114 protein-coding genes and 12 pseudogenes (2 of these 126 cut by a window edge) are annotated in these 110102 nt (G+C 68.4%); 64 read left to right on the forward strand and 62 right to left on the reverse strand.

Translation table 11 applies throughout. The annotated features are described in order from the left end of the window. Together ACFY0I_RS31345 and ACFY0I_RS31350 are read right to left on the reverse strand one after the other, a co-directional pair. Positions 1-3, reverse strand: a pseudogene (locus ACFY0I_RS31345) (transposase) (it extends 765 nt beyond the left edge of the window). Between the two features lie 44 nt (positions 4-47). Then, the gene (locus ACFY0I_RS31350; protein WP_388902075.1) at positions 48-407 is read right to left on the reverse strand and encodes a hypothetical protein; all 360 of its coding nucleotides are present in this window, start codon (positions 405-407) and stop codon (positions 48-50) included. A 707-nt stretch (positions 408-1114) separates the two neighbouring features. On the opposite strand from ACFY0I_RS31350, the gene ACFY0I_RS31355 reads away from it, so the two are divergent. The 4 genes from ACFY0I_RS31355 (at position 1115) to ACFY0I_RS31370 (ending at position 4878) form a co-directional block, all read left to right on the forward strand. Further along, on the forward strand, positions 1115-2233 hold the full coding sequence (locus tag ACFY0I_RS31355; protein ID WP_388902077.1) for a tyrosine-type recombinase/integrase: 1119 nt from the start codon (positions 1115-1117) through the stop codon (positions 2231-2233). After that, entirely contained in the window at positions 2233-2568 is a 336-nt protein-coding gene (locus tag ACFY0I_RS31360) for a helix-turn-helix domain-containing protein (RefSeq protein WP_388902078.1), read from the forward strand. The genes ACFY0I_RS31355 and ACFY0I_RS31360 overlap by 1 nt, the downstream gene beginning before the upstream one ends. Further along, entirely contained in the window at positions 2565-4043 is a 1479-nt protein-coding gene (locus tag ACFY0I_RS31365; protein WP_388902080.1) for a hypothetical protein, read from the forward strand. The genes ACFY0I_RS31360 and ACFY0I_RS31365 overlap by 4 nt, the downstream gene beginning before the upstream one ends. A 73-nt stretch (positions 4044-4116) precedes the next feature. Then, positions 4117-4878 carry a metallophosphoesterase family protein gene (locus ACFY0I_RS31370; RefSeq protein ID WP_388902081.1) on the forward strand — a complete coding sequence of 254 codons (762 nt, stop codon included), beginning with the start codon at positions 4117-4119 and terminating at the stop codon, positions 4876-4878. Between the two features lie 205 nt (positions 4879-5083). Here the strand turns inward: ACFY0I_RS31370 and ACFY0I_RS31375 are convergent, their stop codons facing one another. Continuing rightward, positions 5084-5815, reverse strand: coding sequence for an SDR family oxidoreductase (locus tag ACFY0I_RS31375; protein ID WP_388902083.1), 732 nt, complete (start codon positions 5813-5815; stop codon positions 5084-5086). A 129-nt stretch (positions 5816-5944) separates the two neighbouring features. On the opposite strand from ACFY0I_RS31375, the gene ACFY0I_RS31380 reads away from it, so the two are divergent. Further along, positions 5945-6535, forward strand: a complete 591-nt coding sequence (locus tag ACFY0I_RS31380) for a TetR/AcrR family transcriptional regulator (RefSeq protein ID WP_388902085.1) — start codon at positions 5945-5947, stop codon at positions 6533-6535. Between the two features lie 17 nt (positions 6536-6552). Here the strand turns inward: ACFY0I_RS31380 and ACFY0I_RS31385 are convergent, their stop codons facing one another. Then, entirely contained in the window at positions 6553-6717 is a 165-nt protein-coding gene (locus ACFY0I_RS31385; RefSeq protein WP_388902087.1) for a hypothetical protein, read from the reverse strand. 100 nt (positions 6718-6817) lie between these two features. Between ACFY0I_RS31385 and ACFY0I_RS31390 the strand changes: the two genes are divergently transcribed. Further along, on the forward strand, positions 6818-7072 hold the full coding sequence (locus ACFY0I_RS31390; protein ID WP_388902089.1) for a hypothetical protein: 255 nt from the start codon (positions 6818-6820) through the stop codon (positions 7070-7072). Between the two features lie 745 nt (positions 7073-7817). On the opposite strand, the gene ACFY0I_RS31395 is transcribed toward ACFY0I_RS31390, so the two are convergent. From ACFY0I_RS31395 to ACFY0I_RS31405, 3 genes are all read right to left on the reverse strand, one after another. Next, on the reverse strand, positions 7818-8372 hold the full coding sequence (locus ACFY0I_RS31395) for a Uma2 family endonuclease (protein WP_388902091.1): 555 nt from the start codon (positions 8370-8372) through the stop codon (positions 7818-7820). A gap of 433 nt (positions 8373-8805) precedes the next feature. Continuing rightward, on the reverse strand, positions 8806-9570 hold the full coding sequence (locus ACFY0I_RS31400) for a hypothetical protein (protein WP_388902092.1): 765 nt from the start codon (positions 9568-9570) through the stop codon (positions 8806-8808). Continuing rightward, positions 9554-9775, reverse strand: coding sequence for a hypothetical protein (locus tag ACFY0I_RS31405; protein ID WP_388902094.1), 222 nt, complete (start codon positions 9773-9775; stop codon positions 9554-9556). The genes ACFY0I_RS31400 and ACFY0I_RS31405 overlap by 17 nt, the downstream gene beginning before the upstream one ends. A gap of 509 nt (positions 9776-10284) precedes the next feature. Here ACFY0I_RS31405 and ACFY0I_RS31410 point away from each other — a divergent pair. From ACFY0I_RS31410 to ACFY0I_RS31430, 5 genes are all read left to right on the forward strand, one after another. After that, complete coding sequence (locus ACFY0I_RS31410; RefSeq protein WP_388902096.1) at positions 10285-11634, forward strand: PQQ-binding-like beta-propeller repeat protein; 1350 nt, start codon at positions 10285-10287, stop codon at positions 11632-11634. 415 nt (positions 11635-12049) lie between these two features. Continuing rightward, positions 12050-12958, forward strand: a complete 909-nt coding sequence (locus tag ACFY0I_RS31415; protein WP_388902098.1) for a hypothetical protein — start codon at positions 12050-12052, stop codon at positions 12956-12958. 40 nt (positions 12959-12998) lie between these two features. Beyond that, entirely contained in the window at positions 12999-13916 is a 918-nt protein-coding gene (locus ACFY0I_RS31420) for a hypothetical protein (protein ID WP_388902099.1), read from the forward strand. A 367-nt stretch (positions 13917-14283) separates the two neighbouring features. After that, positions 14284-14820 (forward strand): hypothetical protein, encoded by a 537-nt coding sequence (locus tag ACFY0I_RS31425; protein WP_388902100.1) that lies wholly within the window; start codon positions 14284-14286, stop codon positions 14818-14820. Between the two features lie 802 nt (positions 14821-15622). Next, positions 15623-16237 carry a hypothetical protein gene (locus tag ACFY0I_RS31430; RefSeq protein WP_388902101.1) on the forward strand — a complete coding sequence of 205 codons (615 nt, stop codon included), beginning with the start codon at positions 15623-15625 and terminating at the stop codon, positions 16235-16237. A gap of 26 nt (positions 16238-16263) precedes the next feature. Here the strand turns inward: ACFY0I_RS31430 and ACFY0I_RS31435 are convergent. The 4 genes and pseudogenes from ACFY0I_RS31435 to ACFY0I_RS31450 form a co-directional block, all read right to left on the reverse strand. Continuing rightward, positions 16264-17075 (reverse strand): annotated as a pseudogene (locus ACFY0I_RS31435) (IS5 family transposase). Between the two features lie 175 nt (positions 17076-17250). Beyond that, positions 17251-17988 (reverse strand): dienelactone hydrolase family protein, encoded by a 738-nt coding sequence (locus ACFY0I_RS31440; protein WP_388902316.1) that lies wholly within the window; start codon positions 17986-17988, stop codon positions 17251-17253. A 246-nt stretch (positions 17989-18234) separates the two neighbouring features. Further along, positions 18235-18630, reverse strand: a complete 396-nt coding sequence (locus ACFY0I_RS31445; RefSeq protein ID WP_388902102.1) for a cupin — start codon at positions 18628-18630, stop codon at positions 18235-18237. Continuing rightward, positions 18627-20075, reverse strand: a complete 1449-nt coding sequence (locus ACFY0I_RS31450) for an MFS transporter (RefSeq protein ID WP_388902103.1) — start codon at positions 20073-20075, stop codon at positions 18627-18629. The genes ACFY0I_RS31445 and ACFY0I_RS31450 overlap by 4 nt, the downstream gene beginning before the upstream one ends. 56 nt (positions 20076-20131) lie before the next feature. Here ACFY0I_RS31450 and ACFY0I_RS31455 point away from each other — a divergent pair, with 56 nt between their 5' ends. Further along, on the forward strand, positions 20132-20803 hold the full coding sequence (locus ACFY0I_RS31455) for a TetR/AcrR family transcriptional regulator (RefSeq protein WP_388902104.1): 672 nt from the start codon (positions 20132-20134) through the stop codon (positions 20801-20803). A 231-nt stretch (positions 20804-21034) separates the two neighbouring features. On the opposite strand, the gene ACFY0I_RS31460 is transcribed toward ACFY0I_RS31455, so the two are convergent. From ACFY0I_RS31460 to ACFY0I_RS31475, 4 genes are all read right to left on the reverse strand, one after another. Beyond that, complete coding sequence (locus ACFY0I_RS31460; protein ID WP_388902105.1) at positions 21035-22105, reverse strand: hypothetical protein; 1071 nt, start codon at positions 22103-22105, stop codon at positions 21035-21037. 29 nt (positions 22106-22134) lie between these two features. Beyond that, positions 22135-22434 carry a hypothetical protein gene (locus ACFY0I_RS31465; protein ID WP_388902106.1) on the reverse strand — a complete coding sequence of 100 codons (300 nt, stop codon included), beginning with the start codon at positions 22432-22434 and terminating at the stop codon, positions 22135-22137. Positions 22435-23117: 683 nt separating this feature from the next. Further along, positions 23118-23873, reverse strand: a complete 756-nt coding sequence (locus tag ACFY0I_RS31470; RefSeq protein ID WP_388902108.1) for a hypothetical protein — start codon at positions 23871-23873, stop codon at positions 23118-23120. Between the two features lie 181 nt (positions 23874-24054). Continuing rightward, positions 24055-24888: a hypothetical protein gene (locus ACFY0I_RS31475; protein ID WP_388902110.1), complete on the reverse strand. Its 834-nt coding sequence runs from the start codon at positions 24886-24888 to the stop codon at positions 24055-24057. A 98-nt stretch (positions 24889-24986) separates the two neighbouring features. Between ACFY0I_RS31475 and ACFY0I_RS31480 the strand changes: the two genes are divergently transcribed. Together ACFY0I_RS31480 and ACFY0I_RS31485 are read left to right on the forward strand one after the other, a co-directional pair. Beyond that, the gene (locus tag ACFY0I_RS31480) at positions 24987-25226 is read left to right on the forward strand and encodes a hypothetical protein (RefSeq protein ID WP_388902112.1); all 240 of its coding nucleotides are present in this window, start codon (positions 24987-24989) and stop codon (positions 25224-25226) included. Continuing rightward, positions 25223-25546, forward strand: coding sequence for a hypothetical protein (locus ACFY0I_RS31485; protein WP_388902114.1), 324 nt, complete (start codon positions 25223-25225; stop codon positions 25544-25546). Before ACFY0I_RS31480 ends, ACFY0I_RS31485 begins: the two co-directional genes overlap by 4 nt. Positions 25547-25674: 128 nt before the next feature. Here the strand turns inward: ACFY0I_RS31485 and ACFY0I_RS31490 are convergent, their stop codons facing one another. Then, positions 25675-26280, reverse strand: a complete 606-nt coding sequence (locus ACFY0I_RS31490; protein WP_388902116.1) for a hypothetical protein — start codon at positions 26278-26280, stop codon at positions 25675-25677. Positions 26281-26590: 310 nt separating this feature from the next. Here ACFY0I_RS31490 and ACFY0I_RS31495 point away from each other — a divergent pair, with 310 nt between their 5' ends. Both ACFY0I_RS31495 and ACFY0I_RS31500 read left to right on the forward strand, forming a co-directional pair. After that, positions 26591-26764, forward strand: a complete 174-nt coding sequence (locus tag ACFY0I_RS31495) for a CsbD family protein (protein WP_281205717.1) — start codon at positions 26591-26593, stop codon at positions 26762-26764. 269 nt (positions 26765-27033) lie between these two features. Further along, a complete protein-coding gene (locus ACFY0I_RS31500) occupies positions 27034-27909 on the forward strand; it encodes a hypothetical protein (protein ID WP_388902118.1) in 876 nt (291 codons plus the stop codon). Positions 27910-27969: 60 nt separating this feature from the next. Here ACFY0I_RS31500 and ACFY0I_RS31505 read toward each other — a convergent pair whose 3' ends face one another. After that, positions 27970-29151, reverse strand: coding sequence for an MFS transporter (locus ACFY0I_RS31505; RefSeq protein ID WP_388902120.1), 1182 nt, complete (start codon positions 29149-29151; stop codon positions 27970-27972). 55 nt (positions 29152-29206) lie between these two features. On the opposite strand from ACFY0I_RS31505, the gene ACFY0I_RS31510 reads away from it, so the two are divergent. Next, the gene (locus ACFY0I_RS31510; RefSeq protein WP_388902318.1) at positions 29207-29950 is read left to right on the forward strand and encodes an AraC family transcriptional regulator; all 744 of its coding nucleotides are present in this window, start codon (positions 29207-29209) and stop codon (positions 29948-29950) included. A gap of 321 nt (positions 29951-30271) precedes the next feature. Here ACFY0I_RS31510 and ACFY0I_RS31515 read toward each other — a convergent pair whose 3' ends face one another. The 6 genes from ACFY0I_RS31515 to ACFY0I_RS31540 all read right to left on the reverse strand — a co-directional run bounded on the left by ACFY0I_RS31515 (position 30272) and on the right by ACFY0I_RS31540 (position 33734). After that, positions 30272-30571, reverse strand: a complete 300-nt coding sequence (locus ACFY0I_RS31515; protein ID WP_388902122.1) for a hypothetical protein — start codon at positions 30569-30571, stop codon at positions 30272-30274. 1 nt (position 30572) lies between these two features. Next, entirely contained in the window at positions 30573-31034 is a 462-nt protein-coding gene (locus tag ACFY0I_RS31520; protein WP_388902124.1) for a hypothetical protein, read from the reverse strand. Between the two features lie 313 nt (positions 31035-31347). Beyond that, positions 31348-31605: a hypothetical protein gene (locus ACFY0I_RS31525; protein ID WP_388902126.1), complete on the reverse strand. Its 258-nt coding sequence runs from the start codon at positions 31603-31605 to the stop codon at positions 31348-31350. Next, positions 31602-31973, reverse strand: a complete 372-nt coding sequence (locus tag ACFY0I_RS31530; RefSeq protein ID WP_388902128.1) for a hypothetical protein — start codon at positions 31971-31973, stop codon at positions 31602-31604. The genes ACFY0I_RS31525 and ACFY0I_RS31530 overlap by 4 nt, the downstream gene beginning before the upstream one ends. A 191-nt stretch (positions 31974-32164) precedes the next feature. Beyond that, entirely contained in the window at positions 32165-32845 is a 681-nt protein-coding gene (locus ACFY0I_RS31535) for a hypothetical protein (RefSeq protein WP_388902320.1), read from the reverse strand. 235 nt (positions 32846-33080) lie between these two features. After that, on the reverse strand, positions 33081-33734 hold the full coding sequence (locus tag ACFY0I_RS31540; RefSeq protein WP_388902130.1) for a hypothetical protein: 654 nt from the start codon (positions 33732-33734) through the stop codon (positions 33081-33083). 83 nt (positions 33735-33817) lie between these two features. Here ACFY0I_RS31540 and ACFY0I_RS31545 point away from each other — a divergent pair, with 83 nt between their 5' ends. Together ACFY0I_RS31545 and ACFY0I_RS31550 are read left to right on the forward strand one after the other, a co-directional pair. Next, complete coding sequence (locus ACFY0I_RS31545) at positions 33818-34213, forward strand: MerR family transcriptional regulator (RefSeq protein ID WP_388902132.1); 396 nt, start codon at positions 33818-33820, stop codon at positions 34211-34213. Positions 34214-34319: 106 nt separating this feature from the next. After that, on the forward strand, positions 34320-35243 hold the full coding sequence (locus tag ACFY0I_RS31550) for an NADP-dependent oxidoreductase (protein ID WP_388902134.1): 924 nt from the start codon (positions 34320-34322) through the stop codon (positions 35241-35243). A gap of 131 nt (positions 35244-35374) precedes the next feature. On the opposite strand, the gene ACFY0I_RS31555 is transcribed toward ACFY0I_RS31550, so the two are convergent. After that, positions 35375-36361 (reverse strand): LysR family transcriptional regulator, encoded by a 987-nt coding sequence (locus tag ACFY0I_RS31555; RefSeq protein ID WP_388902136.1) that lies wholly within the window; start codon positions 36359-36361, stop codon positions 35375-35377. A 78-nt stretch (positions 36362-36439) separates the two neighbouring features. Between ACFY0I_RS31555 and ACFY0I_RS31560 the strand changes: the two genes are divergently transcribed. Continuing rightward, a complete protein-coding gene (locus ACFY0I_RS31560; protein ID WP_388902138.1) occupies positions 36440-37891 on the forward strand; it encodes an MFS transporter in 1452 nt (483 codons plus the stop codon). A 129-nt stretch (positions 37892-38020) separates the two neighbouring features. Here ACFY0I_RS31560 and ACFY0I_RS31565 read toward each other — a convergent pair whose 3' ends face one another. Then, on the reverse strand, positions 38021-38833 hold the full coding sequence (locus ACFY0I_RS31565; RefSeq protein ID WP_388902140.1) for an NAD(P)H-binding protein: 813 nt from the start codon (positions 38831-38833) through the stop codon (positions 38021-38023). 87 nt (positions 38834-38920) lie between these two features. Between ACFY0I_RS31565 and ACFY0I_RS31570 the strand changes: the two genes are divergently transcribed. After that, the gene (locus ACFY0I_RS31570; protein ID WP_388902142.1) at positions 38921-39352 is read left to right on the forward strand and encodes a winged helix-turn-helix transcriptional regulator; all 432 of its coding nucleotides are present in this window, start codon (positions 38921-38923) and stop codon (positions 39350-39352) included. A 148-nt stretch (positions 39353-39500) separates the two neighbouring features. Here ACFY0I_RS31570 and ACFY0I_RS31575 read toward each other — a convergent pair whose 3' ends face one another. Continuing rightward, complete coding sequence (locus ACFY0I_RS31575; protein ID WP_388902144.1) at positions 39501-40361, reverse strand: hypothetical protein; 861 nt, start codon at positions 40359-40361, stop codon at positions 39501-39503. Between the two features lie 433 nt (positions 40362-40794). On the opposite strand from ACFY0I_RS31575, the gene ACFY0I_RS31580 reads away from it, so the two are divergent. Next, a complete protein-coding gene (locus tag ACFY0I_RS31580; RefSeq protein ID WP_388902146.1) occupies positions 40795-41766 on the forward strand; it encodes a hypothetical protein in 972 nt (323 codons plus the stop codon). A gap of 65 nt (positions 41767-41831) precedes the next feature. On the opposite strand, the gene ACFY0I_RS31585 is transcribed toward ACFY0I_RS31580, so the two are convergent. The 3 genes from ACFY0I_RS31585 to ACFY0I_RS31595 all read right to left on the reverse strand — a co-directional run bounded on the left by ACFY0I_RS31585 (position 41832) and on the right by ACFY0I_RS31595 (position 43410). Further along, positions 41832-42131 carry an SHOCT domain-containing protein gene (locus tag ACFY0I_RS31585; protein ID WP_388902148.1) on the reverse strand — a complete coding sequence of 100 codons (300 nt, stop codon included), beginning with the start codon at positions 42129-42131 and terminating at the stop codon, positions 41832-41834. 37 nt (positions 42132-42168) lie between these two features. Beyond that, a complete protein-coding gene (locus ACFY0I_RS31590) occupies positions 42169-42627 on the reverse strand; it encodes a DUF6325 family protein (RefSeq protein ID WP_388902150.1) in 459 nt (152 codons plus the stop codon). 153 nt (positions 42628-42780) lie between these two features. Beyond that, the gene (locus tag ACFY0I_RS31595; protein WP_388902152.1) at positions 42781-43410 is read right to left on the reverse strand and encodes a winged helix-turn-helix transcriptional regulator; all 630 of its coding nucleotides are present in this window, start codon (positions 43408-43410) and stop codon (positions 42781-42783) included. Between the two features lie 81 nt (positions 43411-43491). Between ACFY0I_RS31595 and ACFY0I_RS31600 the strand changes: the two genes are divergently transcribed. The 3 genes from ACFY0I_RS31600 to ACFY0I_RS31610 are packed head-to-tail and all read left to right on the forward strand — an operon-like array spanning position 43492 to position 46181. Then, complete coding sequence (locus ACFY0I_RS31600; RefSeq protein WP_388902154.1) at positions 43492-44244, forward strand: MBL fold metallo-hydrolase; 753 nt, start codon at positions 43492-43494, stop codon at positions 44242-44244. 23 nt (positions 44245-44267) lie between these two features. Continuing rightward, positions 44268-44912: an NAD(P)-dependent oxidoreductase gene (locus ACFY0I_RS31605; RefSeq protein ID WP_388902156.1), complete on the forward strand. Its 645-nt coding sequence runs from the start codon at positions 44268-44270 to the stop codon at positions 44910-44912. A gap of 3 nt (positions 44913-44915) precedes the next feature. Then, a complete protein-coding gene (locus ACFY0I_RS31610) occupies positions 44916-46181 on the forward strand; it encodes a multidrug effflux MFS transporter (protein ID WP_388902158.1) in 1266 nt (421 codons plus the stop codon). A 9-nt stretch (positions 46182-46190) separates the two neighbouring features. On the opposite strand, the pseudogene ACFY0I_RS31615 reads toward ACFY0I_RS31610, so the two are convergent. From ACFY0I_RS31615 to ACFY0I_RS31630, 4 genes and pseudogenes are all read right to left on the reverse strand, one after another. Continuing rightward, positions 46191-46301: pseudogene (locus tag ACFY0I_RS31615) on the reverse strand (IS5/IS1182 family transposase); the annotation flags it as partial. 240 nt (positions 46302-46541) lie between these two features. Then, complete coding sequence (tkt, locus tag ACFY0I_RS31620) at positions 46542-48749, reverse strand: transketolase (RefSeq protein ID WP_388902160.1); 2208 nt, start codon at positions 48747-48749, stop codon at positions 46542-46544. Between the two features lie 92 nt (positions 48750-48841). Beyond that, complete coding sequence (locus tag ACFY0I_RS31625; RefSeq protein WP_388902162.1) at positions 48842-49033, reverse strand: hypothetical protein; 192 nt, start codon at positions 49031-49033, stop codon at positions 48842-48844. Positions 49034-49093: 60 nt separating this feature from the next. Beyond that, positions 49094-50281 carry a hypothetical protein gene (locus ACFY0I_RS31630; RefSeq protein ID WP_388902164.1) on the reverse strand — a complete coding sequence of 396 codons (1188 nt, stop codon included), beginning with the start codon at positions 50279-50281 and terminating at the stop codon, positions 49094-49096. A 258-nt stretch (positions 50282-50539) separates the two neighbouring features. Between ACFY0I_RS31630 and ACFY0I_RS31635 the strand changes: the two genes are divergently transcribed. Then, positions 50540-50977, forward strand: coding sequence for a hypothetical protein (locus ACFY0I_RS31635; protein ID WP_388902166.1), 438 nt, complete (start codon positions 50540-50542; stop codon positions 50975-50977). A gap of 327 nt (positions 50978-51304) precedes the next feature. On the opposite strand, the gene ACFY0I_RS31640 is transcribed toward ACFY0I_RS31635, so the two are convergent. Continuing rightward, on the reverse strand, positions 51305-52174 hold the full coding sequence (locus ACFY0I_RS31640; RefSeq protein ID WP_388902168.1) for a glycosyltransferase family 2 protein: 870 nt from the start codon (positions 52172-52174) through the stop codon (positions 51305-51307). Between the two features lie 17 nt (positions 52175-52191). Continuing rightward, positions 52192-53553 carry a tetratricopeptide repeat protein gene (locus ACFY0I_RS31645; RefSeq protein WP_388902170.1) on the reverse strand — a complete coding sequence of 454 codons (1362 nt, stop codon included), beginning with the start codon at positions 53551-53553 and terminating at the stop codon, positions 52192-52194. A gap of 237 nt (positions 53554-53790) precedes the next feature. Here ACFY0I_RS31645 and ACFY0I_RS31650 point away from each other — a divergent pair, with 237 nt between their 5' ends. Both ACFY0I_RS31650 and ACFY0I_RS31655 read left to right on the forward strand, forming a co-directional pair. Further along, positions 53791-54843, forward strand: a complete 1053-nt coding sequence (locus tag ACFY0I_RS31650; protein ID WP_388902172.1) for an NAD-dependent epimerase/dehydratase family protein — start codon at positions 53791-53793, stop codon at positions 54841-54843. Positions 54844-54879: 36 nt separating this feature from the next. Further along, positions 54880-55575: a transferase gene (locus ACFY0I_RS31655; protein ID WP_388902174.1), complete on the forward strand. Its 696-nt coding sequence runs from the start codon at positions 54880-54882 to the stop codon at positions 55573-55575. A 284-nt stretch (positions 55576-55859) separates the two neighbouring features. Here the strand turns inward: ACFY0I_RS31655 and ACFY0I_RS31660 are convergent, their stop codons facing one another. Next, on the reverse strand, positions 55860-56471 hold the full coding sequence (locus ACFY0I_RS31660) for a hypothetical protein (RefSeq protein WP_388902176.1): 612 nt from the start codon (positions 56469-56471) through the stop codon (positions 55860-55862). A gap of 711 nt (positions 56472-57182) precedes the next feature. Between ACFY0I_RS31660 and ACFY0I_RS31665 the strand changes: the two genes are divergently transcribed. Next, a complete protein-coding gene (locus ACFY0I_RS31665) occupies positions 57183-57461 on the forward strand; it encodes a hypothetical protein (RefSeq protein WP_388902178.1) in 279 nt (92 codons plus the stop codon). A gap of 178 nt (positions 57462-57639) precedes the next feature. Here ACFY0I_RS31665 and ACFY0I_RS31670 read toward each other — a convergent pair whose 3' ends face one another. Next, entirely contained in the window at positions 57640-58008 is a 369-nt protein-coding gene (locus ACFY0I_RS31670; RefSeq protein WP_388902180.1) for a hypothetical protein, read from the reverse strand. A 161-nt stretch (positions 58009-58169) separates the two neighbouring features. On the opposite strand from ACFY0I_RS31670, the pseudogene ACFY0I_RS31675 reads away from it, so the two are divergent. Further along, positions 58170-58367: pseudogene (locus tag ACFY0I_RS31675) on the forward strand (IS701 family transposase); the annotation flags it as partial. Positions 58368-58371: 4 nt separating this feature from the next. On the opposite strand, the gene ACFY0I_RS31680 reads toward ACFY0I_RS31675, so the two are convergent. Next, positions 58372-58821 (reverse strand): DUF5959 family protein, encoded by a 450-nt coding sequence (locus ACFY0I_RS31680; RefSeq protein WP_388902182.1) that lies wholly within the window; start codon positions 58819-58821, stop codon positions 58372-58374. Positions 58822-58921: 100 nt separating this feature from the next. Between ACFY0I_RS31680 and ACFY0I_RS31685 the strand changes: the two are divergent. Both ACFY0I_RS31685 and ACFY0I_RS31690 read left to right on the forward strand, forming a co-directional pair. After that, positions 58922-59135, forward strand: a pseudogene (locus ACFY0I_RS31685) (hypothetical protein); the annotation flags it as partial. A 130-nt stretch (positions 59136-59265) separates the two neighbouring features. Continuing rightward, complete coding sequence (locus tag ACFY0I_RS31690; RefSeq protein WP_388902184.1) at positions 59266-59715, forward strand: spore-associated protein; 450 nt, start codon at positions 59266-59268, stop codon at positions 59713-59715. A 258-nt stretch (positions 59716-59973) separates the two neighbouring features. Here the strand turns inward: ACFY0I_RS31690 and ACFY0I_RS31695 are convergent, their stop codons facing one another. Further along, positions 59974-60714: a formylglycine-generating enzyme family protein gene (locus ACFY0I_RS31695; protein WP_388902186.1), complete on the reverse strand. Its 741-nt coding sequence runs from the start codon at positions 60712-60714 to the stop codon at positions 59974-59976. A 476-nt stretch (positions 60715-61190) separates the two neighbouring features. On the opposite strand from ACFY0I_RS31695, the pseudogene ACFY0I_RS31700 reads away from it, so the two are divergent. Further along, a pseudogene (locus tag ACFY0I_RS31700) lies at positions 61191-61400 on the forward strand (transposase); the annotation flags it as partial. Between the two features lie 226 nt (positions 61401-61626). Here the strand turns inward: ACFY0I_RS31700 and ACFY0I_RS31705 are convergent. Then, positions 61627-62304, reverse strand: a complete 678-nt coding sequence (locus tag ACFY0I_RS31705; protein WP_388902187.1) for a class I SAM-dependent DNA methyltransferase — start codon at positions 62302-62304, stop codon at positions 61627-61629. 445 nt (positions 62305-62749) lie between these two features. Between ACFY0I_RS31705 and ACFY0I_RS31710 the strand changes: the two genes are divergently transcribed. The 3 genes and pseudogenes from ACFY0I_RS31710 to ACFY0I_RS31720 form a co-directional block, all read left to right on the forward strand. Next, positions 62750-63223: a lactococcin 972 family bacteriocin gene (locus ACFY0I_RS31710; protein WP_388902189.1), complete on the forward strand. Its 474-nt coding sequence runs from the start codon at positions 62750-62752 to the stop codon at positions 63221-63223. A gap of 184 nt (positions 63224-63407) precedes the next feature. Next, positions 63408-63983 (forward strand): hypothetical protein, encoded by a 576-nt coding sequence (locus ACFY0I_RS31715; protein ID WP_388902191.1) that lies wholly within the window; start codon positions 63408-63410, stop codon positions 63981-63983. Between the two features lie 21 nt (positions 63984-64004). Next, positions 64005-64214, forward strand: a pseudogene (locus tag ACFY0I_RS31720) (transposase family protein); the annotation flags it as partial. Positions 64215-64241: 27 nt separating this feature from the next. On the opposite strand, the pseudogene ACFY0I_RS31725 reads toward ACFY0I_RS31720, so the two are convergent. Together ACFY0I_RS31725 and ACFY0I_RS31730 are read right to left on the reverse strand one after the other, a co-directional pair. Then, positions 64242-64542, reverse strand: a pseudogene (locus ACFY0I_RS31725) (integrase core domain-containing protein); the annotation flags it as partial. A 4-nt stretch (positions 64543-64546) separates the two neighbouring features. Then, a pseudogene (locus ACFY0I_RS31730) lies at positions 64547-65922 on the reverse strand (IS30 family transposase). A 65-nt stretch (positions 65923-65987) separates the two neighbouring features. On the opposite strand from ACFY0I_RS31730, the pseudogene ACFY0I_RS31735 reads away from it, so the two are divergent. After that, positions 65988-66514, forward strand: a pseudogene (locus ACFY0I_RS31735) (hypothetical protein). Here ACFY0I_RS31735 and ACFY0I_RS31740 read toward each other — a convergent pair. Together ACFY0I_RS31740 and ACFY0I_RS31745 are read right to left on the reverse strand one after the other, a co-directional pair. Next, on the reverse strand, positions 66471-67388 hold the full coding sequence (locus tag ACFY0I_RS31740; protein ID WP_388902193.1) for an IS5 family transposase: 918 nt from the start codon (positions 67386-67388) through the stop codon (positions 66471-66473). The pseudogene ACFY0I_RS31735 and the gene ACFY0I_RS31740 sit on opposite strands and share 44 nt — an antisense overlap. A gap of 213 nt (positions 67389-67601) precedes the next feature. Next, the gene (locus ACFY0I_RS31745) at positions 67602-68618 is read right to left on the reverse strand and encodes a hypothetical protein (RefSeq protein WP_388902195.1); all 1017 of its coding nucleotides are present in this window, start codon (positions 68616-68618) and stop codon (positions 67602-67604) included. A gap of 853 nt (positions 68619-69471) precedes the next feature. On the opposite strand from ACFY0I_RS31745, the gene ACFY0I_RS31750 reads away from it, so the two are divergent. Continuing rightward, positions 69472-69597 (forward strand): hypothetical protein, encoded by a 126-nt coding sequence (locus ACFY0I_RS31750; protein WP_388902197.1) that lies wholly within the window; start codon positions 69472-69474, stop codon positions 69595-69597. 134 nt (positions 69598-69731) lie between these two features. Here ACFY0I_RS31750 and ACFY0I_RS31755 read toward each other — a convergent pair whose 3' ends face one another. Then, positions 69732-70709, reverse strand: coding sequence for a restriction endonuclease (locus tag ACFY0I_RS31755; RefSeq protein ID WP_388902199.1), 978 nt, complete (start codon positions 70707-70709; stop codon positions 69732-69734). Positions 70710-71499: 790 nt separating this feature from the next. Here ACFY0I_RS31755 and ACFY0I_RS31760 point away from each other — a divergent pair. Together ACFY0I_RS31760 and ACFY0I_RS31765 are read left to right on the forward strand one after the other, a co-directional pair. After that, positions 71500-71841 (forward strand): hypothetical protein, encoded by a 342-nt coding sequence (locus tag ACFY0I_RS31760; RefSeq protein ID WP_388902201.1) that lies wholly within the window; start codon positions 71500-71502, stop codon positions 71839-71841. Next, positions 71838-72134, forward strand: coding sequence for a hypothetical protein (locus ACFY0I_RS31765; RefSeq protein WP_388902203.1), 297 nt, complete (start codon positions 71838-71840; stop codon positions 72132-72134). The genes ACFY0I_RS31760 and ACFY0I_RS31765 overlap by 4 nt, the downstream gene beginning before the upstream one ends. Positions 72135-72337: 203 nt before the next feature. On the opposite strand, the gene ACFY0I_RS31770 is transcribed toward ACFY0I_RS31765, so the two are convergent. Further along, entirely contained in the window at positions 72338-72799 is a 462-nt protein-coding gene (locus tag ACFY0I_RS31770) for a hypothetical protein (protein ID WP_388902205.1), read from the reverse strand. A gap of 1189 nt (positions 72800-73988) precedes the next feature. Between ACFY0I_RS31770 and ACFY0I_RS31775 the strand changes: the two genes are divergently transcribed. Beyond that, positions 73989-74189 carry a hypothetical protein gene (locus ACFY0I_RS31775; RefSeq protein ID WP_388902207.1) on the forward strand — a complete coding sequence of 67 codons (201 nt, stop codon included), beginning with the start codon at positions 73989-73991 and terminating at the stop codon, positions 74187-74189. A gap of 962 nt (positions 74190-75151) precedes the next feature. Here the strand turns inward: ACFY0I_RS31775 and ACFY0I_RS31780 are convergent. From ACFY0I_RS31780 to ACFY0I_RS31810, 7 genes are all read right to left on the reverse strand, one after another. Beyond that, positions 75152-75820, reverse strand: a complete 669-nt coding sequence (locus ACFY0I_RS31780) for a hypothetical protein (protein WP_388902209.1) — start codon at positions 75818-75820, stop codon at positions 75152-75154. 98 nt (positions 75821-75918) lie between these two features. After that, positions 75919-77934, reverse strand: coding sequence for a hypothetical protein (locus tag ACFY0I_RS31785; protein WP_388902211.1), 2016 nt, complete (start codon positions 77932-77934; stop codon positions 75919-75921). Next, positions 77931-78755, reverse strand: coding sequence for a hypothetical protein (locus ACFY0I_RS31790; RefSeq protein WP_388902213.1), 825 nt, complete (start codon positions 78753-78755; stop codon positions 77931-77933). The genes ACFY0I_RS31785 and ACFY0I_RS31790 overlap by 4 nt, the downstream gene beginning before the upstream one ends. Positions 78756-78859: 104 nt before the next feature. Then, complete coding sequence (locus tag ACFY0I_RS31795) at positions 78860-79426, reverse strand: Crp/Fnr family transcriptional regulator (protein ID WP_388902214.1); 567 nt, start codon at positions 79424-79426, stop codon at positions 78860-78862. Between the two features lie 127 nt (positions 79427-79553). Further along, entirely contained in the window at positions 79554-80069 is a 516-nt protein-coding gene (locus ACFY0I_RS31800; protein WP_388902216.1) for a hypothetical protein, read from the reverse strand. A 331-nt stretch (positions 80070-80400) separates the two neighbouring features. Further along, positions 80401-80934, reverse strand: a complete 534-nt coding sequence (locus tag ACFY0I_RS31805; RefSeq protein ID WP_388902218.1) for a GNAT family N-acetyltransferase — start codon at positions 80932-80934, stop codon at positions 80401-80403. Beyond that, positions 80931-82196 carry an XRE family transcriptional regulator gene (locus ACFY0I_RS31810; RefSeq protein WP_388902220.1) on the reverse strand — a complete coding sequence of 422 codons (1266 nt, stop codon included), beginning with the start codon at positions 82194-82196 and terminating at the stop codon, positions 80931-80933. Before ACFY0I_RS31810 ends, ACFY0I_RS31805 begins: the two co-directional genes overlap by 4 nt. Positions 82197-82375: 179 nt before the next feature. On the opposite strand from ACFY0I_RS31810, the gene ACFY0I_RS31815 reads away from it, so the two are divergent. From ACFY0I_RS31815 to ACFY0I_RS31855, 9 genes are all read left to right on the forward strand, one after another. After that, positions 82376-82570: a hypothetical protein gene (locus ACFY0I_RS31815; protein ID WP_388902222.1), complete on the forward strand. Its 195-nt coding sequence runs from the start codon at positions 82376-82378 to the stop codon at positions 82568-82570. Positions 82571-82593: 23 nt separating this feature from the next. Further along, complete coding sequence (locus ACFY0I_RS31820; RefSeq protein ID WP_388902224.1) at positions 82594-82791, forward strand: hypothetical protein; 198 nt, start codon at positions 82594-82596, stop codon at positions 82789-82791. A 53-nt stretch (positions 82792-82844) separates the two neighbouring features. Beyond that, complete coding sequence (locus tag ACFY0I_RS31825) at positions 82845-83240, forward strand: hypothetical protein (RefSeq protein WP_388902226.1); 396 nt, start codon at positions 82845-82847, stop codon at positions 83238-83240. 707 nt (positions 83241-83947) lie between these two features. Further along, positions 83948-84973: a radical SAM protein gene (locus ACFY0I_RS31830; protein ID WP_388902227.1), complete on the forward strand. Its 1026-nt coding sequence runs from the start codon at positions 83948-83950 to the stop codon at positions 84971-84973. Continuing rightward, positions 84970-85617, forward strand: a complete 648-nt coding sequence (locus tag ACFY0I_RS31835; protein WP_388902229.1) for a dTMP kinase — start codon at positions 84970-84972, stop codon at positions 85615-85617. Before ACFY0I_RS31830 ends, ACFY0I_RS31835 begins: the two co-directional genes overlap by 4 nt. Beyond that, positions 85610-86107, forward strand: a complete 498-nt coding sequence (locus ACFY0I_RS31840) for a hypothetical protein (RefSeq protein ID WP_388902231.1) — start codon at positions 85610-85612, stop codon at positions 86105-86107. The genes ACFY0I_RS31835 and ACFY0I_RS31840 overlap by 8 nt, the downstream gene beginning before the upstream one ends. A 2-nt stretch (positions 86108-86109) precedes the next feature. Next, the gene (locus ACFY0I_RS31845; RefSeq protein WP_388902232.1) at positions 86110-86901 is read left to right on the forward strand and encodes an STM4013/SEN3800 family hydrolase; all 792 of its coding nucleotides are present in this window, start codon (positions 86110-86112) and stop codon (positions 86899-86901) included. A 22-nt stretch (positions 86902-86923) separates the two neighbouring features. After that, complete coding sequence (locus ACFY0I_RS31850) at positions 86924-87349, forward strand: NUDIX hydrolase (RefSeq protein WP_388902234.1); 426 nt, start codon at positions 86924-86926, stop codon at positions 87347-87349. A gap of 165 nt (positions 87350-87514) precedes the next feature. Next, positions 87515-88216, forward strand: a complete 702-nt coding sequence (locus ACFY0I_RS31855) for a hypothetical protein (protein WP_388902236.1) — start codon at positions 87515-87517, stop codon at positions 88214-88216. Positions 88217-88626: 410 nt separating this feature from the next. Here ACFY0I_RS31855 and ACFY0I_RS31860 read toward each other — a convergent pair whose 3' ends face one another. From ACFY0I_RS31860 to ACFY0I_RS31880, 5 genes are all read right to left on the reverse strand, one after another. Then, positions 88627-91944 carry a hypothetical protein gene (locus ACFY0I_RS31860; RefSeq protein ID WP_388902238.1) on the reverse strand — a complete coding sequence of 1106 codons (3318 nt, stop codon included), beginning with the start codon at positions 91942-91944 and terminating at the stop codon, positions 88627-88629. A 163-nt stretch (positions 91945-92107) separates the two neighbouring features. Further along, positions 92108-92635 carry a helicase associated domain-containing protein gene (locus ACFY0I_RS31865; protein WP_388902240.1) on the reverse strand — a complete coding sequence of 176 codons (528 nt, stop codon included), beginning with the start codon at positions 92633-92635 and terminating at the stop codon, positions 92108-92110. Positions 92636-92879: 244 nt separating this feature from the next. Continuing rightward, on the reverse strand, positions 92880-94844 hold the full coding sequence (locus tag ACFY0I_RS31870; RefSeq protein ID WP_388902242.1) for a DUF3732 domain-containing protein: 1965 nt from the start codon (positions 94842-94844) through the stop codon (positions 92880-92882). A gap of 4 nt (positions 94845-94848) precedes the next feature. Further along, the gene (locus tag ACFY0I_RS31875) at positions 94849-95325 is read right to left on the reverse strand and encodes a three component ABC system middle component (protein ID WP_388902244.1); all 477 of its coding nucleotides are present in this window, start codon (positions 95323-95325) and stop codon (positions 94849-94851) included. Then, on the reverse strand, positions 95318-96502 hold the full coding sequence (locus tag ACFY0I_RS31880) for an ABC-three component system protein (protein ID WP_388902246.1): 1185 nt from the start codon (positions 96500-96502) through the stop codon (positions 95318-95320). Before ACFY0I_RS31880 ends, ACFY0I_RS31875 begins: the two co-directional genes overlap by 8 nt. 334 nt (positions 96503-96836) lie before the next feature. Here ACFY0I_RS31880 and ACFY0I_RS31885 point away from each other — a divergent pair, with 334 nt between their 5' ends. The 3 genes and pseudogenes from ACFY0I_RS31885 to ACFY0I_RS31895 all read left to right on the forward strand — a co-directional run. Beyond that, positions 96837-97277, forward strand: coding sequence for a hypothetical protein (locus ACFY0I_RS31885; protein ID WP_388902247.1), 441 nt, complete (start codon positions 96837-96839; stop codon positions 97275-97277). Between the two features lie 428 nt (positions 97278-97705). Next, positions 97706-97855, forward strand: a complete 150-nt coding sequence (locus ACFY0I_RS31890) for a hypothetical protein (RefSeq protein ID WP_388902249.1) — start codon at positions 97706-97708, stop codon at positions 97853-97855. After that, positions 97839-98057, forward strand: a pseudogene (locus tag ACFY0I_RS31895) (IS110 family transposase); the annotation flags it as partial. The gene ACFY0I_RS31890 and the pseudogene ACFY0I_RS31895, both read left to right, overlap by 17 nt. On the opposite strand, the gene ACFY0I_RS31900 reads toward ACFY0I_RS31895, so the two are convergent. Beyond that, the gene (locus ACFY0I_RS31900; RefSeq protein WP_388902251.1) at positions 98047-98577 is read right to left on the reverse strand and encodes a hypothetical protein; all 531 of its coding nucleotides are present in this window, start codon (positions 98575-98577) and stop codon (positions 98047-98049) included. The pseudogene ACFY0I_RS31895 and the gene ACFY0I_RS31900 overlap by 11 nt on opposite strands. Positions 98578-98840: 263 nt before the next feature. On the opposite strand from ACFY0I_RS31900, the gene ACFY0I_RS31905 reads away from it, so the two are divergent. From ACFY0I_RS31905 to ACFY0I_RS31930, 6 genes and pseudogenes are all read left to right on the forward strand, one after another. Continuing rightward, entirely contained in the window at positions 98841-99107 is a 267-nt protein-coding gene (locus tag ACFY0I_RS31905) for a hypothetical protein (protein WP_388902253.1), read from the forward strand. Between the two features lie 1516 nt (positions 99108-100623). Then, entirely contained in the window at positions 100624-100854 is a 231-nt protein-coding gene (locus ACFY0I_RS31910) for a hypothetical protein (RefSeq protein WP_388902255.1), read from the forward strand. 41 nt (positions 100855-100895) lie between these two features. Then, positions 100896-101219: a DUF402 domain-containing protein gene (locus ACFY0I_RS31915; RefSeq protein WP_388902256.1), complete on the forward strand. Its 324-nt coding sequence runs from the start codon at positions 100896-100898 to the stop codon at positions 101217-101219. Between the two features lie 655 nt (positions 101220-101874). Beyond that, entirely contained in the window at positions 101875-102087 is a 213-nt protein-coding gene (locus ACFY0I_RS31920) for a hypothetical protein (RefSeq protein WP_388902258.1), read from the forward strand. A 1298-nt stretch (positions 102088-103385) separates the two neighbouring features. Continuing rightward, positions 103386-103547, forward strand: a complete 162-nt coding sequence (locus tag ACFY0I_RS31925) for a carbohydrate-binding protein (RefSeq protein WP_388902260.1) — start codon at positions 103386-103388, stop codon at positions 103545-103547. Between the two features lie 73 nt (positions 103548-103620). After that, positions 103621-104390, forward strand: a pseudogene (locus ACFY0I_RS31930) (IS5 family transposase); the annotation flags it as partial. Here the strand turns inward: ACFY0I_RS31930 and ACFY0I_RS31935 are convergent. The 3 genes from ACFY0I_RS31935 to ACFY0I_RS31945 form a co-directional block, all read right to left on the reverse strand. Beyond that, positions 104391-104789: a hypothetical protein gene (locus ACFY0I_RS31935; protein ID WP_388902322.1), complete on the reverse strand. Its 399-nt coding sequence runs from the start codon at positions 104787-104789 to the stop codon at positions 104391-104393. Between the two features lie 90 nt (positions 104790-104879). Beyond that, positions 104880-105893, reverse strand: a complete 1014-nt coding sequence (locus ACFY0I_RS31940) for a CU044_5270 family protein (RefSeq protein ID WP_388902262.1) — start codon at positions 105891-105893, stop codon at positions 104880-104882. After that, entirely contained in the window at positions 105890-106456 is a 567-nt protein-coding gene (locus ACFY0I_RS31945; RefSeq protein WP_388902264.1) for an RNA polymerase sigma factor, read from the reverse strand. Before ACFY0I_RS31945 ends, ACFY0I_RS31940 begins: the two co-directional genes overlap by 4 nt. A 948-nt stretch (positions 106457-107404) precedes the next feature. On the opposite strand from ACFY0I_RS31945, the gene ACFY0I_RS31950 reads away from it, so the two are divergent. The 5 genes from ACFY0I_RS31950 to ACFY0I_RS31970 form a co-directional block, all read left to right on the forward strand. Further along, positions 107405-107695, forward strand: a complete 291-nt coding sequence (locus ACFY0I_RS31950; RefSeq protein WP_388902266.1) for a hypothetical protein — start codon at positions 107405-107407, stop codon at positions 107693-107695. Positions 107696-107700: 5 nt separating this feature from the next. After that, on the forward strand, positions 107701-107967 hold the full coding sequence (locus ACFY0I_RS31955) for a hypothetical protein (protein WP_388902267.1): 267 nt from the start codon (positions 107701-107703) through the stop codon (positions 107965-107967). A gap of 249 nt (positions 107968-108216) precedes the next feature. Further along, positions 108217-108354 carry a hypothetical protein gene (locus ACFY0I_RS31960; RefSeq protein WP_332758719.1) on the forward strand — a complete coding sequence of 46 codons (138 nt, stop codon included), beginning with the start codon at positions 108217-108219 and terminating at the stop codon, positions 108352-108354. A 20-nt stretch (positions 108355-108374) separates the two neighbouring features. After that, positions 108375-109562, forward strand: coding sequence for a cupin domain-containing protein (locus ACFY0I_RS31965; protein WP_388902269.1), 1188 nt, complete (start codon positions 108375-108377; stop codon positions 109560-109562). After that, on the forward strand, positions 109559-110102 hold the 5' portion of the coding sequence (locus tag ACFY0I_RS31970) for an aldo/keto reductase (protein WP_388902270.1). 356 nt of this gene lie beyond the right edge of the window; only the first 544 of its 900 coding nucleotides appear in the window; it begins with the start codon at positions 109559-109561; the stop codon falls past the right edge of the window. The genes ACFY0I_RS31965 and ACFY0I_RS31970 overlap by 4 nt, the downstream gene beginning before the upstream one ends.

The raw sequence follows: 110102 nt of genomic DNA on the forward strand, positions 1-110102 counted from the left end.
CATGGCTGTGATCATCCCACCTCGACAGTGGGCGACCACGGGTTCCGTCACCCCCACTCCGACCTGTCGGCCAGGCGGCGGTACCACCAGAACTGTGTCCGCCACTGGCGCCGGTGCACGAACGGGTCCGGCAAAGTACGGCGTAAGAACACCGCATCCATAGGCTTCACGAGCCGGCCCAGCTCGGCACGGGCTCGTTCCGGCAGCCGCTCCAGCACCTCCTCCAGCACGTCGCGCGCATGTCTGACGTCGTCGAAGGAGCACCAGGTGCACGAGCAGAACGACTCCCGCGGGTACAACGGACGCCTGCCCGGTGGGTGGACGAACTCGCGGTACCGCCGCAACGCACGGTCGGTGGCACCTGGGTGGATGTAGAAGCTGTCGCTCAGGTGCTCGGCCCGGTGCACGGCCAGGCTCGCCCTGGCGGAGAGTCCATGGATCCGGAACGGTGGGGTCGGCCCCCAGACACGGGAGACCGATTGTTCAGTGCGCAGTGCGCGCGGCCGTCTACGCGGCATCGGCCTTTCGACAAATGATCACGTGAGCCATGATGCCAGGCGCCCATGGCCTGCTGTACCCGGTTTCCGACGTCTGCCACGGCGACCCGAGGCCATCAGGGCAGTTGCGGGACAACCCTTAGCGATGAGCTTGCGATCCTCGTCGTCGAGGAAGAAGAACCGTTCCAACTCCGACCGGGTCGGCTCCTCGTATTCCCGGGCGAGGCCGCCTGCTCGTCGGTCAAGAACTCCACTGGCATGGACCTGACGCTATGGGCGTCCGCAGTCGACCAGAGATCTTCCGCCGAACCCTGCCGCTGGAGCGACCGCGCGTGCTGGATGCTCAAGATCACCGGCTTGGCGTCAACCGCTGTGCCGATGTTCCAAGTAGCCGCAATTTCATCGGATGCAACACTGAGGCTGGATCGCACACCGGCGACAGCTTGACCGTTCTGTACTGGTCAGCGGCTTGTATGGGCCCGTCGGCGGGGACTGGCCGAGCCGCTTGAAGGGGGTCGGATGCGCGGCATCACGCCTTCTGAGCTGGGAACTTGTCAGGCGATTACATCTGATGAAAGATTCCTTCGTCTGATGTAGGTGGCGGAGGGTAGTCATTCGTGGGTGGGAACAGGCTCGCACCGGGGGCCGTCGGGCTGCATCTGGTCAGTGACCTGCCACTGCTGCGGCCGGACGAGCAGGTGTTCACGGCGATGCTGGACGGCTGGCGCAACCAGCAGCTCGCGCGGAACCTGGCGTTCTCCACGATCGAAGGCCGGGAGAAGGTGGTACGCGCCTTCGTCCGGCACGCTGACACGTTCCCCTGGGCCTGGTCGCCGCAGATGGTCGACGAGTGGCTGGGTGACCTGCGGCCGGTACGGCACCTGCGCCGTTCCACGCTCCGCAATTACCAGGGATCGGTCCGCTCCTTCTGTGCCTTCATCACCGATCCTGCCTACGGATGGGCGGTGACCTGCGAGGAGCGTTTCGGCGCCCACCCGGTTCAGGTGGTGCACGAGTGGAACACCGCGGTGCACGTGGAGGAAGCCGAGGCAGACCCTGGTAAACGGGCCTTTACCCGGCAGGAGTTGCAGGCGTTCTTCGACCACGCTGACGATCAGGTCGGCAGGGTCCGCGGCCGGGGTCGCAAGGGCTGGCTGCCCGCCTTCCGTGACGCGATGCCGTTCAAGACCGCGTATGCCTTCGGCCTGCGCCGCAACGAGACGCGGATGCTGGACACGGTCGACTTCGGACGCAACCCCGAAGGCCCCGAGTTCGGCGATTACGGCGTCCTCTACGTCCGCCACGGCAAGGCGAAGAAGGGCTCGCCGCCCAAGCGCCGCAGCGTGCTGACCGTCTTCGACTGGTCGGCGGAGATCCTCCAGCAGTGGAACGAGGAGGTGCGTCCGCTGTTCCCCACCGCCGGCTCCGGGGCTCTGTGGCCCTCGGAGCGCTCGGCCCGGGTCGGCTTCTCCCAGATGAACACCCGCTTCACCACCTACCGGGACTCCCTCGGCCTGGACGACGGACTGGACTTCCACTCCTTCCGCAGGTCCTACGTCACCCACCTGATCGAGAAGGGCATGGACGCCCGGTTCGTCCAGGAACAGGTCGGACACGAACACGCATCCACGACCGCGATCTACACGTGCGTGTCCTCCGACTTCCGCACCCGCACCCTGCGCAGAGCGTTGGACGCGACGATGCAGGCCGCTCTGCGGCCGGCGAGGAAGGCTTGATGAAACGCCAGGTCAGCTACCAGTGGCGACTGCGCGAGGTGATGGCCACCCGCGGCATCTTCGCCGCCTCCGACCTCTCCCCGCTGCTCGCCGAACGCGGCATCGAGCTGTCCTCGGTCCAAGTCTGGCGTCTGGTCACCCAGACTCCCGAACGGCTTTCCCTGCCGGTCCTGGCCGCGCTCTGCGACATCCTCGACGTCACCCCCACCGACCTGATCGCCACCCGGGCCGAGAGCGTCGCCCCGCGCCGCACCGCCGCCTCCGGCGGCGCCGACGTCGTGGACCTCGCCAACACCATCCGGCCCAAGCGCGCCCGGATCAGCCCCGACTCGTGAGCCCGGCCTACGACAGCCGCGAGAAATACGAGCGGTGGCACATACGCACCTGCGCACGCTGCGGCCGCCGCGCCGCCAAGTCCGCGAACTGGTCGGACGGGCCTATCTGCCGCACCTGCTACGACCGGGCCACGCAGGACCGAGGCCGCTGCCCCGGTTGCGGAACCGAGCGTCTGCTTCCCGGCCGGGACGCGGCGGGAACCGCGATCTGCCGGGACTGCGCAGGCATCAGCCGCGACTTCTTCTGCGACCGCTGCGGCTTCGAGGGCCTGCTCCTGGGCGGACGGCTCTGCGAACGCTGCACACTCTCCGACCGGCTCACCACCCTCCTGGACGACGGCACCGGCTGCATCCACCCGCAGTTGGTCCCGCTGCACCAGCTCTTGGTGAGACTGGACCGCCCGAAGAGCCGGCTGATCTGGCTCCGCAACCCGCAAGTCCCGGCCCTGCTGAGAGACCTCGCCACCGGAACAGTGCCGCTCACACACGACGCCATCCAGGCCCTGCCGAACTGGCGGACCGCCGCCTACCTCCGCGACCTGCTCATGGACAGCGGCGTCCTGCCTCACCTCGACCGCCGACTCCTGCTGTTCGAACGGTGGCTCGCCCAGCGCATCGCCACCACCGCTGACACCGAACACGCCCGCATGCTTCAGCACTTCGCCACCTGGCACCAGCTCCGAAAGCTCCGCGCCAAGGCGGCCAGGAGCCCGCTGGGCACCAGCACGACGCAGGAATCCCGTCAGCAGATCACCCAGGCCGGCGCCTTCCTGGTCTGGCTCGCCGCCCGGCACGTCACACTGGACGCCTGCACCCAGACCGACCTCGATGCCTGGCACGCGGAGAAGTACGCCACCCGGCGTCCCGCGCAGGCATTCCTGCGCTGGTGCATGGACACCCGCCGCATGCCGCGGTTGATCATCCCGAACCGCCCGACCACCAACCCCCACCCGATGGGCCAACACCAGCGCATCGCCGCCCTGCAACGGGTCCTCGCCGACGACAGCACCTCGCCGAGAGTCCGGCTCGCCGCCTGTCTGGTCCTGCTGTTCGCCCAGCCCGTCAGCCGGATCGTCCGCATGGTCACCGACGACGTTGTCCACGACGGCCGGCATATCGCACTCCGGCTCGGCGACCCGCCCACCCCAGTACCCGAGCCGGTGGCCGCCCTCCTGCTCGACTACCTCCAGGCCCTGCCCGCCAACACCCCTGCCATCAATCAGGATTCGCCCTGGCTCTTCCCCGGCCGTCGCCCGAGCCAGCCGATGAATCCCGGCACTTTGCGCGACGCGCTGCGGAAACTCGGCGTCCCGGCCGAGAAAGGCCGCACCTCCGCCATACGCCAGCTCGTCCTCCAGGCCCCGGCGCCCGTCATCGCTCAGGCACTGGGCTACCACGACAAGAGCACCACCCGCATCGCCACCGAAGCCGGAGCCCCCTGGAAGAACTACGCACCCGGCGACCACACACGCTGAACGGCCCCCCCTTGAACTACGCGCCGGGCGAAAGGTCACACCACTCGGCGGCCTTCGCCCCACAGTGGTGAGCATGCTGAACCGAGTAGCCGTCCTGTCCGACATTCACGGAGTCCTGCCGGCCTTGGAGGCAGTGCTCGCCGAACCAGACGTCAGCACCGCCGATCACATCGTGCTGACCGGCGACATCACCGCCGGCCCGCAACCGGCCCAGGTGCTCGACCTGCTGACCAGCCTCGGCGACCGCGTCATCTGGATCAGCGGCAACGCCGACCGCGAACTCCTCGAATACCGCCGAGGGCAACGCGACACGATCCCCGACCCGATCGCTCCCTGGGCAGCCGAACAGCTCCGCGAAGACCATCTCGACCTTCTCGGCTCGCTTCCACGATCACTATCCCTGTCAGTGAAAGGCATGGGAAAGGTGCTGTTCTGCCACGCCACCCCTCGCGACGACGAGGAGGTCGTCCTGGTCGACTCCCGCCTCGGCCGCTGGGAGGAAGTCTTCAGCGGACTCGATACCGACATCCGTACCGTGGTCTGCGGCCACACCCACATGCCGTTCGTCCGCCTCGCCCTCGGCCGGCTCGTGATCAACCCCGGCAGCATCGGCATGCCCTACGGACGAACCGGAGCACACTGGGCCCTACTGGGCCCGGGCGTCGAACTGCGCACCACGCACTTCGACATCGAGGCCGCAGCCACTCAGCTCAGCCAGGACTCGTCCTACCCCGACATCACCGAATGGGCCGACTACTTCCTGCACGCTCGCGCGACCGACGCCGACGCCCTCACAGCCTTCGCACCACGGGACGGACGCGACCACAGCCCGTGACACTCGCTCCCCATCCACGACAGCGGGCAGCCGAACACCGACTACACGATCAACGACGCCTACCAATCCCAAGGCCGGAGAGGCCCGTGGGTTCAGCGGAACTGAAGCTTGTTCAGCGGGAACTCGGGCGTCGGTCCGTGTGCGTCGGCCGGGGGCATCCGTGGGTTCGGTGGGAACGTGGGGGTGGGCTGCGTGGTTGCGCAGATTATCCCTGGGCAGTGGGGCGAACCACGATGTCGCCCACATCGACACCGTCCGGCTGCTCGATGGCGAAGGCGATGGCGCGGGCCACCGCGTCGGGCGAAAGAGCGGTCTCCATCATCTTGTCGATCTGGGTTTTCACCGCCGGATCCATGCGCTCTGCGAAGTCCGTGCGGACGGCGCCGGGAGAGACGACGGTGACGCGCAGGCTGTCGCCGGCCTCTTGCCGCAGGCCCTCGGAGATGGTGCGCACGGCGTTCTTCGTGCCGGCGTACACCGACTGGAGCGGCACGATACGCAGTCCGGCGGTGGACACGGTGTTGACGAAGTGCCCGAAGCCCTGCTCCCGGAAGACGGGAAGGGCCGCGGCGATCCCGTACAGGACCCCTTTGAGATTGACGTCAATCATCTCCTCCCAGTCCTCGACGCGCAGGTCATCCAGACGGGAGATCAAGCCGATCCCGGCGTTGCTGACGAGGACGTCGAGCTGGCCGTATCGATCGCTTGCCAGCTTGACGAGGCCGGAAAGGTCCTCACGTCGCGTCACGTCCGTGCGGGCCCAGACGGCTTCACCGCCGGCCTCTTCGATACGGGCGGCCAGAGCCTCAAGACGCTCCGGACGACGTGCCCCGAGGACGATCTTCGCACCGCGCTCGGCGAGCAGAAGTGCGGTCGCCTCGCCGATGCCGCTGCCGGCGCCCGTGATCGCCACGACTTTGCCTTCGATTCCCGACATGATGGACAGTCCTTCCAGCGGAGGAGTGGGGGCGGCCGTGCCCTACAGTGAAAGTGGAGGCTCCGCCACTTCGTTCACACTAAGTGGCGGGTCCTCCACTTAGCAAACGGAGACAAGGGAGAGCCACTGATGGCCCGGGATGCAGGACGCCCGCTGAGGGCTGACGCACAGCGGAACCGGGAGAAGATCCTGGCCGCCGCGGTGCACGTGTTCACCGAGGAGGGACTGGATGCGCACTTCGAGCGCATCGCCAGAGAAGCGGGCGTGGGAACCGGCACCCTCTACCGCAACTTCCCGACCCGGGAAGCTCTGATCGAGGCGGCGTACCGCAACGAAGTGGCCCGGCTGTGCGACGCCGTCCCCGGCCTCCTTGCGGCGATGTCACCGCCTGAGGCGCTGCGAGCCTGGACCCGCCGCTTCATCGACTACGCCACCGCCAAACTCGGCATGGCCGACGCCCTGCGAGCCGTCGTCAACGTGGGAACCAATCCCTATGCCGAAAGTCACGAGATGATTCAGACCGCCCTCTCCTCCCTCATGGACGCCAATAGCGCTGCCGGAACGATCCGGTCCGACATCAGCCCGACCGACATGTTCGCCGCCCTCGCCGGCATCGCCCTCACCTCGGCCAAGCCCGAGCAGCGAGAGCAGGCCGAACGCCTCCTCGACCTCACCCTGGACGGACTGAAACCCGCGCCGTCTCGGCCCCCCGAAAACTGACGGCAGAAGCCCGGACATCATCGAAGCTGCTGCTCAGCGGCCTGTTTCAGTAGTGTTCGCGCGGAGTCCGAGTAGCGCATCGCTGTCTTCTCATCGAGCCCGAACACCTCGGCGAGGTGGAGCGGATCGGGCCCGTGGGCCAGGGCCTCCTCGAGCTGCCGGTCGACGCGGAGCCGCTCCAAGGTCGCTTCCTGGCCGTGCAGGAGCCCACGGATCCAGCGATTGCTGGCGCGCCCGGTGCCTGCGGCGGTCTGATTATTGATCAGCAGGTGGAGGTTGGCCGTGTTCGGCCAGCGCTTGCGCCGGTATTCCAGCCAGTCCAGCAGTAGTTTCAGGGTCGGAGGCATCGGCGGACTGATCGTCGGCAGCCTCACCGTCTACGGCTACGCCTTCGTCCAGGGATGGCCCGCCTCCATCCCCCACCACACGATCGTCACCGGCCCTGTCGTCTCCGTCGTCGTCGCCGCTCTCGCCGGCATCCACCCCGCCCTGCGCGCGGCCAAGGCCTCCCCGACGGACGCCCTGCGCTCGGCCTGAGGCGGGACCTGGACCCCCTGCCCTCAGTAGGACCAGCTGGGGCAATGGTGGATCAGGCGGCAGTATCGGACAGGCTGCGTCGCGTCGCTGGCCCTGGCCGGCTCGTACGCCCTTTGGCGGCTGGCACCTCGCACAGTCGCCGCAGTCGCCGCAGTGCCGCAGTGCCGCAGTGCCGCAGTGCCGCAGTGCCGCGGTGCCGCGGTGCCGCAGTGCCGCGGTGCCGTCGTACACGACGCGCTCGTGCAGAGAATCTCCCGTGGAGCCGAAGGGCTGCGCTGACGGCTCCACGGCGTGGCCAGCTCACCCCTGCGTCGGCGGGGGCCACAGGCGGGCATGCCGGGGCCGCGCGAGCCTCCGGGGCCGACTCACCCTCGCGTCGGCGGGGAACCCGTCCACGGCTTGCAGACCGTGGACAGCGGCTCGCCCCCGCGTCGACGAAGCCGGCGCGACCTGAGGTTCACTGGAATCTGGCGCACACGGCGGCCGTGCGTGCCCATTCCCATTCACCCGCATCGCAGCACCCGTCATCCGAGCCGATTCAGAGAACCGCTCGCAGGTGTCGTGGGTGCGATACCTACGGCGTCGACGCGCAGCGCGTCGCCCGCCGATCCGTTCGCAACGGTTCTTCAAAGGAGAACGCTCGCTCGCGGGCTTCGCCTTCCTGTCCGTTTTGATCCTGTACGCCCCCGCAGCGGCAGCTTCGTGGAGCCAGCGCATCGAGCTGTCCAACGGCCGCGGCGGGTGCTCAGAGATCTGTGGTGTCGAGGCTCATGTCGAACGGCGCCGGTAGTGCGATCGGGCTGCCGAAGGGGAGGGGACCCTCTGCCCGGGTGTAACCGAGGTGTCCAGGCTCGGAGAACAGGGTGATGCTGCGTTCAACCCTGTCGACGAGGAGATAGAGCGGCGCCCCGTACTCCGCATAGCGCCTCCGCTTGACGACTCGGTCCGTGTCACCGTTGGACTCCGAGGTCACCTCCACGATCAGCAGAGTCTGGTCAGGGAGGAGCGCACCGGCACCCTTTGCCTGGTCGGCTGGTACGACCGCGATGTCGGGTACATACCAGTTGGATGATCCAGGTAGGTCGAGGTTGCCGGAACCTGTGACGCATCCCAGTTCGCGGACTCTGGGCTTGATCTGGTCCCTGATGGCCTCCGCTGTGGCCTCGTGGTCCCAAGTCGGTGTCACAGGTTCGATGACTCCCTCGACGATCTGGGCTCGGTCGCCCCGAATGTTCTGGATGGCGTATTTCAATGCGTGCTCAGGGTTGATGTCGTTGGTGTAGTCCGGCGCGGTGCCCATGTGCTTGCTCCGCTCGTTGTTTGTGGAGTGTCGTGAACAGTCTCCTTGTTTGACGGGGGCCACATACCGAAATTGGTAGGTGACGCGAGATCCATACGGGTGAGGACGGACTCCTCCTCCGCGATCCGGCGTAGCGCTGGCGCGCCGCGCGTCGAGGTACGACCGCAGAAACTCTCGTGGAGCCGAAGGCGTCGTACTGCCAGCTCCACGGCAGACTCACCCCCGCATCGGCGGGGACCACGGCGGAGCGCCGCCGCTGTCCATCCCCACGGCCGGCCGGCACGCTGTTGTCGCGCCCTGATCGAACGCGGTGACGGCGGGGCGCTCCCACCTTCGGATTTCGGCCCCGCCGGAGCCGCTGTCCGACCCGGCCCGTGCGACGTGCGTAGGTGGCCATCGGCAATTGAAGGCGTCGGCCACCGCCGTTTCCGTACTACTCGTTGACACCTAGAACCACGCGCGTCTCGGTGACGAACCTTGTCATGGAGTCCGTATGGGACGCATTGGCCGGCCTGAGCACTGCATGCAGCGGTGGGATCAGACAGTCGACGATCAGCTCTTGTCGTTCCTCGTGACTCAGACCAGGCACCTGATCGAGTGCACGGTCCGCGTCTCGTTTGAGCACGTCCTCATCGCCGGCATCGAGGTGGAAGGCCGTACGAAAGTTCTCCAACGCACGTAGGGCTTCTGTGGTTTCGGCGGTACGCATGCCGGCCATGCGCCATCGGATCTGTTCGGCGACGGCGTGCAAGTCACTGATCGTCCGCAGTCGGAGCGTTGATGTAACAAGGTGGTTGAAGGCTTCCATGAGGGTCGAGGGGGCGGACAGTTCGACATCCGATCGGGCGTGCACGAATTCGAGGTGGGCACTGTCGACGGCTGCCCGGTTCGGTTCCTTGTAGTGGTTGTTCAAGGCTCGCTCGTACTCGCGAACGGTACGGAGGAGGTCGGCTATCGCCGTCGTGCGCAGGCTGCGCAGGGTGGCGGCATGCGCGGCGGCCGCGGCACGGTCGGTCTGGTCCCGGACGGCCTGAAGGGTTGCCGCGGCGGCCGTCTCGGCGGCCTCCTTGGCGGCCTTGGCTTGCGCGAGTCCACCACCGGCCTGGACTTTGGCACCGAGCCAGGCACCACCGAAACCGACGAGCACTGTGAAGACGGCGAGCAGGATTGTTTGATGATCCTTAAGGAAATTCATCACGCGACGATTCTGTCGCGTTCAGGCTTGCCGAGGTTGTGGTCAGCTTGCCGTTTGACCTCGGGCAGGGACCGTTGGTAGTCGTGCTCTCCTGGTAGAGGGTCGGCCGGCCGCGGGCGTCCTGGCGGGTGTTCGGGACGATCGGGCCGAGCTGGAAAGTACCGTTCGCGGCTTCTTCGTTTCGGGCGCCGGCTGCGGCGTCGAGCACGTCCCGCAGGACCTTCTCGTCCTGGCCGCCGCCGAGCTCCTCGCCGAACAGGGCGCCGCTGAGGCCAGGTCACGGTGACACGGTGGTGCGGCTTGCCGACGACCGGCCCGGACGGGCCCGGCCCGCGCACGCCGGGTCGTCCGCCGATGCCCGGGGTCAGCTCGTAGCGGGCGCGGGCGGGTCGGGTCTGTCGTTCGCATGCGCGGATCACATCGGCCGGCCGGTCGGCGGCTGCGACGGCGGCGCGGGGGAGGGCCGCGGCGAAGGTGATGGCGGCGCGGGGGAGGGGGCCGTATGACGGTGGAGCAGCGGCCCAGCAGCCCATCTTCCGGATCAGGAAGATGGGCTGCGGCGTGCACGGAACCGGCGGACGCCCTTCATGGAGCAGAGGGCCGTCAGGGGCGCGGGACCGGTGACGGGGAGCCAGAACCAGTATGAGCAGGGGGTCTTGATCGAAGTAGGGTGGCCCGTTGGGCGTGATCGTTCAAGAGGAAAGACGGACAAAGAAGTTGAATCGCATACGCACGACGGTGGCACTCGGTCTGGTGCTGACCGCAGGTCTGGTGACCGGATGCTCAGGAGGTGCGGAACCGGACGCCAAGGCAGGTGGCGGGGAGACGGGGAAGGCCGCCGCGGAGTCCGCTCCCGCAGCCCCCAAGAGCCCGGTCTACCAGGGCAAGCCGGTGCCCGGGCTGGCCGCGCAGCCGGCCTGGAGTCTGACGGCCGATGAGGGGCGCTGCGTGAGCAAGGCTTCCGGGGAGGGCTCGTCGCGGCAGGACGTCTGCACGGTCGGGGACGCCGTCATCGTCACCGGCGACAAGGACGGGCAGTCGGGCACGAGCACCTTCACCGCCCGGCTCCTCGACGCCAAGAGCGGCAAGCTGCGCAAGCAGTTCGACTTCGCCCTCCCCGCGGAGAAGGGCCCGACGGTGGCCCTCGCGCAGGTGGGCGAGTGGCGGGACGGTTCGCCGGCCCTGCTGATCCGCAACCGCGTCGACACTCCGGCGGACGGCCTGAAGAAGGCCTCGACCCAGACCGTGCTGACCATGTATGCGCCGTCCGGCGAGAAGCTGGGGAGTTCCTCCCTCGACGGGGACACCCACATGTCCACCCCGGTCCGGCACGGCCACCTCGTGGACGTCGGCGCCTCGGGCGGCGCCAAGTTCATCCCGATCGGTGACGGAGAGACCGTGGTCACCGAGGCCTCGCACATCGACGTCAAGGGGGCGGTCGGCTCCGGTCTCGGCTACTCCTCGCAGAAGGACATCTCCTACCAGCCCTACGCCTGGTGGCTGACCGCCACGGACATCCGTACGGGCAAGAAGGCGTGGAACACCAAGGACCTCACGCCGCCGGCCGCCATCGCCAAGCAGGTCACCCCGACCAATGCGACGAGTGCGCGGCTGATGCCGTACCAGGGCGACAAGGCCCTCCTCGAATGGTCCGTGTACGGCAAGACCGAAGCAGCCATGACGCTGATCGACGTCAAGAGCGGCCTCCGGCTCGCCGAGGGGCCCGTCATCGACACCAACAGCGCCATCGATGACGACGGCCTCGCCATTTCCCCGGACGGCAAGACCGCCGTGGTGCAGTACGGCAAGGGCGCGGTCGCATGGAACACGGAGACCGGCAAGGAGCTGTGGCGCCAGGCCGCGGACGAGGTGGACATCAAGCCGCACACCCTCGCGGGTAACGGCGTCCTCTACACGTATCTGGACGGTGCCGCAGCCGCGCTTGACGTCCGCGACAAGAAGCTGTTGGCCTCCGGCATCGAGGAGATGCCGCAATTCACGACGAACGGGTACGCCGCCGTCCGCAACTCCGGGGGCCTCTTCGTCTTCGCGGCCCAGCCCGTCTGACGCAGCGCCCAGGTGAAACCCGCCGTCCGCTGAAGGAACGGATCGGGTGCCGGACAGGCCGGCGCCCGATCTCGCCGAGATCGGGCACTGCGCTCACGCCGGCGGCGTTCCGTTGCGCGGTTGCCCACGACCCGATGCACGCGAGCGGCCGTGCCACCGCGCAGTGACGCCCGCACCGCCTCGGCGTCGAGCAGGCGAAGGCTTCGTAAGCCCCCGGCCCCAAGCCGTCCTTGCCGTACGAGCTCGATCGCGTCAGGTGGGCCAACCCCAGGCGCTACCCGGGCCGGGGGCGGGTAGGCGCGCTGATCGCATAGTCAGTTGATCCAACCCCGGGGCGACAAGGTAGAAAGGAGGTCATGCACCGATCCGGCCAGGTCCTGGGTCGGACATCACGATCCCTGGGGGGAACCACATCATGCGTACCCGCGCGCTCTGCAGAGCGCTCACGCCCCTGTTCGCCGCCTCCGTCCTGACGGCCCTGGTTCCGGCGGCCACGGCGTCGGCCGCCGACGCCACCGAATGCGTCCGTTACACGACCAGCAACTCCAAGAACCTGGCCGTCGGCGAGCGCCTCGAGTCGGGCACGCGCCTCGTCCCCACGCCGGGCAAGCCCGAGCTCGTCATGCAGTCCGACGGCAACCTCGTCATCTACGCGGTCGGCAACATCGGCAGGCCCGACCTGCCGCTGTGGTACAGCGGCACGTACGGCAACTGGGGCGCGTACGCCCTCATGCAGGAGGACGGCAACTTCGTCGTCTACAAGAAGGACGGCGGCCCCGGCAAGGGCGGCGCCCTCTGGGCCAGCGGCACCTACGGCACCCGGACCGACAGGACCCCCCAAGCCTCATTCATCGACTGGGGCGAGCTCCAGGTGACCGGCCGCACCGAAGGTATTCCGTCCTGGCGCACCGAGACGATGAACCGGAACGCCAAGATCTGCTCGGACGCCACACCGGACGGTATCGTCCCGACCTGGGACCGAGGCAGTTGGGCCGAGTCCGCTTCCGTGTGGCTCGTGCTGCAGAAGGACAACAACCTCGTCATGTACCGCAAGCGAGACGGCCAGGCGATCTGGAACAGCGGTACCTACGGCCCCTCGGGCTCCCAAAACGGCTCCGTCTACATGAAGATGGAGCGGACGGGCGATCTGAACGTGCGCGAGTTCTATCCGACCTTCACCGTCCGCTGGCACAGCGGCACGGCCGGCAGCGACGACGCCTATGCCCTCCTCCAGGACGACGGCAACCTCGTCGTCTACAAGAAGGACGGCGGCCCCGGCAAGGGCGGCGCCCTCTGGGCCTCCGGTACGTACAACAAGATCTGACCGGCCGACCAACCAAAGACCAACCACGGGGGAACCACCCATGTACAACCGTTTGCTCCGCAATGCCTTCATATCCCTGCTCGCCGCCTCGGCCCTGACCGGCGTGGTTCCGGCCGCGGCGCACGCCGCGCCCGCCACCCGGGACGGGATGGCCGAGTGCGACGGGCCCTACGATCAGCTCGAGACGGTCCTGAAGATCGGTCAGCGGCTCGCTCCGGGCGAGAAGCTGACCAGCCCGACCAAGTCGACCGAGCTGGTCATGCAGTGGGACGGCAACCTCGTGCTGTACGCCTTGGGCAACCCGGGTGGGCCGAAGCTCCCGCTGTGGAACAGCGGCACCTACGGCAACTGGGCCGCGTACGCCCTCATGCAGGAGGACGGCAACTTCGTCGTCTACAAGGACGGCGGCAGCCCCCAGACGGGTGGTGGCATCTGGCACACCAACACGTACGGCGACCACACCGACACGAAGCCCAGGGCGATGCTGGAATGGAGCGGCAACTTCAGGGTCATCGGCCGGAAGGAGCAAGAGTTCCTGGGGCTGCACTGGTCGGCCATGAGGCGCGAGAGGACCACGAAGGTCTGCGCGAACGACGCGGTGTCCCAGTACCGCTATCGGTTCGACGGCGACTGGGCCCAGAGCGCCACCGTCTGGATGGTCCTCCAGGACGACGGCAACCTGGTCATCCACCGCAAGAGCGATGGCAAGGCGATCTGGTACAGCGGGACGTACAACACGGGTTACCACACGACGGAACTGAGCATCGCCGCCGACGGCAACCTGACCCTGCGGGACTGGTTCTCGCCGCACACGGTGGCCTGGAGCGCGGGCACCGGCAACAACCCCGGCGCCTACGCGCTGCTGCAGGACGACGGCAACTTCGTCGTCTACAAGGCGGACGGCGGCCCCGGCAAGGGCGGCGCCCTCTGGGCCTCCGGTACGTACAACAAGATCTGACGGCTGCCTGAAGGTCCTGTGCTGGGGAAGCGCCCGCAGCACAGGACACCACGCCCGCCGGCGGAGCCCTTACGGCGCAAAAGAATCTTCCCCTCATCTGTCACATCCACCGGCGCAGCTCTACGGGAGCTCCGTCCCGACGAAGTCGTACACCCGCACCGAGGGGCAGAACGGCAACGGGCACAACCGCCTGCCCTACGACGGCAAGCGCTACTTCTGGGACGCCTGGAACCTCCACCTGAGGATCGACGGCACCGCCGTGTCCACGGCGGGACCGGTCGAGAGCGACCGGGCCACCTGCTACAAAGCAACGACGTGCAAGTTCAAGAAGGGCGACACCTGAGCCCGGGACGGACGAGGCGCCACCATGGACCACGACACGCTGCTCCGGTTGATGCTCGCGGCCGATCCACCGCAGGTGGTCTGCGGGTTCCGCACGGTCTTCGCGGACGGGGAGATCGGCGAGGCGGGAACCCTGCGGTACCTGGCGACCGACCGGTGGATCCTGGACGTCGACCACGGCGGGCGGACCGTCAGCACCCCGCGCGGCTCCCGCCACGTCGCACCGGACGGCACGGTGCGCGCCGGCCTTCCCGCCACGCCCTCGTTCACGTCTCCCGTGGCTCTGCTGCTGCCCCGCCATCGGGGCATCGACGGCGGTCACGGCCACGACTGGGCCCCGGATCCCACCGTGCCGGTCACCGAGGCGGCCGACGGCACGCTGCACATGACGTTCCGGCACACGGAGAACGCCGCCTACCAAGCCGAGGCGACCGTCCACCCCACCCTCCACTGCATCCTCGCCCTGCGGAGCCCCGCATGGACCGCGGAACTCCTCGACCTCCGCACCTCCCTGAACCCGCGCGAACTCGACGAGATGAACCAGGCCTTCGACGAGGTCTGAGCCGCGTTCCGGTCACGGGCGGCGGAGAAGTCCTGAAGGGCGATCGTGATCCGGATCCCGGCCGTCTGCTCGAACCTCCCGATCCGTCGGGCTTCGCGCGCCGCCCGGGCGTGGACAGGGCCTGCGCCTGAGCCTGGGGCGCGGTGCAACAGCGGCGCACGACGGGCGGACCGCGGCTGCCGATCGGCAGCTGGTCGCACCGCCCCCGTACTCGGGGTCATCCCCGCGGGTGCGGGGAGCAGGCTTGCTGAGCTGCGATTCTATGGAGAGTGGGGCTTGGTTTCACTCACTTTCACTGAAACGGGCATTTCAGGATGAACACCTCCTGTCGCCGCGTAAGAGATGGTGGTCGCCCTCGACAACGAGGACGAGGAGTCCGGGCCGCCGCCTGGGTCAGGCTCACGCAGTAGGCGACACCTCCCGCCAGGTGGTCGGCCAGAGCGAGGGTTCGGCCGAGAGACACGCGAGAAGGGGCGCTAACTGATCGTTTCGGAATGGGTTGGGCTGGGCTTCTTGCGCTTGGCGAAGAACCTGGTGTGCAGCATCTGCCTGGTGGCTGTGTTCGGGGTGTCCATCCCTCTCTCACTCCTGCCTATGGGCTCCGGCGCGCACTTGTGCTGGCTCATGGCACCGGTGGTGGTTGCCACGGCCCGCCGGATCCAGCACCGCGCGCTCGTCCGGCAACCGACGTCTCGACGGTGTCGGCAAGCGGGCACGGCTCTCGGCGTACGCAAGGCGCACCCTTCCGGTCCCACGAGGGACAATGGCGGGGAACGCACACTTCCTCGTCAGAAAGTCCGGCATGAACGACTCCGCCTTCAACCTTCGCGAATGGGGCGAGGAGATGGCACCGCTGGCCGTCGCATTCGCCGACGGCTTCGAGGAGGTGCATTCGTATTCGCCGGGCGAGTACAGCGTGGAGACCGTCACGGCGCAGGACGGCGCCCGGGCCGTCGCGCTGCTCGCCGGGGAAGGCGTCACCGGCGCGCTCCTGGAGTACTACGCGACACTGGGCGCTGTCGAGCTGCCGGACCTGCACATCGGCATCTGGATCGCCGATGCCGAGCGGGTCGCCGAGGGCATCCTCGCCGGCGCCCTCATGCCGGTGACCGGAGCAGTCGACGACACGGTGACGGTGTTCGCCACCGACGGCGGCGGGAACCTGTACGCGGTCAGCCCCTCCACCGGATCCGTCTGCCACCTCATCGGCGGGTCCTGGGACGGTACCCGCCTCGACGTGAGCGAGACCGGCTTCCGCGTCGTCGCCCCTGACCTGTGGGCCTTCCTCGACCAACTCCGCCAGGACCTCCGGCAGGCCCTCGCGGAACGGCCGGCCCTGAAGGCAAAGGTGACGTGCTGTGACAACAGCGAAAGCCATGTCGTCAGCGACGCCTGGTCACCGGAGCACCTCCGCTGAGAGCTCCGCCGGCCGCACCGATCGAATCAGAGGGACTTTCGAAGGCGCCGGAGGCAGATGATGCCGCAGGCGAGGTGGAGCAGGCCCTGGTGGAGGTCGGCGCGTTGCTCGTAGCGGGTGCTCAGGCGCTTGAACTGGTGGAGCCAGGCGAAGGCGCGCTCCGCGACCCAGCGCACTTTGCCGAGGCCGGAGCCGTGGGCGTGGCCGCGTCGGGCGATCATCGGCTTGATGCCGCGCTTCCAGAGCAGGCGGCGGTACTTGTCGAAGTCGTAGCCCCGGTCGGCGTACAGGCGCCGGGGCCTGTACCGCGGGTGTCCTCGCGGTCCTCGGATTGGCGGTATCGCGTCCAGCAGGGGCAGCAGCCGGGTGATGTCATGGCGGTTGCCGCCGGTGAGCGTCACGGCGGGCGGAGTGCCCCAACGGTCCACGATCACATGGTGCTTGGAGCCGGGGCGGGCGCGGTCGACGGGCGAGGGGCCGACATGATTGCCCCCTTTGAGGGCCCGGACGTGCGAGCCGTCCACGGCACAGTCGTCCAGGTCCAGCAGGTCCGCGCGGCGCAGTTCGGTCAGCAGCGCGGTGTGCAGGAGGGGTCAGACGCCGTCCTCGGTCCAGTCCCGCAGCCGGGGCGCCAGGCCGTCACGCCGGAGCAGCCCACGACCTGCGCGGGGACATCGCGCCAGGCGACACCGGTCCGCAGCACGTGGACGATGCCGGCCAGGGCCGCCCGGTCTGGAACTCGCAGCCGCCCGGGGTAGCGGTGACGCCGTCGGGGAGCGGGCGGCTGCTATGGAGCCACCCGCTCCCAGAGACCATCCGGAACAAGATCAACATGCACCCGGACAGCCTGCCGACCCAAGATCGCCAGGCGCAAGAAGCCCAGCCCAACCCATTCTGGAACGATCAGTAAGTTGATCTTGGTGTGACTCAATGTGCGGTCATGCGGACTCGAGGGGGAGGGGACCGTCAGTACCCGACGCGGACCAAACCTGGCGCCGGGCTGCTTGCCCGGGTCATGCCCCCGGGTCCTCCGTCACGGGCAGGCACTCGGCGAGCAGGTCGACGACGTCGCGCCAGGCTCGCTGCGCGTGTTGTGGGTGGTAGCCGACGCCGGGGACCGTGGGGTGGTCGACCGGCGGGTGGTGGAAGGCGTGCAGGGCGCCGCCGTAGACCGTGAGGCGCCAGTCGACGCCCGCGGCCTGCATCTCGGCGGTGAACGCGCTCCGTTGCGCGGGCGGCATGATCGGGTCTTGCGACCCGACCCCGGCCCACACCGGGCAGCGAATGCGCGCTGCCTCTCCCGGTCGGCCCGTGGTGGTTGCGTTGACCGTCCCGATCGCGCGCAGGTTGACTCCGTCGCGCCCGAGTTCCAGCCCGACGGCGCCCCCGGTGCCGTAGCCGACGGCGGCGATCCGGTCGGGGTCGGTCCGCGGTTCGGTGCGCAGCACGTCGAGTGCCGCATGACCGATGCCCCGCATCCGGTCGGGGTCGGCGAGCAACGGCAGGCAACGGGCCAGCATCTCCTCGGGGTCGCCCAGATAGCGCCCGCCGTGAAGGTCGAAGGCCAGCGCCACGTATCCCAGCTCGGCGAGAGCGTCGGCCCGGCGGCGCTCGACGTCGCTGAGTCCCATGCCCTCCGGCCCGAGCAGCACCGCGGGCCGGCGGTCGACACCGGCGGGGAGCGCGAGGTGCCCGATCATCGTCAAGCCGTCCGCCGGGTACTCGACCGTACGCGTCGTGATCGTCGTGATCGTCGTCATGGGACTGGACTGTAATGATCGGCGAGCCCGGTCCGGTCGGTGTTCCGCCGCCGGCAGAACAGCGTGTGCGTCTCCCGTGTCCTCCCGAAATGCGGGGCCGAGCGCCCAGGGCTTCAAGGTTCAGTAGGGGATCCCTGTGCGGTCGACGAGGTGTCAAACGGCGCGCTGTTGGAACTCCGTGAGGACTGGGCGAGGCTCGCGGTGGCCCGGCAGCGAATCTGTCGGGCCACCTCCCGCTCAGTGGGTGTCGGTGCGCTTTTCGAGGCGAGTGCCGTGGCGAAGGGTGATCGACATCAGGTCGCTGGGGGCGTTCAGCTCCAGGCGGTGCCAGCGGCCTCGGGGGACGATCACCGCGGTGCCCGCCCGCAACTGCACCATGTCCTCGGCGCCACCGGGCGTGGTGGCACGGAAGTGGAGGCGGACGCCGCCGGTCAGGCAGCACACCGCCTCTTCGGCCTCCGGGTGCATCTCCCAGTGGTCGGCGTGGACGTCGACGTCGGTCTCCACGTGGAACGTCGTGATCTGCCAGGCGCCGGAGTCGCTGCTCGTCATCTGCCGTTCGGCGGCTCGGACGTCGCCGTCGGGGCGGAACTGCAGAGCGGAGGCGAACAGGTCGATGGGGGTCGTCGTCATGATGGCGTTCCTTCCAGTCGGTTCTTCGTGGGGGCGGCGAGTTGCGGATCGGGCAGAGCGGACCGGCGTTGGGGCAACACTCCGATCGCAACAACTGCCGCGAGTACGAAGAGGCCGGCGGTGACGGTCAGGCCCAGGGCGTAGCCGTCGTTGAGGGAGGCGGGGTCGGTGGCCGTGCCGGTGCGCAGTGCGGCGATGGTGGCCAGGGCGGCCAGGCCGACGCAGCCGCCGAGTTGGCGGGAGCTGTTGAAAAGGCCGGAGGCCATGCCTGCCTCGCGGGAGGCGACGCCGGTGGTCGCGGCGGCGGCGACCGGGGCCAGGACCAGTCCGACGCCGACGCCGGTGATGAGGCAGGGACCGAGCACGTCGGTGAGGAAGCCGCCGCTGGGGCTGATGAAGGCCAGCCAGGCCAGGCCCACGGCGGCCAGCAGAGCGCCGCACACCAGGGCGGTTCGGGGAGTGCGTGCCGTGGTGACGCGGGTCGCGATGATGGTGCCCGCGACCAGGCTCACGGAGAACGGTAGGAACGCGGCGCCGGTCGCGGCGGCACCCATGCCCAGGACCTGCTGCATGTACAGGGACACGAAGTAGAACGCCGTGAACTGCCCGGCCGCGGCCAAGAAGACCAGCACGTTGGCGCCTGCCACCCAGCGACTGCGCAGCAGGCCGAGGCGCAGCAGCGGCGCGGGGGCCCTGGATTCGGCGAGGGCGAAGGCGGACAGGAGCACGGCCGCAGCGGCGAGGGTCGCCACGGTGGCCGAGGATCCCCATCCTCGGGTGTCGGTGCGGACGACGCCGATCACCAGCAGCCCGACTCCGCCGGTCGCCAGGACAGCGCCGAGCACGTCCAGCCTCTCGCGCCGGTCGGGCCGTGCTCCGGCGGGCACGCCCGCCCGCACCAGCGCGAGAGCTGCCGCCACGATGGGCAGGTTGACCAGCATCACCCAGCGCCAACCCGCGTACTCGGTCAGCAGGCCACCTGCGAGTACCCCCAGCGCTCCCCCTGCGGCGTTCACCGCGCTCCACACCCCGAGCGCCCGGACACGTCGAGGGCCCTCGGGGAACGTGGTGGTGAGCATGCCCAGCGCGGCTGGGGCGGCCGCGGCAGCGCCCAGGCCTTGACCGGCTCGGGCTGCGATCAGTTGCCAGGGCGCCTGGGCCAGCCCGCCCGCCAGCGAGCACAGCCCGAAGACGACCAGGCCCCCCACGAACAACCGACGGTGACCGTACAGGTCGCAGGCACGACCCCCCAGGAGCAGCAGTCCGCCGAAGGTGAGCGCGTAGACGTGCACGATCCACGACAGGTCGAGCGGCGCGAATCCCAGCGCGGTGCGGATTGCGGGCAGTGCGACGTTGACCACCGACATGTCCAGGGCGAAGACGAACTGGGCGACGGCCGCCGCCGCCAGCACCATCCCGGGTCGCCCCCATAAATTTTTATACATGTAAAGAAATTAGCGTCAGGGATCGCCGTTGTCGATACGTGGGGAATGATGGGGCCATGCCACCGCAGCCGTCCGCACCGCGCAAATCCCCTGGCCGACCCCCCCGTATCTCCCGCGAGGAGGTCATCGGGACGGCTCGCCGGATCGTGACCGAGGAAGGCGTGGACCGGCTGACCATGCGGCGGTTGGCCACGGAGATCGGCAGCACGCCGATGGCGCTCTACCACCACGTCCGCAACAAGGAAGAACTGCTTGTCCTGCTGCTGGATGACTACGCCGCGCGGGCGCTGCGCCGACCCGAACTGCCCGCCCACCCTCGCGAGCGGGTCGTCGTTGCCGCCGCCTCGATCCACGAGGCGCTCGCCGCCTGTCCCTGGATCGTGGAAGTGCTGACCGCCGATGACCTGATGTCCACGTCAGCGCTGTGGTTCGTCGAGCAGATCGTCGACGGCTTGGTCGAATGCGGACTCTCCCCCGAGCGGGCCGTGCACGGTTACCGCGCGATCTGGTACTACACCGCTGGAGAGATCGTGGTCCGGGCGACAGCGGCCCGGCGGCGCGCAGACGACGACCGAGGGACCTACCGGGAGCAAGTGTTCGGCAATCTCGACCCGGGTGAGCTGCCCCGATTGGCACGGATCGCGGACCGCTGGGCACTGCTGACGGGCGAGGACACTTACCTGGACGGGCTCGGAGCATTGGTGGACGGACTACTCGCCATCCGCTGACGATTTCCCGTCGCCTCGCGCATCAACTGCATGACGAGATGGAGCTGGTGACACGTTGAAGCTCACCCGGCTCGACGAGCAAGCGGAGGCCCTGCTCGCCGCGCTTGTCCGTAGACGTACGGTTCTCCGTCAGCGGGTGATCGCCTCCATGGAAGCCCGCCATGGAGGCCCGCCATGGCGAGAACGCCCCTTCTGCCACGGGTTACGGGGGACGAGGCCGGCTGGGACAGCTCATTGGATCAGGTCGGTGTGCGGATGTTCGGGGGAGGCCGGGCAGACGTAGATCTGCATGTTGTCCGTGCTGCCCACTTCTACCTTCGTCGGCTGCGAGGGGTTATGGCCCGCGTAGTGAGAACCGGCGGCGTCGGCCTGGTCCTCCTGCGGTGCCCAGCTGCGGCCTTCACCGCCGTCCCACTCCCAGGACGCGATCGTCAGCAGCGGAACCATCTGTGTCTCGCACACTGCGCAGTGCCGGGGGTTCGGGTCGGTGCGGCCCCACGGGGGCCAGCCGCCGACCTTCCAGCCGGGTGCGTTGCCCAGATGGATGGAGTAGAAGTCGCGGGGATACTCTGCGTAGGAGTTGTCCACGCCTGCGTCGGCTGCCTGCCACCGGTTCCAGTCCTCCAGCGCCAGCCGCAGCTCCGGGCTCAGATCCAGGCTGTTGGGGTACTCGGTGATCGTTTCTGGCGCCAGCAAGCACGGCTCCGGCACATAACCCGGATAGTCCGCCTCGTACGGTTCCGGTGGTGTGCTGACGATGTCACCGACCTCAGCGGCCGACCGCCAGAACAGTGCGGTCGCCGGCTTGTAATCCGGATCGTGCTCGTAAGGGCACCACAGAATCTGAAGCAGATCGGCCTGTCCGGGCGGCCGCAACAGGGGTATGTCACGGAGGAACAGCTGGGCCACGGGCAGCATCGGGACCGGGCTTTCGGCGGGCCCGGGAGGGCCGGTGTCGAGCCGTCTGGCGAGCCACGCGGCATTGCGCTCCTTGAGCGCTTCCTCTTCGGGAGTGAGCGTGGCCTGGACGTCGGTGCGCCACCGGGCTTGCAAGAGCCTCTCGAGCCGCACTTCGGTCGGTGACCGGCGGAATCCACTGTCTACGTGGAGGTGCCCGTCCTCACAGTGCGGCCACGGCTCCCCTGCCGGCCACAGCAGCGGCCCGCCGACCGAGCTGTCCCTGACCGACGGCGATCCCGGGCGCGGATGCAGCCGCATCGCAGGACGCGCCAACGGCGCCAGCTCGGGAAAGACCGCTGTCACCTCGACAGGCCGCGGCGGAGTAGTTCGTACGAAACTCATACTGGTGATCTTGCCACCAGGCTCTCGGCTCAGCGATCTTGCGTCTTCGTGGTTGCCCTGAGCCGGCCCAGCATCTGGTCGAGGAGGTGGAGAGCCCGGCCCACGAGGGGCGCCGACCTCGCTGTCGGCCTCCAGTTCAGGCGGGCGAGGGCCTCAACCGCAGTGAGGACGCTCTGCCGGTTGCCGACCGTGATGGTCCCCGCCAGGCGCACGTAGTCCCCGGGCAGGGTCCAGCCCGGGAACTCGCCGGCCGGCGTCCGCAGTTCGGGCAGCAGGTCCTGGGACGCGTCGGCTGACGGGAGGGCCGCCGCGATCGCCGCCAGGGCCAAGCGGACGGTGACGCACTCTGTCTCCCACCGGCCAGGAGGTGAGGAAGGGCCGCTTGGACGGATACCCGGGCGCGTTCCTCAGCGGAAGCATGCGCGTGGGGATGTGTCCGGGGCCGGCATCCGGCCTCGTGCCGCTCGGTCACGGTCGCGATGGAGAACGGCAAGGACACCAGCGCCACCCGCTCGCGCGGAGGAACACGGTCGTCGGCCGCCGGCACAGCGAGAAGGCGCACGCCCTCGTGCGTGTGCTCGTCGCAGGTGTCCTGGTGCAGGATCTCGTTGTAGAAGTCCCCCAGGAACTCCCGATCGGAGTCGAAGGGGGCGTCGGCGAACAAGGGTTCCGCATGCGCGGGAGCCGGCCTGTCGGCGAAGCGGTCGGTCACCACGGTGCGGAAGGCCTCAAGGATTCCTGGTCCGTAGCCTGGTTCGGTGTTCGCGGTCGACGGGGTGGTGGGCATGGTTCAGACCCCATTGCCGGGGCTCGGGGTCCCGGCGGGTGGGATCCGCCGGTCAGACCGCTTCGGCCCGACTAAGTCACCACTCGTGTGACTTAGCGCTGTAGTTGGCCCCGATGGACAACTGGAACGCTCCATCACAGACGTCGTTGACCTGCAGAAATGCCGCAGAGGGCTGATATGCGTGGTCCGTGATCAGGAAGGCGACGGCTGAGCCGCCGTCGTCGGTCAGGGTGTCGGGGAGGCCGCCGTGAGCGACATCCACTCTCGGACCGTCTCCTGGTGCGTACCGCTCACCGTGCTCGCGGCCACTGCCTCGGCTTGCTCGATGGAGCATGGCGCTCCTGCGCGGGTGAGCAAGACCAGGGGCCACCCGGGTCCCGTGCCGACTGGCTCGCCATCGAAGGGTGTCCACTCCCAGGGGCCGTCGAAGCGCCATGCCCGGCCAGTGGCGTCGGCGACCTCATCACCCAGGTCGAGGTGGGCGTACGGCCGCAGCAGCAGTTCAAAGGTGAAGGGGATCCCGTCGTCGGGATGAATGGTGTATCCCGAGCCGTCGAGGTGGCTCCCGTCCGGAAAATCGCGGAAGGACACGCCGCGGCGCAGCACCGCCACCGTCTGCCGCGGGCGGGGCAACCAACCCGTCTCAAGGGGCGGGTCATGGTGATCGACGGCCATCACGTGGACCACGGTCGGTGGCACTCCAACCCGACAGATGTCTCCCGCCTTCAGATGTTGGGGCGGCGGTTCGGTACGGAACAGTTCGGCCTGCACGTCAGGCGCGACGTACTCACCGGTGTCCACGCCCAGGGCAACGACGCCGTTCCAGTGGAAGAAGTCGCTGGCGCTGTCGATTTCCCACCAGGGCCAGCGCACGGACACATTGCCCCAGGTCACGCCCTGCTCGACTCTGGCCGGTGTGAAGGGGCAGGCGATCGACAACACGTCGCCGACCCGGAAGTCACGCGCATCCGCATCCATCATCGGGCCAGGGTAGAGGGGGCCCCTTCGCGTTCCGACGTGGCCCACCCACCGGGCTGACCCGGGCATGGGGCCAAGCACGATGCGCACCAGGGCCAACAAGAACGCTCAGGTGCCGACTACGGCGCTCAGTCACACCTCCTGTGGCTCAGCGGTGTACTTGGCGACGGTCGCCGACTGAGGTTCACCTCGCCGAGCCGGCCGAGTCGGCGCTGCGGCGTCGGGTCTCCGCTAGATGGCCGTTGATGTAGCGAACAAGGATCAGCGGGTCCTGCGGGGCGTCGGCCTCGAAGGTAACGCGGCGCAGGAGGCCGACTCCGTCGAGTGCGATGCCGACGAGGGCGAGGACGAAGACGAGGGCGAGGAAGGCGGATGCGGGCGTTGCCGTCGTCGAAGGGAGGAAGAAGCAGACGTCGAGATAGGCACGGGCGGCGCGGGCGGTCAGCCCGAGAGGTCGGCCCACATCGCAGGCGCTCTCGGCCAGGCACGCGTCGAAGCGGGCAGGCGTGTCCGATCCGCTGCCGTAGCGTTCCCGGCTTCCCTTGGCGAAGGCGGGCAAGGTGCGGAACCGTGGCGGCTGCGGGGCGCCCAGGACGTGCCGCTGCCAGCTGCTGAGCAGTGCGAAGTCGAGCCGCGCTCCGCGTGCTGCATCGGCTCGGGCCAGTTCCAGGGCGCTGAGTAGGCCTTGGGCTCGGGCAGGGTCGACGGCGCCATCGAAGGCCCGGATGTCCTCCGCCGCGCCGTCGCGAAGGGGCGCCACCGGTCCGTCCGCGCCGTCGTCCGGGATCTCATGCCACGGCACCGATTCGCGTACCGCGAGCCAGCGCTGCAGGTGGTCTTGAGCCGGCGCGTCTGAGCGCGCACGGCCGTCGGCCGGCTGCAGAGAGAGCGCAAGCTGCTCCGCGATGTCGTCGACCACCACCGTGTCAGGACCGGTCCAGCTGCCGTAGTGCTGTACGAGGGCGTACGACATCGCGTCGGCCCAGGACTCGGCCTCGCCACGATTCCAGGTACTCATCGCGGGATCCGGCCACCTACAGCGCTGGGTCACAACTCGGCGGGGAGAGGGTCCCTGCCACATGGCGCGGTAATTCGAACACGTGTTTCACTGAATGGATGGACCCGCTCCGCTTCCCCGACGATCTGCTGTCCCTGCAAGCCGCCTGGCTGACGACATACCGCGCCCTCGCCCACGCACCCGCCGGGTCCGGTACGGACGTCCTGCGGCGGCGCCTGATCAGGCTTTCCTGTCGCATTCACGCCCACCCGTACTGGTCGGCCCCGGGGCGTTCCCGGGCCGGTGGCGCGGACCTGCGCCGCCGGGCGCGGGCGCGTGGCTGGGGGACCGCGGCGTGAGCACCGGTCAGGACGGTCCGGGAGCGTCGGCCGCCGGCTTCCCGGACGACCTGGTCGCGCTCCAGCAACATTGGACACGGCTCTTCAACCGGCTGGCGGCCTCCCCGCCGGCCGACGGCCACGCGATGCGCATGGAGCTGCTGCGGACCAGCCTGGGCATCGACTCCCATCCGCACTGGGCGGCCACCGTCGGCGGGTGGAGCCGCACGGCCCGGCGCGAACTGCAAAGCCACGCCGCCGCCGCACCCAACGGGGAGCCGTTGCTGGTGACGCGGTACGTGGACGGCCGCATCATTCCCGTACGCCCTGAACAGCCCTGATCAGCACCGGCGGACGAGCCGTCCACCGGAGGCGACGACGATACGAAAGCTCCCGTCCCCGGTTCCGGGCCGGACCCTCCACCCGGGCCGCCGCCGACTACGCGCCCCCTGCCGCGCACGTAGTCGGGTCAGGCGTACGGGTTCCATCCGCCGAGGCGGGCCAGCAGGGCGCGTGCGGCGTTCTCGTCCAGGCCCAGCGCCGCCGCGGCCCGTGCGGTGCTCAGGTCGGCGCGGGTTCCGCGGGCCGCCCAGTAGCCGACGCGTCCCGCGGTGACCTCCATCCGGCGGGCGGCCCGGAGGCCGGCGACCGGGGATGTCTTCGTCAGCCGTTCGATCTCTTCCTCCAGCCGTTCCAGCAGGCCGGTGACCGCATCCGGCAGGGGCACGGTGGTCGCCTCGACCTGCTCGGTGTGCTCGTCCCAGTCCCGTACGCACGCGTCCGCCTGCGGATCACCGGCCTCCACGAGCTCCTGGTTCCCGATCGCCGTCCAGTCCAGAGGGTGCTCGGCGCCCGTCCAGCCGCAGGAACAGACCGCGCGCACGGCGGCCGCCCGCGGCCCGCGCGGGTACCGGCCGTCGTAGACGGACCACTGCGACACCGACCGGCCGCCCGTCCCGGAGCCGGAATCGAAGTACACCGGCTCCGGGACGCTGCCGTCGGCCAGGACCACACCGACCGCACCCTCGTGGGACGTGCCGAACTCGTCCGTCGTCCATGTCTCCCGCTTGCCCACAACACCCCTCCGCCGCCTCGCCCCCGTGGCCCCTGCCGGGGCCGCCGGATTCCGACGATGCCGCGTCCGGCACGGCCGGTGGGCCCGATCCGCGAAAGAGACCCGCCCGGTATCGGCGCAAGGTGCACGCCGAACTCCCGCATCCGGCGTCGCTGAGCGGGCGCGCGCCGCAGCACAGGACCGGTTCCGGATGCGAGGTCGCAGACCGCCGACTCGGCCTTGAACGTCTTTCGGATCGTGGGGGTTTGCCTATGGCGATCGTGAGCAGGAGAGCGTTACGACCAAGCCGGTACTACACGAGGAGGTCCCCATGTCGGGTACGGAGAAGAGCAAGGCGCACGCCGAGACGGCCAAGGGCAAGGTCGAGGAGACCGTCGGAAGGGCCGTGGGCAACGAGCGCATGACCGCCGAGGGCCGGGCCGACCAGGCCAAGGGCAAGGCGCGGCACGCCAAGGAAGACGTCAAGGACGCCTTCCGCCACTGACCTGACGGGCGAACGCCCCGCATACCGGCTGAGTCCCGACCCCCTCCCCCCGGGCCGGGGCTCAGCCGCGTCCGCCCCCGGGAAGGTCCGGAGCGGCGACGAGCCGTGGAGGAAGGGGCGTACGGGTGGCGGTCACCGGTGGAGACCCGATCCGGCTACGAAGCCGGCGTGAGGCCCCGCGCGCCCGCCCGCGCCCCGACGCCGACGCCGGCCCCGGTCAGGATGCCGACCCCGGTCACGACGCCGGCGGGCACCGCTATTTTGGTCCGATGGATCACGACCCCACCGCCCTGGTCGACGAGTGGCTGGCCGGCCCGAACTCCGAGGCGAACGGGTACTTCGGCTACCAGGCCCTGGAGCACTACCGGCCCGCCGTCCTGCACTGGCTCACCGTCGGCTGCGGGCTCGAAGGACGCCCGGACCCCGACCTGTACCTCCAGCCCACCCCCATGACGCTGCAGAACTGGGCCATCGACTACGCGACCGCCGCGCGCTCACGCGACGCCGCCTGCGGAGCCGTCCGCTCCTTCTACCGCTGGGCCGAGACCCCCGCAGCCGCCGGCGGCCCCGACCTCGTACCGCCCGGCACCGCCAAGTCCCTCCAGTTCCAAACCGGCGGAAACTTCGCCGCCGGCCTGCCCGGCCGCGAACTCCTCACCCCCGACCAGTGCCGCTGGCTCGCCCAGGCCGCCGACCGCTACCCCGGCACCCGCCGCGAAGGCCCCCACCGCGCCCGCGCCCTCGTCTACCTCAGTCTCAATCACTACCTCTGGAACCGGCACGGCGCCGACGACATCCTGCGCCCCGGCCAGATCACCGCCATGCGCCTGAACGGCCGCCACCAGGAACAGCACCGCACCACCTGGGACGTCCCCCAGAAGAACGCCGCCTCCGACGCAACCCGCCTCCAGCCCGTCCACCACGACGCCGTCCGCGCCATCGACGAATACCTCCCCCACCGCGCCACCGCCCGCGACGACACCGGCCACCTCTTCACCACCGTCAACGGCCGCCCCCTGGAACCCCAATCCCTCATCCGCATCCTGCGCGCGGTCGCCTCCACCCACCCCGACCTCGAAGAGATCGCCCCCCACCTCTCCGCCGACGCGACCACCCACTCGCCGGGCGACCGGCCCCAGGGCTGAGGCGGAGAGGTACGCCGACCAGCTTTCGCGCACCGTGCGCGCAGCTCCACGCGGGCAGCCCTACGCTTCCTGCCGTACGGGTGCGGGTGCGGCGGTTCGGAGCGCGGGGGCCGTGGGTTCGGGCAGGGCGCGGAAGAGGAGCCAACTCAGGGCGGGCATGGCGATCAGGGGAGTGAGGGCGGCCTTCAGGGAGGTGGTGTCGGCGAGGTGTCCCAGCAGCGGGCTGACGAGGCCGCCGATGCTGACGGTGAGGCCGAGCGTGACGCCGCTTGCGGTGCCGATGCGGGAGGGCAAGTAGTCCTGGCCGAGGGTTACCTGGAGCGAGAACGGAACGTACAGGCCGGCCGAGGTGAGGGCCACGAAGAGGAACATGGCCGGGCCGGGCACGTGGATCACTCCGGCGACGGCGACGACGGAGAGCAGGTAGGACCAGCGGCAGACGTGGACACGGTCGTAGCGGTCGGCCAGGGATCCGCCCAGGATCGAGCCGACCGCGCCGCCCAGGAACAGCAGGAACAGGGCGGCGGTCCCCGCGGTGGTGCTGTCCTGCACGCGTTGCCGGGCGTAGAGGGAGATGAACGTGCTCAGGCCGATGAAGACGATGGAGCGGAAGACGACCGCCAGGGACAGCTTCACGAACGCGGCCACGTCGTCCGCGCCACGGGGCGCCCGGGCCCCGGCCGCGCCGGCCCGGGGTCGGGCGAGCATCCGCAGGACGGGTACGCACAGGGCGACGCCGACGAGTGCCGGGAGGACGAGTACGGGTGTCCAACGCAGGGAGCCCTGTCCGATCACGGCCGCCACCATGAGCGGGGCGAGTGCGAAGCCGATGTTGCCGCCGAGGGAGAACCAGCCCATCGCACTGTGACTGCCCGCACTGGCCAGCCGGGCCACGCGGGCGGATTCCGGGTGGTAAGCGGCCACGCCGACGCCCGAGATGGCGACGAAGAACAGGGTGAGCCCGTAGGAGCCGCTCAATCCGCTCAACGCGATGCCCACCCCTCCCAGCAGGGTGCTGACCGGCAGCAGCCACGGCATCGCCCACCGGTCGGTGAGCGCACCGAACACCGGCTGGGCCACCGAGGACAGCAGGGACGCGGCCAGCACGATGCCGGAGGCGACCGCGTAGGTGTAGTCCCGTTCGGCCACGAAGAACGGGATCAGCGCCGCGACGGCGCCCTGGTAGATGTCAACGCAGGCGTGGCCCACGGCCAGCAGGGAGATCGATGTGTTCCTTCGCATTCATCCCATGCTGCGAGAGGCACACCGTGTCGCGCTTTCGATAATCTGACAGATGATGCAGAACATCCGCCACGAGTCCGTTGCGCCGACCCGAACGCAACGTCTGGCGTCCGGCGGCCGGATCGACGCGCACCGGCACGACGACCACCAGGTCGTCTACGCCGGGCGGGGCACCATCGCGGTCACCACCGACGCCGGTTCCTGGATCGCACCCGCCACCCGCGCGCTGTGGATCCCCGCGGGCACCGTCCACCAGCATCAGGCGCACGGCGAACTCGATCTCCACCTCGTCGGCCTGCCCACCACCGAGAACCCCCTCGGCCTCGACGAACCGGCCGTCCTCACCGTCAGCCCCCTCCTGCGCGAACTCATCGTCGCCCACACCCGCGACCCCGACCACGACAGCCCACCCGGCCTGCGCCTGCGCGCCGTCATGCTCGACCAGCTCGCCCGCTCCCCGGAGCAACCCCTGCACCTGCCGATCCCCACCGACCCGCTGCTGCGCGAACTCCACGACATCCTGCGCGCCGACCCGGCCGACAACCGCTCCCTGGACGACCTCGGACGCGAGATCGGTACCAGCGCCCGCACCCTGTCGCGCCGCCTGCGCGACGACCTCGGCCTCACCTACCCCCGGTGGCGCACCCAGGTCAGGCTCCACCACGCCCTGATCCTCCTGGCCGCCGAGACCCCCGTCACGACGGTCGCCCACCGCTGCGGCTGGTCATCCGCCAGCACCTTCATCGACGTCTTCCACCGCACCTTCGGCCACACCCCCGGCACCCGCCCCACCATCTGACGCAGGATCCGGCCGCCGAGCCGCAGCGACCCGGCAGGTTGAGGTCCTTGTGCTGGAGCGGGAAGCGCGGGACGACGTCCTCGTAGCGCGCGCCTGGACGTCCACTCCGCCGGCGGTCCGGCTCGCCTGCGCGTTCACGGCAGTCACCCGAACTCGACGCCGCTGCCTTGGCCGCCCGAGTGACCCGCGCGGCACGGCAGGGCTTGAACGACCCGTACGACCACGGCGCGTACGCCAACGACGAGGCCGGACAGCGATTCCATGGGCAGGCACGCCGCCGTTTCCGCATTCGCTCGGAACTTGCTCGGCATGGCAGCTGGTTCAGCCGTCGGAAGGCCCGTACCGGTCGAGGTCCTCGATCACGGCTGAGGAGAACACCGCTCCGGCGAGCCACGCGTCCTTGTCAGGACCTGGCCCGGGCACGATCAGTCTGCGGCGTGTCCACGCATCGGACCGTCCCGGTAGGTCGATGACCGCTTCGGTCCAGATTCCGTCGCTCTCTTCGGAGAAGGAGAGACCGAGGAGCCGAGCGCCGCGCTCGGCAAGCGCAGGCCGCAGACCTTCAGCGACCTCGGTGCGGAACTCGTCGAGATAGCCGTCAAGTGCTTCACGGTCCGTCATGTCAACGGCATCCGCAGCCGTAGTAGTAGGCGGTGATGACCCCGACGGGTCGCCGATCCTTCGACCGGGAGTCCACCCGCTCGGTGAACACCACCTTCATGCCTCCGGCTCTCGGATTCGAGAAGGTGCGGCTGCTCAGGTCACAGGTGGTCTTGCTGCCCGACGCGGAGCACCGGCCGCGGGAGAGCGTCTTGTCGATGTCCTGCTTCATGTTGCTCCAGCTGGAGATCTCATCCCCGTGTCCGGACTCGATGTGGCGCTTACCGAAGCCGTCCACACCGCCGGCATCGGCTTGGCCGACACGAAGTGGGATGTCCTCACCTCCTGGACCGACATGAGTCGAATGGATGCTCCAGCTGATGGGGTTGGGGTTGTCGGCCGCCGATGCCGCAGGAACGCCCGTACAGAGAGCGGCACATGTGGCGGCAGTGGCCACGAGGATCTGCCCGAGCCCGGCTGTCATGTCATGACCTCCCCTTCCACGGTGGCGCAATCACTGCTGCCCCGGCGGCCACCTTTCCCAGCGCGTCCCAGGAGGTCAAGGAAGCAGTGGGCGAGCGGAGCGGAAACCACTCGCGTGAGTGCACGCGGGTTCTGCCGTGTGACGCCGTCATACCAATCAGGACTTCCGCCTGCACGCGCTTCCGTGAGGGCTGCGCCGGAAGGGTGGCTCGCGTCCAGGCCGGGCAGGGCGTAGGGCCGTACCCGGTGTCGGGGTGGGGGTAGGGGTGCAGCCGGTCGCGGTCTCGCGCCGTGCTACCTGCCCCGTGCCCAGATCACCACTCCAGAGCGGTGATCTGGAGGATGTACACGCGCTCGCGACGGACGACGACCTGGTAGGTGATCATTCCGCCGGGAATCGTGAGTGTGCCACCTTTGGGGTCGAGGCCTTGGTGGTCGCGTGCGTGGAGATAGGAGACTTCGCACATGCGGAGCAGCTCGTCCGCCTTCTTCTCCACTTCCCGCAAGAACGGGGCCGGTGCTGTCCGGGCGGTCGCCTCGGCGCTGAAGGCGTACTCCCACTTCCAACTCAACCGCGCACCGCCTGCTGGGCTTCATCAAGGACGGCGCTGATCTCGGCGAGCGCCTTGTTCACGGCGTCTTCGTCATCGTGCTCGTGCTTGTCGTACGAGGTCAGTACAGCCTGCGCGTGCTGGTGGCGCGTGCGCAGGTCCACACGCCGGGCGATCTCGATGTTCTGAGCCCAGACCAGCAGCCACGCCTGGATCGGGGCGAGCGACTTGTGGTCGATGGCCTGGGAGAAGGCTTCGTCCATCGTCCGCTGCATCTCGTCCAGTCGGGACGGATCAACTCTGGCCAGGGCAGCACGCAAGGCGCCTGCCGTGCGTTCCGGCCGGGGGATCAGATCGTCCGCGGTGTGGTGCTGGGGTGCCGGTGCCACGGGTGCTCCTTCCGTCTGGAGTCCGAACCTACCGACAATCCCGTGATCATTTCTCACCCTTGTGCCCGCGCACCGCTGAGCCGGACCGTTGTCTCCTCAGGCAGCCGGCGGACGGGGAGTCGGTGCGCCGCGGCGACCCCTTACGGTCACCATCCGGCTGGACTCTCCATCGAGTCACCGACGGTTGAAGCTCAGACCTCGTCCCGGGTCGGCCGCGGGTAGCCGATCTCGGAGATGTCCTCGGCCAGGTCTGCGAGGGTAACCTCCGCGTTCAGCGATGACACGAGCTTCTGGCTCAGCGGTCGCAAGGCATACACGTCGCGCACCGCTTCCAGGTCCACGGGAACCTCGTAGTAGTCCTCGGCGAAGCGCTGGAACGCCTCCGGCGAGCGGTCGACCAGGAGCCCGAACAGGCCCGTTGCCCCGTCGGGGTCGGACCACCCGGCGGGAAAGTCGATCACGCCGTGCCGCCACCGATCGTCCGTCGTCTCCCGCCACAGGCAGGCAGTCACCACGGGGACGTCGTCCTCGTCGGTGAACGCCGGCTCTTCCACGAAGGGCTTGAACACCTCCGGAACCTCGTCGATCACTCCCGGCCAGGGCTCGCCATCGTTGCCGTACGGGCTCATCGGTGCTTCGTGGTCGAAGCCACGGACATGAACCCCGGCCGCCGAGAACACGACCGAGTACTCGTTCCCCGACCCGTTGCGCATCGACGCCATCTCCTCGCCGTCGCCCCAGCCGGCATTGAAGGAGTGGTACCGGCCTTCCCAGTTCGGGCTCAGGATCGCATCGAGCATCGCCAGTGAGCGGCAGAGGTTGCGCAGGTCAGCGATGGAAGGGAGCCGGCGAGCTACGTCATGGACAGTCATGCGCTCATCAAACCGGATGCCCCTGACACCCAGAACCTCGCCCGAGGCTGTCACGCTCAGTGGCAGCGCCGGGTCCGGGTGGGCAACTCGCGACGGTTGCATACGCGCGCCCACCCGTATCAGCCCCCGTGGTGGTGCAGGGGCGGCGACAGCCGTCGGCCGCCCCTGCACCGAACTCGGCTGGACCTGACCCGGAAGGAGCGGCCGCTTCCTCGGCAGCCGCTTCCTCCGTGGGTCAGCCGGTGATCGAGAAGAAGATCGAGCCGTCCTCGGCCCACCACCAGGCGCCTTCGCCCTCGTTCCACTCCGAGGCCCAGCTGTCGAGGGCCCCGATGAGTTCCCCGAGGTCGTACCGGAGATCGGCGTCGACCTGGTCCAGTACCGCGCGGTAGGCCTCCACCGCGGGGCCTGCCTTCGCGAGGGGCCAGCAGCCGATCTCCGGTGAGCCCTCCGGGGGATGGGGTATGTGGAACCCGATCTCCGAGGGCGGGCCGCTGAAGACGTACTGGTAGGGCAGCAGGTCGGCCGGGACGCCCACCGAGCTGAGGGCATCGTCCAGGGCGGAGAAGTAGGTGACGGGGCTCCGGTAGCTCGCCAGGGTCGCGCTGTCGCTCGCGTTGTGGTCGATGATGATCTGGAGGGCCGCGTAATAGGCGCAGCCGGCGTAATCGGCAGAGGAGTCGGTCCGGCCGGAGACCAGCTCCTCCAAGGCGTCCGGGACCGACAACCCCCAGTCCACGCCCTGGTGGTCGAGGCCGTCCTGACGTGCCTTCGCCCTGACGCGCATGTTGTCCAGGCGCCGCGATTCGTCGGCGCTCAGCTCCAGTGCCGGTACGAAGCGCACGATCTCACCGCGGTTCGCCATGCTGTAGTTCACTACCTTGCTCATGGGTTCATGCTGCCAAGGGGCACTGACAGCCCGGTGCCCGGGCCCGGTCCGAACCCGGAGGCCGCGGGCGTAGGCTCTCGAGGATGCGGATAGGCGAGCTTGCCAAGCGCACGGGCGCGAGTGCGCGCTCACTGCGGTACTACGAAGACCAGGGACTGCTGACCAGTTCACGCTCCGACGCGGGGCAGCGTCACTATTCCGATGCCGCGGTCCAGCGCGTCTCGCTCATCCGGCAGTTGTTCGACGCGGGGATGTCCAGCCGGGTGATCGCGACTGTGCTGCCGTGTGTGGACATCCCGGATGACCTGGACGTCGCCGAGGAGACGTTCACGGCGATGATGCGCGAGCGCGACCGGATCGACGCCGACATCGCGCACCTGATCGAGACCCGGGATGCACTCGACGCGCTGATCAGGGTCAACAGCCGGCACCGGGCGGAGCTGTCCACGGCCCCGGAACCGGCGGCGCAGTCGACCTGATGCTGTGACCTGCGTCTCAGCCGGTTGCCCCTGACACCAATGTCAGCGGTGAGGATGGCGACAGCGCCCGGAATCACCGGGTTGGCCATACGAGAGGCGGCGGAAGATGGGACAGGCATGGGGTTTCGGCAGGCATGGCGGGCCCGGGGTACAGGAGTTCTTCGATCGTCCCGATCCCGTACCCGGTCGCGGCGAGGTGCTGATCCGGGTCGAAGTCGCCGGCGTGAATCCCCTCGACCACCTTCTGCGTTCAGGTCTCGTCGACGGGCTCGACGGCGGGCGTCCGTTTCCCCGCGTGCTGGGTATGGAGGCAGCCGGAACCGTTCTCGCCCTGGGCGAGGACGTCAACGGGCTCGAGGTGGGCGACGCGGTCTTCGGCTTCGCCCTGACCGGTGGCGGCACCTACGCCGAGACGACGGTGCTGTCCGCCCCGAACACCGCGCGCATCCCGGCGGGTCTGTCCGCGACCGTGGCGGCAACGCTGCCGGTGGCCGGGACGACCGCGGTGGACGTGCTCGACCAGCTCGGACTCCCGGCCGGCGCCACGGTCCTGGTCAACGGGGTCGGGGGCGGGGTCGGCCTCGCCGTCGCCCGGCTCGCCCTCGGCCGCGAGCTGCGCGTGATCGGCACCGGGAGTACTGCCAAACGCGAGCACGCCGAGGGCATCGGGGTGCGGTTCATCGACTACACCGCCGAGGACGTCGCCGGCGCGGCACGCGAGCTGGTTCCGGGCGGCTTCGACGGGATCGTCGACCTGGTCGGAGGCGCCTCGCTGCGGACGGTCGCTCCACTGGCCCGGGATCCCCGCAACGTCATCGCTGTGGGGGATGCGTCCGTGTCCGATCTCGGTGGGCGTTTCGTCGAGCGTCGCGTCGACCGCGAGAACCTGGAGCGGTCGGCCCGGCTGGCTCTCGACGGAGTCCTCGCACCCGTGATCACCGCGGTCCATCCGCTCTCCGAAGCCCCGGCCGCCCTCGCCGCCGTCGAGAACGGTCACGCCTCGGGCAAGGTCGTCATCCAGGTGGCATGAGAAGGACCCCGGTCCCGGAGGGGCCGGTGCGTACTCGGAAGACAGCGGCGGCCCGTGACGATCAGCCGGTTCGGCCGAGGATCCCATCACCTGGGGCCGACTCCCCGGGGCCGACACCCCGGGGTGACCGATCAGCTGTGTATCGCTCTCCTGGGATCGGCCGGAGCCATGTCCCGTGCGACCTCGCCTGCTACGCGACCGAAGAGTTCCATCGCCCGGTTGCCTCCGTCGGACCGCCACATGAGGCCGTATCCGAGGGGCTTGTCTCCCTCCACCGGGACGTAGGAGATACCGGGACGGCCGTGGTAGAGGGCGACGTGGGCCCCTGACAGCAGGGCTCCCTTGCCGCCGGCGACGAGTGTCAGAGCCTCCTGGAAGTTGGTGACGGACGACCCCCGCGCGATCGGCCTGCCGCTGGGTGTGCGCGTCGGCAGTTGATGCTCCAGCCAGTACTCCGGGATGTCTCCCGCGATCGTCAGCAACGGCACACGGGCCAGGTCCTCAAGCGTCACCGTGTCCCGTTCGGCCAGGGGATGCCCGGCCGCGACAGCCAGCACCCTGTCCTCGGTGAGGAGCGTGGGGCCGCGGGTCAGGTCGTCCTCGCGCACGGGGAAGTCCGTCAACTGGAGGTCGAAATCGCCTTTTCGCAGCATTCCGTACGGATCGGAGAGCGGCACCTCGCACACCTCGACGGCGAGTTCGGGATGGGTGATGCGCAGTTTCTCGATCGTCTTCATCACCATCTCGCCGGCCAAGGGCGTGGAGAAGCCGACGTGCAGGACTCCTTCGATGCCGCGTGCCGAGGCCACGGCGCGATCCAGGGCGTTCTTGATGCCGCGGTAGTGCGGTTCGAGGTCGTCGTGGAGGCGGCTGCCCAGGCTGGTGAGGGTCACACGTCGGCTCGTGCGCGTGAACAAGGGCGCTCCGACACGGCGCTCCAGCTTCTGGGTGAGCTGACTCACCCGTGCGCGGGAGAGATGCAGGCGGGTGGCGGTACGGCCGAAGTGAAGTTCTTCGGCGAGTACGAGAAAGCATTCGAGCTCGTTCTGCTCCACGTCATCTCCGGGATCGCATGGGACATCGATCGGTAAGCCTGGCTTTCCGAACGTTGCGATCATCGCTGTTGTTCCCCTCCGAGGCGTGGCGAAAGCTTGAGGCACCACCAACACCCACCACTCCGGATGGAGTTCATCGTCATGACTGCCTTGAGTACTTCGAGCGGGCTGAGTGCACGCAAGTGGGGCATCCTGCTCGTGCTGTGCGGCGCGATATTCCTCGAAGGCATCGATGTCGCCATGCTCAATGTGGCGCTGCCGTCGATCCGCGCCGACCTGGGACTGTCCACTGGCGAGCTGCAGTGGGTCATGAGTGCTTACGTACTCGGTTACGGCGGCTTCATGCTCCTCGGCGGGCGGGCGGCCGACCTGTTCGGACGCCGTCAGATGTTCGTCTTCTGGCTCACCGTCTTCCTGCTCTTCTCCGGGCTCGGCGGATTCGCCACCGAGGGATGGATGCTGATCGTCGCGCGCTTCATCACGGGCGTCGCCGCAGCCTTCATGACCCCGGCGGGTCTGTCCATCATCACCACGGGCTTCGCCGAGGGCCCCGAGCGGAACAAGGCCCTTCTCATCTACTCGGGCACCGCCGCGGGAGGCTTCACGATCGGCCTGGTCGCCGGTGGGCTGCTCACCGCCATCGGCTGGCGATGGGTCTTCTTCGCCCCGGTCGTGCTCTCCTTCGTCATCCTCGTCGCGGCCCTCACGTTCGTCCCCAAGTCGGCACGCCCGGACCGATCCGGTCAGCACGTCGACGCCGCCGGCGCGCTCACCGTCACCGCTGCCCTCGTGCTGATCGTGCTGGGCGTCGAGCGTGCGGCCCACGCAGGGATCACTGCCAGCGCCGGAACGTTGCTGGCCGGGCTGGCATTCTTCGTGGCCTTCCTCGTCATCGAACGGCGCTCCGCCGAGCCCCTGGTGCGCATGGGCATCTTCCGCAACGGCTCCCTGGTGCGGGCGAACCTTTCGGCGATGCTGTTCGCCGCCGGGTTCTTCGGCTTCCAGTTCCTGGTCGTGCTGTATCTCCAGGAACTGCGCGACTGGTCGACGCTGCAGACGAGCTTCGCGATGCTGGTCATCGGGGTCGACGCGGTTCTCTCGCCGACCCTCACGCCACGGCTGGTCAACCGCTTCGGCACCGCCAAGGTGATCTTCGTAGGACTCCTGCTCGCGGTGCTCTCCTACGGCCTGTTCCTCCCGCTGGGTGCGGACTGGAGCTACGCGGCGATGTTCCCGAGCCTGATCGTCCTCGGCCTCGCGTTCTCCCTGGCGTACGGCCCGCTCACCATCGTGGCCACGGAAGGGATCGCGGAGGAGGAGCAGGGACTCGCGGGCGGCCTTCTCTACACCGCCTTCCAGTTCGGTGCCGCCCTCGGGCTCTCCGCGGTCACCGCCGTCAGCGTGGCCGCCACGCACGCCGAGACCCCCGGCGCACTGCTGGACGGTTACCGGGCCGGCCTGCTCGTCCCGTTCGTTGCAGCGGTCGTCGCCGCTGTCATCAGCGCCTTCGGCCTGCGCACCCGACGCGGCGGCGAACCGTCCGCCGTGGTGGCAGCTGCCGCTGAGCGCATCAACGTACCCGTCTCCCGCTGATTCTCGAAGGGGCAGGCTCATGACCGACACCGTCAGCGAGTTCTCCGAGATCCAGGACTCCTTCCTCGACTAAGCAGCGGCGGCGGGGTGCTCGGTCCTTCCGTGTCGGGCTTCCCGGGCGACGCCCCGTTACGCGGATGCCCGCACGGTCGCGGCGTAGACCTCGATCGCCGACCGCGGCGCGCGCCCGAGCAGCGCCCGCAGTTCGCCCCGGGGGAGCGAGGTCCCGTCCAGGAATCCGCCGGCGATCGCCGAGTACGTCCCGACCAGCATCGGCACCTGGAACGAATGGCTCACCGAGCCCGCGAGAGCCTCGCGCGCCTTGGCGAGCGAGGAGGGTTCGTACGAGCCGCCGACCGCGGCCGCCAGCTCGGCACCCCCGAGAGGCACCTCGCCGACCAGCTCGTACACCTTGCCGGCGTGTGCCGCGGGATCCGTGGAGACCCGGGCCGCCGCCTCCGCCAGGTCCGCGCGGGCCGCTGCGGCGAGGCGGCCCACGCCCAGCGGCGCGGCGATCGTCAGGTCCGGGCCCGGCGCCGCGATGGCGGCGAGGAACTCCGCGTACAGGCCGTTGCGAAGAATCGTCCAGCCGACGGAGGACCCGCGCAGCCGGCGCTCGGTCCAGCGATGGGCGAGTGCGTACGCCAGATGATCGCCGTCCCCGCTGAGGCTGGTGTAGACGATGTGCCGCACACCCGCCTTCTCCGCTGCCGAGACGGCCGCTTCGTGGCGGCGGATGACGATGTCGTCCTCACCCTCGCCCGCCGAGATCAGCAGGAGGGTGCCGATCCCGGAAAAGTCGAGCGACGCCGGGTCGTCGAAATCGACATGCCGTTCACCCTCCGCGGGTCTGCGGGTTCCGAGCACCACGTCGTCCCGGCCCGCGAGGTGCCCTGCGATCAACTTGCCGAGTCCGCCGGAAGCGCCGGTGATCAGCAGCATGGGATGGTTCCCCCTCATGTCGTGGTTGATTCCGATGACTGAAACCATGATCACCAGTGGCGGACGACCGCATAAGGAGGCACTTTCATGTCAGCAGGGCACACAGCGGTAACCACCGCCCCGGGGATGGATCACTCGCCCGAACTCGTGATCAGCTGCGACACCCCGCAGGACGAGTGCGGGGTCCGGGACGTCCTGGACCGGCTCGGCGACAAGTGGTCCGTTTACGTCATGGTCGAACTCACCGCGGGTGTCCGACGCTTCAAAGAGCTTCAGCGCTTGATCCCCGGTGACATCTCGCAACGGATGCTCACTCTCACCGTGCGCCGCCTGGAGCGCGACGGCCTCGTCAAGCGCACCGTCCACCCGACCGTTCCGCCGCAGGTCGAGTACGAGCTGACCGACATGGGCCGCGACCTGAGCCACCTCATCAAGGCCATCGCCGACTGGTCCATCGACCATCGCGCACCCATTGCCGATGCCCGGGCCGCCTTCGACGCGAGGATCGGGGCCCGATAGCGGATGCGTGCGCCGGGCTGATCCCCGGTCATCGGCTCACCGGGACACGGCGGCTGAGTAGTGCGGCGTAAGGAGGCGCAGTCGCCTGCTGATGGCTTCTGCCCCGGGACGGCGACCTTGGACGTGGACGCTCCGAGCACGTGCTCTTCTAGTCGGCGTTGCTTCTGTTGACCCCGAGCAAGGCCGGGTAGTACCGCCGGATCGAACCTTGCGGTGCGGTCTCGACGTACACATTCACTTCGGAGCGTTCCATCAGCGATCTTGTTCGTGGGTCGCTGCGCTCGGCTGTGTAGACGTTGTCGGCGTCGGCCGTCCGATTTCCTCGCCATGCTTCCCACTCGCTCCATAGGCTGTCCGAGTCCCGCCTGGCCTCCTTGGAGGTGAGGGGACAGACGTCGGTGCTGCCCCAGGCGTACTCGCGCTTCCCGTCTTCGTCGCCGGTGCCCTCACGCTGCGAGACGGCAGATTGACGAGCGCCCGTGCGCGTCATCCATTGGTACACGGTCGTGGCCCTGGGACGTACGTCGGCCAGAGGGGAACCAAGGGTGATCGTGAACCGACCCTTCTCGCTGTTGCGGTTCACCTCGAATGGCGGTTTGAAGGCTCGGCTGCATGACGTCACCGCGTATACGAGCGTCGCACCGCTGCGGTCGGTGATGACCTCGACCCGGTAGTCCTCGCGTGGCCGGAACACGTGCTTGGTCAGTCCGGAGTTGTCCTCGCCGGGCGTATACACGAACTCGGGCATCGGAACCCGGTACGAGGCATGGCCAAGAATCTGGGTGAAGCGCTCAAGGGTGTGTCCGCCGCGGAGAGACCGCAGCTTGCTGTACTCGGCCGGCCGCCAGTCCGTGGTCGACTTCCTCACCACGCCCACGGCTGTGACGAGTGTGCTGACGGCCGTGACGACGCTGGACACGAAAAGCACGACGACGACAACGAGGTTCCGTCGGGTCAGGGCGTGTACCCGGCCGGCAAGGCCCTCACGGGGCTCATCTGTATCACCCATGCCGTGACCGTAGAGGTGCACCTACCCACCCGCATGTCGGCGTCGTCGACCGACGTCCAGTGGACCAGGCCCGAAACGTTGTTGCCGGATGGGATTCCGAAGCCGGTCGGGCGGTGGCGTGATCACAGGCCGGTGGTCGGCGCGATCCCCCGTTTCAGGGCCCCGAGGGGACAACGAATGCGGAGCCGGCGCGGGACGCGCAGCATGGAGGCATGGTTGTCATCTCGCGGCCGGGGAGACGTCCGAAGGGCTCCGCGCCCAGCCATCGACCGGGATCCCCGTCGCATGGCTCCCTTCGGGTGCGGACCAGGAGGGCTCTGGAATCCGTCGAGGCCCAGACCGAGGCCGCTGCCGCGTTCACCTCGCATCTGCAACGGGTCGCAGGGATCATGCCGCCGTGCCGCCCACGTCCCCAGCACGCCTGGAGCCTCGTATGTGCCGCCCCGTACCGTCCTGGCTGCCCCGAATGTCCTGCGCGGCTTTCGCAGGCCTCCTGACGGCTGCTCTCGCCACCGTGCCGGCCGGCCCCGCCCATGCCTACACCGGTGACAACCACGAGGAGATCACCCGGGCCGCACTGCCCTGGCAGCCCGTCACATTGACCGAGATGGCCGACGCCCGCGACGGGGCGATCAACGCCAACGACCGCCCGCCGTACTTCGATGTGGGCCCCCTGCACTGCGACAACGCCGACTACCTCGCCCCCCGCCACGCCTCCGGCCATCCCCGGACCCGGGACGAGGCCACCACAGAGCTCCTCGCGTGCATCCGTACCTCCGTCGCCCGCTTCCGCAACGCGGTCGAGGCCGCCGGCGGCCTCGTCGACGCCGACGGCAAGGTGCGCGCCGACCAGAGCGACCTGTCCTCGCACTGCACGTGGGACGAGAGGCCCCAACGGGCCAAGTGCGCCGTCCTCGAACAGCTCGGTCGCGGGTGGCACCAGATCGAGGACTTCTACTCGCATTCCAACTGGAGCGATCGGGCCGCGAGCGGCCCGATCGGCCTCGACAACCCGCCCGGCCTGGAGCGGACGGGCACGGCGCCGTTCCTCGACATCCGCCGTTACAGCGCCATGAACGACGCCGACTGGACCCTGGAGGCCCGTGGGCGCATCCCCGCGGAGCTCGCCACAGGCTGCTACCCCGACTTCGATTCCACCGGCGTCAAACCCGCCGACTGCGACGGCCGCGTCTCGCACAACCGAGCCCTGAACAAGGACACCCGCGCATCCACCCGCTCCGCGGGCGACAACTTCCGGCGAGCGACGGCCGGGGCCACCGCCGAGATCACCCGCCAGTGGAACGACTTCAAGGCCGAGCTGCTCGCGAAGTACCCCGATCACCGGCGCGGCGCACAGATGGTCTGCGCCCTCGTCCACGATGACCCCGCCGGAGCCTGCCCCTGACAGCGGGTGCCCCTGGCGTAGGTGGAGAGGCGGTCGGCGGTCGGGCTGAAGGGGCAGCCCTGACGTCAAAGTTCGAGAATGCGTTGCTTCTGGGAATCGAACTCGGCCTGCGTCAGTAGACCTTGCTCCTTGAGCTGACCGAGGTCCTTCAGCTGGTCGATCTTGGTGTCCATGGACGCTGTGGGCGCGGGTGCGGGTGCCGGTGGGGGCGCGCTGGAGGCCGGCTGGGGCGGAGCCGCAGCAATCTGCTCGTCGTTCCGTTGTGCCCACCGGCCGGACTGGCGGCGCGACACCCGGTTCGAGACGGCGGTGGCGGTACCGGAGATGACTGCGGTGCGGGCGATCCCGCGGAGTAGACCGGGCATGGCAGGTGTGTCCTTGTCGTGGGGCGGGCGTCGGCCGCTAGGGGGTGGGGGTGGAACCCGCCTCGACGGCCTCCAGAGTCGCCAGCAGGTCCTCGGTCGGGATCCGTCCGTTGGCGACCATGCGGGCTCCGCTGCGGCGCAGGGCCGCTGCCAGCGGCGCCGCCCAGACGTTCTCGTACACGAGGACGCCCGCAGAGTTGCCGGGTTCGAGGACGGCGGCGGCTTCCCGGAAGTCGTCCTCGCTGAGCAGGCCCGAGGAGGCGCCCTCGAAGACCGCGAGGTCGAACTGACCGTCACCGTCCAAGTCGGCGATCTCCAGCGCAGTGACCGAGCCGTCCACGTCCTTGCGGACGAACGACAGGTCGAGGATGCGGATGACGTGCCGGTCGACGAGATCGAGCAGCAGCGGCAGACCTTCTCCGGTCATGCGATTACCGGGAAACTCCAGAATCAGGTAATCGACCGGCCCCATCTCGGAGAATGCGTCGACGCTCATACCGACTCCTCGCCCGGTAGTCCGCTGGCGATGCGTGACGGCCGCACGCCGCCGAAGCGCGCACCACCACCTTCCATTCCAGCATGGACCGTTTTTGAGACCGGCGCAGACTCGGCAGAGCTTGAGGTCGCAGTCTCGCGAGCGGCCGGTCGTTCAGCGGGGCAGGATGCGCAGTACTGCCTCGTGGTCGCCGCTGAGCCGCAGGCCTTGCTGTACGGCGGCGCTCAGATCGAGTTCGCCGAGCAGGGTCGCGGCCAGCAGGTGCGGCGGTCCGGTCAGGGACGCGGTGGGGTGGTCGACCCGGCCGGCGTGGGTGTGCACCGAGCCGTCCTTGACTTCGATGACCAGGTCTTCGTTGCCGTCGGCGTGCAGTTGCAGGGCGATTGCCGGCTGGTCGGGGCGGTGGTCGGTCAGTGCCCGGGCGGGCATGTCCAGCCAGTGGGTGCGGAAGGTGTCGCTGCCGGCCGGCTCACGCAACAGCGGAATTCCCCATCGGCTCAGTTCCTGCAGCACCGGCTCCAGCGTGCGGCCACGCTCGGTGAGGGAGAACAGGGTGGTGGCCACCGGCGGCGGGGCGGCCTCGCGGTGGATCAGGCCGGCTTCCTCGAGTTCGCGGAGCCGGTCGACCAGCAGGTTGCTGGCGATCCCGGGCAGCCCGTTGCGCAGGTCGGTGTGCCGGCATGGACCCAGGGCGAGCAGTTCGCGGACGATCAGCAGGGTCCATCGGTCGCCGACGGTGTCCAGTGCTTTCGCGATGCCGCAGTACTGCCCGTAGGTGCGCATGCCACCACCCTACCTTGTGACGTTGAGATTCAAAACTCTCTTGTTGACTTTCTCAACAAGGTCGGTCTAGCGTCGCTGCCCATGACCACCACCCTTTCCGTACGTCGGCTGGCCTGGGCCGGCGTCGAGATCCGTCTCGGCGACACCCGCCTGCTGATCGACCCGCTCGAGAACGTCGCTCCGCTGGCGCCGGTGATGGGGCCGCCGCACCGGCCGGTCGACCCGGTCGATACCCCGCCCGGCACCCACGCCCTCATCACCCACCTGCACCCCGACCACTACGACCACGACCTGATCGCCCGGATCGCGGCCACCGGCACGATCGGCTGTCACACCCCGAGCGCGGCCGGGCTGCGCGAGGCGGGCATCACCCCCGTTGCCCAGGACCTGGGCCGGTCACGGCGCATCGGAAAGCTGACCGTCACCCCGGTGACCTCGCTGGACTGGCGCGGCAACGACTGTGACCAGGTCGCCTGGGTCGTCGAAGGCGCCGGCCGGCGGGTCATCCACTGCGGCGACACCCAGTGGCACGGCAGCTGGTGGCAGATCGCCCGCGACCACGGCCCGTTCGACGTCGCGTTCGTCCCGGTCAACGGCGTCATCGCCCACTTCGAGGGCTACGCGGCCAACGTCCCGGCGACCATGACCCCCGAGCAGGGCGTCGAGGCCGCCGTCGCACTCGGCGCCGGCACCGTCTGCGCCATGCACTACGGCCTGTTCCACAACCCGCCGTTCTACACCGAACAACCCGACATCGAGCAGCGCTTTCAGCACGCCGCCGACGAGCGGGGCATCACCGCGGCCATCGTCGCCGACGGCCAGCCCGTCCTCTGACCATCAGAAACAAGGAGCAACACATGAAGATCGTCCTGTTCGGCGCCGGCGGCAACATCGGTCGGCCCACCACCGAGGAATTGCTGCGGCGCGGCCACACCGTCACCGCGGTCACCCGAGCCGGCCACGTCGACGGCCTCGAGCACAAGGCCCTGACCGTGACCACGGGTGACGTCACCGACCCCGCGGCGGTCGCGGGCCTCGCCGCCTCCCACGACGCCGTGCTCTCGGCCGTCGGCCCCCGGATCGGCCAGGAAAGCGACCGCGCCACGATCGTCGGTGCCGCCCGTGCGCTGATCGACGGGCTCCGCCGAGCCGGCGTCACCCGCCTGGTCACCATCGGCGGTGCCGGTAGCCTGCGCACGCCGACCGGCGCCCGGGTCATGGACGACCCGGACTTCCCCGCGCTGTGGAAGGCCAACGCCGAGGCCCAGTCCGAAGCTCTCGACCTCTACCGCGGCGTGCACGACCTCGACTGGACGTACGTGTCGCCCGCCGCGGTCATCGGAGCGGGCGAGCGGACCGGGGCCTACCGCAGCGCCGGGGACACCCTGCTCACCGACGACGACGGCAACAGCCGCATCTCGTACGCCGACTACGCGATCGCCTTGGCCGACACGATCGAGAGCGGCACCGCGATCCGCCGCCGCATCACCGTGGCGTACTGAGCCATGAGCAACGACGCCGCCGGCCGGCACACCCGATTCACCGTCCTGCTCGCAGCGCTCGTGGCCCTGGGACCGCTGTCCATCGACGGCTACCTGCCCGGACTGCCGGACCTCGCCGGCGACCTGCGCGCCGGCGCCGCGGCCACCCAGCTCACCATCACCGCCTGTCTGGCCGGGCTGGCCATCGGGCAGCTGATCGCCGGGCCGCTGAGCGACACCTACGGCCGGCGGCGTCCGTTGCTGGCGGGCCTCGCCCTCTACACGATCGCCAGCGCGCTCTGCGCGGTGGCACCCGACGTCCGGACCCTCGTCGGTCTACGCCTGGTCCAGGGCATCGGCGGGGCGTTCGGCATCGTCATCGCCAACGCCATGGTCCGCGACCGCACCTCCGGAGCCCGCACCGCGCGTCTCTTCTCCTCGCTGACCTTGATCACCGGCCTGGCGCCGGTGATCGCGCCGGTCCTCGGCGGCCAGCTACTGCGCGTCACGGCCTGGCCCGCAATCTTCGTGGCCCTGGCCGTACTCGGCGCCGTGATGCTGGCGGCCTCCGCCGCAGGACTGCCGGAGACCCGGCCCTCCGCGTCACGCCGGCCGCTGCCGGCTGTCTTCGGGCAGCTGCTCAGCGACCGGGTCTTCACCGGGTACGTCCTGGCCAACGGCCTGGTCTTCGCGGCGATGTTCGCCTACATCTCCGGCTCGCCGTTCGTCCTGCAGGAAATCCACGGCCTGTCACCGCAGCAGTACAGCGCCGTGTTCGCCGTCAACGCCGCCGGATTCATTGTGGCCGCCCAGATCAGCGGCCGGCTGGTGGCCCGGGCCGGCGCCCGCGTGCTGCTGCTCGCCGGTCTGCTGGGCGCGACAGCCGGTGGCACCACGGTCCTGGGCGCGGTGCTGACACGGGCACCCCTGCCCGTGCTCCTGATCGGCCTGTTCGTCCTGGTCTCCAGCGTGGGCCTGGTCATGCCGAACGCCGCGGCCCAGGCCCTGGCCGACCACGGCGGACACGCCGGGTCGGCCGCCGCTCTGTTCGGCTTCAGCCAGTTCATGTTCGGCGGGGCACTTGCTCCGCTGGCCGGCGCGGGGGGCGCCACCGACGCCTTGCCGATGGGAATCATCGTCGCCGTGCTGCCGGCGCTCGCTCTGCTCACACTCGGCGTCCTCACCCGGTCGATGCCCGGTGAGCGCACTCGCGGGCCGGCTCGCCAAGGACCTGCCGGGCACCGGCGACCGCGCCGGCGCGTCGATCGCAGACGAGCCGGCATCCAGTGAGCCGTTCCATCCTTCGTAGCGTGGTGACTCCACGGGGTGCAGGACGAGGACGGCCTGCACGATTGCGGTGGCTCGGCGCGGGCGGCAGCGCAGCTCGACCAGGATTCTCCAGGTTTGCAACCACCCTGCCGGCCTGCGCGAGGGGCCTGGCGCCTCCGTCGAGCACCAGCCCGACGGAGGCCCGCAGTCGCGTTCGAACCACGGCGGAGCGGAGGGGCCCACGCTCCCGGCTCGACGTGGAGCAGGGGGATCGCGGGGGCCGGCGACCGGGGAGGCCGTACGCTCCCTGGCGGCCTGCTGCTACGAACGATTCCTCAAACTGACCATGCGGGACACGGGACACGGGACACCGGACACGGCCTAAGGACGGTCTCCGGCGCCGCCCTCCGAGGGAGCCGCGGTCCGCCGGTACCCGCCGGGGCGCGGGGCCGTGGTGGTGTCGTGGATGCTGTCGTGGGCGGCTGCGGCGACCGTCTCGGGGGTGATGCCGAACTCGTCGTAGAGGCGCTGGTAGTCGGCGGAAGCTCCGTAGTGCTCCAGGCTGACGATGCGTCCGGCGTCGCCGACCACGTCGCGCCAGCCCTGGCCGACGGCGGCCTCGACGCTGACCCGGGCACGCACGGCCGGCGGCAGGACCTCGTCCTGGTAGTCCTGGGGTTGGGCGGCGAACCATTCGCGGCACGGCATGGACACCACCCGCACCGCCAGGCCCTCGGCGGTCAGGAGGGCGCGGGCGTCCAGGGCGATGTGGACCTCGGAGCCGGTGGCGATCAGGATCACCTGGGGCGCGGCGCAGTCGGCCGCGTCCACGAGGGTGTAGCCGCCGCGGGCCGCTCCCCGGGCGGGGGAGTACTGTTCGCGATCGAGGACGGGCAGGTTCTGGCGGGACAGGATCAGACCGGTGGGTCGGTCGGTGTGCTCCAGGATGGTCTGCCAGCAGGCGGTGGTCTCGTTGGCGTCGGCGGGCCGCACCACGTCGAGGCCGGGAATGGCGCGCAGCGCGGCAAGGTGCTCGATGGGCTGGTGGGTGGGGCCGTCCTCGCCCAGACCGATGGAGTCGTGGGTCCAGACGTAGGTGACGGGCAGTCGCATCAGGGCGGCGAGGCGGACGGCGGGCCGCATGTAGTCGGAGAAGGTCAGGAAGGTGCCGCCGTAGGGACGGGTGAGGCTTTGCAGCGCGATGCCGTTGAGGACGGCGCCCATGGCGTGCTCGCGGATCCCGAAGTGCAGGGTGCGTCCGTAGGGCCCGCCCTTCCAGTCCTTGGTCTGCCGGTCGGCCGGCACGAACGACGGCTCTCCGTCCATGGTGGTGTTGTTGCTTCCGGCGAGGTCGGCCGAGCCGCCCCACAGCTCCGGCAGTACCGGGGCCAGCGCGGTGAGGACCGCGCCGGAGGCGGCTCGCGTCGCCATCCCCTTGGCGTCGGCGGGAAAGCTGGGCAGGACATCAATCCAGCCGTCCGGCAACCGCCCGGCTTGGAGCCGGTCCAGCAGGGCGGCGCGTTCGGGCTGCGCACGGCGCCAGGTCATGAACGCCTCGTCCCATTCGGCGTGCGCGGTGCGTCCGCGCTCCGCGGCCTGCCGGGTACGGGCCAGGACCTCGTCCTCGACGACGAAATGCGCCTCGGGATCGAAGCCGAGGAGCTGTTTGGTGGCTGCGATCTCGTCCTCGCCCAGGGCCGAGCCGTGCGCCTTGCCGGTGTTCTGCTTGGTCGGGGCCGGCCAGCCGATCAGGGTCCGCAGCATGATCAGCGAGGGGCGTCGGGTCTCGGCCCGGGCGGCGCGGGTCGCGGCGAGCAGGGCGTCGACGTCCTCGACGTACTCGCCGGTGGCGGTCCAGTCGACGGTCTGCACGTGCCAGCCGTAGGCGGCGAAGCGGGCGGGCACGTCCTCGCTGAAGGAGACGTTGGTGTCGTCCTCGATCGAGATGTGGTTCGAGTCGTAGAAGACGGTCAGGTCGCCCAGTTCCTGATGGCCGGCCAGTGAGGCGGCCTCCGCGGTGACGCCTTCCATCAGGTCGCCGTCGGAGGCGATGACGTAGATGTGGTGGTCGAAGGGGCTGGTGCCCGGCGCCGCGTCCGGGTCCAGCAGGCCGCGTTCGCGACGGGCGGCCATCGCCATGCCGACCGCGCCGGCCAGGCCCTGTCCCAGCGGCCCGGTGGTGATCTCCACCCCTCGGGTGTGATGGTGCTCGGGGTGGCCGGGGGTTGCCGAGCCCCAGGTCCGGTACGCCTCCAGGTCGGACAGCTCCAGGCCGAAGCCGGCCAGGTACAGCTGGATGTAGAGCGTCAGACTGGAGTGGCCGCAGGAGAGCACGAAGCGGTCCCGTCCCAGCCACTGGTCGTCGTTCGGATCGTGTCGCATGACGTTCTGGAACAGCAGGTACGCCAGCGGGGCCAGGCTCATCGCCGTCCCCGGGTGGCCGTTGCCGACCTTCTGCACCGCGTCGGCCGCCAGCAGACGCACGGTGTCCACCGCGCGTACGTCCACCGCGTCCCACCCCGCGCGCTCGGCTGCGGGAGGCGCGACGGACCTGTCGCCCCGTACTGCGTCGGACTGCTCGCCGGTCATTGCTGCTGCCCCTTCGTCAAGCGGACGGTCCGGCTCTGCGGGTCGCCCGTCGGCTGGTGCGCCCTCGCCACACGCCGATGCCCTCGTTGTCGTCACCGCGCGGTCGGCGGCCGGGACCCCGTCGTCCGAGCTGCCGCGGCGGAGGGCAACTGCTCCAGCGTGGCACTCCGCTGCCCGGCTCGTTCCGGCAACACGCCCGGATCCTCGGCGGAGAGCGGCCCGTCGGTGTCGGCGAGGACGCGGAGGGCGTGCCGGGAGGGGGCCTTGCCCTCCTGGACGCTCATGCCGTCGGCGCCCTCATGGAGGTCACGACCGGACGGCGGGACTCGACCCGTGTCGCCGACCTAGAGTCCGATGCCTTGACTTGCCGTCTCCTCCCAGCGGGCGCCCTTGCGGACGTACTCCCAGAACACGGCGCTGGAGGCGCTGTGTCCGGATTGCCGGCGCAGTTGGTCGGGGCGTTTGCCCTTCTTGCTGCCCGTGGTGATGAACCCTGAGCGCATGGAGTGGCCGGTCAGGCGTACGTCCAGACCCGCCCGTTCGGCGCTGCGGGTGATGACCAGGCGGCAGCCGTCGGGGGAGAGGCGCCGTGTCCCGAGGTGGCCCCACTGGTCGACGCCCCGGAACGCGGGCCCGACGGCGCCGAGTCCGGCCGCCTCGGCGGCGCCCTTCCAGGCGAGCCAGTTCAGGACGGGGCAGGAGTCGGGGTGGGAACCCCGGGCGATCTCGACGTCCCGGGCCGGGCGCCCCTTCACCGAGGGAACGTGCACCTCCAGGCCCTCCTCGACGAGGACGACGTCGGCCAGGGTCAGCGCGCTCACCTCCTCGGCGCGCCCGGCGATCCCGAAGGCCATGGTCACGAGCGCCCGGTTCCGGTAAACGGCCAGGTCAGGGAGGGTGCTCGTGCGTTGCCCGGGTCGGGTCGCCGGCTCGCTCCCGGCCGCCGCCGTGCGGGGCGCGGTGTTCATCGCCCTGAGCTGTTCCGGGCTCGTCGGCGCGGCCTGGCCGCGGCCGCGGGCTTGGCGGAGGCGGTCGTTCTTCAGCGGCTTGAGCGCGGCTCGGGCGGCGAGGGTGGCTTCCTTGGGCACCTCGACGTCGTACGCGGGTCGGCGAGCCGTCAACGTGACGCCGGTGATCCGGCGGTCGATGCTGTTCGGCGCCGCCTGCTTCACCTCGTCCAGCCAGGTCACGAACCCGACCAGGGTCCCCTTGTTGACCGCGGTCAACGGCAGCGGGACGCCGGTCCGTTCGGCGAGCCAGCCGTGAAACTCTTCCCACAGCGCCCAGTCCCGTGCGTACCCGGTCCTCGTCTTGCGCGGGCGGACCGCGTCCAGGTGTTCCTGCGCGCCTTGGTCCAGGACGGCCAGGACGGCAGCCACGGCCGGGTCGTACAAGGCGACGCCGTGGCGCGCCGCCGGGTCCTGGTTCGGATCGATGAGCTCTCCGTCGAGCACCGCCACTTCGCTCAGGCGGGCGATCTCGCTGCTCGTCGCCGAGTTGCCCGCCCGCGCGGGCGCGAGGTCGTCCGTCATGACGCGCTCCTTACCGTCGGGTCGGGGTTGGGTTGGGGGTCGGCTCGATGGGATGACCGATCGTCACACCACACCAATTCAATCACCTCGGATATGGCATGTTATCCGAGGTGATAAGCGCGACGGGGACGTGCTTCAGGTCAGACTCTCGTCCGCTGAGATGTGAAGAAACGCCGAACAGACGAGTCGGCCGGGCAGTAGCGTGTGAACTCACGTCAGGTCGATGTTTCTCCACGTCTGTTGCAAGGGAAGCCCCGGATGGAAATCCTGCTCACCATCAAGAACCCGACCCCCGAGTGCTTCGAGGACCTGAAGGACTTCCTCGCGAAGCACGCGACACACGTCACGCTCGACACCGAGTGGACGCCGGAACGAGCGGAGCGGTACTACCGGGCCCTGCCGGCCCGCGCGCAGAAGATCGTCCGCGAGGCCGCGATCCGGGACGGCTACGTGTCCGCGGAAGACCTCCGCGACTCCGAGGGCAGCAGCCTCCGCGGACACAGCGCCGCGCTCAAGCAGGTCCTCGAACGCGGGGAGCGCAAGGGCTGGTGGCCTTCGGGCATGCCCGCCCCTGTCCTGCCGCAGGGCCCCGGCTTCGGGAAGGTCATCGGGTACCGAATGCCGGACGACCTGGTCGGCACCTTCTTCACCGCCATCAAGAGCGTGCTCGACACCGAGGACGGTACCGGCGCGTAAGGGCACGGGTGGACGCTTGATCCGCTACGCCCTCGCCGACCGCCACCGTCAACACGCGATCCCTTTAAGCCAGTTCCACGGCGCGCCGTGTGTGGGTGGGACCATCCCCGCAGGTGCGGGGAGCAGTCCACCCACGGGCGGATCCACCGCTTGGCGGTGGGACCATCCCCGCGGGTGCGGGAAGCAGAAACCTCGAACCTTGGGCTCGGCCTGCGCGTCGGGATCATCCCCGCGGGGGCGAGGCGAATGAAGGCCAATGTCCTGGTTCACCCGCGTCTCGGGTATGGCAGGCAGTGGCCCCCGCCCCTCCCGAAGGAGCACCAGGAGTCAGATGATCGGGGGGCGGCCCAGGCGGGTCATGCGCCATGCCGTTCGCCAGCGCATGGGGCGGCGGGGCGGGCACGGGACGCGTACGCCCTCGAAGAAGCCCGCCCACCAGGCGGTCAGGCCGGAGAGCGGGGGGCGTTGCGCGAGGGTGTACGCGGCCCAGGTCGCGAGGTAGATCGGCACCAGGACGGCGGGCAGGTGGCGTTTGGCCAGCCAGACCCGGTTCCGGCCGGTGTGGTGGTAGTACACCGCGTGCCGGGACGCCTCCGTACGCGGGTGCTGGAGCACCATGTCGGCCCGGTAGTCGATGTCCCAGCCGGCGTCCAGGGCCCGCCAGGCGAAGTCGGTTTCCTCGTGGGCGTAGAAGAACGGGGCGGGGAACTCGCCCACTTCGTCGATGACGCTCATGCGGATGGCGTGGCCGCCGCCGAGGAACGTCGTCACCGGCCCGGACAGCATCGGATTCTTGCCGCCGAGCCGGGGGACGTGCCTGCGCTGGCTCAGGCCGGTCTCGTCCGCGATGCGGAACCCGGCGATGCCCAGCCGGTGGTTCTCGGCGAAGGCTTCCCGCACCAGCGTGAAGGTGTCGGTACGTGGGAGGAGGCCGTCGTCGTCGAGGACGACCACGATGTCCGTGCCGCCCTGCTCGCGCAGCCACCGCACGCCGGCGTTCCGGCCGCCGGGGATACCGAGGTTCTCCCGGAGCTCCACGCCCGTCACGTCGTTCGGCAGGGGGGCGAGTTCCACGCCCTGCCCGAGGACCACGACGGTGGCGGGGTCACCTTCCTGCCTCGCCACGGAGTCGAGCAGGGCCCGCAGTTCCGCGGGCCGGTCGCCCATGGTCAGGATGACAACCCCGATCTTCGGCATGTCGCTGTGTGTTCCTTTCACCGCTGGGTCGTGAGCAGTTCGGTGGCGCGCTGTTCCAGGTTCCCCGCGCCGGTCACACCGCGCTTGCGGTAGCGGGCCGCGGCCGCCTGGATTTCCTTGACCGCCTGTCTGTTGCGGTCGGACACCACGCCTCCCATGAAGTCCAGGGACCGGTACCAGAGCCCGACGGCTTCCTCGTACCGGTGTTGGCCCGCCACCGATCGCCCCAGGTCGGTCAGGGTCAGGCCGTGCTTGAGCTGGTACGTGCCCGGCAGCCGACCCGCCAGGGCCCGTCGGTAGTGCCGTTCGGCCGCCGGGTGGTCCTTCATCGCGGTGAGGGTCTTGCCCATGTGCGAGGCGACCGTGGCCGCCACCGGCCCCGAGGCGGCAGCGTAGTCGGGGACCGGGTCCCGGGTGTCCGTCACCGCGTCCTCGGCCGCGAGCAGCGCACGCGCCGCTCGGGCGCCCTGTCCGCCGGCCCCGTACGCGCGGGCGCAGGTGACCAGCAGCAGGGCCTCGGTCCGTCGGTCGACCTTGCCCGCAGCCCGGTTCAGGGCGGCTTCGGCGAGCTCCGGGCACGCGTGGGGGTGCCCCAGGTCGAGGGCCTGATGGGTGAGGGCCCGCATCATCCACGCGGCGTGGCCCCGCGGGTCGGCCTCGCAGGCGAGCTGATAGCCCAGCAGGTAGTAGCGCTGGGCGGCGCCCTCCCGCCCGAGGTCGTGATGTTTCCAGCCGACGAGACAGGACAGCTGGGCCGCCGCCCCGAACGCCTCCGAGCGGACTTCGGCGGTGGGGAACCGGGCCGTGAGCATCGGTGCGACGGTGTCGGTCAGATAGGCCGTGACGGTGGTCAGGCCGTGCCCGCCGCCCATCCGTTCGTCCACGCTGCGGAACATCTCGGTGAGCTGTCTGACCGCGGTCACCTCGGCCGGGCCGACGAGGCCGCCGCCCTCGGCCGCTCCGAGCGTCGCGGCGACCGCTTCGTGGTCGTAGGTCAGGGGCAGGCCGACGGAAGCGGCGGTGAACGCGGCGCCAAGGAAGTCACGGCGTCGTTGCATGACTGCTCTCCCGAGATCGGCGATGGCGGCCAGCGGGTCGGCTTCCAGGGCCCCACCGATGACAGCGGAGCCTAGACCGATCTCGGCGACCGTCACCCGTCGCTTGGTCCGTCTCGTCAACGCTTCGGCGATGTAGGACGGTGTCTGCCCGGACGGCGTACCGCCGGCGACCCAGTAGGCCACGGCCGAGGGACCCGTACCCAAGCGCCGTCCGGCTTCGGCCGCCACGGAGCGAATCTCCCTGGCCAGGGCGTAGTACGTGGCCCCGGACTCGGCGATCACCGCCGCCAGCGCGCTGTTCGGCGTCCGGTCACCTGCCAATGCGAACCCCCCTGCGGACGGTCTTGAACGGGTTGAACGGGTTCCTGCCGTCACCACCGTACTCACTTACCGTGCCGCCGAGTTCACTGTTCATCACGCCGCCCGGTGCCGCGCAGGGCTCCGTCCGACGGGGGCCACCCCTGCCCCGGGCGGCACCCGCGGGGGTGGCGGGGAGGGGGAGGCACCGCCACCCCATCACCCCCTCACCCCATTTCCTCTGAGCTCGAAGGAGCCACCATGCCGCTCACCGACGCCGACCTGTCCGCCGCACTCACCGGATCGACCGTCGTCGTCACCGGGGGCGGGGGCCTGGTCGGCTCCCGCGTCACCGCCCGCCTTCGCGCGGCCGGGGCCCGGGTCCTGGCCGTGGGCAAGCTCGACGCCTACCCCGCCACCGTCTACGCCGACCTGTTCGGCGTGCACCCGAGCGACCGGGACACCCTCGTGGGCGACATCGCCGACGCCGCCCTGATGGACCGCGTCGTACGGGAGGCCGACTACGTCGTGCACGCGGCCGCCGTCGCCGACGTGGCCGCCTGCACCCGCAACCCCCTGGCCGCGATCCGAACCAACGTCACCGGCACGCAGGTCCTCCTGGACGCGGTCCGCCGCCGCAACGCCCGCGTACGCCGGTTCGTTTTCGTCTCCTCGGCCGCCGTCTACGGCAACGGCGACCCCGAACGCCACGACGTGCAGCGCTGGAACGAGGAACAGCCCCTGGCACCCCTGTCCGTCTACGCGAACACCAAGGCATGGGGCGAAGCACAGACCGCGGTCGTCCTGGGCAAGGCCAACGTGTCCCACACCTCGGTCCGCTACTTCTCCGTCTACGGCGAGCCCCAGACCGTCAAGGAGGGCTCGCACTCCTGGGTCGTCGCCTGGATGGCGATGCGCGCCAAGCTCGGCCTGCCCCTGCACCTGAACGGCGGCGGCCGGCAGGTCCGCGACTTCGTCCACGTCGAGGACATCGCCGCGGCCACCATCCACGCGATGCTCGCGCCGGGCGCCGACCGACAGACCCTCAACGTCGGCACGGGCCGGGCCACCTCCATCGCCGACGTGGCCCGGCTCATCCGCAACCACTACCCCGACGCCGAGTTCCAGGACCGGCCGCTGCCCGAGGGCGACCCCCTCGGCGGGACGGCCGACACGTCCCGCATGACCGCCGCCCTCGATTGGGAACCCACGATCACGGTGGCCGAGGGGGTGGCCCGCTACGTCGCCTGGCTCGACAACGCCCCCGGCGCCCTGCCGGACTTCCTGCGCCGCGAAGCGGCCGAAGTCGCCTGATGGTCCCCGACCCCCACGACGAACAGGAGCGAGCAGGTGCCGGATTCCATCCGTATCGGTGACTACGTCCGCAGCCCCGTCGAGTCCGGCCTGCACGCCACCGGCTACGCCGGGATCGGCGACCTCGAGCTGTCCGACTTCCTCACCCGCTGGGACGCCCTCCACGACGAAGCCCTGCACCTCCTGCCCGAGCGGATTCACCCCACCGCCCGGATCCACCCGACCGCGATCATCGGCGACGACGCGATCATCGGACCCGGTGTCCGCGTCCACGAGTTCTCCACCGTGCGCAAGCGCTCCGTCCTGTGCGCCGGCGTCTCGGTCGGCTTCGGCTGCGAGGTGACCCATTCCTTCGTGGGGGAGAACACCGTGCTCGGCCACCAGGTCGGCATCGGCCACTCCGTCATCGGGGCCGACGTCCACCTGTCGGCGAACCTCGTCATCGCGGCGATCAGCCTCTGGAACTTCGACATGCGCCACCCCGTCAAGGAGATCGTTCTCCACGGCGACTCCGCCGACGAACCGGCCTACCGGTGCACGACGCCGCGGTTCGGGGGCCTGATCGGGGATCACGTCCAGACGGGCAGCATGATCACGCTCGGTCCGGGCATCGCCGTGGGCCGACACTCGGCCATCGCGGCGAGCGTCTGCCTCGGCAGCAGCATCGTCCCCGCCGCGAGCGTGATCCGATCCACCTCCCCGGAGGTGACGATCGAACCCCGCCGCATCTGACCGCTCGGGGCGACTGGAGAAACTCGTCTCCGGATCCATCCCTGCGGGTGCGGGGAGCAGGCCGCGAGGAGCTGCTCCTCGGTGGCTGTCCAGGGACCATCCCCGCGGGCGCGGGGAGGCGAGGTGAGACGGCACGCGGGGCGCTCGTCCCTCGGGACCATCCCCCGCAGGCGCGGGGAGCAGGCTTGCTGAGACCCGGCCCGCATTGGGGCGGTGATCAGATCATCGCTCAGTGGAGGGGCCGGGACAGCACCTTGCTCCCGGCCGCTCCAGGGGCGCCGGCCTCAGGCGTCGGGGTTCTTACCCCCGGTCGTCTTGTTGAGGCGGTCGATCTGGAGCTTGGCGAAGTCGCCGTAGGGCTGGGGCTGGCTCTCCTTCAGGTTCCCGCTCTCCAGTCGGATCAGGGCGCTGCCGACGCGCATCATGACCTCGGTGTGCGGACCCGTGAAGGCGTCGGTCTCGTCCGCTCCCGCCGAGATCTTCAGTGGTTTCGCCTCAGACCCCGCCTTGCGCCGCGCTTCGGCTGACATGCCCTTCAGGCCTGCCTTCGCATCATCCACGGACCTGAACGACACGATGCTGAACCGGATGGTCGATCCGTCAACCCCTCCGCCCCCTACGAGGGAGAGGGTATTCGCCCCGACCGCGACGAAGCCGCCGCAGTTCGTCGACGTCTGCTCCTCGCACTCCCGCAGGCTGTCGTCGCCCTCGTAGGTCTGGACGCTGCCCAACGCCTGCCAGCCCTGCGGCGCTGCCGCCTTGCTGATGAGGGCCGTGCGGATCATGTCCTCGGTCACGACCACCGGAGCCTTCGTCTTGCCACCCGTTTCCCCGGCGCCACCGGCAGCACCCGCCCCGTCGTCACCCTCACTTCCGCACGCCGTCAGCGCCACCATCAGCGCTGCTCCACCCGCGAGCCCCCGTACCGTCCTGAACACCGTCAACCCCCGTGGCTTCCAGACAACTTGACCTGCAGACTCAACAGCATCTCGGCGTCGCACGCCAGTTCCGGCAGCGGCGGACCCGTGTGGGTGCACCGGCGGTTATCCACAGGACGGTCGTTGTCCACAGGGCTGCCGATCGGCTCCCGGGTGGTCCAGGTCTTGTCGCAGCTCGGCAAGGGGCTCGGCCCACGGGCCTACACTCCCGTCCCCACCGCGCGGACGAGCGGGACCTGACGACGGGTGAGCGGAACCTGGCCGACGGCCTGACGCCGGCGGAGAGGTGGCTGGGCACCGCTCAGGCCCACCTGGGACCGGCAGGGGATCCGCCGTGGTCGTCGACGACCGGGTGGTGGCCGCGGCTCAGGCACTGACTGCTGTGCGGGACACGATCGGGAGTCACCTCGGCCCTGATCGGAAGCCCTTGACGGCGTACGCCTACGTGCTGCGTCACCAGGCGGCGTTCGACTACCTGACGCACCGGTACTCCGAGGTGGCCTGGGCCGGGGTCGTCGACCTCCCCGATCCGCACGCATCCGCCGCTGCCACCGCCGGGCCTCGCCTTCGTCCGGTCCGGTCGGGCGTCGCGCATCCCGGCGACGGATCCGCACCCCGCTGTGGTCATCTCGCATACGGCGTCGGTCCGTGTGGGGCGGCTGCTGTTCGGTGCGCAGTGGACGCCGGATCAGCGGCCCGGGGCGGCCCGGCCCGACTCCGGACATCCTCGCCGACGCGAACGGACCGGGCGCGATGGCGGCCTCCCTCTACCGGCTTCCCGCGTCCGGATGGCAGCCGGCTGTCGCCGCTCCGTGGACGGTTCCGCGTGCCCTGCTCGACGCGTCCGCCCACCAGGCGCTCGTGCAGGAGCTGAAGTGGGTGTCAGTCGGTCAGGTGCGGGCTCCGTCACGGCCCGTACCCCGAGCCCACGTCCCCACCGACTACTGACCGGGCGCCGGCCGGGCATGCGGCAGTGAATGCACCTGGCCGGGCCGCTGCGTGGGCTCAGTACTCCAGCCGTGGATCGCGATCTCACCCAAGGAGCCGGCCTGAGGACGGGTGGACGCGACGATGTTGTTCTGCCCTCGGACAGATCACTCCACTGTCCGAGGTCGGACCCGGTGGATCAGCGGAGACCCATCCAATCCGGCGAGTCGACGCCTGCGAACTTGTTCCAGGCCAGGCAGTGCGCCCGGGACTCCGGACCGAGGTCGTCCCAGACCGTCCGCAGCTCGAACCCCTCGTCCCAGGCGTTCAGCAGTGCCTCGAGGAAGCCGGTGGCGACCAGCGCCTGATCTTTCTCGGTGCCGTCCGCCAGCACCTGCTCGAGAAGACTCAGCACCCGCCTGCGCTGTTCGCATGTCAGTTCGGATGAGTGGGCGGTGAACACCTCGCCGAATTTAGCCAGCAGGAAGGTCGGTGGGAGATCGTCATCGACGATGACCAACCTGTCGCTGACCGCCAGGAGATCGTGCCACCACGGGGGCATCGCCATCGCTGTCCTCCTGGCACTCAGTCGTAGTTCGTGATCTGGCCGCGGTGTTGTTGCGGAGACGAGTATGGGTTGATCATCGGTGCGTGAATATAGATGATCACACAGTGGCCGCAGGTCACAGAGTAGACCCTGCCCGCCGGCAGGAGACGTTCGAGGGTCCGATGGGCCGGATCGCCGGACGGTTCACGCATGTCGAACCCCGACGGCGAGTGCGGCAGTTGGTGCTCGGCCTGCTGGCAGACCTGCCTCGCAAGAACTGCTGGACCATCTCCGAATGGGCAGGGGAAGCCACCCTGGACGGGATGCAGCACCTGCTCGGCCGGGGCAAGTGGGGCGCCGACCAGGTACGCGACGACATGAAGATCAGCGCCGCCACTCGAAGACGCCTGGCGACGACTCCAGGACCTCGCTCGGCCACTGGGTGCGGACCAACTCAAGAAGTCTGCGCTGTTCGTCGATCCATCCATCCTCGAGGCCCATGGGGAGGAAGACGGAGACGTACGACATGGCCAGGTCTTCTACGTGGACAGCGACAGCCCCGCGCTCCTCGTTGTGCGGCTGGATCCTGATCCGGGGGCTGTGGTCCTCGCTCCAGCAGACGTCCTGCCCGGCAGCGAGCTCGTCCAGTGCCCGCGACCAATCCTCCAGGTCGGAAGGGATCAGGGGCATGGCCAATCGGCCGGCGACGAAGCTGCTCGTGACGAGGACCTCCGCGTCGAGCTGGTCATGAAGATGCAGCAGGCCCGGTGAGTTACGCCCCAGCACGCGGACCCGGAAGCTGTTATCGCCATCCGAGAGACTGATCAAATCCACTGCGTACCCTCTGCTCCGCCCACCGACATCCGTCAGGGCTCATGGTGACCAACCAGATCCTCGGGCACCACCAGGTTGACCCAGCCCGCTCTGTTTGGGGTTCTCAAGGGGAGAACGTACGTTCCCGTACGCGTGGGCGTGGACGCACGCCGAGGGGCTCAAGTCCTCGTTCGACAACGCGGTGAGATGGCTGCCCCGGAACCGGGTGCTGCTGCCGGAGGGGGTGAGCGTGCCGGCCCGACAGGTGTCGGAGGTGAGGGCGGGTCGCGTACCAGCGGCTGCACGCCACCGTCGCGGGAGCCGCTCGCCGAGCGGGTGCGGGCGGGCGGGCGGGGTACATGCGGCACCCGATCACATCTTTTTCGGGCGATGCGCAACCGTTCCGCCGTCACGCATGTCACAGCATGCAGGAGCGACCAACTCCCATGACCAGCAGGGGGAAACATGAAATTCACCCGTTCAGTCCTGACCACCTCCGCTTTCGCCGCCCTGGCGCTGGGGGCGACGACCGCGCTGGCGGCGCCCGCCTCCGCCGCGCCCAACACCACGCCGCAGAAGGTCTGTGGAAGCGGCTACAAGACGGTGAACTCGGCCGCCGTCGGCTCGCTGGGCACCGTCTACCTGACGTACAACGCCTCGACCGGCAAGAACTGCGTCGCGACCATCCGTAACAACCCGGGTGCGGCCGTGGACATGGCCCTGTGGATCGAAAACAACGCGACCTCGGAGCGGGGCGAGGACTACGGCCGGTACACGTCGTACGCGGGTCCGGCCTACGTGTACGGCAAGGGCTACTGCGTCGACTGGGGCGGCGGCATCAGCAACGTCCACGTGCAGGTCTACAACTCCAACTGTGGCGCGCGCAAGGAGCACCGGGTCACCGAGGTCCGCTGACCCGAGCTCCTCCTGACCGCGACGTTCTGAGCCGTCGTACGGTCGTGCGGTCGTCGGGGGCATGACCTACCACCCGACGACCGCACGGCAACCGCCGTGGTCCGGCTCGCCCCGGCAGACTCGCCGAGTTCTGCCGGGGCGAGGGCGCGTCCGGCCTCCTCACCGGCCGGTACAGGCGAAAGTGCACCGGTCTCAGGAGCTGCCGCGCGTCATGCCGTGCTCGCGCATACGGCGTGCTCGCGCATACGGCGTGCCGTTCTACTCGGTCGGTGGTGCCGCCAGGCGAAAGCCCACACCTATCGCCGCCAGATCTTGCTCGTAAGCACCGTGTCGACGGGCGCACCGAGCCAGATCCCGGTCGTGGCGGAACGCCCCGCCTCGAGTGACGTGCGGATCGAATGCCCAGTCCTCCGTGTCCGGCACCTCGGTGGGAGCACCCGGATAGGGGGCGTAGAGGGTGGAGGTCCACTCGTCGGCGTTGCCGGCCATGTCCAATGCCCCGAAAGGGCTTGCGCCTTCGGGGAATGAGCCGACCGGCATCGTGGTGCCGATGCCCAGGTCCACGAGATTGGCCAGGCCGGTGCGGTACTGCGCGCCCCACGGGAACTCCCGGGCGTCATCTCCACGGGCAGCGCGCTCCCACTCGTCCTCCGTGGGCAGCCGCACCTCAAGGCCGCCGAGCTGTTCCCCGAGCCACTGGCAGTAGTCCGTCGCGGCGTCCCAGGTGACCCCGATGACCGGATGGTCCGCCGGCGCCTGCGGGATCGGCCTGCTGGTGGCTGCTGCGAAGAGTGCCCACTGGCCGACCGTGACCTGGGTACGGGCGATCCGAAACGCCGGGAGGTGGATCTCTGCGCGCGGGGCTTCCTTTTGGTACCACTCCACCGGCACCCCGGTGTCGGCGTTGCGGTGGGCCACTTCCGCCACCTCGTCGATCGGCGTACCCCGACGCAGCAACCCGGCCGGGACTTCAACCCAGTCCACCTGCTCCACCTGCATGATCTTCTCCTCAGCTCGATCGGACCGCCCTCATGATCACATCGGCGGGCGGGGCGAACATCGGCTGAAGGGCCCACCTCGACAGCGACCTTGGAACCAGGACCTCGCGGCCGCCGCTCCGGCTGTGCTTGGACATGGCGGAGCTGTGCACGCGATATCGGGGACGGGGACGCCCTTGTGCTTGAGCGTGAAGGCGAAGGCGAAGGCGAAGGCGAGCATGTCGTCGTCGATGGCCTTCGGCCGTCCGCCGTGGTTGCCCTTGGCCGCCGCGGCGACCTGGCATTCGAGGGTCTCCTCCCGGATGCAGTCACGCTCGTCCCCGGCCGGGCACCCCAGGCGGCACCTGCGGCGCTGAGCAGCTCGACCTCGCCGGGCTTGCCGAGCAGGAGGAGGATCACGCCGACCAAGAAGGCCACGATGCCGCACACCGTGAGGCTGGTGCGCAGGGCCGGGCGGGCTGTCCGCCGGATGGCAACAAGTATCTCAACCTGACGATCAAGACCGTCTGCAGACCCAAGGACTCATCTGGCTTCGTCATCCTGCCTCGCCGTTGGGTCGTGGAGCGGACCTGGTCCTGGATGATGCGGGCCCGCCGACACGCACGCGACTACGAACGACTCGTCCAGCACTCCGAAACCCTCATCACCTGGGCAGCCATCACCCTCATGACCCGCCGGCTCACCAAGGCACGCAAGCCCCCCGAGCGGTTCTCACCCCTGCCCTGAACAGGCGCCCCAGCCTCTCGGCCCTGGCCAATGATCACCTGGGTTGCGATCATGCTCATGACCAGACGCATCACCCGCAGGCAGTCCCGAAGGGCCGGCCAGGCCGCCTCCCACGAGGCCGAACGAGACTGACGGTCGCCCGGGCGACCGTCACCCCGCCCCTGCCAAGTTCACGGCACCGCCAAGGTCAGGACTTCTCACCGCCTGGACCTTCCTGAGCATCCGGCCGGCGACGCGCGAAGAGAATCCCTCCGAGCGGACTTTCTGCTGACGTGAGGGTCATCTGTGCCTCGACCGTGAATCCGGCGTCGTTGAGCCATGCGGCCAGTTGGTCAGGCTGACGCAGATGGACGTAGACCTTCATCGGGTGGCCGCCATAGCCTTCCGTCTTCAGCCTCGACTCGTCACCGACATGGAAGCCGAGCAACAGCGGCCCACCGGGCCGCAGCACTCGCCGGAAGTGCGTGAGAACAGAGCTGATCTCATCGTCGGGGACGTGGATCAGTGAGTACCACGCGACCAGGCCCGCCAACGAGGCGTCGGTGAGGCCAAGGTCCGTCATGGAACCGACCTCGAACCGGAGGCCGGAGTGCTCGCGCCGAGCTATCTCGATCATCGCGGGCGACAGGTCGATCCCGAACGCGTCCATTCCCAGTCCACGCAGGTAGGCCGTGATCCTCCCCGGCCCACAGCCCACATCTGCAACCAGTCCTCCGCCCGTGGTGTTCACCAGGCTGGCGAACAGCTCCAAGACCGCACGTTCGTAAGGCGTTTCATCCAGGAGGTTGCGCACCTGGTCTGCGTAGGTGGCGGCGACAGTGTCGTAGGACGTCTGGGTGTCGGCCAGCCAGTCTTCAGAGTTCATAGCTGGTCACCGTAGTTCGACGAGACAGACGTGCCTCACTGGGGTCCGCCTGCGGATGGCTCCCACGACCACGAGCCTGGCTCATGCGCCCGCTCAGAACCGCAGAGGTTCAGACACAGGCACTTATAGTCCTCATCGGAGTCGGTGTGGCAGAAGGGACTCACGAGACCACCTGATCATCGTGGGGGTGCTGATAAGCACGTAGGGCCTCGCCATGACCACGGACGGGCTGACCGCTGCGACTGTGGCGCGGCATGCTTTCAGCCATTTCCAAGCGCGTGCAAATAGGTGAAGTCACCGTCGTTGGAGTATGAACCGGCCAGACGCGAATTTTGGCCACCTCAAACACTGTTGACGATCACCGCTTCAACCGTTTAGGGTCCTCTTAAACCCCCTACGAGGGGGTAACCAAGGGGGGTTCTTCGTGATATCCGGAAGATCTATAGTGCTGGGTTTCGTATCGGCACTCTTAGCCATAGGCGGCTTTTCTACGCCGTCCTTCGCAGACACTCACAACAACGTGAATGCAGCGGGCGACGGCGCTGCGGTCGCCGCAGGCGGTGCCCAGATTGTTATTCATAAGCGTGGTGATGGCGCGAAGCCGCCGACAGAACTGGGTAACCCCTCAGAATGGGGGGAAGTCACGCTGAAGACTGCTCCGGCCAAGACTTTCAGCGCGATGTCGACGGAGGCATGTGTCCCTGCCAGTGGGGGTAACTGGTGCTATGGATACTACTACGCCACCAATGGAAAAGTGTGTTACTCCAACTACTATCATTTCAGCAAGACCCACAAGACGTCGGTCCAGTTCGGCAGCTGGTCGGGCAACAGCGGCTGGGTGAATCCTGGTGAAACTGCCTACACGTCGGGCGTAGGGGGCGCGGCTTTCACCTGTAAGACCTATTACAGCATTCAGTAGGAGCTGATCTCCGGATCCGGTGGGGACTCGTTGGCATCCGGAGTATTTGATGCTGCGCGCGGGGCCGCCCGGCTATTCGGTCGGCGGCCCCGTCCCAGCACCTACAAACTCTGATCTGCTCACGGACCGGAAAATTACCATAGACGCTCTACACACGCGCGTTGCGCCGCTGATATTGGCACTCGTGACAGGATTCCTGCTCGGCGTGACGGGGCCTATCGCCGAAAAATGGGACCATCCTATTGGTGTGATCCTGGGTCTCATTTTTCATGGCGGGTGGCCATGGGCCTGCTATGCATTCATGGTCGGCTTTTTTCGTCGATCTAGGACTGAATCAGCGATTCTGTCCTCATTGGGGCTGGCCTGTGCCGTAGTTGCGTACTATCTCTCTAAGAGCATAAGCCCCACTCTCCCCGCAGGACTGGAAACTAGCGCCTCCACTCAAGTGTCTTACTCGGGGGTTTTGTTTTGGGGAATTGCGGCCTTTACCCTCGGGGCGCTTGTCGGGCTTCTAGGCAACATGGCGCGGTCGTCAGGAGCTGCAGGTCTGACATTTCGACTAATGATTCCGGCCACGGCTCTACTTGAGACATGGATGCGGCTAACGCATGAGACGGACGGAGAAAAGTCGATCGTCGTTAATACTTGGATCGCCACTCTCATAGCTGCCACAGTTGCAGCGCTGGCTATACTGGGGCATGCGATCTTCTTCAGGCGCAAAGCGCGGCGTGCTCATTCCATGGAACCGCGCAATTACTGAATTTGATCGGGTGATGTCGGGCTGTTCGCGTCCAGCCACACCCTTCAGTATCTGACGGGGCGCCTGCGGGCCCGGCGGCGGGAGATCGGGACGCGATGGCGACGCCTGCCGGTCGGACGTCAGGCCCTGCTCGTCCTGGCCTACCTGCGGTGCGGTGACATCTACACCCAGCTCTCCGCCGGCTTCCGTATCGACACCGCGACCGCGTACCGCTACATACGCGAGGCCATGGGCCTTGACCCCGGGTTTTGAACACGTCTATGCGGCTTGAGCCAGGGTAGTTGCTGCTGGTGGGAGGGCGTTCTCGTAGGCGATCGGGGAGCGTTGGCCGAGGCGGGAGTGTCGGCGGCGGGTGTTGTATCGGGTCAGCCAGCGGAAGGCGTCGAGCCTGGCCTCACGCTCGCTTGACCAGCTTTTGCGACCCTCGAGTGTCTCTCTTGAAGGCGGCGTTGCAGCTTTCCGCAGCCGCGTTGTCCGCGCTGGAACCGACCGCGCCCATGCTCTGGCGGACCCCTGCTGACCTGCGGATTTCCGCGAAGGCCCTGCTCGTGTATTGGGCGAGTTCAACCGATCGATGCAACACCGGGTTTTTGAAGTGAGCGTAGTTGCTCCTCGAAGACTTCGGCGGGTGTCTTCCACCCGAGGATCTTGCGGGGCTGGCTATTGAGTGTGTATGCGACGGCTTCGAGGTCTTCGGCGGACCACCGAGACAGGTCCGTGCCCTTTGGAAAGTACTGTCGCAGGAGCCCGTTGGTATTCTCGTTCGTCGGTCGCTGCCAGGGCGAGTGGGGATCAGCAAAGAACACCTGCGTCCCGCTCTCCATGGCGAACTGGGCGTGAGCGGAGAGTTCCTTCCCGCGGTCCCAGGTGAGGGTCTTCCGTAGCTGCTCGGGCAACTTGGTCATCGACTCCGTCAGTGCCGCGTTCATCGCGACGGCACCGTATCCGCCGAGCGCTGGCCCGTTCTTCACATACAGTTCCTCGCCCCAGCCGTCCAGCCGTGGCAGATGGACCAGGAGCGTGGACCTGCTGCTGCGCTCGACGAGCGTGCCGATCGCGGACCTACCCGTCCCAATGATCAGGTTGCCCTCCCAATGGCCAGGGACAGCGCGGTCGTCGGCCTCGGCCGGGCGCTCGCTCAGAACGACGTCAGCGGTGACGTGGCCCTGCCGCTTGTTCCGGGACCGAGTCCTTGGCTTCCGCAGCGCACGGCCCGTGCGCAGACAGGTGACCTGCTCGCGTTTGAGCGCTCCCCGGCCCTCGATGAACAGCGACTGGTAGATCGCCTCGTGGCTGATGCGCATGGACTCATCATCAGGGAAGTCGACCCGCAGCCGGCGCGCGATCTGCTCCGGGCTCCATGTCGTTGACCAGCGCCTGTCCTGACGGCGGGGCTTGTTCAGTCCCTTCCACGGCGCCGTCGCAGGACCTGAAACGATCGTGCCGTCGGGCCGACGGATGTCACCGGCGAGCCGGTCCTGCACGTATTCACGCAAACGGTCGTTGTCCACGAGCTTCGCCGTTTTTGGGCGCTTCGCGGCCTGCTGCGCCTTCCACTGGGCTACCACAGCGCGGTAGACCGGCTTGCCGCTCCTGGTCGCGGCGTTGCGACGCAGTTCGCGAGAGATCGTTCCCGGAGCTCGCCCGATCGTGCGGGCGATCTCACGCACACCCTTGTCCTGAGCTTTGAGCAGTGCAATCTCCTCACGCTCGGCGAACGACAGGTAGCGGCCCGAGGGCTCGTCCAGACTCAGCGGCGCCATCCCGCCAGCGTGTTCGAACCATCGGATCCCAACCGGTGCCGACACCCCGACCCCCTCGGCAGCCTGGACAGAGTGATCCCCGAGGCGATCAGGCTCCAGAAGTCTCGTTGCACAGCACGCGATGGCTCAGTGGCTGTTGTCTTTCCGGTCGTGGCAGCGGTGTTTCCGCTGGTCAGGAGTAGGAGCAGTGGTTCGGTGGGAGGGGTGGCCTGTCGGGTTGTTGTTCTCCGGGAGGTCGTGGATGCCGTCGATTTCTGGGTTGCTGGAAGAGCGGGAGCTCGCTGCTCGTCGTCGTGTGGAGGGGCTGCGGGAGGAGGCCGATCGCGTCCAGGCCGAGCTGCTGGTGGCCGAGCAGGACTGGAAGGAGTGGGTCATTGCCCGCTCGCGGGTCGGCGAGGTTCTCGGCCCGGGCGGTTCTGGAGATGCCGCCCCGGATTCCGCCGTGGGTCTGCGGGAGACAGGTCCGCAGTCCGGCCGGCGAAGCCGAAGTCGGTGGTGCCGGTGTGGCGCGAGGGGCTGGCCTGGTCGGTACTGTCAGTGGACTATCAGCGCATCCTGCGGGTCCTTTCCGACCGGCACCGTCTCGGCCAGGGACCGTTGACCTGCCAGGACATGGCCGCCGCGTTCGGCATTGACCCGGTGCCGGCGAAGGTGGAGACGCTGCGGTCGAAGGCGAAGCGGCTGGTGGCCCGGGGCTGGCTGGCCGAGTCGACGCCGGGGCAGTTCATGCCGATGCCGGGCGCGCCCGGGCCAGTCGGCGTGTCATGAGCAGGGTCATCGACCAGTAGATCATCGCCTCGGCGCTCGCGGTGCGGCGTTCGAAGTCACGGACCAGGCGGCGACTGCGCATCAGGTGGGCGAAGAACCGCTCGACGATCCACCGCTTGGGCAGTACGACGAAGCCGCGCGTGTCGTCGCTGCGTTTCACGATCGCCAGGACCAGCGCGAGCATGGCGAGGCAGCGCTCGATGAGGCTGCCGGTGTATCCGCCGTCGGCCCAGACCAGCTCCAGTCGGTGATGCGCGTCGGTGACGTGCTCGAGAAGTACCCGGGCGGCAGTGCGGTCGCCGGTGTCCGCGGGGGTGACCATCACGCCCAGCAGCAGACCGAGCGTGTCCACCACGGCGTGGCGTTTGCGGCCGTTGATCAGCTTGCCGCCGTCGAATCCGCGACTGTCCGCGCCCACGACGGCGTCCGCCTTCACCGACTGGGAGTCGATCACACCCGCGGTCGGCTCCGGGTCGCGGCCCGCCTTCTCACGGACCTTCCCGCGCAGCCGGTCGTGGAACTCGACGATCAGACCGTGCTCGCGCCAGCGTCGGAAGAAGGCGTAGACCCCGTCCCACGGCGGGAAATCGGCCGGCATCGCCCGCCATTTGGTTCCGTTGTCGACGAGGTAGTGGACCGCGTCCAACATCGTCCGGTGGCAGTACGCCTCCGGCTGCCCGCCGCGGCCCTCGAGCCAGCCCGGCACCGGTAGCAGAGGACGGACCACGGCCCACTGCGCGTCCGTCATGTCGGTGGGGTAGCGCCGCTCACGCGTCCCGTTGTCAGCGGCGTTCCCGAACCGGTGCGCGAGGCAGTCACACGACGGGGTGAGCGGACTGAACCCGGCCCGCCCGAAGGCGTAGAACTGCGACAACAGGGCCTCCTGGAAAACTCGTTGGCGTAGACACCTACCGAGCTACCAAGAGGCCCTGTTCTCATGCTCGCAACCCACCACGATCACCCGAACGGGACCCCCGTTCGACCTGCACCCCGCAAGAACGGAACGACAACAACCACTTAGAATGCGCCCACTGCCCTCAGACGCATTCTTCCCTCGCCTGATTGGGATCGAGGTTCGTAGCTGAGCTCAGGCGTCGCGCCGTACCTGCTCGTGCGGGGTGCGTGCCGTGCACACGAAGCAGAAGTCGACCGGGACCGTCTGCGCGCTCTTGAAAAGTGTTCCGCTGACCATCGCGACTGCCGTGCACGATGGGCAGGGCTCGACCCCGCTCAATCGGGACCATGTCATGGGAGAGCCCTCCTCGACGAAGCCCTCGGGTGCGAAGGGGTTTCCGCTCGGTTCCCAGTTCCGTCCGAGGATTTCTACCGCGTAGGCCGCGGCCGCGTGGATCGGATCGTGGATGCGGTGGCAGAAGTGGCAGCCGACCACGCCGGGTGTGGCGATGTGCAGCGTCCACTGCCTGCAGTCGGGGCAGCGCAGAAGGCGGTCTTCCGCGCTGCGCAGCTCGGCGTTGAGGCGCTGCATCCGTTTGTTGGTGTAGCCCTGGATCTGGGCCAGGCCGCCGCGGATGCGCTCCATATCGATCATGGTCTGATTGAACTCTTCCCCGTCGAGGGCGGGGACCAGTTCCTGGTCGAGGAAGGCGACAAGAAAGTCGAGGACTTCCCCGGCGCGGCTTTCGATCGCGCGGGCGGTCGTGGTCAGCCCGAAGTGTTGGAGGGCGTTGCGTTCTCCAGCGAGTTTCGCCAGCAGGCGGGCGTTCTGGGCCGAGATGTCGATGCCGACGATGTTCTGGAGCCGCTCCACGGTCTCGCGCGGCGTGCAGCTGTTGAGCGTGCCGGCTTCCAGTTCGCTGCGTCGGGCTTTGGCAGGGTCGGCGAAGACGAGGCTCCAGTGCTCCAGTCGCAGGCGGTGCTTGAGAAGGACCTCGGCTGCCGCGGCGAGATGGAGGACCGCGTCCTTGAGGTCGCGGGCGCTGACCCGTTCCGCTCCGGCCGTGAGGTATTCGGTGACGCTGAGGAGGTAGTCCAAGCCGTTCTGCAGCGGAGGGAACCGGACTTCGCTGCCCGGGACCTCGACCGGCCGGCCCGGGTCGTAGTGGCGGGCGGTGGGGATACCCGGGACGCGCCAGCTGCCCGGCACGGCCAGGAGCTCCCCCCCTGGGGCCGACGGCTGTGTCCTGAGTGCCGAGGGCTGCCCATGACGCGGGGCGGGCGGAGTCACCCACGCGGAACTCGGGCAGGTAGTCGGGGTGGTGAGCCCAGTGTTCCGCGATGATGCGCAGCGCCTGGCCCAGTCCCTCGGCGACGCCGGTGTCGAACCCGCGAGGCAGGTCCTGAACGTGCGGTGAGATGCCTTCGAAGGCATCTATCAGAGCTGCGAGCGAGGCCGGCACGGATGCGCCGGGCAGGTGCCCTTCGCCTGCCACACGCGCCCGGACGAAGGCGATGAGCGCAGTATCGGTGATCATGTCGGGTACAACAGCTGACATTGATCTGCAGTCCTTCCTCAGTCCAGCTCGGCATCCAGCTCACTGTCGAGGCCAAGTTCCTCGTCCGTGAACGGCTCCCCTAGGTCGGGCATGGCGAATAGCCCTCCGACGCTTGATGCGTGTAAACGTACGACTCGGTCGACGGGCCGATGCACCTGCTGCTTTTCGAGCAGGGCAGCGCAGGCGCGGCAGCGCCACGGACGTCGGAGTGTGGTCCACTGCGACCGTGTGCACCCTGGGCACGTCACGAAGTAGGTGGAGGGTCCGAAGGGCGCGGACCAGTCGGCATAGCCGTGCCGGGAACGGTGCCTGGTATCCCTCCAGCTGGCCTCCAGGGGCGGCCTGCCGATGAGAATCAATTCTCCGTCTGGCCACCGGCAGGAACACGACTTCTCGCAGTGACATGCCCGGGTTCGTGCAAGCTCCTCGGTTTTCTCCACACGCGGGATTCCGGGCCCCTTCACCTCGATCCAGGTGCCCAGTTCGGGTAGCCAGAGGTCAGGTATGTACACCGTTCCGGAGGGGAGCGTGGTCCGCTCCGGCTCGTACTCCCAGCGGATGCCGCTGCTGTCGAGGGTGGCGGCCCAGTCCGCTTCGAGGCGGGAGCGGAAGGTGGTGCCGCCGTACTGAGTGGGGACGGCTTCAATGACCGGCCCGGAGGTGTCGTCGCTTACCACGTGGTGCTTCTTTCTGGCACGCCCCCGACGGGCTGTGGGGTGGTGGGGATGTTCGACAAGTTCAGGCAGAAGAAACGTCCTGCTGGTTCAGCGAAGACCGTGAGCCGCCGCGATGTGGGGCCGTTGAGCGAGGAGGGTTTCGAGGCGGCTCTCGGGCCACAGATCGATGTAGGGCGCTGTGCCCTCAGCGTTGTGGCGCTCCGCCCACGCGACCGCGTCGGCGGAGAAGCGTCCACTGGTAGCGACCACGATCCCGCGGACGAGAGGGGGGCTCCACAGCTTCCCCGCCGTGGCCGTCTCGACCACCGCGGCAGCGTTCACCGACCGGCTGCGCCAGTGCTTGGCTTGAACGATGACCCGCTCGGTTCGCACACCACCAGAGCCGTCCTTGAGGACACGGTCCAGGGAGAGATCGCGACCGCGGTCGGGAGCCCGGGTCTGCATCAGCCACTGGACGTTCTCGTGTTCCGGAATGCTGCGCAAAAGGTCGTAGAGGAGCCGCTCGAACCCATCATCGTCCAATCGCTCCCAGGGAAGCGCGAGGGTTGCCGAGCCCGTGAGATGGCCGGAGGCGGCTTGTCCGAGGTCGATGTTCGGGACGGGCAGCGGGTCACTGTCCCCCAGCGCCTTGGCCATGATGTCTGCACGTACGGAGGGCCAGTCGAACTCGGCGATGTCATGCCAGTCGTGCCCTTGACTGAATCGCATGTGCCTGTGCAGGTCCCACCAGCGTCCAGTGCTGTCAGCGGCGTCACCCAGGAGCCTTGCGATTTCCCCCACGGCCACCTCGATCTGCTCCGTCTGCTCGTTCTGCACACGTTCGAGGGAGTCCCGTGGCACGTCCTTCAGAGCGATCGGAAGCGCTGCGTCCACCTTGGCGATGAGTTGCTCCAGGCGTCCCCGCGCGGCGCGGCGGCGCGCGCGGTCGAGGCGATACCGGTAGGTGGCGAGGTCTGCCCCCGGCTTCTCGCCGGCGGCATGCACGGCAGTCGGCGGCTCCATGATCTCAAGGTAGTCAAGGAAGGCCTGCCCCATCGCTGCAATGTCTGGAAGGGGGTCGGTCACTGTCTAACCGTCGATCGGTGGAAGCCCCGGAAGCAGGTCAGCCCAAGCCCGCGCGAGGTCCTCGTAGTCGGGATGTGTACCGAGCTCCGGACCACTGGGAATGTACGGCTTCGCACGTTCCCAAACGGAGTCCAGCTTGCTCAGGTTTGCCGCTGTGCGGTCCATGGCGCGGAGGAGCTCTTCCAAGTCCATGCGCAAAGAATCGCACCCCACGGTGAGGACTGTGGAGGGTTTATGCCATCTCCGTGTGCGGCAATGGGCGCGCCCTCGTGAACGCAGCGGAAGCTGGAGCTCTGCGAGTCCGATGGCGAGAGGGCGGCTGCCCTCTCGCGCTCTCCCGCATCACCCCGCCGTGATCGTGAAGGTGCGTACCGCAGTCGTGACACTGCGGTACGAGACCAGTCGGTGGTGGAGCTTCAGACGGGGGTGGTCGTCGCTTCTTTGTTGGTGGGTGGGGTGGGGTTCGGGGTGGTGGCGGGGTGGGGGTGTGGCGCGGGGGTGTGGAGCGTCGGCGCGGCGGTGTGGGGTCGTTGGTTTGGGTGGTGCCCGGTGTTGGCGTGCCTGGTTTCCCGGCTCGCGGGCGCACGGTCCTGCACCATTTTTCAGGCATTAGAAATTGGCAGCCAGTTAGTACGTACTGGAACAGTACGGGCTGACTGGACCCGAAGGGTCCGACGTATTCGACGGGCCGACGGGTGTTATCCGGGAGCGGTTGTCGATGGGTATTGATGGGTCTTCCGGTGGGAGCCGACGGCGTGAGCGGCTGGCGTCCGCGCCGCGTGCTCGGCGGGTGAATCTATCGTTCAACGACGCGGAGCTGGAGGTCGTCCGGCTGGCCGCGGGGCGGGAGGGGATGTCGCCCGCGTCGTGGGCGGGGCGCCAGGTGATGGCGGTCGCGCAGCACGTGCTGGTGCCGGTCTCCCGGGACGCCGCCGATGTACTGCGGGAGCTGGTCCAGGCTCGGGTCCACCTGCGGGAGACCGTTTCCGCGCTCCGCGCCGTGGCCGCCGCCGGCCCGCCTGTGGCCGATCTTCCGGAGTCGGCCGCGACCGTGGAGGAGACCCTGAAAGCGGTGGCCCGCCTCGACGCGGCGACGGTCGCGGTGATGCGGGAGAGGCGCCGCCGGTCGTGATGCCGAAGAAGGCGGAGACGGGTTCGACCACCGCCGATCTGCTGGCCTACCTGTTCGGTCCGGGCGAGCGCGACGAGCACGTCGACCCCCCCTCGTCGCCGCCTGGGACCCGGATCTGCCGTGCCCTGCCCGCGACCCTGCACGCATGTCGCTTGCCGATCTGGCGCTGCTCCTGGACGCCGGTAGGCGTGGTGCCGTCGACGGTCAACCCGTGTCCGCGCGGGCTCCAGTCCGGATCTCAACGGCTCTGGTTCGCGACTCGGGCCGTGACCTGCGGCGACCAGATCATTTGAGACGCCGTGCGAGTCGGATTCTCATCCGATGTGGTTCGGCGGTGGTGGATGCCGAACCTTGTTCTCGGCTGATTTGGTCCGGTTCCGGCGTGCTGACCTGATACCGGATCTGGGTCGCCGGCTGTGACCTAGCGCCGTAATCGGCCCGTCAGGTCGACTACGGTGCTCAGCGGAAAACGTGCACTGCCATCTGACGACCGGCGTCACAGCAAGGCAATGATCAGGACACCACTCGCGAGGGACGCGACGGCTAGTGCGGCTGCGATGCGGCCGAGGCGCTTGGCCCCTGCCGCAGCTCTCTCATGGGTCTTGCGCCAGTCGACGACCTCTTCCATGGTGCCCACATACGACCGGGTTGGAAGCTGGTGGTGACGAACGATCGGATAAGCGTCACCGATCACCAGGTCGGGGGTGACCGTCACACCCGTCTCCTTGCGGACGTTGTCACCGCCCGGCACCTCGATCTCGTACACGGCACTGGCGTAGCCGCGGGTGCCGAACGGCTCCAGGTACGTCAGACGCGCGTGGCTCTCTATGCCCATGTCCTCCAGCTCTTTGAACTCCCTTACACCCGACGTCGAGCCGAGGAAGAGCGACCGACAGAACCAGACAACAGGCAGGCACAGGAGGCCCAGTCCGATGAGCAGACACTTCAGGATGATCATGGCCTGGACACTACGCACGGAATGCGTTGGCCAGTACCCCAGGACGCCGACTTCGGCGATTCCATCATGGCCCTCCGTCGCTGAACCCGGTCGACTGAGACCGAAGGCGGATCGGAGCAGGTCGCTTGAGATGCGGGCCGCATCGGTGGAGACGAGACAGCTCCTGTCGCTGACCAATGGATCTGAGCAGGCGTCGGCCTTCTGAGGTGGGGATTCGCAGGTTGACTGGTTGGGTGCGGCCCCGGTGTTTCTCACTTGATCTGCGCAGTTATGGGATGGGTGAGCGGGTGGCCCGAGGTTTCTTGGTGGGCGGACGGGGCTACGCAGGTTGGTCTTCACTGTACGGGTCGAGCTGTCCGGGATGGAGACGATGAGCCATCTCCACGACCTCATCCGTACGGTCACCCACGGCGTCACCGCGGAACTGGGCTTCGCCGGGCCCGGGGTCGCACTGGAGGTCATGGTCGGCAAGCGCCACGAACTCGCCCTGCACCCGGCCCACGTCGACGGCCTCACCAGGCTCCTGCGCCGCCGTCGGCACCATCGGGGCCCGCAGCACGCCCGGGGGCGGCCGGTGCTTCCACTGCGACGGCACCGGCCGTGCCCGCCCGTTGTGGGAGCCGGCCGCCGGGCAAGCTCGGCGACCCGCGGTGGCCTGCCTTCGCCCGCCGCTACGGCTTCGACATCGAGCGCCCGGTCCAGTGGGAAGTGGAGGCACTGGAGTCGGACGAGCTTAGGCGCCTGGTCTTGGCCGCCGTCGACCCGTACATCGACCGCGACATCCTCGCGCAGCAGATCGCCTGCGAGGAACAGCAGCGCCGCGTCCTCGGCGGGTTCTTGGATGGTTGGCGCGCGACTGGCGGGGGGCCCGGTCTAGCGCTGCAACAGCGCGGTGCAACCCCGAGGTGTATTGCGCTCCTGACCTGGCGCTTTAGGTCGACTGGAGTTTCCAGACCGCTGTTGCATCCCGTGTTGCACCTACACGCGCGAGGTCCCGGTGGCTGTCACGGATCCCCGGGTCGTTGCGCGAAGAAGCTCGACTCGCTGGCAGCAGCGTCTTCGTGCAGTGAGGCGCTCATGGCCTTGCAGCGGTCTTGAACCGGAAGCCGAAGCGTCCGCCCGAACCCTGCTGCACACCCGATTCGAGAGGCTCGCTGCATTAGCCCATCACCTCTTCGGGGAGCTCTACATGCATGCTCTGACCGCGATTCTCCTTGCCGTCTGCCTGATCACCATTGCCGCCTTCATGGCTGCCGCGGCAGCGGCGAAACTCGCCCGCCTCGACGGCGCCACATACCCGGCTGCGTGCTTGCGCGCCGCCGCCGCGTTCGCGGCCTTTCTGACCTTGGTCGCCGCCATCACCGGAGCCCTGGCCGCGGTCCTGACCTGACGGCCACGGTCCCGGGCCGGGATGTCGGGCGGGCATGAACGGTCGTGGGTGTGGTTCCTCGAACCCTTGCGCCGCGTTGGCCTGGACTTGGATGTCGACGCGGACCTGGCGTCCGTCGGCCATCGGGAGGTAGAAGATCGAGATCGACGGCCGCGCTGCGACTGTACGAGCCGTGATGGGCGGCCGCGAGGAAAGGCTCGGTGCCGCGCGAGGAGCTGCGCCTACGGAACCGCTCGCCTCGTGCACAAGGCCCATTCCTTCGTAACCGTCGCGAACAAGTCCTCTACTGGGCCGGCCCACCCGCTTGCGACGGCTCACGAAATCCGCTTCGTCCAGGTTTCGACTCATCCGATGGGCCACCTGGGACGTGTCCCTGCTGGAGGTGCTCGCAATGCCGAAACCTGACGTCTGTCTACCTGACTCCTGCAGGATATTCGACCGCTCACCATGACAGAACGGTCGCAAGGTGACCCGAGGGCTCCTCCTCTGCTGTTGCGGAATCCGTTCGGCGAGCGGGGTCGGTGCCGTGCGGGCTTTCTGATGGCGTCTGCGACGTCATGCCTGTGTTTTGTCGTCTGGACGGGGTTGTGGTGTCGGAACTTTAGGCGCTCGGGGCCGTGACGGTGGGCCCCAGTCGAGGACGTGAAGGCCCGTGCTGAGGACGAGATCGGCTTCCAGGTCCAGGAGCTGGATGGGGGATCGGTTGTGGCGTCGCAGCCACCTTTGGCGCCGCCTCTGTTCCTTCTCGTTCAGATCGCTCCAGCGGTCGTAATGGATGCCGGGTGTTCTGTCCGGGTTCTTGCGGGCCCATACGTGGACCAGCAGTTTTTCGGCGGGTGCGGTGTGCAGGGTGATGAGGGCCCATGCGGTGTCGTATGGCAGTGAGGGCCCGTGGCGTTTCACGAGCTGGAGGCTGCGGTGCTGTCGTACCGGTGCGAGAAGCCAGCGTGTGCTGCGGATGTTCACAGAGGTGTGCTCCCGGTCTCGGGTGGGGTGCGCCAGTGGTCGGCAGCGTCTTTGAGGCTGTGATGGCCGAGCGTCCGCAGGGTTTGGATGAGGGCCTTGAGGAAGATTTCGCGTTGTTGGGGCGTGTGGAGGTCGGTGATGAGTTGTTCGGTGAAGCGCAGGATGTCGCCGCGGATGCCGTCGCTCCCTGCCTTGTCGGGAGGCCGTAGATCATTCAGAGCGGTGGTGAGCGTCGCGAGGGCGTCGCTGCGTTCGGGGAACCGGTCGATCCACCACACTCGGCGCAGGTCAGGGTCTGCCAGTACGCCCTGTAGGCGAGCCAGGCGGTCGAGTTCCTCCTCGTGTGCCAGGATCAATGTCTGCTGCCGGAGAGCATGTTCTTGGGCCAGGTGACGGTCGTGGGGCATGGCGTTTAAGAGTGCGCTGCCGCTGCACGTCAGTCCCGGCGCGGCACAACTCCATCGGCCCAGGTCGGCGTTGACGGCATCTTGGGCAGCGGCGAGATCGAGAATGGAGTGCGCTCGCAGGACCTTCGCGGTGTGCCGGCGCAGGTGGTCCCGGGCTGTGGCCGCGGGGTCCTGGAGCTCTGGTGAATCAGTTTCTGTGCGGCGCCAGGTGCCGTTGATGCGGACGGTGAAGTGCACGGCCTTGAGGCGGCTTGCCATCCGCTCGTCCCGTAGGGCGAGCGGATGGGAGTCCTCCTGGGCTTCGGCTGCACCCGATGAGAGAGGTGTGGGTGGGCGGCGGAGCCAGCGCCGGAAGGTCACGTCTGCGGCGGGTGGATGTCTTCACCGGGGGTGGAAGCGGTGGCCGCGGGGGGTGTCTGTTCATCGATCAGGCGGTGGAACAGTGTCTTGCGCCGTGTTCGGCCCAGGTCCGGGGTGCTGGAAGTGCCCACCAGGAGGTCCGCTGCTCCCACCCCGTGGAGGCGCCCGCTCAGTACTGCCTCGGCGATCGGCATGAGCAGGGTGTCGGGCAGCGCGGGGGAGTTCAGCCAGTCGGCAAGTCGGGTGTGGGCTGCTGCCGCTGTCGAGGGTTCTTCCAAAGCGGCCCGCCACCCCCGGACGAAGAGCTGGTCGGTCATGTCGGCTGTGGGGTCGTCGGCGGGCTCGGGTGCCGAGGGCACGAGAGCGTTGTCGGTGATGTCGGTCAGCGCCAGGAAGCTGGTGGTTCCGGCCTTGCGTGTCGCACTTTCCCCGGACTCGGCCCATTGAATGATCTCCGACAGCACCGGGAGGCGCTGCTCCGGTGCCTTCGCCAATGTCCTCACCGCCTTGGCGACCGACTCGCCGGCCAGATCGTCGGTGCGTGATGCGAGGATGCGCAGTCGGGTCAGGGCCACGCGCGGGTACCTCTGACCGAGCCGGCCGGAGCAGATCTCGGCCACGGCCGAGGCCAGTTCCCCGCTGATGTTCTTGTTCTGTGCCCATTGGTAGAGCAGCCTGCGGACACCGGGTCCCGTCTCGGGGTGGAGAGCCATCGTCTCCAGGACGCCGATGGCAAGCTGGCGGTGTCCGGTGCGGCCGGTTTCGATCCACCCGCTCATCACTCTCTGTACCGTCGAGCCGCCCGGCAGCAGGGACAGCTGCACCAGCCGTTCGGCGATGCGGCCGAGATGGCGTACGGCGATTCCGTTCGGGGCGCTGATCTGCGAAGCCCATTCCAGCAGTACACCGCGCAGTTGCGGTCGCTGTTGCCACACGTACTTCAGAACCGCCTCGGACAGCCCGTGCCGTTCGTCGTCGAGCGAAAGGCACTCCTCGCCGACCATGGTGGCCTTGATGGCGCCCAGGCGCGCCGACAGGTCGCGGCCGGCCAGCGCCCCGCCGGGTCGCGGGGTACCGCCGACTTCCTCGAAGAGCTTGTCCGCCGCTCCCAATACGGTCGCGGGGGGTGTGTTCTCCAACAGGGCCGCGGCCATCAGCAGGGCTCGCTCGCGCAGGTCATCCTCGGCCGAGTGCTCCTCGAACCACTCCTCGAGGTGCGTGTGCCATTCGGTGAACTGCTGCTTGACCGCATCCTTGCCGTCCTGGTCGGCCCCGGCGATGAGGCCGGCCAGGCGGGCGGCCTCGGACGCGTGAGAGGCTTCGGTGAGAAGGGTGTCGAGCGGGGGACTCGCCAGCCAGTCCACTCGTCCGTTCGCGCGATGGCGAAGGTGCGCCGCGGCGACCTGCTGAGCCGGCGGCCGGACCAGGTGTGTCGTGGGCACGGTGGTCAGCGTCCTGGGGTTCCAGGAGTGCTCATCGGCCAGAATGACGAGGAAGGCCTCGTCTGCCCGTGCGGCCTTCTGATAGTCGGTGAGCCCTGTGTAGAAGTCGTCGTCCAACCGACCGGATGACGTCAGATCCAGGATGAAGCCGTGCCCCGGGGTGTGGGGGATCTGCTCGCTACGCGGTTGGTCCCAGTCCAAGACCAGCCAGCTGATCCGCTCCTTGGGCACGCCTGCCTTGAGCAGGATGTGGAGCGCGGTGGTCCGTCGCCCCGTGCCCGCCTGGCCGCACAGAACCAGGGTGTGGCTTCGCTCGTGTGGGCTCGTCAGCCTGCCGGCGGCCAGTGATGCCCTTCCGCTCCCGCCGGCACCGGCGACGTCGACGAACGCGTGCTCGGCGAGATTCAGTTCGGCCGCATCGACACTGACTCCGCGCAGGTACTGCCAGCTCCGCTCGTAGCGGTGGATGTGCCTTGTGTAGTTCCCGCCGACCTGCGTCACGTTGGCGTTGTCCGACGCTTGTGCCTTCTGGCTCGGCGGCGTTCCATAGCCCTCACCTCCGAAGCTCATGCTTCCCCCTGCCCCCGGTAGTTCCCGCCGACCTGCACGATCCGTGCCTTGCCCTTGGCTTTGGCGCTCTGCCCTCCCGCGGGAACTGCCGGTTTCTCCGGCGCCGGGCCGTCGTCCGTCCGGTTCTGGCGTTCGGGGTTGCTCCGGTCGCTCGACGAGGTGTTGCTGTCGGCGTTGCAGTAGGAGTCGATGATGGACGGCACGAGTCCCGGAACGTGGAGCCAGCACGGTTCCTTGAACCCGGGCTTGCCGTTCACGAGCGCTGTGGCTTCATGGAAGTCCCGGGGCTTCAGCGTCTTGGTGCGTTGGGCGAGGACGGAGCGGTCGAAGACCGGGGCCGACACGGCAGCGGCCAGGGGCAGGTCATTGTCGAGGGCGGCGTCCATGGCGCGGCGGACGGCCACGCTCTCGACGAGACGGCAGGCGTCGACCGCGGCGTCACCGCGATGGTCGGGGAGGACGAGAGGGCCGACGTGGACGCTCGCTCGCAGCCGGATGGAAGGGGAACTCGCCAGGCGGCTCTGTTCCCGGCGTTCCAGAGCCAGTTTGAGGTGGCCCAGGAACGGGTCGACGAGCCTGGCCGCGTGTCGGGCGGGCAGCAGATAGATGGACCCGTCGCCGCGGTCCTTGACCGCGTTGTCGAGGGTGGCGACGTCGTTGATTCCGCACTGCTCGAAAACGGTGGACAAAATGGACTCCAGATCGGCCAGAGTGGGAGCCATCTTCGCCTCGGGGATCTTGCTGTAGTCCTTCATGTCGATCACCAACAGGGCGTATTCCTGAGGGACATCGTCCGCGTCCGGTGCGACAGCGGAGATCATGCGGCATCGGCCTTCCTGGTAGAAACGATCGGATGGCCCCATGCTGGCCGCGTCGGTCGCACGGTGGTGCCCAGCAGTGGGCATCTCGACCGTGCTGTCGATCACTACTGGGTGGCCGAGTGCGTGCGGATCGATTGGATATCGCGGATGATCAGGCCGCCAGCGGCCTCGGTGGCGAGCCATTCCCGCTCGCGCCATGGCTTGAGGGCCGCTCCTACGGCATTACGGGACGCGCCGATCAATTGCGACAGCTCGAGCTGCGTCAGGCGGACGACGTAGTCACCGCCCTCCCCGGAGGCCGCCTGCAGCAAACGGCCCAGTGCCGAAGCCAGACGCACCGCCACCGGTGCGGTGGCCATCTCCAGGCGTACGGCCTCCGCTTCCCGCACGCGGGCGATGGCGTGGCGCAGCAACGGAGCCAGCAGCGTGTGTTCGTCCACGAAAGCGAGGAAATCCGGAGCCGGAATGATGTGCACGTGGCATGTCTCGGCTGCGATCACCGACGCGGTGCGCGGTTGCGAGTCCAGCACCGCCAGCTCACCCAGCAGCTCGCCGGCTCCCCGAACCGCCAGCAGCGTCCGTTCCCCGTTCCCGCCTGCCAGGGTGACCAGCGTGGAACCCGAATCCATCAGAATCACATGCGTTGCGGGATCGCCCTGCCGCAGCAGCACACTGCGAGCCGGTCGGACTCTCCGGGGTGCGAGATCTCTCAGCCGAGACCACAACGACTCACCGAACACCGTGACATGCGGCTGATACACAGACCCCCCAGGTACCGTCCGTCCTGACTGGATGTTCTCAGCGCATCACGTGCAGCAACAACAGTCCCAATCCGGCCATCGCCAGCCCAGCGACAACCAGATCCACCGCCACGCAAACAGCCTGAAACTTGCGCCGCGCCAGACAGGTGAGCACAGCCAACCGGGCCTCCTCCAGACGCAGCTGCTCCACGACAGTCAACCCGCCGATCGACGCGATCACGGGCCCGATATCGGACCCCCGCCGCACGCCGAGCAATGCTTCAGGCGAACCGACCTGCGGAAGCACCGGACGAAGAGCCCACAGCGCCACGCCCACCGCGACTGCCAGCAAGACCGACGCTACCAACAGCGCGACGACCGAGCACCGCGGCGCGTCTTCAAGGGCGGCGAATAACGCCACGACGGCTGTCAGGAATCCCCCTGCGGCGCCGCACACGGCAGTCGCCTTCCCATCCGCACGCTGGAGCTCGACCACCATCACGGCAGCGACGCCCTGCAGCCGCCTCACCTTGTCCGGACTCTCTGTCCCTGAACGCTCCTCAGCCGGCTCCACGGAACCCCCTCATCCACGTGCACGCATCGATGCCTCCGACTGTGCTCGCTTCTCCTGCAGTCTTGTGCACATCAACGGGCTCCGCACCGGCGTCGTCCGTCACACGTCACCGGTTGGCGGCTGACACCGATCTGTCGGTCACTGTGGCGGCCTCGACGCTGTCGGCCGACATCGGCGTATTCGACAAGGCGTTCGTGACACCTCGTACTCCTCCGCCAGGTGCAGCGCCTCCTCCGGCTGGGTCGTCACCTGCCTGCAGTTCGAGGACTCGGCGTGCCTGAGCGTGTTGGTCCGCTGCGCGGGCCGTGTCGGACCTGGTAAAGCTGTCGGGTCAGTCAGTGCTTCGAACCATGGCCAAGAGGACGGGTGAGTCTGGGGACGGCTGGCTCGTCCCGAGAGCGGTGTAGTTCCACGACTCGTAGAGGTGCTGGACCTTCCCATCACCGGCCTCCGGGTTCACCATCAGGCTCACGTACTTCTCCTCGCGTCCCGCGAGTAGGTAATCGTGGATGCGCTTGGCCGCACCGGTTCCTCGCCAGGCCGGACGGACACCCAGCTCCTTGAGGGCAAAGCCGCTTCCCCGGAGTGACAGATCATCAGGGAACGGTGTGATCCGAGTCCAGTACCTGTCCTGAGGGCCAGCATGGTTGCCGTAGGCGTAGCCAACCGGCTCGTCTCCGTCGTAGCCGATCACGACCTCGAACCCCTCGTCAGTGGCATGCCGATCGAGGCGATCCGAGACGGTGCTGACGGCGTAGTTCGGGAGGTGCAGCAGAGGTGCACGGACCTCCGCCCACAGGTCCAGGAACGTATTCTTCACGGCCCCCAGCTCGGTGTACCGCTGGAGAGTGATCGTGCCCGTCATAGGCCGGCCTTCCGTGTGTCGAGTGCGTACTGAGACCAGGTGGCGGCTTCGGCGCTGGCAGGGGCGAGGGCCTGGAGACGCTTCCCGAAGACGTGCAGCATCCCGGCCACCCGAGGGTGCTGCATCGCCGCGTCACGGGACACCGACATCGCGGTCTTGATCGCGGGCTCCAGATCGCCCTGCTCCAACTGCGCTCTTGCGAGTCGAGACGTGGAGATGGCCTTCGAGCGCGCCATGTGCGGGCGCAGGCTCGCCAGGCATTGATGGGCGTGGTACTCGGCTCGGGCGTGATCACCCAGCTCCAGGTAGGCGGACAGGGCGAGGGAGTGAAGCTCCGCCTGGTCGAAGAAGGCGTTCATCCAGACCGGACGGTAGGCCAACGGGTCGGCCCGGTCCATCGCGACCTGGGCGTCATGGAAGGCCCTGCGTGTCGCGTTCTTGTCCCCAGCGGCACCGTGGATGGCGCCTTGGCGCGCGAGCCCGAGCGAGGCGAACATGGGGTCACGGCGGTTGAGGTCCAGGTTCCTGGCGACCTGGTTCGCGGCGGCCGCGTCGGTGTGGCGGCCCATGTGCCGGTACATGGTGCCGGCGTGGCTCCAGATCCGGAACTTGATCGCCGCGTCGCTGGACATCTCGGCAAGGTGTTGGGCCGCCTGCATGTGGGCGATTGCGGCGTCGTACCTGCGGCCGTCGATCGCGGCCCACATGGCGCTGCTACGGAAGGCGGCAGCGGAGGCGTGCAGATGGCTGCGGACGCGCTGACTGGCGCTTCCCGATTCCTGGAGGGCCAGAGCTTCACCGGACATGCCGGCGGCCTTGACCTCGATGTCTCGCTGGCCGCCATGGCGGTGATCGCTGGCGATGATCTCTGCGAACCGCTCCTGTAGCCGCTCGACGTCTTGCGTCCCGATCCGTTTGGGGGAGGGGGAGGATCCGGTCGGGATCGCGCTGGAGGCGACGATGGAGGTGGTTGCGGTGACAAAGCGGCGACGGAGCACGGAGTCCTCCCGAAGTGCTTCGGAGCTAGGTGGTCTAAACCCTAGTTCCGCGATCGAGCGTCCGAAAACGGACTCCAAGGCAATCCGCGTCTTGCCGGTGGGGCGGCGGGTTGAGCCGTCCAGCAGGTTCCTTACCGTGCGGTCCGAGAAACTACCGGTCTTGCCGGTCAGCCGTTGGAGCGCGGTGTTCATCTCACCTGCTAACTCTTCCTGCTTGAAGCCGAGTTTGGCCAGTGCCGCCCTCAGTTCGGCGTTCTCTCCCATGTTGCTCAAAGTAGTCGGGCCACCACGTAGGAGGCCAGAGGTCTGGTAATTGAGGCGCAAAGTTTTCCGGTCGAGCTTATCGGCTTCGCCATCAACTCTTCCTGTCGCTAAGGCAGTCAGCGGTCCAATCTGTTCCTCACAAGGCCAGAGGCGATCAACGGAGGTGGGAAGCGAAAACCATGGCGATGGACGAGGAGCTGAGGAACGGGCAACGGGCTGCCGCTGACTTGAAGGCCGCTCTCGCCACGAACGACCTGCCGAGCGTCGCCCTGTTCGAGGACCCCAACTTCCCCGGGCGCTGGCGCTTCACCAGCATGACCACCCGCGACATGGAGCGCCTGGCCCACATTCTCACCATTTGGAACACGAGGTGACCTTCGTGGAAGGAGACGTGGTTGTGGACGCACTGAGCCGAGTCGGACGGGTGGACGAGGTGAACGGCCCGATGCTGACCCTGGTACGTCCGCCGGGAAGTACGAGCTGGACCACCGAAGCCCGCCTCTGTCACTACGCGAACGAGGACCAGGCGAAGGTCATCGTCGGTGACCGGCCGGTCCGAGTCATCGGGAACCACGAGCCGCCGGTAAGAAGGTGAAAGGGTTGAGCCAGCGCGAAAGGGAGCCCCGCTTCCACAAAGGCGATCGGGTCTTGGACACCGAGCGCGGCGAGCGGGGCGTGGTGAAGATGGTCCATCGGGGAGTCCTGGAGCTGGAGACCAGCGAGGGCTGCGTGTGGGCCGCCATGGAGAGCGTCTGCGTGAAGGACCGCTCTGCGAGTGAGGCCGGTGAGCGAGGCCGCGGTGGGACCAACGGCCCGGGGCCGGGGAGGCCGAAAGTCCTGATCGGTTTCGAGGTGATCGAGTGCCCGCCCACCGATGTCCGTGTCGGAGACGTGATCCCGCTGGACGGCGGGTACCACCGGGTGGACGACATGAGGGCCCCGAGCGGACGATCCGAGCGGGTGCTGATCTTCCGAACCCATGCCCCCTGGGTAATGGCCATGCACGGCAAGGTCTACCGCCCCTTGGCGCGCGTCGCCGCATAGATTCCCTGTCCCGGACGTCAGGAAGGGGTCCGGGATGGGGGCAGACCCTGGCCGGTCCGGTAGTCGGCGACCGAATCGGTCAGCACCGAAAGCCCCTCGCCCCGGCCGTGATCACCCCATCCATCTCCCCGGCCGGGCGAGGCTCCAATCCCAGACGGAAGCCATGGTTCTGATCGTCCTCATCACACCCTCGGTAGCCGATCTCGGATACCCGCACCCGGTGTTCCGTGACCCGGATACTCAACGGCTCTACGCGTTGAGATGCCCCGGGACTGGCTGTGGTCGGCTCGCCGTCGTGACCAGAGGTCGCATAGCTGACCACACGGGCTACACGCTCATCGACCGGTGCTCCCTCTCCGGGGTCCCCGTAGACGACCGTGCTGCCCGCCGCCGGCCTTCCCGCACCATCGCTCCCCGACCGCAGGCGGACCTACTGGAGACCCCGGAGATGTGGTGACGACTGATCATCTTTGTCACCAGCTTCATCCTCGGTGTCCTCCTGTGTGCCTCCTGGATCAAGAACCCCTAGATCTCCCGCGCGGCGATCAGCCGTTACCCGCGCGGGACGCGCTCCCGAGAGCTTCTGGCCTTTCCCCCGAGCCAGTAAGGGAGCTGGGCCCGGCTGCATGTGTGGTCGCTCCCGAGTAGCCGGGCCCCACCGACTCCCGCCCCAAACGGGCGGGCAAGCCACAAGTGCGGAGGTTGCTGTGACGATCACGCTCTCCCCTTACGACCCACCGGTAGTCGACTGGACTGCCCTGCGGAACTTCAATGCCCTTCGAGGGCAGACCCGGATCTCCCTCACACCCAGGTGCGACCTGGCCTGTCTCTTCTGCCACAACGAGGGCGACACGCCGCCCCCGCTCACGAAGAAGGACCGCACGAAGCAGCCGCGCTCCCGCGAGCTGGCGGCCTCGGACTACCTGACGATCATCGGGGCCCTGGCAGACAGGGGCATGGACCGCTTCTACTTCACCGGCGGCGAACCCCTCACATCCCCGATGGCCCGTCCGGTGCTGTCCGGGCTGCCTCCGCTCGGCCCGGACGGCTCGTACACGCTGATCACCAACGGCACTCATGTGCGCAGGGCTCAGGCGTGGCTCACCAAGACCCGGCTGGACAAGGTCAAGGTCTCCCTCCACTACTTCTCCGACGAGACCTTCCGGACCATCGCGCAGACCCGCTTCGAGATCGCCCTCGTCCTCGACGGCATCGAGGCCGCCCGGGAGGTCTTCAAGGAGGTCGGGCTGAACTGCCTCCTCCTCACGACGAACGCCCACGAGGTCCGAGGCATCCTCGACTTCGCGCTCAACCGCCGGATGCCAGTCCAATTCATCGAACTCGTGAACACCGACTTCAACGAGGGGCTCGCCGATACCGCAGTCGCCGCAGACGACGTGATCAGGCACCTGCGCACCCTCACAACGGACGAGCGGATCGAAGAGGCCGGCGTCGGCCAGGGGCGCCGCGTATTCAACGTGGACGGCATCAAGATCGACGTCATCCACCGAGACCTGGGACGTCACCACGTTGGCCAGTGCGGAACCTGCCCCGTGCGGAAGCAGTGCGTGGAGGGCTTCTGGTCGCTGCGCATCGACCACGGCGGGGGCCTCCAGCCCTGCCTGCTGCGAGACGACCTCCGGCTGGACCTCAGGGACCACCTGACCGACCCGGAGTACCTGGCCGAAGTCGTGGCCAAGCACGTCACCGCTTTCACGGAGGGAACCCTGTGATCGACTCCAGCCAGCTCCCCGGAGCCTTCGAGCCCATCACCTACGACGAGGACCGCGCCGAGGTGTTCATCGCCCTCGAATCGCCCTCGGGCTTCGGCAAGTCCACTCTGGGCAAGCTGCTGTCCCGCAGGTGGAACGGGTGCGTGATACACACGCTGGCCTCACCGCACAACGAGTGGTCGCGGGAAGCCGGCACCCTCATGCCGCTGCCCCAGTTGGCCTTCTACCTGTCGGGATTGCTTCACGTCTCCGACCGCGCCCGCCAGGCCCTCACCATCGGCCCCGTGATCGCGGACCGCTACACCTCCTCGGTCGTTGCCTGCCAGGCCGCCATCCATGGCGCCACGACCTCCGAGGTAGACCGGCTGCTCTTCCCGTTCAGGCCCTACCTGGTGGTGCCGGACGTGACGTTCTACCTGCGCTGCTCGGAGGAGACCCTCCGGAGCCGCCTGGAACAGAAGCCGGACTACAAGCAGGACGACGCCGACCTCTTCGGCATCCCCGGCCGCTTCAAGAGCCTCGTGGACAGCTTCGAGGCCGTCGCCGCCGACGACCCCACCGCCGTCATGCTCGAAACGGACGGGCTCACCCCGAACGACCTCGTGCACGCGGTCACAGCGCACATGGAGACGATCCGTGCTTAACCCCATTGACGTCGACACGGTCATCCGCGACGGCGGGGCATCCGGCCGCTTCCCCGAGGAGATCCACTCCGGGGTCGCCTGGTGGATCGCTTCCTGCTTCGTCGTCGTGACCCGGGCCACTCAGCTCGTCGTCGCCCACGACGGACACGAAACCAGCAGCGAGTTCTTCGACCGGCTGTGCAGGGGAGCCATCAACGCCAGGCACTACGCCTGTCGGGTCTTCGACCACGGCATCGCAACCGAAGACGAGTTGCTGGCGGCCATGGCCGCCCAGGACGGCATCCCCGGCATCCGCGTGAAGACGGACGCCCAGGACAACGGCGCCCAGGTCGTCACGATCACCCTGTACGCGAAGGACGGGAGCCCGATCAAGGACAGGTCCGGCCTTGTCCTGATCCGACGGATGATCAGCGAGGACCAGGTGCCCATCCCGGTCAACGAGCACGCCCGAGGCACCATCGAGCCCTACCCGGGTGTGATGTGGAGGTGAAAGTGATCAACGCGGCGGAGATCATCCACACGGAGACGAACATCCTCTTCGTCACCTTGGACTCCCTCCGGTACGACGTAGCCCGCACCGCCCTGGACGAAGGTCTGACCCCGGCCCTGGCCGGCCTTCTCCCCGAAGGCGGATGGGAGCTGCGCCAGACCCCGGGATCGTTCACCCTCCCGGCCCACACGGCCTACTTCTCCGGCTTCCTGCCCAAGCTCCCGCAGCCGGAGCAGCCGACACGGCTCTGGGAGTGCCGCCCGCCAGCCTTCAAGAAGGTGCCGCCCGAGACCTTCGTCTTCGACGCCCCGAACCTGCTGGCCGGCCTTGGTCAGTACGGGTACCAAACCGTGTGCATCGGGGGCGTCACCTACTTCTCCCGGGAAACGCCGCTCGGCGGGGTGCTCCCCGCGATGTTCGATGAAGACCACTGGCGCCCCGAGTTCTGCTCGCCGGAACCGGACTCCACCCGGCATCAGGTCGACCAGGCCCTCAGTGTCGCGGAAGGCCACGCGGGTCGCCCGCTCTTCCTCTTCGTCAACGTGTCGGCCACGCACGTCCCCCACGCGCATTACCTCGGTGAGAGCACGGACAGTGCCCTCTCGCAGGCCGCAGCACTTGCCTACGCCGACGAACACCTGGGGCGGCTGATCACCACGCTCACGCAGAATCAGCGATGGCTGATCATCCTCTGCGCCGACCACGGCGACTCGTTCGGAGAGGACGGTTTCTGGGGGAGGGGAACTGCCCGCCCCGAGGTGATGAATGTTCCGTTCGCGGCATTCACTCGGTGAATCAGGTCTACTCTCAATCGATATGGACCACACGGACAACACCCCGGACGCGGCCGTCATCGTGGCCGTGGACCAGGACGGCCTTGTTGCAATTCTGAACGCCGAGTTCCCCCGCCACGGCGGCGAGTACCTGTTCCTCCCCGGAGGACGGGTCGAAGGGGACGAGACCCCCGAGGAGTGCGCTCGTCGGGAACTCCAGGAGGAAGCGGGAGTCACCGCGGAATCCTGGAGGAGCCTCGGTTCGTACGCCATCACCCTCGGGAGTCCGGCGCGCGTTCACCTCTTCGAGGCTCACGACCTCACCCTGGGTGCCCAGCAGCTCGAACCGTCTGAGGCGGACTTCAAGCTGTCCTGGTGGCCGATGCAAGACGCCATCCAGGCCGCTGCGGAGGGACAGTTCCTTCTCCCCGCCGGCCCCCTGGCGCTCATGCTGGCAGGCCGCGCGTAACACAGTCGGGAAGGAGTGCGGAGGAGGCCGTGAAGCGCGCGGCCGTCGGAGCCGCGCAAAGCCGATCGAGACCAAGAGCTGGCGGCGGCCGGGGCGTGGGACGGTGCGGGTGGGAACCGTTGTCGACGACGGGCCTCTCTCGGACAGGAGTCCGACGGTCACCGGATGCTCGTCTTCACCCCCGACGGCCCCGAGGCCCGGGTACTGCTCCAGACCCGCCGCGGCTCCCTGATCCAGGACGCGTTCCCCGATCTCATCACGGCGGCCGAGCGACTCCCGCACGGCCTGGTCCTCGATGGTGAAGTGGTCGTGTGGGACCTGGAGGAGGGCAGGTTGTCGTTCGAGGGCTTGCAGCGCCGTGCCGCCGCCCGCGCCCTCACCGCCCCGGCCGCCCGCATGCCCGCCCACTACGTCGCCTTCGACCTCCCTCACCTCAACATCAAAGGGAACCCGCGCGAATCGAGAGACCCCAAGCAGCTGGACCAGCGCGAACTCGAGCTTGAACTCGTAGCCCAGGTGCAAACCGCCGCCGCCTGGGCCGCGGAAATCGGCGGGGCTGGCGACCTCATGCTCTCCGCAGCGCTCCATCGCTTCGACGACGACCTCATCCCGCTGCGCCTCGTTGTGTCCGAGAGCGCCTTCCAGCACGGTCCCGTAGGGCCAATCTCCCGGACCCCTGCGCAGACCACGGCGAACCTAGCAGCGCTGATCGCGGATAAGCGCGAGGCCGTCAGTACGGCCTACTCTCTCGTCGCCGATCTTCTTGCTGACATGGGAGCCCATCAGCCCCACGTGCTGACCCCCGAGGGCGACATTCGAGTAGACCGGATCGATGGCCCCGACCGCAGCGCGCTGACGGGCTGGTAGGACGAGACGCCGCCCCTGATGCCGGGTGAGGTCGGCAAGCGACAGGAAGGCCCCCGAGACCGACCCGGGGGCCTTCGTAATACTCGCTTGAACTGGGCCAACACCACCCACGGCCCAGTGTCACGCCCAGTCGATGCCGAGCTTGGCGAGGGCGGTGATGTCCAGGATCGGTTTTTGTGATCGGTTCGTGGGTGGGCTGAGCTCGGCTTATCAGTTCGAGCGTCTGATTTATTCGTGGGGGCGTGCAGCGGGAAGCGATCGTTTGGTGGGTTGTAGCGGCCGTTTGAGCTGTGGGCTTGTCAGATATCAGGCTCGTTGACCAGTTGTGACCATGTTGCCTGAGTGCTGGTCACTTTCTCTGATTGTGGGTATGTGCTGGCCTGCAGTCGGCTGTTGAGAGCAGCTGGAGACTACGTTGAGGTAGGCGTCCCCGTTGGAGCTAGTGCTGCGGCGAGAGTCCGGCGCACTCCGAGGTGTGGGTCGGCACTCAGGGCATCCAAGATACTTTGCGGGAGGTCTTCGGCTCGTTGGGCGACAGCGGCTCGTACCCAGGGCGCAGCATCCCTCGCCAAGGTGGTCAGAAGCGGATCGGTGCGCGGCAGGTGGTGGACGCCGATCGCCCGCACGTACTTGCAGCTGTGCAGGGTGAGTCCGACCGCATAGGGGGCAAACTGCGATGCTCCTTGAGCAAGGGCACTGATGCAGCGTGCTCCTCGGATGCGGCGCTGTTGTTCTGCATCCTGCAGGAGGGGCAAGGCCTCGCCTACGACCGCCTGCGCGAGATGCAGATCCTTGTGCGTCAGCTCAGCATCTGTCTTCCTTGAAGCAGCCCACGCCTCGGCCGCGACACGCAGGGCGTTGCCCGCGAAGCTCTCCGCTCCGGAACGGAATCGAGCGCGGCTGAGCGGTACGTTAGAGCCGATCTCCCATTGATCCATCTCTGACAGCTGGGGTGCGTGGTTGACTGCAAGCAGCCGGTGCGCGATCTCCTCAGCGGGCGTAGTGGGAAGCTGATCGAGGAGCGGCCGCAGCGCCAGGACTCGGCTGTTGCGGGAGTCAGCGGAATCGTGATGGTCTTCGACCATCGAAGTCAGATGCAGGGCCACCGCTACGGCCAGTTCGGTGGGCGGGCCTGCTGAGAGCAAGGCCGCTTCGTCAGGGCTACTAGCCTCGGCACTGTCCGCCCTCACGTCCGGCGTGTGACTGCCGAAGCTCTCAGCGTGTCGGGTTTGCTGGGCTGTGGCGGTGTGGTGCTCTACGAGGATTTCTCCCGCTGAAGCTGTCCGTTCCGGGCTAAGGCTGCTGGCCGGCACGTCCACGAGGTCGGCCTGCGGGCAGGCCAGCAGCCCCAGCAGGAGGCGGACTGTTGCCCCCTCTCGCGTGCCGAGGTGCGTCACTGATTTGGGTACTCCGACCGGTTCACGAAGCAGTGCCGCGCATGCCGAACGGCTTCGCCGTTGTGCCTGCTCCGCCGTAGGGCGCCAAGCATTGAGCACATCAATTGCTTCGGGAATCTGCGCTGTAGCACGCTGCTCCACGCCAGACACGAGAGCCGGTCGCCCGTCTTCAGGTAGCTGCCCGACGACGTCCCAGAGATCATGCTGGTTGGGCAACTGCATCATGCTCATCAGCGCCTGCGCGATGTCGTCCCGGCGGTTTTCAACGGAGTGGAGCATGTTGACCAAGAGCTCAGCCGCTTCCCCGTTGTAGCGCGTTTCCTGGCTGATCGCAGGTGACAGGAGGGCCAGCACGGTGCCCACCGCTGAGTCGGGGAGTCGGAAGGAGAACGACCTGATCGCCTTGAGCGCGTCGAGTTCCGGGTGCGGGCGCACCGCCGGGGATCTCCACAGGCCCTTCGCCACCTCCACCAGGGAAGTCACCGTCGCGTCCGCGTCCGCACTGCCGATGAGCGCTTCCTGTGCCTCAACCACTTGGACGGCCGCCGCCACGCAACGCCGAACCGGCGACCGCAGCCAGAAACCGACTTCGACCAGCTCCTGCATTTCCCCGGCGAGCTGAGCAGCCTTCTTGGCAGCGCCGCAACGCAGGTAGGCCTCCACCGCCTCGGCCGGATGTCCGCCAGCGGCCAGGACATCGCCGAAGAGCTCCATTGCCAGCAGTTCTTCCTGCCATGCGCCCTGCAGGCGCGACTCCCACAAATATCGCCGGGTGTCACCGAAAGCGTCAGGCAGCTTCTCACGGTGTGCCGCTTCATAGGCCGTCAGAGCCGGGTCGAAGGGGCCAGCCAGAAGTCTCTTCCGGTTCGGTAGGGCCTGAGTGATCGCAGCAAGGCCGAGCACGAATCTGCCCCTGTCGTTTGCCAGCCGTCGCGACGCCCGGAGCGCGAATCGTGCATCCCCGAACCAACCGTCCTCGCTGCTGGCGAGAACAGACTGGTGCCACAGTTCCTCAGCACGGTCAGGGGCACCACGCAGGGCAAACGCATGAGCCGCACGTGAGGTGATCAGTCCACGGGCTTGCTGGTATCGGCCAGCGCCCGCAGCGCTCACCAGCCCACTGTAGGCGGATTCCACGGCCTCAGACGAGGAATCCAAGCGCAAGGACGCATCCGCCACTCCACAGGCTAGGCGGCCTCGGATGAAGACGTCGTGGCTCTCTGCGCCCCCAGCCAGCGTACGCAGCTCGTTCAGCAGCGCTGGGGGAGCCTCTTCGGAATCAACTACAAGCGAGCGAGTGGGACTGTCGTACAGTCCGTCGACTAGAGCTTGCTCCAGTACGAGACAGCACAGCAGTCCGGCATACCGGTCTGCTGTGCCGGTGAGCTGGCGAAGCGCGGGCACAGTTTTAGTTAGGCGGCTTCCTTGCTCGTACCAGGCGGCCACGCACTCAAGGACTGTCCACCGTGCGGTTCGCGGCTGGCCGGTCTGGGAAGCCAACGCTTTCAGCGCGCCCGAGGAGTGCGAAGAACTGCGCTTGAGGACCTCGTCCAGCTGTAGCTCGAAGAGCAGGTCGAACGCCTGTCCCGCATCGCCCGCCGCGCTGGCCATGTTCGCCTGCAGGGCACGCACCTGCGCCGCGTGCCCCGGGAAGTTGCCCTTCTTCAGTGCCTCGGCCAGTTTGCCGTACAGCTGTGCAGCTTGAGCGGGGTCCTCCTTTTCCACTAGCCGGGCCTCGTCCTCCAGAGACTGCAAGCCGAGCACGGCTACAGGACCGTTCACCAGTCCCAACGGCCGCGGTGCGGCCGCGTCGTTCGGTGCGGGCACGAAGCCGCACCAGGCTTTCGCCCACGCTTCGCCGAACACCGCTACAACGAGGTTGGTGGCATCCCGGAGCTTTCGGCCCACAGCCTCCGCGCCCCAGCATTCGATCTCCAGGTCTCCGGCATAAGCGTCCTGAAGGTCCGTCACCGCGTTCACCAAACCGGTATCGAAGTCGAACGGTGCTGCAGTCACCAGCACGAAGCGATACGGGTCGAAAAGCCGCGGTGGCGCACGGTGCCCCCGGGGGCGGGGGGCGATGGCATAGTCCTTGATCGCGCTCTTGATCCGGGGAACGGTGAGCTCCTGGTACCGCTTCACCTGGTATAGCGACCGACGTCCGTCGGGCTCACGCGCGACAATGTCGAGCCCATGCTGCTCCTGCCCACTGCGCCCGTAGAACTGAACGCCCCTGTTGTCTTGTCGGCTCACGATCTCGGTGATCAACCATTCGAATGCCTCTGGATCCAGCTCCGTCAAGGGCAGCCGCTTGGGGTTCTGTACAGGCAAGGGCAATGAAGCTGGTCGCACTCGCCTGTCCAGCTCTGCCGGCGACAGTGAGATGTAACCTGCAGCAGCCAACTCATTGGGTTCTACACCATCCACTGAGACCTCCCCATCGGCCACTACATCACAGCTGCCGCTGTGCTGAGGCAGTGTGAGGGATTGTGGCTCACGCCGCGCAGCCCCCCGTGCATGCTCCGAAGCGACCATGCTGCCACTCGTTCCCGGGGTCGGGACACCATCCGCTGCTTTCTGGGACGGTACGCGCGTGTTCCCGGGCCGTGCGGGCCATCTCGGCGGTGATGCCGACATCGGAGAGGAGTCGTTGCTGTCCGTCGTGGAGCTCGTCAAACATGCTGCACTGGCGCCGAAGCCATCGCTCGGTGGGGGAGTCGCCGAGGTCACGGAAGCCGATGTCGGGACAGAGAGGCCGGCTGGTTGCGGCGTCGCGGGCCCGGTGGTAGCTGCGTTGCCATTTCATGTTCCAGGGCGGGCACCACAAGGGATCGACGGCGGCGAGGGCCTGTTGCCGTTCGGGGGAGAGGACTCTGCGCTGTTGCTGGCTTCGTTGTCCGGCGAGCCATCGGCCCGGCGGGTACCCGTGGTGAAGGGTGGTCGCGCTGACTCCGGCGAGGTGTCCGTGTTCGGCGGTGTAGGAGCGGGCTTGGGAGAGGGCTTCTTCGGCGTCGGCCCTCATGTTGCGTCTCCTGGGGCGGGTGGCGGCCGCCGCAGCATTGATGCCCGTCTGGGTGAGGAGGCGTTGTTGTTCGGGGTGGCGGGTGCATTTTGAGCGGTCCAGCGACTGTGCTGGCTCACTGATTTTGCGCAGCGTCCGGGCACATCAGTTGCTTGACCTGTGTAGTCCTGAGCGCGGAGCCCTGCTGTGCAGGTTGGTTGAGTACTGCGCAGCTTCACTGATCCCCGGTATGTGGTGGCGGGGGTTAGGGGGCGGGATTGGTGTCGAGCCAGGTAGTGGGGATGAGTTTTTCGCCGCCGCGCCAGTTGTAGCGGACGGAGTCCTGGTACCAGGGGTGTGGCAGGTCGGCGTGGTCGCTGACGATGATCTGGAACTTGGGGGCGAGCTCGGTGACGACTTGGTGCATGAGCTTGAAGAGTCCGGTGACTGTCACGCGGTCTTCGTCGAGGGCGATGTCTTCCAGTCGTCCTCGTGCTTTGGCCATGTCGGAGGGGTAGTAGGGCTGGGTCGGCTGGTCGAGCATGAGGAAGCGGGGTACTGGCCGGCTGTTCGCGGTGAAGTACTGGTGGAGGGCGAGATGGGCGGCCAGGTGGTAGCCGACATGGTTCTTGCCACTGCCGATGCGGAGCAGTTCGGTGATGCCGTTCGGGGTGTCGGTGACGACGGTGAGCTTCTTCAGGTTCAGGCGGACCAGTCCGTCGCCGTGCTCGAGTCTCAGGAATTTGGCGTGGCTGCTCATCTTGCCGCTGATGTAGCCGAGACTGTGGGTGAGCTTGTCGTCGATGGCTTCGCTGTCAAGCTGGGCTTCGAGTCCTTGGACACGTTGCTGCGCGATGTCGACGTCTGCTTGCAGTCGCTGAAGGTGTCCACGGCCGGTTGTGGTGCTGATCTGGCCCAGGTAGGCGCTGATCCTGCCGCGGGTGTAGGCCTGGGCCTCAGCTTGCCCGAGGAGGCCGGCCTGCTCGGAGCGCTGTTCGGCGATGACGCTGAGGGCGCCTTCGATGCCGCGAAGCTGTTCACGGAGACCCATTGTGGTCTGCTCGATCTCGCGCAGGGCCTGCTCGCGCCGGGGTTGGACTGCTTGGACCGTGTCGAGCTGGCTGCGGAGCTCTTCGAGTGTGGTGTGCATGTCGCCGACGGTGGGGTCGGGCTCGGCAAGCTCGTTTCCGCACAGGGGGCAGCTGTGTTCTCCGGGGAAGTGGTCGGGGACGAGGTTGAGTGCGGACAGGCGTGACATGCCACGGGTGACGGCTCCGCTGTAGCCGGCGGCCTGGGACTCCAGGTCGTTCAGGAGCTGGCGCTCTTCAGCCAGGGAACGCAGCTGGCGGCGCAGAGCCGCGGACTGCTCGCCCAGGACAAGCTCCTGTCGGCGCTGCTCCTCGTCTCCGTCGCGCCGGGCCGGCCGGAAGGAGGAGGCCTGCTGCAGTGCCTCGATGACTACGTCCCTGTCCGGGCTGCTGAAGGCGTCGTTGGCCAGGAGTCCGTGTACGCGGGCTTCGCCCAGGAGGGACTGCAGCTGTGATTCCACGTTCTGGTTTGCTTCTTGGGCGGCTTTGAGGCGGTTCTCCGCGCTGCGCAGGGCTCGTTTGGCTTGGAGGAGCTGCTGCTGGAGTGCTGCCTGGTCTTCCGGGACCGCGCCGAGGAAGTACGGGATCGTGGCCTTCAGGCTTTCAGGGATCTTGTTTTCGTTCTGGCGGTGGAACAGGATCCTCTTGGACGCGACCTCGTCCTGGTTCTGCAGACAGAGCATGACGGCGTGACCGAGATTGGCGCTGAGCGGGGCGGCCAGACTGCTGGCCGCGGGCTCACTGCGGGTGTCTCCGATGCCGATCCGGCGTCCGATCTGCTGGCGCAGCTGGGCGGAGTCGGTGTTGATGCGCAGGTCCGCCAGCTGCGGGACACCAAGGTCACTGCCGACCTCGAACATGGCGTTGGTGACGGACTTGGCCGTCGGACCAGGTGCCGGCCGTGCGGCAAGGACGCGGGTGTCGGCCAACTGTAGGATGACGGCGTACCAGGCGACGGTGGTGAAGATCGGGCTGACCGGGAGAGTGGCCTCGTCTCTGCCGAGGCAGTAGTCGACGATGTCGAGCAGTGCGCTTTTTCCTGTCTCGGAGGTGCCGGTGACGATGTTGAGTTCGCCGAGCCGGAAGTCCAGGACGCGCTTCTCGCCGCTCTTGCTGTAGAGGATGATCGACCGGATCTGCACCCGCTCAGGGTCTCACGCCTAACAGCGCAAAAACGGTCGAAGGGTTTTCTGACTTGGCTGTCCAGCGGCCTATCAGCGAAGCGGCCTTGATGAGATCGGCGAGCTCACCTCCGGCCCGAGACCGCGCCAGTGTGCCTTTGAGGCAGCCTTGTTCGATCGCGAGCATCTGGTGACGGAGACCGAAGCGCAAGCCCTCTCGTACCGCGGGTGCCAGGGAGGCGCCGCGTGGCGCAAGGCTGGCGACGAGTGCTGGGTGTTCTGCCACCCAATTCGTCAGGTGGGTGCGCGTAGAGGTAGGCAATGCCCGCCGTGTGGGCCGGTGAAGAACCAGCGGGGCCAGGACGAAGACCATGGGCCACGGCATCAGCCTGCCGGAGGCCTCCCGCTCGTAGTCGCGTGCCGCGGTGGCGGCGATGGCGGCTATGAGGGCAGGGTTGAGGAAGGCGGCGCTGGCCTGCGGCCTCCGCGCCCAGCTAGGCACGCGCGGCCCTGATTAAATTCTTCACCCGTTCCTCGAAGCCGGGATGCCATCCGATCCGACCGAGGTCGGCCAACTCATGGTGCTTGCCGCGGGAGAAGAACGCCTCGTCGTACGCCTCACGGATCCGGACGCGGGTCTGGTCCAGGGTCTTGCGAAGCAGTGCCCTGCCGGCCTGTTCCTGGGCACGATCGCACGCGTCATCGCCCAGTTCATCGAGCATCCACTCGAACTCCCGCTGCCACTCGTCGGAGAGGTCGTCTTCGAACCGGGCCAGCTCGTCGAGGTCGACCAGGTCATCTTCGAGCCAGGCCACCGTCTGGGTGTAGGCGCGGTAGTAGTCCACCATCGCCTTGTTCAAATGGCGGCCAGCGCCTACCCACCGCAACTGGTGGACGAAAGCCGCCTCCGAAAGCTCGGCCTCGGCCTCTGCCGGGAAGTCCTCACGCCCCACGAGCGTGGGCAGCCTGTCGGAGGTGTAGTCGTCTCGGATGCGGCTGATGCGCTGCATCACCCGGGTCACGGAGACGCTGGTGTGCCGCTTCTGCAGCATGTCCACGGTCTGCTCATACCACCATGCCCACAGCTGCTTCATGAAGGAGTCGGTGTGCCCGTCGGGGAGCGCGGGCCTGAGTTTCACTCGAACCTGCGCGTCGAGGTCGTCGATGGACGGGGTGCCGTCGATGACCCGCATCCGTTGGACGAAGATGGCGCGCTGCGCGGGCTGGAGTTCCAAGAACGCGGCCCGTGCGTCCGCGGTCCCCGCGGCCGTCGACTCCTCAGCCGCGGCGGTCAGCAGCTTCAGCGCCTCGGCGGCCTCCGGAGCCGGCGCCTTGAGCGCGGCCATAGCAGTCCCTGGGCGCGCCTGCTGGGTGGTGACAAGGGTCAGTGCAGGGCCGTTCTCGTCGCCGGGGGCATGGGTGTCCATCCACGACTTGATGGTCCGCCAGACGTCGTCGTCCTTGTCACCGAGAGTGCGTACGCCGCGGATGTGATGCTTGACCTGCAGCAGATCAATGGGCCGTCCGTCCTGTTCCCACGCGACATCGTCGTGGAGTTCCAGGCTGATCGCCCCGTCAGGCCGGTCCTCTCGCCCGCGCAGCAGTTCGAGCAGCGCGAACTGCGCCTGGAAGAGATAACCCATAGCGGACGCCGATGCCTCATGTGCGGAGGACGCCATGCCCTCAGTCTCCCGATTCCGATGTTGATCTGTCCAGAACACCACACTAATCGAACATAGTTACGCACGTTAGATGTCGTCCTATGTGTACTCGAAGTGGCTGCTGTCGCTGAGGGGCGGTTACGGAATCGACCCATCACCGTGGCGACGTTGCTGCCGCACAGCTGGGTCCGCGACGGCGAAGGCGGGGTGTGGTCGGGAGACCGTCTCTCCTTCGAGGCGCTGCAACGCCGCGCCTCCTCCGGTGGCCGGAGCTGGCCCACGCGATGCCCGCCCATTTCATCGCCTCGACGTCCCTCAGGTCGGGGCTGCGTGTCCACTCGTTTGAGTTGAAGTGCTGCAGATCCTATTCGGCTCCTCTCGCCCGGCGCTTAGCGTCGTGCCGGTATCGACCAGGACAGAGGCGTCCGACGGGAAGGCCGCTGTCACTGCATCTGAGGGGATGGACCGGACGGCGATGGCGATGGCACAGGACATGACAGCCGCATCGGAACTGGCGGTGCTGCGAGCTCTGGAGCGAGCGGGAAAGCGCAAAGTCCCCCGCTCCGAGCGAGGCAGGTTGAACGTCGTCCCGCCGTGGGAGATCTACGCCCACCGGCCGCCGGTGGACCCGAGCGATCTCGACAAGGCGCTTGCCGATGCCTGGGACCTTCCCGCAGCAGTGGGGTTCTCGGAGGAGCTGATCTCTGCTCTGGACGCCTACGCCCGAACTCTCCTCGCCTCCGGCCACACGTTCAACCGAGATGATCTGCAGCGAGTCCTGGCACGCCTCTGACCGTGTGCGCGGGACAGGTCGCGCGTGAGCCGTAGAAGTTCGAGATCTCCGTCGTGGTCAGCACATCTCCCGGACACCCGCACAGTGTCGGCTCGCACCAGCGGCTTCCCGAGACGCCCGTTTCGGGAGGCCGCTGGTGTTAGTCCTCGTCTTCACACCGGTGAGTTCCCGAATCCAGAAGCCCGTGGGCGCGGTCGACCAGGAGCTCCCCATGCCACTCACCGGTGCGGTGGATGCGGGAGAAGCTACGCACCACCGCCACCGCCCGGGGACGCGCACGACGTCTTCAGCCACCCGCAGGCGCCGATGCCCGAGAAGCTGCTCGCGTTCCCGGCCCACCCCAAGGACCACGACCGAGAGCTCGTGGCCGGCCACGGTGGGGGATCGACCCGAAGGCACTGCGCGCGCTGAAGGCGTCGCGCACCGACGTGGAAGCCGTCGATCGCACGGCCGACCGACTGCGCCGCCTCCAGGACGCTTTCGCCAAGGAGGCCGATGCCCGCATCACCGCGGCCCGCTACACCGAACAGGACGACTACCCGAGTGCTCCCGGGGCGGCCCCGGGTCCTGACACCTGACACCCTATGGGCCTTCTCCACCCTCACCCACTCGAAGGGCGCCAACGCGCACTACCGGAAGCGACGGGAGCACGGAGACTGGCATGCACAAGCCCTGCGGCACCTTTTCAACCGCATGCTCGGCCAGCTCCACCACTGCCTCCAGACTCGTATCCCCTTCGACGAAGTGATCGCCTTTCCAGTGGACGCCGCTACGGCGTGACTGACGAGGACTCCTCCTCCGGGGCGGCCATGACCAGACCGGAACTTACGGCCTGGTGCTGATCGATCCCAAGGCGCTGGAGGTAGGCCCAGCGGTCGAGCTGGTAGCAGGCCCATGAGGGGTCGTACGCCGCCGTCGGCAGCTGCGGTATGCGCTTGCGGCCGGTTTCGTCGAGGCGGTAGGGAGCGTCGAAGGCTTTGTCCCAGCCGTCCAGGTCTGCGGCGAAACGAGCGCCCGCTTCCGCGGCGTCGATCCCCAAGTACTGGGCGATCTCCGACCAGGAGCTGCCCCGTTCGCGTTCGTAGATCACGGCCGAGGCCAATGCGCGTTGAGCGAGTTCGATGAGCTGGAACGCTTGGCTGACCCGACCCCCGGGACCGGTGTCAGGGTCGTTCTCGGTGGCGACCAGTCCCCTCGCGCTATCAGCTACGTCCACGACGTGGTCGCAGAGGACTAGGCGTGCCAGCGCCTGGCGGGTGAATCGGGCACGGTCGGCGTCGTAAGGGGTCGTCTCAGTCACCCGCACAGCCTCCCAGGCTGTGTCCGCAGCGAGTACCTGATTTCCGACGGGGACCGGGCTCCGCTTGACGGCTTAGCCGCATGAGGTGTCTTTGTACGCGTCAGCCGGACAAAGAGGTTGATCCGGTGGGACCGGCCGGGGCGGCCAGCCCGGCGGCGGACCCGTCCGCATCCCCCGCGTCCGCGGAGTCGCTCAGGAACCAGTCCCGGCCCCGTGTTCGCAACGGGCCCCACTGGAACAGGCCGAGGTGGGAGCGTGGCGGGATGGAACGTGAGACGGAGCCGCGGGTGTACGGGTGGGAGCCGGGGGAGCCGGCGGGGCCGACGGCCGGGCATGACTACGCCGAACTGGTGGGCGGCCCGCTCGATGGCCTGTTGCTCGACGTGACCGGCTGGACGGTGGCGGATCGGGCGGGAGGTGCGCTCCTGATCGCCGATCTCGGCCTGTACGGGCCGGGCGGCCGCGCCGACTACGCGCCCGACGACGATGACGCCGGCGGCCCGTTCCGGTGGCGCGGCGACACGGCCTGACCCCCCCGGCCCCTCCCTCGACGGAGGGGGAAACATCGGGGGAACCATGAGGGGAACCTAGAGGGGGAAATGGAGGGGGAACCTAGAGGGGGAGGCATGGGGGGAAGCCGACTTCGGGGAGGTTCCGCGTTGTGGCTGCTCAGGTGCCGTTCTGTGGCCGGTGACTTTCCGGACTTTCTCTTTGTAGGTGCTTGTAGGTAGTTGATTGGTTGTTGGTTTCTGGGTGTTGGGTTCGTCGTGGGTGTTGGTGGGTTCTCTGGTTCTCGGGGTTGGTGTTCGGTCGTTCCTGCCGGCTGTGTTGGAGTCCCTGCTGTTGCTGCCCGTGGGTGATCTCTTGGCTGTCCTGAGTCCCTGAGTCCCTGAGTCCTTGAGTCCCTGGTGGTTGTCCGCAGGTGGCCGTGTGACGGGTCTCTGGCGGTTGTGCCTGGGTAGGGTCGGGTTCAGTCCGTGCTGACATGGGTGTGCGGGTCAGGACCGGTGCCCAGAGCGCTCTGGGGCAGTACGACCGGACCGTCTCCGGCCCCGGTGCACCTCACGGTGTGCCGGGGCCGCACTGCGTTCCGGGATTACCCGGCCACATATTGAATGAGCTTTCGTCAGGTGATCAGGTGCCGGTGCTGCGGCGGCTTGCGGGGCTAACCCCTCCCTGTCGCAACCTGCTGCCGACCAACCCGAGACGACCCGTCCGGCTGGTCCGCGCTCCACCGCACCGCATGCCGACCCTCGGCATGCCCGACGAAGGGAACCGTCCCGTGTCCTCGCTCGCCCTGGCCGTCCTGCTGTACGCCCTCCGGCCCCGACCTGCGCCCATCCGACCGCCTGATCACCACCCGCCGGACGAACACCCGTCAGATCAGGTCCAGCTCCTCCACGGTGTACAGCGCCTTCACCCAGTCCGCAGCATCTTCTCCGTCCAAGGGGGCGCTCGTAGCGGCCCGGCTTCCACACCACGTCCTCCGGCAGAACCACCGGCCGCCCAGCGGACTTGTGCTGTGGCTTCCCGTAGGCCGCGCGCACGGTACGGATCGCGCCCTCGTACGAATCGGTTTCGGTGTCGTGCACATCAACGCCCACCCGTCACGCTCAGCGCACTGTGCCCGGAAGCTACCCGGCGCGCACGGCCGCAACGGGATGTTCCGGGGGAGAGGGCAAGCCCAAGGGGACCCTGGGCAAGCCGTCTCGGCCGGTGGCTTGCCCACCCTGGCCGGAGCACGCCGGGCGGGGCGGCATCAGTCACAGTCCCGCCGCGCAGTTGCCCGGTGAGGCCGCGGCTGACCGATGGCCGGTGACCGGTCGGCGGGGGAGTTGCATAGATCGATCACGGCGCCTGACATGCGGTTTGACCGACGGGCCGAGGAGATCGGTCGGGCATGCCCGGGTGCCGATCTGCCCGGCGGGCAAGCCCAAGGGGACCCTGGGCAAGCCACCCCGGACGGCGGCTTTGCCCACCCCGCCCGGGTTGGGCTGAGCTGGCCGAACCGGGCCGGACAGCAAGGCCCGACCGGAGGAGGACGCGGTGCGCGGATTCGAGACGGGTCAGACGGTGGTGCGGCGTGACGTGCACCGGTCGGGCCGGGTGTGGCGCGAGCAGGCACTGCGGGTCGTCGCCGATACCGGGGAGGCGCTGGTGACCGCCTGCGCGCCCGGAGCGCAGGCCCGTTGGCCTGCCCTGTACGCGCAGGCCCGTGCGGAGGGGGACCGGTCGATGCGTACGGAGGCGTTCGAGGCGATGTCGTCCGGCCGGTAGGACCTTGTGCCCGCCGTGTGGGAGCAGACCGACCTGCTGCTGTGGAAGGCGCCGGCGGCCTGGTTCGGCATCAACGCCTTCTATGTCCGGGACGGGAACGGCGCCAGCTGCGGAACTGGTACGTCAACTTCGAGCACCCCACCCGCCGCACCCCGGCAGGGTTCGACACCTTCGACCTCACCGTGGACCTGCTGGTCACGCCCGACCTCACCGGGTGGGAGTGGAAGGACGCGGACGAGTACGCCTATGTGCGGCGCCTGGGCATCGTCTCCGACACCGAGCACCAGGCCGTGAACACGTCGAGACGGTGCTCCGGACCCGTCCAGCCACAGGAACAGACCGCGCCGTCATGGCCCCGCTGCTGACCATCGCCTCGGAGGAGTCTCGCGACTACCGGAGGGGCTGGGTTCCGTGCCAGCCTCCCGCGCGCACCTGGCGATGGCCGGCCTCCGGCCGGGTATGGCCTGTCGGAAGTGTGACGTCCGTGGTGGCGGATATCCAGGAGTCCCGCGGAGCGTGGGTTGTGATCGTTGGGGTCATGCCCAGTCCGCGCCGGCGTGGGTGCATGGGTCAGGACCGGTACCCAGAGCGCGATGGAGCACTACCGGGCCGCCCGCGGCCCGGGTCGGCCGAACAAGTTCCTGAAACCGTGCTCGAGCCGGTCTTGCCGCGTCACAGCGCACGGTGTTCGCGTTGGGCACGGGTGAGCGACAACAACTCCCGCGCCGGCAAAGTCCGGCCCTTACGGCCGGCGCGCCCGCACCGGCCTGCCGGCTGTGCACCGACTCCGACCAGCCCCTCGTCGAACCGGCACCGCACAACACCCCCGGGCCGCAGAGGCCTGCGCTCTGCGCGCCCTGCCGGTTACGCCGACCCGGCCGAAGGCAGCCTGGACTCGGCCCGGCCGACCGTGCCTGGAGACGGCTGGAGCGCGACATCGCTCGCCTGACCACCGCCTACGAGCGAACCCAATGGATCCCTTCCGAAGATGAGCTGGAGTTCGCCGCGGGCCTGGCGCGGATGCCGTGGACCGAGCACGCGATCCGCACGGCTCTGCGCGAGGCCGGCGACAGCATGCGGGTCGGCCGCCTGCCCCGGCTCCTGGACGCCAACGCGATCACCGTGCTGCGCCATGTGAGCGCGGATGATTCCGCTCTGCACACACTGCGCCGCCTGGTCGACGTTCTGGCCCCCGAGGCGGAGCGGCCGCCGTGGCCTCCCGGAGCCGCCTGAGGCGCTCCACGCCCAGTTCAGCGAGCCGGCGACCGACATTTTCGCCGTGTCGGGTGACGCCGGGAACGACGGTGGCCGGGCCGGCGCCGTCGTCCAGGAGCTGGGCGAGGTAGGCGTGGTGTCGTTGCCAGTCCACCGTCCAGCCCCTTTTCCCGGGTTCCAGTCCCGATCGAGGAACGGGTCCTTGTCCAGCCCTTCGGGGCGGCGGTTGTTGGTGAGCCACTGTCCGACGGCCCGGTCGAGCATGGTGGAGTGCCGCGTCGCGCAGAGCGTTCCGTGGAGGTCGAATGGGGCCCGGGCCGCGGCGAGGTTCTCGGCGAACCTGGCGCGGCGGTGTCCCACACAATCCCGGAGGGCATCGCTCCTTGGCGTGATGGTCGGCTTCGTCACCTGATGATCTGGTCCCCGTCAGGCACATCCTCGACCGTGACAATGCCGCAGGGCATTCCAAGTCCCCGCGACACTGTCCGGGCAATCTCGTTGAAGTCCGGGCCTTGCGGGATCGACCTGTTCCCCCTCGCCCTAGCTCTCCAGCGCTTTGACGAAGTAGCTCGGATGCCAGGCGCCCACGGCCCCCTGACCTCGATCGCCGCCACAGGGCGCCCACCGACGAGTTGCTTGAGCGCGCCCAGAATCTCATCGGATCGCAGTTCGCCCGGTACCTGAAACAGGCTGGCGTGAGCACCAACGAGGCCGCCGCCCTTCAACCGCACGGTCACGGTGAGGCAGCTGGTGACGCTCGGATAGGTGATCACGCCCCCAGGTGCGACCTCTTTGATCCGCCCTTGTTCGATCACAACCCTCGCAACGGTCACGAGGTGCGGCAGGTGCCCAGATCACGGCCAACCATCGCTCCACTTCGGCGGGAGCCCGCAGCACCAACGGCGGCACGTACCCGTTCTTGCAGCGCCACCGCTACACCCGCTCCGAGCGCTTCCCGCTGCTGTATATCTTCTGGGTCCTCGAGGGCCTGCCACGGAGCGGTCGCAGCGTCGAAGGCGGCCAGGGCGGAGTACAGCTCGGCGCAAGGACGACTCTGCCGACTTCGACCATGTGGTGCAGCCGAGCGTCCATGTCCCTTCCGGGCGCCTGACCAGCGTGGGGTGCAGCGACGGCCTGCCTGACACTGCCCGGTTCGACGTCCCGGCCGGATGGATGCGTGTCCGTGTCTCCCGTAGCGGCCGGGCGGTTGCAGCCGCGGACCCGGTCCCCTCCCGCCGACGGGCCGACCAAGGCTCCGACGTGCGAGGATTTCCGGTGGTCCGGCAGCGAGCCGGCCTGATGAAAGGTATCGCGACATGGCAGCAGGATTTTCGGACTGGAAAGTCAACCGGCAGTACGCGGAGAACGATCGGGTCTCCTACCAGGGAAAGCAGTACCGCTGCCTGCTGGCGAACAAGTCCAATTCCGCTTCCAATCCGAAAACGGCCGTGAAACTGTGGCGCCAGTACTCGGTGTGACCGCCCCGACAGCACTGGGCCAGCGCGCCGGTTGATCCGTCGGGCAGTCGGCCTCCAGGGTGGCGCTGCCGCCGTGTCGGCCTGGCGGGCCGAGCGGCGAGGGAAGGGTCTGGATATCGGGCGGCCGCCCGAGCACGACCTGCGCCGGATCATGGACGCGGTCTTGTATGTGGACCGGACCGGGATCCCCTGGCGCTACCTCCCTCACGACTTCGCGCCGTGGGAAACCGTCTACGGATACTTTGCCGCCTGGCAGAAGGGACGGTGTATTTGACCAGCTCAACGGCCTACTCCGTCGATTGGTCCGGGAGGCCGCAGGCCGGGACGCCGAGCCGAGTGCGTGCGTGCTGGACGCACAAAGCGTCAAGACCTCCGCCAACGTACCGGCCGCCGGCCAGGGTATCGACGTGGGCAAGAAGATCGCAGGCCGCAAGCGCCATATCGGCGTCGACACCCTCGGCCTTCTCCTCGCTGTCTGGGTCACCGCGGCCAGCGTCTCCGACAACGCCGGCGGTATTCACCTGCTCTCGCGCATTGCCAAGGCCCACCCCCGCATTACCAAGGCCTGGGCCGACAATGGCTACCGGACCAAGGCCATCGACCACGGGGGCCGCCCTCGGCATCGACGTCGAGGTCACCCGCCGCGACCCGGGCCAGAAGGGCTTCAAGGTCATCCCCCGGCGGTGGGTCGTCGAGCGGACCTTCGGCTGGTTGATGAACCACCGCCGCCTCGCTCGCGACTACGAAACCCACCCGCACCGCTCCGAAGCGATGATCCGCCTCGCGATGATCGACCTGATGAGCCGCAGGCTCACACGAGAATCGACTCCGAACTGGAAGGACTCATGGTCGCCGGGCCACGCTGACCCGCGCGTTCTCGCCCCTCATTGCCTGCGGCCAGCGGTCATCAATGACACCCGCCGCTTGCCGGCAGGCGCCACAGGCGTTCTCCCGCTCCGGCAGCCACCAGTACTTGGACGGCGACATGCCGGCTTCCTGGATTCCACACAGCGTCGTGTCGAAGATGCCGAAGGCGTGGGAGACATTGTCGGGAAGGCCGTCCGCGACAGCCCGCTCCCAACGCATCCCCACGGGCAAATACATCGGACGCGCGACCTCGAACCACTCACCACCCACATGGGTCGCCGCGTGGCACCAGGAACAGGACCAGATCTCCTCCTCCCACAGGCCCGGCAGCATCGGCCATCGCCACATCACACGTCCACACACATCGCACTCCACGGGCGGATCCTCACACGCCTCTGGGCGTGCCCTCAATCCCCCTTGTATTTGGCGACTTACCAAACACCCCGAACGGGATGAAACGCTCTTTTAGGGGGTCGGTAGTTGTTCGGGGCGATCGGTCACTCCTCGACCCACGACGGCGACCGAGGTCAGTACCGTTCCTGCCTTGCCCCAGTCGCTGTCCTCAAGCGCGACCTCACGTGATCCCAGCAACCTGAGGCTCTGCTTGTCGAAGATCCACTCGGTTCGCTCGGTGTTGTGCACGCGCGCCACCGCAACCCCCGTCCGTCCGGCCGCGTCCTTCGATTCGGGAATCAGGACGACTCCGGGGATGCGGGCAGCCGCCCGGTAGAGAGCCGCGCTCAGGCCCGGAGGTGCCTCGACACTCCGCAGGAGGTCGCCGATCGCGACGAATGCCTGCTGATCCGGCCCCGTGGTCGAACCGGAATCCGCTCCGTGCTGCTTGCGCGTGTCTTCGTAGATCACCTTCAGCAGTTGGTCCGGGTCGGTGGGCAGCGTTTCCAGGAACCGGTACGTGGGGCTGTTCAGGGTCGGCGGACCCACGTCGGGCGGGCGTGTCTCGGACCCCGTCGCGGTTCGCGTCGTCACCCCGGCCGATCCATCCACCGACAGCCAACGCTCTGCCGACTGATCGCTCGGAAAGGCCTCCATGCGGCCTCCCCCGCCGGGAATCTCGGACAGGGTGGTCGAATGCCCAACCGTTTTCGTGTACATGAACTGGCCGCTGCGTACGGAAGGCTTGGGCAGCGACGCCGCTGCCAGGGCAACCCGATCCAGCAACTGCACGGCCGCAGGATCGGGGCGAGCGGCCTTGGCCGGCTCCCCACCATCGGCGCCGTTCAGGGTGAAGGTGACGGCCACGGCACAGGCCGCCGCAACCACGCCCATGGAAAACAGGAGAGGACGCCTCGATCGTCGAGGGGCGGCGGCCCGGTTGCTTCGTGCGACTTCACGCATCAAGTACTCCTTGATCGGTTCGTGGTCGTGGAACGGCAGCTCCTCATCACGAAGGCCTGGCAGGCGCTGGAGGAGTTCGTTACGAACGTGCGGTTCGGTTCGTGCGTCATCGGCGGCGCTCACAGGTGTCCCTCCCGTGCGATCCGGGACACGGACGCATGCCCCGCAGTTGGCTCCGCGGCCAAAGTGGCCGCGGTGAGTTCGCGAAGGCGTTTACGCGCCCGCGAGAGTCGGGAGCGCACGGATGCTTCCGCGATGCCGCACGCACCGGCGATTTCGGCATGGCTCAAGCCCGACCAGACGGACAGGACGATGACCTCGCGGTCGGAGCGTCGCAGCCGATCCAGGGCTGCCAGCGCGGCCGCGGCCCTTGCCCTGTCCGTGATACGGGATACCACCTCATCCGATGGGTCCGGGATCAGATCCGCGAGGGGTATACGGCTCATTGCCTCGCTGTGCCGACGCGCGGCTCTTCGCGTATTGCGTATGACATTCGTAGCGACCCCCAACAGCCAAGCCCGAGGACTGATCACACCGTCGAAAGTTGCACGGAGCCGCCAGGCTTCGAGGAAGGTAAGAGAGACGACGTCCTCTGCCGCATGGCGGTCCGACGACATGCGGACGGCATGCGCGTACACCGCTCCGGCGTGCGCATCGTAGATTTCCGCGAACAGTTGCTGTTCCACACTAGGTAGTGTCCGGACCGGGCATCCCGTTGCACGTGACGTGCGTCACATCGCGACCTGTGAGCGTGCGACCGAAGCAACCTGAACGCGAAGAAGGCCCCCGTACGGCCGCGAAGGTACGAGTAGGGCGAGGGATCCGTCGATACGGGTCATGCCCACCTCGACGACGGCGCGCAGCCTTTCGAGTTCGAGGGCTACGCCTGCCTCATCCTGGTGCGGCGGGTTCACTCGGCGACCTCATCGACCAGGCCCAGGCCCACGCGGTCGAGCAGGGCCTCGACGGGCGGCAGGGCCATGACGCGGGCGAGGCCACCAGCGGCGGCGAGGGCGGCGGCGACCCACGGAAGGGTGGACCGGACATCAGGTGGCGGACGGGTACGGCGGGCGTCCGCGGAAGCGGGGTGTGGGTACGGCTCCGGGTGGCCTGGACGTTACCTCTGCAGCCACGGGTCAGTGGTTTCGCCGGGGCGTTCCATCGCAGGCCGCCGCCCTGTCGGGGCTGGTGCGGGGGATGGAACTCGTGTCCTGACATCAGGGCGCATATGCCAGTTGGGCGGCCTACAGAAATCCTGTGGGTCGCCCTTCTGGTTGAGCGGGACCCTCATGCTCGTGACCATCACCTACGGTTCCCAACCGGGCACGGGGGCGACATGGGCGACATGCTGCACGTCCTGCACGGCCGCGACACCATCGAGAGCGCCGTCGCCTACCGGCGGCTCGGCTGGCCCGTCGCGATCGGACACCGACAGCGCACCGGCTCCGGCTGCACCTGCCAGGACGACCCCACGGCGAGGCCCTGCGTCACCCCGGGCGCCCACCCGCTCGCCGGGGCCGTGGAGCCGCTGGCCAGCGGGGGAGCTCACCGCGGCGTTCGAGGCCGCGCCCGGCGCCGGAGTCATCGTCCCGTGCACGCAGTTCGACGCCCTGGTCGTCGGCCACGCCATCGGCATGGGCGTCATGCTCCGCGCCGACGCGACGAACCTGCACATCCCCTGCCTGACCGCCGGGCACACCACGGCGACCCTGCTTGTGGAAGCCGGCACCGGCACCCTCCTCGCCGACTGCCCCCAGGTCGACGTCCGCTCCGGACCGAACGACTGGGTGGCAATGCCCCCTTCGTACGGCATCCGCTGGGACACCGCCCCGGACGACGAACTCCCCGTCCCGGCCGCCCGCGCCGTACGCCCACACCTGGCGCAGGTGCTCAAGCTCACCCTCGCAGCCCGCGCACAGGGATGACCGCGGTGGCCGACCGAACCGGACGCCGCCCCGACGCGGTGTCCGCGCCGTACAAGGTGGGCGACGTGGTGCGCGGACCCGAATCCCTTCCCCCGGGCGACTACCGCACCCCCGCCGTCCACGAGGGGGAAGTCGTCCAGGTCGGCAGCGGCTGGAACGGCGTTGACGCGGACAACGCCTACCTCTGGGTGCGCCTCGCGGACCGCTCCGAGCGCCGCCTTGCCATAAGAGGCTGCGCCCTGGTCCCACCAGCCGAGCGGTCCGTCCCGTGAGCCCCCGCCCGAGCCGGGCGAACTGATCCACCGCAGCAGCCACCGGCCGCTCAGGACTGCTGCGGCTCTGCCGGGCCGGTGCCCCACCCCCTTCGGGAGCACCGGCCCGGCCCACCCGAACTTCCGCCCCGCGACCCGCTCGCGGCGGCGGTCACCATGTCCGCCCTTCCGGGCGGAACCGCGCCGGGCCTTGCCCGACGCACACCCGAGGCAGGCAACCGGCCCGCCTCACGGCAGCAGGAGGAACCCATGCCCCACAGCCCCACGCCCGACCCGAAGCCGGGGAGCGGCCTGCTCCTCGCATCCCGGCGGATCAACGCCGCCCGCACCCGCGCCGAGCACGAGGGCGACGGAGGCGGCACCGGCCGCTCGGACGGCAACGACTAACGGCAGGAGCTGACCTTCTGATGTTCGACGCCCCTTCGTGGGCGGAGCGGCTGGGCGGGGACCTCTTCCTCGCCCAGTCGTATTTCCGCTCCCACCTCGTCGTCCGGGGCAAGCCCGACGACTTCGCAGGACTCGTGTCCTGGTCCACCCTCAACCACGTGATCGCCACCCACCGGCTGGAGCCGCCCCGCCTGCGGCTCTCGCAGGGCGGCGAGATGGTTCCGCTGCACCGCTACGCGATCCCCGTCACCACCCGCCGCGCCACGGTCTGGCACCGCATCCAGCCCGCCGAACTCCACACGCGCATCCGCGAGGGCGCCTCCCTCGTCGTCGACTCGATCGACGAACTCCACCCGCCCATCACGGCCGCCGAAGGCCTTGAGCGATTCCTGCGCACCCCGGTCCAGACGAACGCGTACGCGTCGTGGACCGCGACCGAGGGCTTCGGCACCCACTGGGACGACCATGACGTCGTGGTCTGCCAGGTCGAGGGCGCGAAGCGGTGGCGGATCTATGGCCCCACCCGACAGGCCCCCACCTGGCGCGACACCGACACCCCGCAGATCCCCGACGGGGAGCCCCTCGCCGACATCGTTCTCAACCAGGGAGACACCCTCTACCTGCCCTGCGGCTGGTGGCACGCCGTCACCGCAGACCAAGGCGCCCCCTCCCTCCACCTGACCTTCGGCCTCACCACCCAGACCGGCGCCGACTTCATGACCTGGGTTGTCGACCAGCTCCGGGGCGACGTCCGCTTCCGCACCGACGTGCCCCGCTTCGACACCCCGGCCGCCCGGAACGCGTACGTCACCGCGCTCCGCGAGGCGATGGCCCCCGTACTGGACGACCCGGCGGTCACCGACCGGTGGGCCCGCTCCCTCGACGCCACCCACCACGGCCGCCCGTACGCCTCCCTGCCCCACCTGGACCAGGTCCCCGCCGATCCCGATCTGACCGTCCGGCTGACCTGCCCGCGCGCCCGACTCGACCAGAGCCCCGACACGGGGGATTGGACGCTCGCGGCGGCCGGGACCGCATGGGACTTCGCCGCCCCGGCGGGCCCCCTCCTCACGCGGCTGTCGACCGGGCATCCGGCCACGATCGGCGAACTCACACAACAGGCGGGCCTGCCCGTCGCCGACGTCGCCGCAGTGCTCACCGTCCTCGTCGAGGGCCAGGCCGCCGCCCTCATTGAGGCTGACCGGTGACGGCCGAAGCAGCCCTCGGCACCCACCGCGTCCGCGCCGCCGCCACGGCGGCGCGGACCGCGTGCGAGGGCGGGGCCGGCTGGATCGACACCGCCCCCAACTACGGCGCTGGCGCCGTCCACGCGGAGCTCCGCCCGGTACTCGACGCCTTCCCCGCGGTGCGGGTGGCGACGAAGACCGGCTTCTACACCCGCGCCCAGGGACAGGCCGCCGTCGCCGCCGGGGTGCTCCGCCCCGGGCAGGCCGATGCCCGGCACAGCCTCGCCCCGGACTTCATCGACTGGCAGACCCGCCACTCCGCCGCCGCACTCGGCCACGCCGACATCGTCTTCGTCCACAACCCCGAGACGGTCGGGCACGGCGACCGCGACCGCCTCCACGCCGAACTCCGGACCGCCTTCGAGGTCCTCGAAGGCTTGACCGGAGCAGGCGTGATCGGCGGGTACGGGGTCGCGACCTGGTCCGGGTTCACCGACGACGCCTTCACCGTCCCCGAACTCCTCACCCTCGCCCACGAAACCGGTGGCCCCGGCCACCACC

The organism is Streptomyces sp. NPDC001568 (genome assembly GCF_042893755.1).
In the GTDB taxonomy this organism is placed as follows: domain Bacteria; phylum Actinomycetota; class Actinomycetes; order Streptomycetales; family Streptomycetaceae; genus Streptomyces.

Coding starts and splice junctions, on each gene's coding strand:
- ACFY0I_RS31380 (WP_388902085.1), top strand. CDS start 5,945: ATGGCCCGGGATGCAGGACGCCCGCTGAGGGCTGACGCACAGCGGAAC.
- ACFY0I_RS31815 (WP_388902222.1), top strand. CDS start 82,376: ATGGCGATGGACGAGGAGCTGAGGAACGGGCAACGGGCTGCCGCTGAC.
- ACFY0I_RS31850 (WP_388902234.1), top strand. CDS start 86,924: ATGGACCACACGGACAACACCCCGGACGCGGCCGTCATCGTGGCCGTG.
- ACFY0I_RS31515 (WP_388902122.1), bottom strand. CDS start 30,571: ATGACGGACCGTGAAGCACTTGACGGCTATCTCGACGAGTTCCGCACC.
- ACFY0I_RS31595 (WP_388902152.1), bottom strand. CDS start 43,410: ATGCGCACCTACGGGCAGTACTGCGGCATCGCGAAAGCACTGGACACC.
- ACFY0I_RS31540 (WP_388902130.1), bottom strand. CDS start 33,734: ATGAGCAAGGTAGTGAACTACAGCATGGCGAACCGCGGTGAGATCGTG.
- ACFY0I_RS31805 (WP_388902218.1), bottom strand. CDS start 80,934: ATGACGGGCACGATCACTCTCCAGCGGTACACCGAGCTGGGGGCCGTG.
- ACFY0I_RS31430 (WP_388902101.1), top strand. CDS start 15,623: ATGAACGACTCCGCCTTCAACCTTCGCGAATGGGGCGAGGAGATGGCA.
- ACFY0I_RS31630 (WP_388902164.1), bottom strand. CDS start 50,281: ATGACGGACGACCTCGCGCCCGCGCGGGCGGGCAACTCGGCGACGAGC.
- ACFY0I_RS31770 (WP_388902205.1), bottom strand. CDS start 72,799: ATGATCATCCTGAAGTGTCTGCTCATCGGACTGGGCCTCCTGTGCCTG.
- ACFY0I_RS31625 (WP_388902162.1), bottom strand. CDS start 49,033: ATGAGCGTCCAGGAGGGCAAGGCCCCCTCCCGGCACGCCCTCCGCGTC.
- ACFY0I_RS31920 (WP_388902258.1), top strand. CDS start 101,875: ATGCCGTGGACCGAGCACGCGATCCGCACGGCTCTGCGCGAGGCCGGC.
- tkt (WP_388902160.1), bottom strand. CDS start 48,749: ATGACCGGCGAGCAGTCCGACGCAGTACGGGGCGACAGGTCCGTCGCG.
- ACFY0I_RS31690 (WP_388902184.1), top strand. CDS start 59,266: ATGAAATTCACCCGTTCAGTCCTGACCACCTCCGCTTTCGCCGCCCTG.
- ACFY0I_RS31605 (WP_388902156.1), top strand. CDS start 44,268: ATGAAGATCGTCCTGTTCGGCGCCGGCGGCAACATCGGTCGGCCCACC.
- ACFY0I_RS31395 (WP_388902091.1), bottom strand. CDS start 8,372: ATGGGCACCGCGCCGGACTACACCAACGACATCAACCCTGAGCACGCA.
- ACFY0I_RS31660 (WP_388902176.1), bottom strand. CDS start 56,471: ATGGTGGCGCTGACGGCGTGCGGAAGTGAGGGTGACGACGGGGCGGGT.
- ACFY0I_RS31855 (WP_388902236.1), top strand. CDS start 87,515: ATGCTCGTCTTCACCCCCGACGGCCCCGAGGCCCGGGTACTGCTCCAG.
- ACFY0I_RS31570 (WP_388902142.1), top strand. CDS start 38,921: ATGTCAGCAGGGCACACAGCGGTAACCACCGCCCCGGGGATGGATCAC.
- ACFY0I_RS31455 (WP_388902104.1), top strand. CDS start 20,132: ATGCCACCGCAGCCGTCCGCACCGCGCAAATCCCCTGGCCGACCCCCC.
- ACFY0I_RS31510 (WP_388902318.1), top strand. CDS start 29,207: ATGCAGAACATCCGCCACGAGTCCGTTGCGCCGACCCGAACGCAACGT.
- ACFY0I_RS31705 (WP_388902187.1), bottom strand. CDS start 62,304: ATGAACTCTGAAGACTGGCTGGCCGACACCCAGACGTCCTACGACACT.
- ACFY0I_RS31415 (WP_388902098.1), top strand. CDS start 12,050: ATGCGTACCCGCGCGCTCTGCAGAGCGCTCACGCCCCTGTTCGCCGCC.
- ACFY0I_RS31650 (WP_388902172.1), top strand. CDS start 53,791: ATGCCGCTCACCGACGCCGACCTGTCCGCCGCACTCACCGGATCGACC.
- ACFY0I_RS31580 (WP_388902146.1), top strand. CDS start 40,795: ATGTGCCGCCCCGTACCGTCCTGGCTGCCCCGAATGTCCTGCGCGGCT.
- ACFY0I_RS31480 (WP_388902112.1), top strand. CDS start 24,987: ATGGACCCGCTCCGCTTCCCCGACGATCTGCTGTCCCTGCAAGCCGCC.
- ACFY0I_RS31695 (WP_388902186.1), bottom strand. CDS start 60,714: ATGCAGGTGGAGCAGGTGGACTGGGTTGAAGTCCCGGCCGGGTTGCTG.
- ACFY0I_RS31565 (WP_388902140.1), bottom strand. CDS start 38,833: ATGCTGCTGATCACCGGCGCTTCCGGCGGACTCGGCAAGTTGATCGCA.
- ACFY0I_RS31775 (WP_388902207.1), top strand. CDS start 73,989: ATGCATGCTCTGACCGCGATTCTCCTTGCCGTCTGCCTGATCACCATT.
- ACFY0I_RS31375 (WP_388902083.1), bottom strand. CDS start 5,815: ATGTCGGGAATCGAAGGCAAAGTCGTGGCGATCACGGGCGCCGGCAGC.
- ACFY0I_RS31475 (WP_388902110.1), bottom strand. CDS start 24,888: ATGAGTACCTGGAATCGTGGCGAGGCCGAGTCCTGGGCCGACGCGATG.
- ACFY0I_RS31670 (WP_388902180.1), bottom strand. CDS start 58,008: ATGGCGATGCCCCCGTGGTGGCACGATCTCCTGGCGGTCAGCGACAGG.
- ACFY0I_RS31470 (WP_388902108.1), bottom strand. CDS start 23,873: ATGATGGATGCGGATGCGCGTGACTTCCGGGTCGGCGACGTGTTGTCG.
- ACFY0I_RS31960 (WP_332758719.1), top strand. CDS start 108,217: ATGCCCCACAGCCCCACGCCCGACCCGAAGCCGGGGAGCGGCCTGCTC.
- ACFY0I_RS31600 (WP_388902154.1), top strand. CDS start 43,492: ATGACCACCACCCTTTCCGTACGTCGGCTGGCCTGGGCCGGCGTCGAG.
- ACFY0I_RS31555 (WP_388902136.1), bottom strand. CDS start 36,361: ATGATCGCAACGTTCGGAAAGCCAGGCTTACCGATCGATGTCCCATGC.
- ACFY0I_RS31925 (WP_388902260.1), top strand. CDS start 103,386: ATGGCAGCAGGATTTTCGGACTGGAAAGTCAACCGGCAGTACGCGGAG.
- ACFY0I_RS31370 (WP_388902081.1), top strand. CDS start 4,117: ATGCTGAACCGAGTAGCCGTCCTGTCCGACATTCACGGAGTCCTGCCG.
- ACFY0I_RS31590 (WP_388902150.1), bottom strand. CDS start 42,627: ATGAGCGTCGACGCATTCTCCGAGATGGGGCCGGTCGATTACCTGATT.
- ACFY0I_RS31750 (WP_388902197.1), top strand. CDS start 69,472: ATGTACACCGTTCCGGAGGGGAGCGTGGTCCGCTCCGGCTCGTACTCC.
- ACFY0I_RS31965 (WP_388902269.1), top strand. CDS start 108,375: ATGTTCGACGCCCCTTCGTGGGCGGAGCGGCTGGGCGGGGACCTCTTC.
- ACFY0I_RS31450 (WP_388902103.1), bottom strand. CDS start 20,075: ATGTATAAAAATTTATGGGGGCGACCCGGGATGGTGCTGGCGGCGGCG.
- ACFY0I_RS31640 (WP_388902168.1), bottom strand. CDS start 52,174: ATGCCGAAGATCGGGGTTGTCATCCTGACCATGGGCGACCGGCCCGCG.
- ACFY0I_RS31575 (WP_388902144.1), bottom strand. CDS start 40,361: ATGGGTGATACAGATGAGCCCCGTGAGGGCCTTGCCGGCCGGGTACAC.
- ACFY0I_RS31610 (WP_388902158.1), top strand. CDS start 44,916: ATGAGCAACGACGCCGCCGGCCGGCACACCCGATTCACCGTCCTGCTC.
- ACFY0I_RS31865 (WP_388902240.1), bottom strand. CDS start 92,635: ATGAGGGCCGACGCCGAAGAAGCCCTCTCCCAAGCCCGCTCCTACACC.
- ACFY0I_RS31360 (WP_388902078.1), top strand. CDS start 2,233: ATGAAACGCCAGGTCAGCTACCAGTGGCGACTGCGCGAGGTGATGGCC.
- ACFY0I_RS31460 (WP_388902105.1), bottom strand. CDS start 22,105: ATGAGTTTCGTACGAACTACTCCGCCGCGGCCTGTCGAGGTGACAGCG.
- ACFY0I_RS31520 (WP_388902124.1), bottom strand. CDS start 31,034: ATGACAGCCGGGCTCGGGCAGATCCTCGTGGCCACTGCCGCCACATGT.
- ACFY0I_RS31505 (WP_388902120.1), bottom strand. CDS start 29,151: ATGCGAAGGAACACATCGATCTCCCTGCTGGCCGTGGGCCACGCCTGC.
- ACFY0I_RS31535 (WP_388902320.1), bottom strand. CDS start 32,845: ATGACTGTCCATGACGTAGCTCGCCGGCTCCCTTCCATCGCTGACCTG.
- ACFY0I_RS31880 (WP_388902246.1), bottom strand. CDS start 96,502: ATGGCGTCCTCCGCACATGAGGCATCGGCGTCCGCTATGGGTTATCTC.
- ACFY0I_RS31785 (WP_388902211.1), bottom strand. CDS start 77,934: ATGAGCTTCGGAGGTGAGGGCTATGGAACGCCGCCGAGCCAGAAGGCA.
- ACFY0I_RS31635 (WP_388902166.1), top strand. CDS start 50,540: ATGGAAATCCTGCTCACCATCAAGAACCCGACCCCCGAGTGCTTCGAG.
- ACFY0I_RS31560 (WP_388902138.1), top strand. CDS start 36,440: ATGACTGCCTTGAGTACTTCGAGCGGGCTGAGTGCACGCAAGTGGGGC.
- ACFY0I_RS31550 (WP_388902134.1), top strand. CDS start 34,320: ATGGGACAGGCATGGGGTTTCGGCAGGCATGGCGGGCCCGGGGTACAG.
- ACFY0I_RS31425 (WP_388902100.1), top strand. CDS start 14,284: ATGGACCACGACACGCTGCTCCGGTTGATGCTCGCGGCCGATCCACCG.
- ACFY0I_RS31585 (WP_388902148.1), bottom strand. CDS start 42,131: ATGCCCGGTCTACTCCGCGGGATCGCCCGCACCGCAGTCATCTCCGGT.
- ACFY0I_RS31950 (WP_388902266.1), top strand. CDS start 107,405: ATGGGCGTCATGCTCCGCGCCGACGCGACGAACCTGCACATCCCCTGC.
- ACFY0I_RS31905 (WP_388902253.1), top strand. CDS start 98,841: ATGGAACGTGAGACGGAGCCGCGGGTGTACGGGTGGGAGCCGGGGGAG.
- ACFY0I_RS31445 (WP_388902102.1), bottom strand. CDS start 18,630: ATGACGACGACCCCCATCGACCTGTTCGCCTCCGCTCTGCAGTTCCGC.
- ACFY0I_RS31495 (WP_281205717.1), top strand. CDS start 26,591: ATGTCGGGTACGGAGAAGAGCAAGGCGCACGCCGAGACGGCCAAGGGC.
- ACFY0I_RS31780 (WP_388902209.1), bottom strand. CDS start 75,820: ATGGCAAGCCGCCTCAAGGCCGTGCACTTCACCGTCCGCATCAACGGC.
- ACFY0I_RS31420 (WP_388902099.1), top strand. CDS start 12,999: ATGTACAACCGTTTGCTCCGCAATGCCTTCATATCCCTGCTCGCCGCC.
- ACFY0I_RS31810 (WP_388902220.1), bottom strand. CDS start 82,196: ATGGGAGAGAACGCCGAACTGAGGGCGGCACTGGCCAAACTCGGCTTC.
- ACFY0I_RS31500 (WP_388902118.1), top strand. CDS start 27,034: ATGGATCACGACCCCACCGCCCTGGTCGACGAGTGGCTGGCCGGCCCG.
- ACFY0I_RS31790 (WP_388902213.1), bottom strand. CDS start 78,755: ATGATCTCCGCTGTCGCACCGGACGCGGACGATGTCCCTCAGGAATAC.
- ACFY0I_RS31545 (WP_388902132.1), top strand. CDS start 33,818: ATGCGGATAGGCGAGCTTGCCAAGCGCACGGGCGCGAGTGCGCGCTCA.